Here is a 100111-nt window from a genome sequence, read left to right on the forward strand (position 1 = left end):
GGCAGAGCTCATGGCGTTCGCCGAATCGCCGCTGGGCCGCAGGTATCCGGCCGCGGTCCAGACCTGGCAGCACGCCTGGGAACGCTTCATCCCGTTCCTGGCCTTCCCACCCGAGGTCCGGAAGATCATCTACACCACCAACGCGATCGAGTCCCTCAACTACCAACTACGCAAGGTCACCAAGAACCGCGGACACTTCCCGAACGACGACGCCGCGATCAAGCTCCTCTGGCTCGCGATCCGCGACATCGAAGACAAACGCGCCCGCGCCCGCGCGAAAGAACGCGGCCTACCCGCCGCCCAGCGCCGCGCCGCCGGCCGCCTCGTCGAAGGCGCCACCGTCACCGGCTGGCGACAAGCCCTCGGCGCCCTCGCCCTGCACTACCCCGACCGACTCGGCCCCTACATCAACTAACAAACCCAAGATCAACATACACAAAAATCTTGACAAGCTCCCGCCAGCGCCACCGGCCCGCCACAACACGTCCGCGCCGGTATCGGTAGCCGCACACCAGTCGCGCCAGCCGTAGAAGTTACGATCGGCCAACAGCAGCATGCCCGGCTCCAGCAACGGATACAACCCACGGGCCAGGCTCTGCTCCCCCTGCCCTTTACCCACGACCGGCCCGATCACCGCACCGATCGGCGCCCGCGAACCGGTCTCGACCAACGTGACCAACCTGGCCTTGGGAAACGCCGAACGTCTCGTAGCCCCGCCGGCATAGCCGAAGAACTCCGCGTTGGCCGGACTATCCGGCACATCAAGCTCACTTCCATCGACCGACACCAACCGCCGCCCAGCCAGCCACGCACCCCGGGTCAACACCCCACACACCGGCCGAGCCACCCGCTCGAACACCTCCCGCACCGGCTCGGCCCCCAACCGCTGCCGGGCCTGCGTAATCCCCGCCGAACCCGGCATCGACCAACTCGCATCCCAACACCCCCACGCCATCAACGGCTCAGCCAGCCGCGCGAGCACCCCCTCATAGTCATCCTCAGCGAACAACGCCAACGCCATCGCGAAGTACACCATCACATGCGCCGGCAACTTCCCATCCGACCGCTTCGACTCCCGGCCATACACCGCCACCGCCGCATCGACCACATCCCGCGGCACCGACCCGGCCAACACCCCCACCGAGACCCAGTCCGTCAACCGCCCACCAGCCCCAAACACAACCAGCGATCATCACCCACACCAACACCACCAACCCACACCGACACACCCACCCACCAAGATCAAACTAAGGTGAGTGACATTGGGTCCGGACCGCTGCTCCCGCGGCCTCACCCTCCGCGGTTCACAACCCAACCCTGGCCGGCGCCGGGGCCGCCGGCCTCATGCGAGGCTCAGTGTCCAGCAGATCGTGGTACCTAGCTGCCCCCATTGGGGCAGTTGCGTACCACGATCTGCTGGCGTGCTCCGACCCCTCTGTGCCGCGTGCGGACGTCCGTGAGGGGTGGCCGCGACAAGCTCAACCCTGATGCGACAACATGAATGGAACAGGTGTGTGCGCGAGTAAGGGAGCATATGGGCGAGTTTGTACGCGGTACGCGCCTAGGAGTCGACGTCGGCCAGGTGCGTGTGGGTGTCGCGATGAGCGACCCCGACGGCATCCTCGCCACCCCTTTGGCCACTCTGCGTCGCGACCTGAATGCGGAAGTTGATGCGATTCCTTCCGATATCTTTGAACTTGCGCGACTCGTAGATGCGTATCAAACCGTAGAGGTCGTGGTCGGGTTGCCGGTGACACTCGCCGGGAAGGAAGGACCAGCGGCGGTGCAGGCCAGAGCGTATGCCGAGCGCCTGGGCAAGGCGATCGCACCGGTTCCGGTGCGGCTGTCCGACGAGAGGATGTCCACCGTCGCGGCAACCCGTAGGCTGGCCGAACGTGGCGTGCGGGGAAAGCGCCAACGTGCGGTTGTCGACCAGGCGGCCGCTGTGGAGATTCTGCAGGGCTGGCTAGACGGGCAGCGGAGGCGAGCGGAATGATCAACGAGTTGGAGCTGGCGTTCGACGACGAACCCGTCGAACGGTGGCGACATCGTCGGGGACGTAAGCGCGGCCAGAAAAAGCGCGGCGGCGCGGGCAAGAGCGTGATCGCGTTCCTCGTGGTCATCGTGCTGCTGGGTGGCCTGGGCGCCGGCGTTTGGTACGGCTATGACCGCGTGCAGGGCTTCTTCACCACCCCCGACTACCAGGGCGTGGGCCAGGGCGAGGTGACAATCCAGGTCAAGCAGGGCGACACCGCGACGGCTATCGCGAATGCACTGGTGACCGCCGATGTGGTGAAAAGCGCCAAGGCGTTCACCGAGGCCGCCCGGGACAACTCGCGCAGCCAGAACATCCAGCCCGGCACGTACAAGCTGCACCTCCAGATGAGCGGCGCCGAAGCGCTCAACATGCTGCTCGACCTGAAGAACAAGGTTGTCAACGGGGTTCTGATCCGCGAAGGGATTTCGGCGAAGGCGACCTTCAAGGAGCTTGAGAAGGCCACGAAGATCCCGGTGAAGGAGTTCGAGGCGGCCGCCAAGGACCCGATCGAGCTGGGCATCCCGGACTGGTGGTTCAAGCGGGCCGACGGCAAGAAGGTGACGCCGTCGATCGAGGGGTTCCTCTTCCCGGACACGTACGAGATCGATCCTAAGTGGACGGCCAAGGACATCGTGCGCACGATGGTCGACCGCTTCCTCACGGTGACCGGCGAGCTGAAGTTCGACGAGAAGGCGCAGGCGCTCAACCTCGCCCCGTACGACGTGCTCATCGTCGCCTCGCTCGCCCAGGCGGAGGCGGGCATCCAGGAGGATCTGGGCAAGGTGGCGCGAGTCGCGTACAACCGGCTCTACGGCGACTTCCCGTGTAACTGCCTCGAAATGGACGTCACCGTCAACTACTGGCGCGAGCTGCGCGGACTGCCCATCAAGGCGTCCAAGGACATGACGGTGTCGGAGCTCGACGATCCGAAGAACCCGTACAACCGCAAGCTCAGGGGCCTCCCCCGACGCCGATCAACAACCCGGGCAAGCACGCGCTCGAAGGTGCGATGGCGCCGCCGGAGGGCAACTGGCTTTTTTTCGTGGCGATCGACAAGTCGGGCCGGTCGGCGTTCACCAACGACAACGACCAGCACGAGCGCAACAAGGAGACCGCGCGGAAGAACGGCGTCCTTTGATCGACACGGTCCACCGGGCGGCCGTGCTGGGCAAGCCGGTCGCCCACTCGCTCTCCCCGGTCATCCACAACGCCGGCTACGCCGCCGCCGGCCTGGCCGGGTGGAGCTACACCGCCGTCGAATGCGCCGAGTCCGAACTGGCCGGCGTCGTCGCTGGCCTCGGTCCGGAATGGGCCGGCTTGTCGCTGACGATGCCGCTGAAAGAAGTGGCCTTGTCGGTGGCCACGCAGGTCACGCCGGTCGCGGCCGCGGTGGGTGCCGCCAACACTTTGGTACGTGTCACGGGTGGCTGGCGCGCGGACAATACCGACATCCCGGGCATGGTTGACGCGCTGGGCGACGTGCCCGGCGGTGCGTCGTTCACGGTGCTCGGGGCGGGTGGCACGGCCCGCGCCGCGATCGCGGCGGCCGCCCAGGCGGGCGCCGCGCGGGTCACCGTCGTGGCCCGGCGGCCGGAGGCGGTGGCCGAGCTGCGCCCGGTGGCCGAGGCGGTGGGCATCCCCTTCGCCGGCGCCGGCTGGGCCGACGCCGCGGCACACGCGGCCGCCGATGTGGTGATCTCCACGGTGCCGAAGGGCGTGGCCGACCCGCTCGCCGCCGAGGTGGCCTGGCGACCGTCCACTGTGCTCTTCGACGCGCTCTACGACCCCTGGCCCACCCCGCTAGCCGCCGCCGCGGCAGCCGCCGGCTGCCGAGTGGTCTCCGGCCTGGACCTGCTGCTAGCCCAAGCAATCAGCCAGTGGGAACAGTTCACCGGCGTAACGCCTGCCCCAAGGCCGGCAATGCAAGCCGCCCTGCTCGCCGCCCGCTCCTGACCCCCGCCCTCCCGTGGTTGATCAGGGAGTTGGTGGGGCGACACGCCGCGCGCCACGCCCACGAAGTCCCTGATCAACGGGGGAGAAGGGGCGCGTCGCAGCGAGGCAATAATCGCGTGACAGACTGTGCCGGTGTTGCGCTGGTTGACCGCGGGTGAGTCGCATGGGCCTGCGCTTGTTGCCGTCCTCGAAGGGGTTCCTGCCGGGGTTTCGGTGACTAGTGCTGAGATCGGGCGGGAGTTGGCGCGCCGGAGACTCGGGTATGGGCGGGGCGCCCGGATGTCGTTCGAGCAGGACGCCATCGAGATCATCGGTGGCATCCGCCACGGCGTCACGCTGGGCAGCCCGGTGGCCATCCGCGTGGGCAACTCTGAGTGGCCCAAGTGGGAGACGGTCATGGCCGCCGACCCGGTCGATCCGGAGGTGCTCGCCGGCCAGGCGCGCAACGCGCCGCTGACCCGGCCCCGCCCTGGGCACGCCGACCTCGCCGGCATGCAGAAGTACGGGCACACCGACGCCCGACCGATCCTGGAGCGGGCCAGCGCGCGGGAGACCGCCGCCCGGGTCGCCGTCGGCACGGTCGCCAAGGCGCTGGTGCGGCAGGCGCTCGGCATCGAGATCGTCTCGCACGTGGTGGAGCTCGGTTCGGTGGCGGCCAAGCCCGGTCTCGCCCCCCGCCCCGAGGACGCCGAGCGGGTCGACGCCGACCCGCTGCGCTGCCTCGACCCGGACGCGAGCGCGCGCATGGTGGCCGAGGTCGACGCCGCGAAGAAGGACGCCGACACGCTGGGCGGCATCGTCGAGGTGCTGGCGTACGGGGTGCCCCCGGGGCTGGGCAGCCACGTGCAGTGGGACCGCAAGCTCGACGCCCGCCTCGCCACCGCGCTCATGTCGATCCAGGCCATCAAGGGCGTGGAGATCGGCGACGCGTGGCTCCAGGCCCGTTCGCGGGGGTCGGTCGCGCACGACGAGATCATCCCTACGGCGAGCGGGGTCAAGCGCGTCACCGACCGGGCCGGCGGCCTCGAAGGCGGCATCAGCACCGGCGAGCCGCTGCGGGTCAAGGCCGCGATGAAGCCGATCTCCTCGCTCAACCGCGCACTGTCCACCGTGGACGTCGTGACCGGCGAGGCGACCACCGCCATCAACCAGCGTTCCGACGTGTGTGCCGTGCCGGCCGCCGCCGTCGTGGCCGAGGCGATGGTGGCGCTGGTGCTGGCCGAGGCGGCGACTGAGAAGTTCGGCGGCGACTCGGTCGCGGAGATCCGCCGCAACCTCGCCGGATACCTCGACCACCTGGTGATCAAGTGAGGCCGGTCTGCGTGCTCGTCGGCGTGATGGGCGCCGGCAAGACCACGGTGGGTGAGCTGCTCGCGGCCCGGCTGGACACCGCCTTCCGGGACACGGACGCCGACATCGAGGCGGCGGCGGGCAAGCCGATCTCCGAGATCTTCATCGACGAGGGCGAGGCTCACTTCCGTACCATCGAGGAAGCCGCCGTGAAGACGGCGCTGGGCTCCTTCGACGGCGTGCTCGCCCTCGGCGGCGGCGCGATCCTCTCCGACCGCACGCGGGCGGCGCTGGCCGGGCACGCGGTGGTCTTCCTCTCGGTCGGCCTCTCCGACGCGGTCAGCCGGGTCGGGCTGGGCGCCGGCCGGCCGCTGCTGGCCATCAACCCGCGGGCGACGCTGAAGCACCTGATGGACCAGCGCCGCCCGCTGTACGAGGAGGTGGCCGCGTTGACGGTGGCCACCGACGGCCGTGAGCCGGAAGAGATCGCCGACGAGATCGCCACCCGGCTCAAGCCCGCCTAGCTCAGCTCGTCGAGGATTTCGGCCAGGCGCTTCGGCTCGCTCAGCATCGGCCAGTGTCCGGTCGAGAGTCCGCGGATCTCGCCGCCCTGGAAGGCCGCGAAGAACGGGTGTCCCGCCGCCACCATCGCTTCTACCTGCTCGATCGGGAAGACGCACGCCACCAGCGCCACCGGCAGCGCGTCGGCGGCGCCCGTGCGGCGTACCGGCTGGGTGGCCGCGCCGAGCGGGTGGGGCGTGGACCGCTCGCGGAGCGTCGCCAGCGCGGCCTCGTCGAGCCCGGCCAGCAGCACCGGGTCGGCCGCCGGGTCCCAGTCGCGTACCGGCAGCAGGTGGCCGTCGCCGATCTCGGCGCGCAGCCGCTCCTGCTCCGCCGGCTCGTTGGTGTCGAACTGCGAGACGCCGTTGGGGAGCGGGCCGCTGTCCACGTACACGACCCGCTTGACGCGCTCGGGGATCCGATCGGCCACCTGGGTGACCGGCATGCCGCCGCCCGAGTGACCGACCAGCACCACGTCGTGCAGGTCCTGCTCCTCGATCAGCCGTAATACGTCAACTGTGTGGGTTTCGAGGTCCGTGTCGGGCGTGGCGAGATGCGCCTTCTCCGCGACACCGGTCAGAGTGACTTGGTGAACGCGGTGTCCCGCGGCGCGCAGCGAGGTGGCTACCTCGTCCCACGCCCAGGCACCGATCCAAAACCCGGGTATCAGCACAAATGTCGTCATGTGAGCGACGTTAAGATCGAATCCGGACGCATCCCGCCCGATTAAGGAGCGTGACCTGTGTCACATCCTGCTTCACGCGTACTGGGCATGCTCGAACTTCTCCAGACCCACCACCGCCTGACCGGTGCCGACCTCGGCGCGCGCCTGGGGGTGGACGAGCGGACCGTGCGGCGGTACGCGGGCACCCTCGCCGAACTGGGCATCCCGGTCACGGCCAACCGCGGGCGCTACGGCGGCTACCGGCTCAGCCCCGGTTACAAGCTGCCCCCGCTCATGCTGACCGACGACGAGGCCGCGGCCGTGGTGCTCGGCCTCCTGGCAGCCGAGCAGCTGGGCCTCGCGACCGAGGCACCAGCCACCGGGGTCGCGCTCGCGAAGATCGAGCGGGTACTGCCGCACGCGCTGGCCGAGCGGCTCGGCGGCGTACGTGAGTCGCTCGGCTTCACGCTCCGCCGTCGGCAGGAGGGCAGTGCCCGGCCCGCGACCGCCACGCTGCTCGCGCTCGGCGCCGCCACCCGCTCCCGCCACCGCGTCAGCCTGACGTATCGCTCGTGGCGGGGCGGAGTGTCACTGCGCCAGGTCGACCCGTACGGCCTTGTCTTCCACGCCGGCCGCTGGTACCTGACCGGGCACGACCACCGCCGCGACGAGATCCGTACGTTCCGGCTGGACCGCATCAGCGCGGTCGAGGCCGGCACGGAGACCTTCACGGTGCCCGAAGGCTTCGACCCGGTGGGGCACGTGACGAGGTCGCTGGCCGGCGTGCCGTACACCTGGGAGGTCGAGGTGCTCCTGGAGACCGACCTGGACCAGGCCCGCCGCCGCATTCCGCCCACGGTGGCCGAGCTGTCCGAGACCGAGGACGGCGTACTGCTCCGCTGCCGCGCCAACCGCCTGGACGGCATGGCACACATGCTCGCCGGGCTGGGCTGGCCGTTCACCGTCCTGCGCCCGGACGACCTGCGCGAGGCCGTGGGGGAGTACGCCAAGCACCTCGCCGAGATGGCCACCCGCCACCCGGCCCACGCCCTCGCCTGATCCCGCTGGCGGACCCCGTGTGGAGATCGGCGGCCGTAGAATCGAACGCATGAGTGTCACGCTTGATCTTCCCGACGACGCGGTCGAGCGGCTGGCCGCCGAGGCCGCGCGGCGCGGGACGGAGCTGGCTGACGTCATCGCAGCCCTCGCCGCCCAGCTGCCGCCGGCCGGACGGCCGGTTGGCCGCCGCCTGGCGTTCGTGGCCGCCGGAGCGTCCGCGTCTGGGATCACTCCAAAGATGGACGAGCTGCTGGCAGACGGCTTCGGCCGCGACTAGCCATGCTTCTCGTGCTCGACCGGCGGCACTTCGGCGTTGTTCGGCCACGCCACGTGCCCGCCTTGTCCCTCGTGCCGTAACCGCCGTGGGACGCGGCCCAGGAGTGCGACGCCGCGGCCGGGGGCCTGGGTGTGCGACGCCGGGGGCGGGTGTGCGACGGGCCCGGCGGGGGCGGGGCTAGGCTGCACGGCGATGGATGACGTGACCACAATTGCGGTCGGGGGTGAGCGTCCCTACGACGTGCTCGTGGGACGAGACCTCCTGGGCCACCTGCTACGCCTGCTCGACGGCGCCGCGCGTGCCGCGGTCCTCTACGCACCGCCACTCAAGCCACACGCCGACGCGATCGCCGCCACCCTCGCGGAGGCGGGGATCGTGCCACTCGCGATCGACGTGCCGGACGCGGAGGCGGGCAAGAACATCGACGTGGCCGCGCACTGCTGGGATCAGCTGGGCGCGGCGGGCTTCACCCGTACCGACGTGGTCGTCGGCGTCGGCGGTGGGGCGGTGACCGACCTGGCCGGCTTCGTCGCGGCCTGCTGGCTGCGCGGCGTGCGGTGGGTGCCGGTGGCGACAAGCCTGCTCGGCATGGTGGACGCGGCCGTCGGGGGCAAGACCGGCGTCAACACGGCCGCGGGTAAGAACCTCGTCGGCGCGTTCCACCCACCGGCCGGCGTGCTCTGCGACCTGGCGATGCTCGACACGCTGCCGCCGGTGGACCTGGTGGCCGGGCTGGCCGAGGTGGTGAAGTGCGGGTTCATCGCCGACCCGGCGATCCTCGACCTCATCGAGGCCAAGGGTGCGGACGAGGGCAGCCTCCGGGAGCTGGTCGAGCGGGCCATCCAGGTCAAGGCGGACGTCGTCGGCGCGGACCTGCGTGAGGGCGGCCTGCGCGAGGTGCTCAACTACGGGCACACGCTCGCCCACGCGATCGAGAAGGTCGAGGGGTACACCTGGCGGCACGGCCACGCGGTCTCGGTCGGCCTTGTGTACGCGGCGGCGCTCGGGCGCCTCGCCGGGCGACTGGACGAAGCGACGGCGAAGCGGCACCGCAGCGTGCTGGCCGCGCTGGGGTTGCCTACGGCCTACCCCGCGAGGGCCTGGCCGGACCTGCTCGCCACCATGCGGGTGGACAAGAAGGCGCGCGGTTCGCGGCTGCGCTTCGTGGTGCTGGACGGGCTCGCCAAGCCGTCCATCTTGGATGGTCCGAGCGACGAGCTGCTGCGGGCCGCGTACCGGGAGGTCGAGGCATGAAGGTGTACGTCCTCAACGGGCCCAACCTCGGGCGGCTCGGCACGCGCCAGGTCGACGTGTACGGGGTGACGACGTACGCCGGGCTGGTCGAGCTCTGCGTCGAGGCCGGCAAGGAGGTCGGCCTCGACGTCGAGGTGCGGCAGACCGACGCCGAGCACGAGATGCTGGGCTGGATCCACGCGGCCGCCGACGAGCAGGCGCCGGTGGTGCTCAACCCGGCGGGCTGGTCACATTACTCGTACGCGCTGCGCGATGCCTGTGCGCTCCTCCGCGCGCCGCTGGTCGAGGTCCACATCTCGAACATCCACGCGCGCGAGGAGTTTCGCCATCACTCGGTCGTGTCCGCTGTAGCGGTCGGGGTAATCTGCGGCCTCGGTGTCGATGGGTACCGCCTCGCCATTCACCATCTTGCGCGCCGGCAGGTAGATCAGTAGCGCGACGCAGATCCACACATACGCGTTCGCCCCGATGAACTCGCCCGGCGCCCGCCCGTCCCACCACAGCCACACGACGCTGCTGCACAGCACCACGTACGCCGCGGCCGCGTAGCCGCGCCGCTTCGAGTCGGCGAGCAGCACCAGCGCGGGCAGCACCCACACCAGGTGGTGCACCCAGGTGATCGGGCTGACCAGGCACTGCACCACGCCGGTGAGCGCGGCGCCGGTGTACGGGTCGACCCGGCGGACCCGGTACACCCACAGGGCTATCACGGCCGCGACGAGGATCAGCCAGCCCAGCTTGCTCGGCGTGCCGCTCGGGTCGAGGCGGGCCACGACGCCTTGTAGCGACTGGTTGGAGACATACGCCAGGTTGCCGATCCGGTTGGTGTCCCAGAGCGCCTCGGTCCAGAACGTGCGCGACGCGTCCGGGGCGATCGCGAACGCGATCAGCGTCGCCGCGCCCGCGGTACCACCGGCCACGGCGGCCGCCCGGCGCTGGCCGGTGACCAGCAGGTAGATGATGAAGATGCCGGGCGTCAGCTTGATCGCGCTGGCGATCCCGATGCCAACGCCGTGGAAGCGGGTCTGCCGCAGCAGGTGGGTGTCGGCCACGACGAGGATCAGCAGCACGAGGTTGACCTGGCCGAAGCTGAATGTGTCACGGACCGGCTCGAAGACCGCGACCGCGCACGCCGCCAGCCCGAACGTGAGCCCGCGGTGCCACCCCTGCCGCTTCGCGATCGGGTCGATGATCAGGCCGAGCAGCGCGGCGCCGGCGGCCGTGTTGATCACGAGGCTCAGCGCGATCGCCGGGTGCCACGGGAGCAGCGCGAGCGGGCTGAGCACCAGCGCGGCGAAGGGCGGGTAGGTGAAGCCGTAGTTCGTCGGGGGCGCAGGAAGTCGTAGATCTGGCCGCCGTCGCGCAGCCAGTAGTGCACCGCACCGTGGTAGACGCCGACGTCGAAGAAGCCGCGGTGGGCGGGCACGTACGCGAGGAAGATGGCCGTGGCGAGGGCCAGTCCGGCGATCGCGTACCACCGGCGGTCGAGGTCTTTCACTGGGCGACCACCGGGACCCGGCTCGGCGTGAGGAGCGCGGCGGCGAGGGCGGCGGCGAGCACGCACCCGAAGACCGCCTGCGCGACCTGCTCGGCGCCGAAGGCGAACCCGCTCGGCAGCACCACCATCGCGAGTGCCGCGCAGGCGACCGCCGCCACCTTGCGCACCCGGCCGTCAGGCGCCGCGGCGGCGAGGGGGACGAGGCCCCAGAGCAGGTACCACGGGCGCAGGGCCGGTCCGAAGAGGACGATCGCGCCGAGGCCGAGGCCCACCGCGTACACCGGGCCGAGGTGGGTGCGGCGCAGCCAGAGGATGGCGCCGGCCACCACGGCCGCGCCGAGTCCGATCCAGTGCCACATGGGTACCGCGTGGGCGGTGCCGAGGATCGCGCCTGTGGCCCGGCCGAGCAGGCTCGTCGGTGACCAGTTTCCCGTGGAGACCGGGGTGTTGAGGGCGCGGACCCACCCGTACCCCGTCCCGGCGACAGCGGTGATCACGACGGTGGTGGCCGCCGCGACGGCGGCCGCGTAGAGCATGGTGCGGACCCGGCGCCATCGCCCGGTGGCCTGCTCCGCCCAGATCGATGCCACGAAGAAGATCGCGACCACCGCTGGGGCCTTGACCAGCGCGGCGAGGGCGATGAGCGCGGCGCCGACGGCCGGGTGGCGGGCGACCGCCGCGGCGAGCCCGGCGACCAGCAGGCCGACCATGATCGCGTCGTTGTGCGCGCCGGCGACGAGGTGGGCGAGGACGAGCGGGTTGAGCGCGCCCAGCCAGAGCGCGGCCGCCGGGTCGACGCCGCACCTGCGGGCGAGACTGGGCAGCGCGGCGGTCAGCAACACCACGCCGAGCACCGCCACGAGCCGCATGCCGAGCACGCCGGCGGCGAGGTGCGCCCCCGCGGCCGCGGCCACGCCGGTCGCGACCAGCAGGAAGAACGGCCCATACGGGGTGGGGGTGTGCTGCCAGATCGCGGGAACCTCGGCGGCCACCGGGCCACCATAGTAGGCCGGGCCGTGCTCGTAGACATCGAGGCCCGCGCCGACCATCGCGCCCTGGGCGAGATAGCTGTAGACGTCGCGGCTGAAGAGCGGTGGAGCGAGGAGCAGCGGGGCCGACCAGATGGCCAGCGTGATCATCAGCTGCTTCGGCGTGGGCTTGGCACTCTTGCCGTCACCGCCGCCGTCGTCGCGGCCGTCGCCACGGACCAGGTGGCCGAGACGCCACCAAGCGGCGATCAGCAGGACGAGCCCCGCGTACGCGACGACGATGCCCCATCCAGGGTGGCGGCGCAGGATTGTGAGCCCGAAGGGCACCTGCGCTGGCAGCGCGCCGGCTGCCAGTCCTCCCGCCGCGAGGAGAACCGAGCCCCCCAAACCCAGCGCGCGGCAGTTGGTCAACACGGGTGCAGGGTGTCAGCGAATGGTGTCCTGGCGCAATACATCAGTTGACTTCTTCATAACACGATGGCGACTGCCACCGTGTGGACGTGGTCAGCCAGCCGTGCGGCGTACCAGTAGACTTGGTGGGTCAATCAGTCGAATGAAGATCAAGGCAGGACATGGCCACCACGAACGACCTGAAGAACGGACTGGTCCTCAACCTCGACGGCGAGCTGTGGGCCGTCGTGGAGTTCCAGCACGTCAAGCCCGGCAAGGGCGGCGCGTTCGTGCGCACCACGCTGAAGAACGTGCTCTCCGGCAAGGTGGTCGACAAGACGTTCAACGCGGGCACCAAGGTCGACACCGCGACCGTCGACAAGCGCACGATGCAGTACCTCTACGCGGATGGCGAAGACTTCGTCTTCATGGACCTGGACACCTACGACCAGATCACCGTGGTCGGCGGCACCGTCGGCGAGGCGGCAAACTACCTGCTGCCCGAGGCCGAGGCGACGGTGGCGACGCACGAGGGTGTCCCGCTGTACATCGAGCTCCCGACGAGCGTGGTGCTCGAGGTGACGTACACCGAGCCGGGTCTCCAGGGCGACCGCTCCACCGGCGGCAACAAGCCTGCGACGGTGGAGACCGGCGCGACCGTGCAGGTGCCGCTCTTCATCACCACCGGTGAGAAGATCAAGGTCGACACGCGCGACGGCCGCTACCTCGGCCGGGCGTGATGCTCCACTTCTCGCGGGACGGCCTCCGGAGGGCGCACTCGGATGGCTGAGGCCCCGAAGTCGCAGATGCCCGCGCGTCGCAAGGCGCGCAAGCGGGCGCTCGACGTGCTCTTCGAGGCCGACCTGCGCGACCTGCCGGTCGAGCAGGTGCTGCGGGCGTATGTGCAGCGGCTCGAGCAGCCCCGCCCCGAGCACCTCGGCTACGCGATCGGCCTGATCGAGGGGGTGGCCGCCCACCTCGACCGGATCGACGAGCTGATCGCCAGCTACGCCGAGGGGTGGACGCTCGACCGCATGCCGGTGGTCGACCGTAATCTGGCCCGTATCGCGGTGTACGAGCTGCTGTACGTCGACGAGATCGACGACGCGGTCGCCATCACCGAGGCGGTCGAGCTGGCCCGGCAGATGTCGACGGACGACTCGCCCCGCTTCCTCAACGGGATGCTGGCGCGGATCGCGGAGTTCACGACGCACTGAGGGCGGGCGTGCGGCCCGTTCCTTGATCGGCGTCGATGGGGTTGATGGGTTCGGGCTCGGTTTGTAGCGTCGGCGCGTGCCGCCCACTGATGAGGAGATCCGGGTCGCGATAGCGGCCCTCCGCTTCGACGCTTCCGAGTGGCGGGAGTGGGCCCGCACACTCGACCGCGCGTCCACTGTGGTCGACCAGCTCGGCCTGTCGCTCGACGACATGTGCGTGCTGAGCGGCATGGTCGGCCTCCCGGAGACGTATGCCGAGGTCCGCCTGCGCGCCCGGACCCTCGCTACGCAGGGCGCGCTCCGCTTCCGGGAGGTGGCCGGCGCGCTGACCGCCGCCGCGGACGGGTATGAGCGGGACGAGCGCAACGCGGTACACCGCCTGCGTGGGGTGTGGTAGCCGTGACCACACCGCTGCCCCTGCCGCCGCCGGTCCCGCTGCCGATCGACGCCGCCGGCTTCGACGACCTCATCGAGCGGGTGCGCCGCCTGCTCCAGCGCGTGAGCGACACCGCCGACCGCCTGGTCGACAATGCTCTGGGCGTGGCCCGCGGGCTGCCCGCGTTCCTGGCCCGGCGGGTGGTCCGCCTGATCGAAGAGTTCGTGGAGCTGGTGCGCCGCCTGCGGGCGCTGGTCCTGCGCATGGTCGCCCCGGCCGGCAACCCGGCCCGCGTGTGGGAGACCGGCCGCCGCTGGGTGGAGGACTTCGCCGGCCCGCTGAGCGACCAGGTCGGCAAGATCGACCCCGACCACCTGGCCGCGGGGTACGAGTGGGAGGGCCGCGCCGCCGACGCCTACCTGGACGCCGCCGCCCGCCAGCGCGCCGCGCTGACCGCCCTCCAGACCATCGGCGGCGACCTCGACACGGCATTGTCCCGGCTGGCGATCGGCATCTGCGGCTTCTGGCTCGCGATCGCCGCCGCCCTCTGCTCCGCCGTGCTCCAGATGATCGGCGCCGCGATCGCCGCCGCCAGCGGAGCCGGCGCCCCCGCCGCCCTGGTCCTGGCGACCACGACCGTGGCGACGGCCTGCGCCGCGATCGCGGGCGCGGCTGCCGCGCTGGCCGCCGTGGTGGAGTGGGTCAGCGACGCCATCACCACGATCCGCCACCGCCTCGCCGACCACGGGGCCTTCCCTGACGGCGCCTGGCCCGCACCCGCGTCGACCCGCTTCGCGGACGCCTCCATGACCGACGGCACCCCGTCCGACTGGACCTTGGACCGCTAGGAGATCGGTTTGGGCGCCTTCCACCACGACCTCGAAGGCCGCAGGCTAACCGGCGTGGCTGACCCCGTCGGTAAGCAGACCGTCTGCGAACTGTCGTATCCTCAGGAGGGAATCGGACATATGTACGAGACGCGCCGACCGGTCCTGACGAGGTCAGGTGCTGGACAATCGGCCTATCCTGTGCGAGTGACCGCCTCCGCGCACGACATCGCCGCAGTCCTGCGCCAACGGCTGCCCGGCCTCGATGTCCTCCGTCTCCACAAGCTGCTCTACTACTGCCAGGGCCACCACCTCGCCGCGTTCGGCGAGCCGCTCTTCACCGAAGAGGTCTTCGCCTGGGACAACGGCCCAGTGATCTCGAAGCTGTGGAAGGACGAGCGCGATGGCCTGACCGTCTCGCCCAGGCCAGAGATCGGCGAGGCCGAGTTGAACACGATCGGGTATGTGATCTCGCGCTACGGGAAGCTCACCCCCAACGACCTGATCAACATGACGCACCAGGAAGCGCCCTGGAGGCTCGCCAACGCCTCCCGCATGCCTGGCGGCACCAAGAAGATCGGGCGCGACTGGCTGAAGGGTTACTTCAGCACCGACGGCGCACCCAGCGACGGCATCGACGAGCCGTTCGACTCCGCCGAGGTCACGGCATGGCTGCGCGAGGCCGTCGAACACGACGATGGCTCGACCCCGCCTGACGACCTGGATCGGCTGCGGTCGCGAGTCACCGGTGGATTCTGACAGCCCCACGGCGTGGGTCTTCGCCCGCTTCGAGGATCTTTTCCTGTCCTGGGTCGACCGGGAGCTGCCCGACGAGGCGACCCAGACCAGGGTGATCGACTGGATGCGCGACCGCCGGGCCGACCCGTTCGCGGGGATGCTCCGTGACCTCAACCATCCAAACCTGTGGTTTGGTCGGGTGCCCCACACCCTCGATAAGGCGGGCACGCTCGTCACGGTCTCCTACCAGATCCTGATGCGGACCCGGATCGTCCGGTGCATGAGCATCGGCCGTGTCGGCCTGCCGATGTGACGCGACCGAAAGCGGGTCAGCCTGAGTCGGTGTCCGCGGCCTCGGGTGGGTTGACGGGCTGAGCCGCCACCCACCGTGACGCGCAACCAGCTAGCTGTCGGTGGCGCGGAAGCAGAAAGGCACGCGGTTCGAGGAACCACGTGCCTTTGACTCGTACTGCGGGCGTGCGCGGAGCGCCGGGGAGGAGGCGCCGCGCCGCCCGTCCGAGCGGCGGTGTCGACTAGGAGGCGAAGAACGCCCGCGGGTCGGCCACCAGCACCCCGGCCTCGGTCAGGCGCTCGATGAGGCCGGAGGGCGAGATGTCGTACACGATCGCCAGCGCGCGGAGGTCGTCCGCGCGGATGGAGAGGACGCGGCCGTTGTAGTCGCCGCGCTGCTGCTGGATCGCGCGCGCGTACCGGGCGACGTAGGCGAGCTCGTCGGACACCTCGTCGTACAGCCGCTCCAGGTCGAGCACGATCTTGTTGGTGGGCTCGTGCCGGACACCGCTGCCGTCGGGCAGCAGCTCCGAGACGGGCACGCGGTAGAAGTCCGCCAGCTCGGCGAGCCGTGACACGGTGACCGCGCGGTCGCCGCGCTCATACGAGCCGACGACGACGGCCTTCCAGCGCCCGTTCGACTTCTCCTCCACCCTTGCAGGGACAGTCCCTGCTGCTGGCGGATGGAGCGCAGGCGGGCGCCCAAGGACTTGGCGTACTCAGAGGGCATTCCGACACTCCCAGTGCTCTGCCCGGGGTTCTCCCCAGCGATTCGCTACGGAGCGTGACGGTACGGGGATTGAGACACAGCGTCAAGTGCCCATAAACGCATCAGCGCGAGATAAGGGACCGCTTGTCCGGTTTTGCATGGGTACAGATTCGTAGGTGAGGTGTCGCTTCGTGGGGTGCGCAAGGTCCACTGGTAACGTTGCGTGCGGCCACCGGCCGGCTCGTCGATCACGGGTCGCGCTGGACATCGACACCCTTTAAGGCCCGTCCAGTGAGGCGGGGAAGGAGTGACCGCCAGTGGCGTTACCGCAGGCTGCGCCCGCGAAGTCAATTCTCAGTGCCGACGACGTCAAACGGATCGTCGACCGCATCGCCCACCAGATCCTGGAAAAGACCCACGGGGCGGCGGATACCGTGCTTTTCGGCATCCCGACACGGGGCGTGCCGCTCGCCAGGCGCCTCGCCGACCGCATCCAGACCTTCGAGGGCATCGACGTACCTGTCGGTGTGTTGGACATCACGCTCTACCGCGACGACCTGAGACAGCACGCGACCCGCGCGATCGGACCGACCGAGGTCCCGCCGGCCGGTGTGGACGGCCGCCGCGTGGTCCTCGTCGATGACGTCCTCTTCTCCGGCCGTACCGTGCGGGCCGCGCTCGACGCGCTCAGCGACATCGGCCGCCCGCGTTCGGTACAGCTCGCCGTGCTTGTCGACCGCGGCCACCGCGAGCTGCCGATCCGCGCCGACTACGTCGGCAAGAACATCCCCACGGCGCTCAGCGAGAGCGTCAAGGTCGCGCTCGACGAGATCGACGGCGCTGACGAGGTCAAGCTCTACGGGGTACAACATAATGAAGCACCTGCTCTCCGCCGCGGACCTGGACGCGGCGACCGCCACGCTGGTCCTCGACACCGCGGCCGAGATGGCCACGCTCGCCGGCCGTGAGGTGAAGAAGCTGCCCACGCTGCGCGGCCGTACGGTGGTGAACCTCTTCTACGAGGACTCGACCCGCACGCGGATCTCATTCGAGGCGGCCGCCAAGCGCCTCTCCGCGGACGTCATCAACTTCTCGGCCAAGGGTTCGAGCGTGTCCAAAGGGGAGAGTCTCAAGGACACCGCGCTCACCCTCCAGGCGATGGGCGCCGACGCGGTGGTGATCCGCCACCCCGCCTCGGGCGCGCCGCACCGCCTCGCCACCTGGGTGGAGGGTTCGGTGCTGAACGCCGGCGACGGCACCCACGAGCACCCCACGCAGGCGCTGCTCGACGCGTACACGATGCGCTCCCGCCTCGGCCGCCTCGCCGGCCTGAGCGTGGCGATCGTCGGCGACGTGCTGCACAGCCGGGTGGCCCGCTCGAATGTGCACCTGCTCGCCACGCTGGGCGCGAAGGTGACGCTCGTCGGTCCGCCCACGCTCATCCCGCAGGACCTGCGCACCGGGGCGCCGCACGAGGGGTCCGCGGCCACGGCCCGAGGTGTCGTACGACCTCGACGCCGTCCTGCCCGACGCCGACGTCGTGATGATGCTGCGCGTACAGCGGGAGCGGATGGCGGCCTCCTACTTCCCGAGCGCCCGCGAGTACGCCCGCCGCTACGGGCTGGACGGCCCACGCATGCGCCGGCTGCCCGACCACGCGATCGTCATGCACCCCGGCCCGATGAACCGGGGCATGGAGATCGCCCCCGAAGTCGCCGACTCGGCCCGATCCACCATCGTCGAACAGGTCGCCAACGGAGTATCCGTGCGGATGGCCGTCCTCTACCTGCTGCTCGGAGGCAAGGCATGACGCAATACCTCATCAAGGGTGTTTCGGTCCTCGGCCGCAAGCCGACAGACCTGCTGATCCGAGACGGGGTGATCGCCGAAGGGACGCCGCCGAAGGCACCCAGGTCATCGACGCCGGCGGGCTCGTCGCGCTGCCCGGCCTCGTCGACCTGCACACCCACCTGCGCGAACCGGGCCGCGAGGACGCCGAGACGGTGGAGACCGGCTCGCGGGCGGCGGCGCGCGGCGGGTACACGGCGGTCTGTGCGATGGCCAACACCTCGCCGGTCGCCGACACCGCGGGCGTGGTCGAGCAGGTCTACAGGCTCGGCCGCGAGGCCGGGCTCGTGGACGTACAGCCGATCGGCGCGGTGACCGTGGGGCTGGCCGGCGAGCGGCTGGCGGAGCTCGGCGCGATGGCCACCTCCGCCGCGCAGGTACGGATCTTCTCCGACGACGGCCACTGCGTCGCCGACCCTGCGCTGATGCGGCGGGCGCTGGAGTACGTGAAGGCGTTCGACGGCGTGATCGCCCAGCACGCCGAGGAGCCCCGGCTGACCGAGGGCGCGCAGATGCACGAGGGCGAGGTCGCCACCCGCCTCGGGCTCACCGGCTGGCCGGCGGTCGCCGAGGAGGCGATCATCGCCCGGGACGTGCTGCTCGCCGAGCACGTGGGCAGCCGCCTGCACGTCTGCCACCTCTCCACGGCGGGCAGCGTCGACGTGCTGCGCAACGCGAAGGCAAGAGGTGTGAAGGTCACCGCCGAGGTCACCCCGCACCACCTGCTGCTCACGGACGAGCGGGCGACGAGCTACGACCCGGTCTTCAAGGTGAACCCGCCGCTGCGTACCCAGGCGGACGTCGAGGCGCTGAGGAGAGCACTCCGCGAGGGCGTCATCGACGTCGTCGCCACCGACCACGCGCCGCACGCCGTGGAGGACAAGGAGTGCGAGTGGGCGTACGCCCGGCCCGGCATGCTCGGCCTGGAGACCGCGATCTCGATCGTGCTCGACGTGCTGGGTGAGGACTGGGACCTGATCGCCGAGCGGATGTCCCGCACCCCGGCCCGGATCGCCGGCCTCACCGAGCACGGGCGCGACCCCAAGCGGGGCGCGCCGGCCACCCTCACGCTCGTCGACCCGGCCGCCCGCTGGGTCGTCGAGCCGGGCGAGTCGGCCAGCCGCAGCCGCAACACCCCGTACGCGGGGATGACGCTGCCCGGCCGGATCATGGCGACGTTCCTGCGCGGCGAGGCGACGGTGCTGGACGGGAAGGCTGTCAAATGAGGAAGCCCGCCATCCTGGTACTCGAGGACGGGCGCACGTTCCAGGGCGAGGCGTACGGGGCCGAGGGGAGACCTTCGGCGAGGCCGTCTTCACCACCGGCATGACCGGGTACCAGGAGACGCTGACCGACCCGTCGTACCACCGCCAGGTCGTCGTGCAAACAGCCCCGCACATCGGCAACACCGGCGTCAACGGCGAGGACGACGAGTCGGTGCGGATCTGGGTCGCCGGGTACGTGGTACGCGACCCGGCCCGGGTCGGCTCCAACTGGCGCGCCACCGGCGGGCTGGAGGAGCGGCTCGCCGCCGAGGGGATCGTCGGCATCAGCGGCGTGGACACCCGCGCGCTAACCCGGCACCTGCGCGAGCGGGGCGCGATGCGGGTCGGCGTGTCCAGTGTGGATACCGACCCGGCGGCGCTGCGCGAGCGGGTGCTCGCCTCGCCCGAGATGGTCGGCGCGGACCTCTCCGCCGAGGTGACCACGCCCGAGCCTTACACGGTGAAGGCCGACGGCGAGCACCGGTACACGGTGGCGGCTTTGGATTTGGGCATCAAGCGCAACGTGCCGCGGCGGCTGGCCGCCCGCGGCGTCACCACCCACGTGCTGCCGGCGACGTCCACGGTGGACGACCTGCTCGGGCTCGGCGCGGACGCGGTGTTCTTCTCACCCGGCCCTGGCGACCCGGCCACCGCCGACCATGCGGTCGGCCTGGCCCGCGAGGTGCTGCGGCGGCGGGTGCCGCTGTTCGGCATCTGCTTCGGCAGCCAGATCCTGGGGCGGGCGCTGGGCTTCGGCACCTACAAGCTGCGGTACGGGCACCGGGCATCAACCAGCCGGTGCTCGACCGCACCACCGGCAAGGTCGAGGTGACCTCGCACAACCACGGCTTCGCTGTCGAGGCGCAGCCGGAGGCCGCGGTCGACACCGAGTTCGGGCGGGTCGAGGTCTCGCACGTGTGCCTCAACGACAACGTGGTCGAAGGGCTGCGGGCGCTCGACGTGCCCGCGTTCACCGTCCAGTACCACCCGGAGGCCGCGGCGGGCACCCACGACGCCGACTACCTCTTCGACCGCTTTGTGGAGTTGGTGGACCGTGCCGAAGCGAAGTGACCTCAAGCACGTGCTCGTGATCGGCTCCGGGCCGATCGTCATCGGGCAGGCGTGCGAGTTCGACTACTCCGGTACCCAGGCGTGCCGGGTGCTGCGCGCCGAAGGGCTGCGGGTCAGCCTGGTCAACTCCAACCCGGCGACCATCATGACCGACCCGGAGTTCGCCGACGCCACGTACGTCGAGCCGATCACCCCGGAGTTCGTCGAGCTGGTCATCGCCCGGGAGAAGCCGGACGCGCTGCTGCCCACGCTCGGTGGCCAGACCGCGCTCAACACCGCGGTGGCGCTGCACGAGTCGGGCGTGCTCGACAAGTACGGCGTCGAGCTGATCGGCGCCCGCATCGACGCGATCCGGCGCGGCGAGGACCGCCAGCTCTTCAAGGAGATCGTGGCGCGGGCGGGCGGAGAGACCCCGCGCAGCCGCGTGTGCCGGTCGATGGACGAGGTACGCGAGACCGCCGCCGATCTCGGGCTGCCGGTGGTGATCCGGCCGTCGTTCACCATGGGCGGGCTCGGCTCCGGCATGGCGCACACCGGCGAGGACCTGGAGCGGATCGCCGGCGCCGGCCTGGCCGCCTCGCCGGTGCACGAGGTGCTCATCGAGGAGAGCGTGCTCGGCTGGAAGGAATTCGAGCTGGAGCTGATGCGCGACCGCAAGGACAACGTGGTCGTGGTCTGCTCGATCGAGAACATCGACCCGATGGGCGTGCACACCGGCGACAGCGTCACCGTCGCGCCGGCCATGACGCTCACCGACCGCGAGTACCAGAACATGCGCGACCTCGGCATCGCGGTGCTCCGCGAGGTCGGGGTGGACACGGGTGGCTGCAATATCCAGTTCGCCGTGCACCCGGAAAACGGGCGGCTCGTGGTGATCGAGATGAACCCGCGGGTCTCCCGCTCGTCCGCGCTCGCCTCCAAGGCCACCGGCTTCCCGATCGCGAAGATCGCCGCCAAGCTCGCCATCGGGTACACGCTGGACGAGATCCCCAACGACGTCACCCTCGAGACCCCGGCCGCCTTCGAGCCGGCGCTCGACTACGTGGTGGTGAAGATCCCGCGGTTCGCGTTCGAGAAGTTCCCCGGCGCCGACCCCGAGCTCACCACCACGATGAAGTCGGTGGGCGAGGCGATGTCGCTGGGGCGCAACTTCACCGAGGCGCTCAACAAGGCGATGCGCTCGATGGAGACCAAGGCGGGCGGCTTCTGGACCACGCCCGACCCTGACTCGGCGCTCGAGTCCACCTTGGAAGCATTGCGGACTCCGCACGACGGCCGCCTCTACACGGTGGAGCGGGCGCTGCGGCTAGGCGCCACGGTGGCACAGGTGGCCGAGGCGACCGGCGGGATGGATCCCTGGTTCCTCGACCAGATCGCCTCGCTGGTGGAGCTGCGCGCCGAGATCGTGGCCGCGCCGGTGCTCGACGAGCCCCTGCTACGGCGGGCGAAGCGGGCCGGCCTCTCCGACCGGCAGCTCGCCGCGCTGCGGCCGGAGTTCGCCGGCGAGGACGGCATCCGTACGCTCCGCCACCGGCTCGGGCTCCGCCCCGTATATAAGACGGTGGACACCTGCGCGGCCGAGTTCGCCGCGAAGACGCCGTACCACTATTCCTCTTACGACGAGGAGACCGAGGTCGTCGCCTCCGACCGGCCGAAGGTGCTGATCCTCGGCTCCGGGCCGAACCGGATCGGGCAGGGCATCGAGTTCGACTACTCGTGCGTGCACGCGGTGATGGCGCTGCGCGCGGCGGGCTACGAGACGGTCATGGTCAACTGCAACCCGGAGACCGTCTCCACCGACTACGACACCGCCGACCGGCTGTACTTCGAGCCGCTCACGTTCGAGGACGTGCTGGAGGTGTGGCACGCCGAGCACTCCTCGGGTACCGCCGAGGGCGGGCCCGGCGTGGTCGGCGTGGTGGTCCAGCTCGGGGGCCAGACCCCGCTCGGTCTCGCCCAGCGGCTCAAGGACGCCGGCGTTCCCATCGTCGGTACCACCCCGGAGTCCATCCACCTCGCCGAGCACCGCGGCGCGTTCGGCGCGGTGCTGGCCAAGGCCGGGTTGCGGGCGCCCGCGCACGGCACGGCCACGTCGTTCGAGGAGGCCCGCGGCATCGCCGACGAGATCGGGTACCCGGTGCTCGTCCGCCCCTCCTATGTACTTGGCGGGCGCGGCATGGAGATCGTTTACGACGAGGCGACGCTCCGCGGCTACATCGGCCGCGCCACGGAGATCTCGCCGGACCACCCGGTGCTTGTCGACCGCTTCCTCGACGACGCGATCGAGATCGACGTGGACGCCCTCTCCGACGCGACGGGTGCGGTGTACATCGGTGGCGTGATGGAGCACATCGAGGAGGCCGGCATCCACTCCGGCGACTCCTCGTGCGTGCTGCCGCCGATCACCCTCGCCGGCTCCCACCTGGCCCAGGTGCGCCGGTACACCGAGGAGATCGCCCGGGGCGTGGGCGTGCGCGGGCTGCTCAACGTGCAGTACGCGCTCAAGGACGACGTCCTCTATGTACTGGAGGCGAACCCGCGCGCCTCGCGGACCGTGCCGTTCGTCTCCAAGGCCACCGCGGTGCCGCTGGCCAAGGCGGCGAGCCGCATCATGCTCGGCGCGACCATCGCCGACCTGCGAGCCGAAGGGCTGCTGCCGGCGTCCGGCGACGGGGAGACCTGCCCGACGGCGCGCCGATCGCGGTCAAGGAGGCGGTGCTGCCGTTCAAACGGTTCCGCACGCCGGCCGGCGAGGGCGTGGACAACCTGCTCGGCCCGGAGATGAAGTCGACCGGCGAGGTGATGGGCATCGACGCCGGCTTCGGGCAGGCGTTCGCGAAGTCGCAGGCCGGGGCGTACGGTTCGCTGCCCACCGCCGGCCGCATCCTGGTCACCGTGGCCAACCGCGACAAGCGGGCGATGGTCTTCCCGGTCAAGCGCCTCGCCGACCTCGGCTTCGAGATCGTCGCGACCGCCGGTACCGGCGAGGTGCTGCGCCGGTACGGCATCGCGGTCACGACCGTGCCCAAGCACTTCGAGGTCTCCCTCGGCGACGCCGTCTCGCTCATCGCCGCGGGCGAGGTCGCGCTGGTCATCAACACACCGCAGGGTTCGGGGGCGAGTGCCCGTTCCGACGGGTACGAGATCCGCAGCGCCGCCGTGACCGCGGACATCCCGTGCATCACGACCGTGCCCGGGGTGACCGCCGCGGTGATGGGCATCGAGGCGCTGATCCGGGGCGACATGTCGGTACGCCCGCTCCAGGAGCTCCACCACGTGCTGCGGGCGGGTGCATGAGCTACGCGTACGCGCTGGCCCGGTCGGCCCTGTTCCGGATCGGCGGCGGTGACGCGGAGGCGGCGCACGAATGGACACTGCGCCGCCTGTCCCGCCTCTCGCCGCGGGTGCTGGGGATCCTGCGCCGCCGGTACGCCACCAGCGCGCCGGTGAGGGCCTTCGGCGTGGACTTCCCCAACCCCGTGGGGCTCGCCGCCGGCATGGACAAAAACGGACTCGCGCTGCCCGCGTGGCCCGCGCTCGGCTTCGGCTTCGTCGAGGTCGGGACGGTCACCGCGTACGCGCAGCCGGGCAACCCGCGCCCCCGCCTCTTCCGCCTGCGGGAGAGCGAGGCGGTGATCAACCGGATGGGCTTCAACAACCTCGGCGCGGCCGCGCTGGCGGCACGGCTGAAGGAGCTCGGGCCGCTGCCGGTACCGCTGGGCATCTCGCTGGGCAAGTCGAAGGCGACCCCGCTGGGCGAGGCGGTGGCCGACTACCACGCCTCGTACGACCTGCTGCGCGAGCACGCGTCCTATGTGGCGGTCAACGTCTCCTCGCCCAACACGCCCGGCCTGCGGTCGTTGCAGGACCGCGAACACCTTGACGCGCTGCTGGAGGTGCTGGTCGGCGGCCCGCCGGTGCTGGTGAAGATCGCTCCCGACCTGACCGAGCCGGCGATCGCCGAGCTGCTCCAGGTGTGCGTCGACCGAGGCGCGGCGGGCGTGATCGCCACGAACACCACGCTCTCCCGGGACGGCCTGGCGGCGGCCGACTCGGCCACCGCCGCGGAGGCAGGTGGCCTGTCCGGGCGCCCGCTGACCGGACGCGCCCGCGACGTCGTTGCTTTCGTATGCGGTGAGACCGGCGGCAGGCTGCCGGTGATCGGTGTCGGCGGCATCCTCGACCCGGACGACGCCGCCCGACTCTTCGACGCCGGCGCCAGCCTGGTCCAGCTCTACACCGGCTTCATCTACCGCGGCCCCGCCCTGGTCCGGTCCGTCGCCCGGACCGCCAGGTCGAGGTCAGCGCGGGCGGTTGGCGTGCGATAGGGCGGGTCATCGACAGGGGGAGGGCAGGGTGCGGCCAGACGATATCGTGGCGTTGGACCGGGCGCACGTGTGGCACCCGTACGGGCCGATGCCGGGCACCACCGACCCGTACGTCGTGGAGAGCGCGGACGGCGTGCTCCTGCGGCTCGCGGACGGGCGGGAGCTGGTCGACGGGATGTCGTCGTGGTGGGCGGCGATCCACGGGTACCGGCATCCGATCCTGGACGCGGCCGTGGTCGGGCAGCTCGGGCGGATGAGTCACGTGATGTTCGGCGGGCTCACCCACGAGCCGGCCGTGGCGCTGGCGCGCACCCTTGTGGACGTCACGCCGGACGGCTTGGAGCACGTCTTCCTCTGCGACTCGGGCTCGGTCAGCGTCGAGGTCGCCGTGAAGATGGCGTTGCAGTACCAGCGCTCGCGCGGGCGGCCCCAGAAGCACCGCCTCGCCACCTGGCGGGGCGGGTACCACGGTGACACGTTCCACCCCATGAGCGTCTGCGACCCGGAGGGTGGCATGCACCAGCTCTGGACGGACGTGCTGCCCCGCCAGGTGTTCGCGCCGGCGCCGCCGGACGGGTTCGACGCGCCACCGGACGAGAGCTACATCCAGGTGCTCAAGGCGGAGCTGGAGGCGCACGCCGACCAGCTCGCCGCGGTGATCGTGGAACCGGTCGTGCAGGGGCCGGCGGGATGCGCTTCCACAGCCCGGCCTACGTGCGGGCGCTGCGCGAGCTGACCCGGGAGTACGACGTCCTGCTGATCCTCGACGAGATCGCCACCGGCTTCGGCCGTACCGGCGCGTTCTTCGCCGCCGACCACGCCGGCGTGACCCCGGACATCATGTGCGTGGGCAAGGCCCTGACCGGCGGGTACCTGAGCCTGGCCGCGGCCCTGTGCACGGCGGAGGTCGCCGCCGGGATCTCCCGCGGCGCGGTGCCGGTGCTGGCGCACGGGCCGACGTTCATGGGCAACCCGCTCGCCTGCGCCGTGGCGAGCGCCTCCATCGGCCTCCTGCGCGACGGCGACTGGGCGGGGGAGGTCACCAGGATCCAGGCCGCGCTCCGGGCCGGCCTCGCGCCTCTGGAGGGTGCTCCGGGCGTGCTGGACGTCCGGGTCCTGGGTGCGATCGGCGTGGTCCAGCTGGACCGGCCGGTGGACATGGCGGCGGCGACCTCGGCGGCGGTGGGCGCGGGGTGTGGCTGCGGCCGTTCCGCGACTTGATCTACACGATGCCGCCGTACGTGGCGGACGACCGCGACGTGGCGCGGATCACGCGCGCGATCATCGCCGCCGCGCGGGCGGCTTAGCCGGGAGGGTGCTGGATGGAGAGCTTCGGGGCGCGGCTGCGCCGGGCGATGGACGAGCGGGGACCGCTCTGCGTGGGGTGGACCCGCACCCGTCGTTGCTCACGGCGTGGGGGCTGCGGGACGACCCGGAGGGCCTGGCCACCTTCTGCGCGAGGGTCGCGGAGGCGGTCGGCGACCAGGTGGCGATTGTGAAGCCACAGTCCGCATTCTTCGAGAGGCATGGATCGCGAGGAATCGCCACCCTTGAGTCGACTATCCGACAATTTAAAGATGCGGGCGTGCTCGTTCTGCTGGACGTCAAGCGCGGAGATATCGGTTCCACGGTCCGCGCGTACGCCGACGCGTACCTGGATCCATCCAGTCCTCTGTATGTCGATGCGGTCACCGCTAGCCCGTACCTCGGAGTTGGTTCGCTCGCCCCGATGTTCGATACGGCGGCCAAGCACGGCGGCGGCGTGTTCGTGCTCGCGCTGACGTCCAACCCGGAAGGACCGTACGTGCAACACGCGGTCGCCGCGGACGGCAGGACCGTCGCGCAGGCGGTCATCGACGAGATTTCGCAGCTCAACAGGGGTATGGAGCCGCTGGGCAGCTTCGGATTGGTGGTCGGGGCGACCGTAGGCGTGACAGGCCACGACCTGTCCGGTGTGGGCGGGCCCATGCTCGCGCCGGGCCTGGGTGCGCAGGGTGGGACGCCGGATGATCTTCGTCGGGTCTTTTCCGGGAACGTTTCGGCAGTGCTCCCGTCGTACTCCCGCGAGGTGCTCAAACACGGCCCGGACACCGCGGCCCTGCGTGCGGCCGTGGCGCGTGCGCAGGCCGACTGCCGGGTGGTGCTCGCTGGCGCCGCAGGGTGATGCCGCCGTCACGATTGCGTGATCATGGCGCGCCGACGTTGCCGAAAACGTCGCTGCCCGCTAGTTTTCCCGGCGCCGGGAATCACATGCCCCTTTGGTTCCGGGCCACACCATGTTTCACAGATGCGGCGGTGGTTGCGCCGCCGCGATAGGGACCTGAGGAGAACTGGTGCCGCTCCCGTCACTGAGCCCCGAACAGCGCGCAGCAGCGCTGGAGAAGGCTGCGGAGATCCGCAAGGCCCGCGCTGAGCTGAAGGAGCAGCTCAAGCAGGGCAAGACCACCCTCGCCGCCGTGCTCGAACGTGCCGAGTCCGACGACGTCGTAGGCAAACTCAAGGTCTCGGCCGTGCTTCAGGCGCTCCCGGGCATCGGCAAGATCCGAGCGACCCAGATCATGGAGAAGCTCAAGATTGCCGACAGTCGGCGCCTGCGTGGACTCGGCGAGCAGCAGCGTAAGGCGCTGCTTGGGGAGTTCGCTTCAAACTGATCCGCAGCACCGTGTAGAAACAAGCAGTGAGCATGGAAGACGACGCGCGCCCGGCGGCTCGCCTCACCGTCCTGTCCGGCCCCTCTGGCGTCGGGAAGGACAGCGTGATCGAGCTGATCCGGGCGCGCTCGCCGTGGGTGTGGCTGTCAGTGTCGGTCACCACTCGGAAGATGCGCGATTACGAAGTCGACGGCGTGCATTACTACTTCGTCGACCGGCCCGAGTTCGAGCGGATGATCGCTAGCGGTCAGCTGCTGGAGTGGGCCGAGTTCGCCGGAAACCTGTATGGCACGCCCCGCGGCCCGGTCCAAGCCCGACTCGACGACGGCGTTCCGGTCCTCCTGAAAATCGATCTGCAGGGCGCCCGCCAGGTGCGCGAGGCGATGCCCGAGGCGCAGCTGGTGTTCCTGGCCCCGCCCAGCGTCGAGGAGCTCAAGCGGCGCCTCATCGGTCGGGGTACGGACGACGAGGAGACCATCCGCCGCCGCCTGGCCCACGCCGACGAGGAGCTCGCCGCCGAGAGCGAGTTCGATGTGACGGTGGTCAACGACTATGTCGAGCGGGCCGCGGACGAGCTGGTAAGCTTGCTCGGTTCATCATTTCTCGCCCCGGCGCGACCGGGGTCGCAGAGCTGACTGATAGACCAATGCTGACCGATTAGTAAAGGATCCACGTGGGTTCCGTCGCCAATCCCGAAGGCATCACCAACCCCCGATCGACGAGCTGCTCGAGAAGACCACGTCGAAGTACGCGCTGGTCATCTTCGCCGCCAAGCGCGCCCGCCAGGTCAACGCCTACTACAGCCAGCTCGGCGAGGGCCTCCTGGAGTACGTTGGGCCGCTGGTCGAGACCACGCCCCAGGAAAAGCCGCTGTCCATCGCGATGCGCGAGATCAACGCCGGCCTGCTGACGGCCGAGCCCACCGACACTCCGTAGCTAGTGGCCGCGGTCGTCCTCGGCGTAGGCGGCGGTATCGCCGCCTACAAAGCCTGCGAGCTGCTACGGCTCTTCACCGAGTCCGGCCACACGGTCCGCGTCGTGCCGACCGCCTCCGCCTTGCGCTTCGTCGGCGCGCCGACCTGGGCTGCCCTCTCCGGGCAGCCCGTGGCGGACGACGTGTGGTCCCAGGTGCACGAGGTGCCACACGTGCGGATCGGCCAGAGCGCCGACCTGGTGATCGTCGCGCCGGCCACCGCCGACCTGCTCGCCAAGGCCGCCCACGGGCTCGCTGACGACCTGCTGACCAACACGCTCCTCACCGCGCGATGTCCGGTCGTGTTCGCGCCGGCCATGCACACCGAGATGTGGGAGCACGCCGCCACCACCGCCAATGTGGCCACGCTCCGCGCCCGCGGCGCGATCGTGGTCGAGCCGGCGGTGGGGCGGCTCACCGGCGCCGACTCCGGCAAGGGCCGGCTGCCCGACCCGGCCGAGATCTTCGCGGTCGCGCGCCGGGTGCTCGCCCGCGGCGGGCTACCCGCCGCCGACCTCACCGGCCGCCATGTCGTGGTCACCGCCGGTGGCACCCGCGAGCCGCTGGACCCGGTGCGCTTTCTGGGCAACCGCTCGTCCGGCAAGCAGGGGTACGCGTTCGCCCGCGCGGCCGTCGCCCGTGGCGCCCGGGTCACGCTCGTCAGCGCGAATGTCGCCCTGCCCGACCCGGCCGGCGTCGACATCGTGCGGGTCGGCTCCACCGAAGACCTGCGCAAGGCGACCGTCGAGGCGGCCGCGAGCGCCGATGTCGTGGTGATGGCCGCCGCTCCCGCCGACTTCCGGCCGGCGGCGTACTCGTCCTCGAAGATCAAGAAGGCCGACGACGGCGCGGCGCCGGTGATCGAGCTGGTCACCAACCCCGACATCGCCGCGGAGCTCGGCGAGCGCAAGCCTCCGGGGCAGGTGCTCGTCGCGTTCGCCGCGGAGACGGCCGACGGCGACGACGCGGTCGAGAACGCCCGCGCCAAGCTGGCTCGCAAGCGCGCCGACCTGATCGTGCTCAACCGGGTCGGTGTCGACCGGGTGTTCGGCGCGGACGCCAACACCGCTGTGGTGTTCGGTGCTGACGGATCGAGGACCGAGCTGGCCGAACGGCCGAAAGACGAGCTAGCCGACGCCGTCCTCGATCTGGTGGTACCCCACTTAACCACCATGTCATAGCGGACAGTCAGGCTGGTGGCCTGGCTTTAGCGCCACCTTATTTGAACTGCACGCGGCGATGGCTAAACTGCCGCGAAACATGAAGACACAAACGTGAGGAGCACCGTGGCACGCCGCCTGTTCACCTCCGAGTCGGTCACGGAAGGCCACCCGGACAAGATCGCTGACCAGATCAGTGACGGCATTCTCGACGCCCTGCTCGCCGAGGACCCGCGCAGCCGGGTCGCGGTCGAGACGTTGATCACGACCGGTCAGGTGCACGTGGCCGGCGAGGTCACCACCAAGGCCTACGCGGACATCCCGACGATCGTGCGCGAGACGATTCTCGGGATCGGGTACGACTCGTCGAAGAAGGGCTTCGACGGCGCTTCCTGCGGCGTGAGCATCAGCATCGGCTCGCAGTCGCCGGACATCGCGCAGGGCGTGGACAACGCGTTCGAGCTCCGCTCCGGTGGCTCCGAGTCCGCACTGGACGCCCAGGGTGCGGGTGACCAGGGCATGATGTTCGGCTTCGCCTGCTCGGAGACCCCCGAGCTGATGCCGCTGCCGATCGCGCTCGCCCACCGCCTGGCCCGTCGCCTCTCGGCGGCGCGCAAGGACGGCACGATCCCGTACCTGCGGCCGGACGGCAAGACCCAGGTAACGGTCGAGTACGACGGGCTGCGCCCGGTGCGCCTCGACACGGTCGTGGTGTCTTCGCAGCACGCCCCGGACATCTCGCTGGAGTCGCTGCTCACGCCGGACGTTCGTGAGCACGTGATCGCCCCCGAGCTGGAGGGCCTCGGCCTGGAGACCGACGGCTACCGGCTGCTGGTCAACCCGACCGGCCGCTTCGAGATCGGTGGCCCGATGGGCGACGCCGGTCTGACCGGCCGGAAGATCATCGTCGACACCTACGGCGGCTACGCCCGCCACGGCGGCGGTGCCTTCTCCGGTAAGGACCCGTCCAAGGTGGACCGCTCCGCGGCGTACGCGATGCGGTGGGTCGCCAAGAACGTGGTGGCCGCCGGCCTCGCCGAGCGCGTGGAGGCTCAGGTGGCGTACGCGATCGGCAAGGCCCAGCCGGTGAGCCTGTTCGTGGAGACCTTCGGCACCGAGTCGGTGCCGGTCGAGCGGATCGAGAAGGCCATCCACGAGGTCTTCGACCTGCGTCCGGCCGCGATCATCCGCGACCTGGACCTGCTCCGCCCGATCTACCGGCAGACCGCGGCTTACGGCCACTTCGGCCGTGAGCTGCCCGACCTGACCTGGGAGAACACGGACCGCGCCGCCGACCTCAAGTCCGCAGCGGGCGCGTAAAGACGGCAGAATGGCGCGGTGACTTCGCGCAGCACGAGCGACCGGCAGCCGGCTTCACGGTTGCCGGTCGCTCGCGTTTGCGTGGACGTACCGCTCGCGCACCTCGACCGGCCGTTCGACTACCTGGTGCCGGAGCAGCTCGACGAGGGGGCGCAGCCCGGTACGCGGGTGAAGGTGCGCTTCTCCGGCCAGCTCGTGGACGGGTGGCTGCTGGAGCGCGCCGACGAGTCGTCGCTGGGGAAGAAGCTTCTCTACGTGGAGAAGCTCGTCTCGCCCGAGATCGTGCTCACCGCCGAGGTGGCGCGGCTGGCCCGGGCGGTCGCCGACCGGTACGCGGGCAACCTGGCCGACGTCCTCCGCCTCGCCGTCCCGCCTCGCCACGCGCGGGTCGAGCAGGCGCCCGCGGCCTCCGATGATCCAGACATCTCGGACATCAAGCTTGATGACAGCGGGTGGGGTGCCTACGGCGCGACCGGCTTCCTCGCCGCGCTCGGCGAGGGGCGCCCGGTGCGCGCGGTCTGGTCGGCGCTGCCCGGCGAGGACTGGCCGGCCCGGTTCGCCGAGGCGGCCGCCGCCACCGTACGGGCCGGAAAGGGCGCGGTCGCCGTCGTCGCCGATGCCCGCGACCTCGACCGTGTCGACGCGGCGCTCACCGCCGTGCTCGGGACCGGCCGGCACGTCGCGTTGTCGGCGGCGCTCGGGCCGGCCAAGCGGTACCGCGCGTTCCTCGCCGCCAGCCGCGGGCAGGTGCCGGTCGTGGTGGGTACCCGGGCGGCGATGTTCGCGCCGGTCGCCGACCTGGGGCTGGTCGCGCTCTGGGACGACGGCGACGACCTGCACGCCGAGCCGCGCGCCCCGTACCCGCACACCCGCGAGGTGCTGCTCACCCGGGCTCAGCTCGCCGGCGCCGCCGCCCTGCTCGGCGGGTACGCCCGGACCAGCGAGGCCCAGCTCCTGCTGGAGACCGGCTGGGCGAAGGAGATCGTGGCGCCTCGGGAGACCGCGCGTGCCCGTACCCCCTCGGTCAGCCCCACCGGCGACGACCCGCACCTGGCCCGCGACGCGGCCGCCGCGACGGCGCGACTGCCCAGTGTGGCCTGGGAGGCCGCCCGCTCCGCGCTCCGGGCCGGCGCGCCGGTGCTCGTACAGGTGCCACGGCGCGGTTACCTGCCGTCGATGGCGTGCGCCGACTGCCGTACCCCGGCGCGCTGCCCGCACTGCTCCGGCCCGCTCACACTGCGCTCGTCCCACGCCGTGCCCGGCTGCCAGTGGTGCGGGCGGGTCGCGGCCGCGTACACCTGCCCCTCCTGCGGCAGCCGCCGCCTGCGCGCCGCGGTCGTCGGCGCCCGGCGCACGGCCGAGGAGCTGGGGCGGGCGTTCCCCGGCGTGCCGATCCGCACGTCGGGCCGGGACGAGGTGCTGGCGGTGGTGCCCGACGAGGCGGCCGTGGTGGTGGCCACGCCGGGCGCGGAGCCGGTCGCGACCGGCGGCTACGGCGCGGTGCTGCTGCTCGACACCTGGGCGCTGCTCACCCGGGCCGACCTGCGCGCGAGCGAGGAGACCCTGCGCCGCTGGATGAACGCCGCCGCGCTCTCCCGCCCCGCCGGCCGGGTGGTGGTCGCCGCCGACGGCTCGCTGCCCACGGTCCAGGCGCTGATCCGGTGGGACTCCTCCTGGTCCGCCGCGCGCGAGCTTGCCGAACGCCGCGAGCTGGGCTTTCCCCCCGCCGCCCGGATGGCCAGCCTCACCGGCACCCCAGACGCGGTGGCCGACCTGCTCGCCACGGCCCACCTGCCCGAGGGCGCCGAGCTGCTCGGCCCGGTACCCGCGCCGGAGGGGCAGGAACGGATGCTGGTCCGGGTCCGCCGCGCCCACCAGGCCGCACTCGCCAAGGCCATGCACGAGGCCGCCGGCGTCCGCACGGCCCGCAAAGCAGCCCAGCCGGTCCGCATCCAAATCGACCCGATGGACCTTCTCTAGATCCTTTTCAAATAGCGAGCTACCGCGATGTCCGCGGTGGTCCGGACCGCTGCTCCCGCGGCCTCACCCTCCGCGCCTGGTCGCGGTTACCCCTTCTTTGCCTCCGGCTTTCGCGGCGGCGAAAGCAGATCGTGGTACGGAACTGCCGTTATAGGGGCAGCTAAATACCACGATCTGTTGGACGGCTTGTCTGGATCTTGCGGTCAGCGGACAAATCGCTCAGAAGTGCCACCCTCTGGCGGAGGTTGACCCCGGGGTTGTGAAGCGCGGAGGGTGAGGCTGCGGGAGCGGCGGTCTGGACCACGGCGGACATCGCGGTAGCTCAATGTTGTGGGTGGCTTTTGGGTATTGAAATGGGGCGAATCCGTAGTTGCGGATTCGCCCCAGATCAGGGTGTTGCGTTTAGCGGAGGACGCGCCCGTCCGGGTTGAGGGACTTCGGCAGGCGGATGGTGATGAACTCGTTGTTGTCCGGCAGGCCCGGGGTGCGGCCCGACGAGGACGGGTAGTTGTTGTCGTTCAGGACGGCGATCGTCTTCTCGTCCACGATGAGGACGTCCTCGATCGTCGTGAACGGGAAGCGGAAGACCGGGCCGAAACCGCCGAGGCCCTTCGGGTTGGCGATGTTCAGCAGGTCGACGACGAGCGTCTTGTCGAGCTTGCCGTCGCGGTTCTTGTCCCGCTTGTCGGCCATGTAGATCTTCTTGACCAGCGCGGCGTCGCCCTGGCCGCCGTCCCGCTCGATCACCAGGAAGCGGTTGGCGTCCACCGAGATCGCGTCGCCGATCGCGTGGGCCGGCGAGTCGAGCTGGTAGATCCACTTCTTGCCCGTGTACGCACCCGTGCGGGTGTCGAACTCGGACATCCGCAGCGAGTCGGTCGGGTCACCGGCGACCGGGCCCTCCAGCAGCGGGTACAGGTAGCGGCCGTCGGGCGAGATGGCCATGCCCTCGAAGCCCTTGCTGCCGGCCAGGTTCGGCGTGCCGCCCGCGAGGAACGGGTTTTCCGGCGCGAAGACGCCGGGCAGCGACACCGGGGCGGACAGCAGCCGGCCGGTGCGGTCGAAGTGCAGCAGGAACGGGCCGAACTCGTCGCCGACCCAGTACGTGCCGTCGATCGCCCGCGTGATCGACTCCACATCGAAGTCGGAGCCGGTCAGCACCCGGTCGGGCCGGGTGAGCGGGAACGGCACCTTGCCGTTCGGGTCGGTGAAGTGGAAGCCGCCGAGCACGTCGATCGCGCCGGTCTGGAACACCGGAGCGAGCCGCTGCACCCGGAGCGCGTAGTCGGCGCTGTTGGCCTTGTTGCCGAAGCCGTTGTCCGAGAGCACCTCGTATGCGCCCCCGCCGCCCCGGACGATCCCGGAGAAGCCCTGGATCGGCTGGTCGGCGAAGGGCGGCACCACACCGTTGATCGGGGCGGTGCCGAGCGCGCTACCGGACGGGTCGCTGGCCGGCACGTAGGTCTGGGCCGGCAGCGACGCGAACCCGGTGAGCGTGGGAACGCGTACGTTGTCCTTGTCGTGAGCCGGGGTGGGGGAGGCAACGAGGCTGAGCGTGAGGGCGGTGGCCCCGGTCGCCGCCGCCACCCGAATGGCGAACTGTCGCATGATCGCGGACGCTAGGGGCGCCGAATGAACGCCCGGTTGCGGCTCGCCGCACAGTCGACTCCGTAGACTGGTACGCCTACCACTTTCTGCAAGGAGCCCCCTGTGACCGTCCAGCCCATCCGAGTGTTCGGCGACCCAGTGCTGAGGACACCCGCCGAGCCGGTCGTCGATTTCGACGCGGAGCTGCGGCGGCTCGTCGCCGACCTGACCGAGACGATGCGGGAGGCGAGCGGGGTGGGGCTGGCCGCGCCCCAGCTCGGCGTCGGGCTGCGGGTGTTCGCGTTCGACGTCGACGAGGTGGTGGGCCACCTGATCAACCCAGAGCTCAGCTTCCCCGACGAGGAGGAGCAGGACGGGCAGGAGGGGTGCCTGTCCATTCCCGGGCTCTACTTCGACACCAAGCGCCGGATGAATGTGGTGGCCAAGGGCTTCAACATGTACGGCGACCCGGTGCGGATCGTCGGCAGCGAGCTGATGGCGCGCTGCGTCCAGCACGAGACCGACCACCTCGACGGGGTGCTCTTCATCGACCGCCTCGACGCGGAGGCGCGCAAGGAGGCGATGAAGGCGATCCGGGCCGCCGAGTGGTACGACAAGGCGACCGCGCCCACCGTCAAGGTGAGCCCGCACGCCTCCAGCAGCCCGTTCGGTCTGGGTCGGTGACGGGTGCGCCTGGTCTTCGCCGGTACGCCGGCCGTCACGATCCCCGCGCTGGACGCGATCGCCGCCTCCGGCCATGACCTCGTCGCCGTGGTGACCCGGCCCGACGCGCCCGCCGGACGGGGCCGCCGCGTGGTGCGCTCCCCGGCCGGCGCCTGGGCCGACGAGCGGGGCATCGAGGTGCTCACGCCGGCCCGGCCGCGCGAGCCCGAGTTCCAGGCGCGGCTGCGCGAGCTGGAGCCCGACTGCGTTCCCGTCGTCGCCTATGGCGCGCTGGTGCCCAAGGACGCGCTGGGGATCCCCACGCACGGGTGGATCAACCTGCACTTCTCGCTGCTGCCCGCCTGGCGCGGCGCCGCCCCGGTACAGCACGCGGTGCTGCACGGCGACACGGTCACCGGGGCCAGCGTCTTCCAGCTGGAGGAGGGCATGGACACCGGGCCGGTGTACGGGACGCTGACCGAGGAGATCAAGCCCACCGACACCTCCGGCGACCTGCTGGAGCGGCTGGCCGTCTCGGGGGCCGGGCTGCTGGTGGCGGTGCTCGACGGGATCGAGTCGGGCGCGGCCCGGGCCGAGCCGCAGCCGGCCGACGGCGTCTCGCTCGCCCCGAAGATCACCGTGGAGGACGCCGAGGTGCGCTGGCACGAGCCGGCCTTCGCGGTCGACCGGCGGGTCCGCGCCTGCGCGCCGGCGCCGGGCGCGTGGACGACGTTCCGCGGCGAGCGGATGAAGCTCGGGCCGGTCCGGCCGGTGCGGTACGGGCCGGAGGTGCCCCCCGGCCAGCTGCTCGTGGAGAAGGAACGCGTGCTGGTGGGTTCGGCGACGGATCCGGTGGCGCTCGGCGAGGTGCGGCCGGCCGGCAAGAAGGCGATGTCCGCGCTCGACTGGGCGCGCGGCGCGCGGGTCTCGTCGGAGTCGTTCGCGTGAGGGCGACGATGCGCACCGACCTGCCCCGCCGCGCGGCGTACGAGGCGGTGGCGGCCGTGCACCGGGACGGCGCGTACGCCAACCTGGTGCTCCCGGCGATCCTGCGCGACATGCGGCTGTACGGGCGGGACGCGGCGTTCGCGACCGAGCTGACGTATGGCGCGCTCCGCCACGAGGGCACGCTCGACCTGATCGTCGGCGCGGCGGCCGGGCGCGAGGTGGCCCGGATCGACCCGCCGGCCCGCGACGCGCTGCGCCTCGGGGCGTACCAGCTGCTGCACACCCGCGTGCCGGCGCACGCCGCGGTCTCCGCCACGGTCGACCTGGTGCGGTCGGTCGCGCCGGGCGCCACGGGGTTCGCCAACGCGGTGCTCCGCGAGATCGGTACCCAGGACCTGGACGCGTGGATCGCCAAGGTCGCGCCACCGTACGACAAGGACCCGACCGCCTACCTCGCGGTCGCCGACAGCCATCCACAGTGGATCGTGCGGGCGTTCAACGAGGCGCTCGGCAGCGACCTGGACGAGACCACCCGCCTGCTGATCGAAGACAACCAGCGCCCGCCGGTACACCTGTGCGCCCGCCCGGGTCGGGTGGACGCGGTCGAGCTCGCCGACGAGGTGGGTGGCGCGCCGGGTGCCTTCTCGCCGTACGCGGTCTACCTGCCCGGCGGTGCGCCCGGCGACCTGGCGGCCGTGGTCGAGGGGCGCGCGCACGTCCAGGACGAGGGCTCCCAGCTCGTCGCCGCCGCGCTCGTCAACGCGTCGCTGGACGGCCCGGACGCCCGCTGGCTCGACCTGTGCGCCGGCCCCGGCGGCAAGGCGGGGCTGCTCGGCGCCCTGGCCGTGGAGCGCGGTGCCGAGGTGACCGCGGTCGAGGTCGCCGAGCACCGCGCGCGGCTCGTGTCGCAGGCCACCCGCGGGCTGCCGGTGACAGTGTTGCACCAGGACGGCCGGGAGGAGCTGCCCGAGCCGGCGTACGACCGGGTGCTCGTGGACGCGCCGTGCACCGGGCTCGGCTCGCTGCGCCGCCGCCCGGAGTCGCGGTGGCGCCGCCAGCCGTCCGACCTGCCGCCGCTGACCCGGCTCCAGCGCGAGCTGCTCGGCGCGGCGTTCCGGGCGGTACGGCCGGGCGGGCTCGTCGCGTACGTGACGTGCTCGCCGCACCTTGTCGAGACCCACGTGACGGTCACCGAGGCGGCCCGCCGCAGCGGCCTGCCGGTCGACCTCGTCGACGCCCGCCCGTTCCTGCCCGCCGGCATGCCCGGACTCGGGGCGGGCCCGACGGTCCAGCTGTGGCCCCACCGCCACGGCACGGACGCCATGTTCCTGGCGCTGCTTCGCCGCGGCTAGCCAGGCCAGCCCTGAGGCGCGCCGCTCGCGGAGCGCGCGCCTCAGGCAGCCACGGGGGTCAGCGGATGCGGAGCGCTCCCGGGCCGGCGCCCTTCATCGAGCGGCGCAGGTCCTGGTCGCTGATCCACATGAAGCACTGCACGCCCCGGTCGCCGTCCGCCCACTCTTCCTCGTCCGGGAAGTAGATGATCGTCCCGGTGCGGTACCTGAGGTTGCTGTCGCTCGGGACCTTCGCCCACTTCGCTACGATGCTGCGGCAGGCGTCGTGGGCACGCTGCGTGTTCTTCTCGAAGTCCGCGTAGGAGCTCTCCGGCGCGGTCCACACGCCCGCGAACTCGGCTCCGTGCGCGGTTTCGCAGGTGACCGGGTTCATCGCGGTGATGTCCTTCTTGTCGCTGCTCAGGATCGCTCTGAAGCACCCGTACGCCATCGGGAACGACGCCTTGAGGATGTCCTTGAGGTTTCCGGAGCGGCGCGAGATCTTGGCGTTGTCGTCGAGGGACTGGACCTCGGCGAGGTCGCACCGGAACCACCGGCTGCCGCCCTCCCACGCCTCCTTGGCGGGGTAGTAGATGAACAGGTCGAGGCGGCCGCCGCGCCAGTCTCCGCCCAGGTACTCGCTGACCTTGGTGTTGCACTCGTCGAACGCCTTGCGCGCGCCCGGCGAGCCCTTCTCCGGCGGCCCGGCGGCGTCCTTCTCCGAGCCGGTGAACTGGCCGATGTGCACCGTCTCGTAGTGGTGGTCGACCCCGCAGTCGAGCGGGTTGTACTGCGCGCGCGAGATGAGCTGCCCGTCCGGCAGCGACAGGTGGCACACGCCCGACTCGGGTACGAACGATGTCGCCTCGGGCTGCGCCTTCCAATCGTCTGTCAGGCTGCCATCGACACCGGCCGGATTCGCGCAGCCCGCGAGCACCGTCGCCAACAAACTACCGATAACCGCTAAGCCCACCACGCGTCGCATATCGCCCTCCCCAGGGTCCGCGTCCGGCCGCAGCATACGGCACCCGCGCCACAGCACCCGTCAATCGCTATACGACGGGCGGGCGACAATGGGTCTCGGCTCCGTACACTGTCGTGGGTGAGCGCACCATCGCCGGTCGTCGCGCCGAGCATCCTCGCCGCTGACTTCGCCCGCCTCGCCGACGAGGTCCGTGCCGTCGAGGGCGCCGCTGACTGGATTCACGTCGATGTGATGGACAACCATTTCGTGCCCAACCTGACCATCGGGCTGCCGGTGGTGCAGAGCCTGCGGGCGGCGACCACGATCCCGTTCGACGTGCACCTGATGATCGAGGAGCCCCGGCGGTGGGCACCGGGCTACGCCGACGCGGGGGCGTACAACGTGACGTTCCACGCGGAGGCGTCGGACAACCCGGTCTCGCTGGCCAAGGACCTGCGTGCCGCCGGTGCGAAGGCTGGGCTGGCGATCGACCGCGACACCCCCATCGAGCCGTACCTGGAGCTGCTGCCCAGCTTCGACACGCTGCTGATCATGACGATCAAGGCCGGGTTCGGCGGGCAGAAGTTCATCCCGGCCATGCTCGACAAGGTCGCCGCCGCCCGCCGGCACGCCAAGGCCGGCCACCTGGAGCTGCGCATCGAGGTCGACGGCGGGATCGCCGAGGACACGATCGCCGAGGCGGCCGCGGCGGGCGCGGACGCGTTCGTGGCCGGCACCGCCGTCTACAGCGCACAGGACCCGGCCGAGGCGGTGCGCAAGCTGCGCGGCCTAGCCGCCCGGGCGATGGCCGAGCCGTGACCGCCGAGCCGGCCGTCGAGCGGCCCGACCTGATCCTCGTCGTCGACGACGACCAGGACATCGCGCGCTTCGTGAGCGTCAACCTCAAGATCCACGGCTTCGAGGTGGTGCTGGCGGGCGACGGTCAGGAGGCGCTCGAGCTGGTCGAGCGGCGCCATCCCGACCTGGCGGTGGTCGACCTGATGATGCCCCGCATGGACGGGCTGGAGCTGACCCGCCGCCTCCGGGCCAACCCGATGACCTCCGCGCTCCCCGTGATCATGCTGACCGCCAAGGGCATGACCGTCGACAAGGTGGTCGGCCTCACCGCCGGCGCCGACGACTACCTGGTCAAGCCCTTCGACACGCTGGAGCTGATCGCCCGGGTCCGCTCCACGCTCCGGCGCAACCAGGAGTTCCGCGAGGTCTCGCCGCTCACTGGCCTGCCGGGTAACACCCGGGTGCGGCGCGAGATCCTCGACCGGATGCGCAGCGGCAGCGACTACGCGGTCGGGTATGTCGATGTCGACCGGTTCAAGAGCGTCAACGATGTGTACGGGTTCGAGCGCGGCGACGAGTTCATCACCGCCCTGGCCCGCAGCATGCACCGGGCGGTGGTCTCGGCGGGGCTGCCGCCGGCGTTCCTCGGCCACATCGGCGGCGACGACTTCGTGATCGTCTGCCACCCGGACCAGGTGCTGCCGCTCACCCAGCAGGCGGTGGTCGACTTCGAGCAGGCCGCCGACGAGCTGTACGACCCCGAGCACGCCAAGCGCGGCTACATCCTCGTGCCCGACCGCCGGGGCAACCTCCAGAAAGCCGCGTTGGTGACCCTCTCGGTGGGCGTGGCCCAGTCCACGGCGACCGGCCGCAAGTACACCGACCCGCGCGAGGTCATCGCGGTTGCCTCGGAGATGAAGAAGGTCGCGAAGAACCAGCCCGGCTCCTACATCGCGGTCGACCGCCGCAAAGCGGAGAGCGAGTAACGGCTGTGATGTTGGCCGCCTAGCGTGGTGCGGTGGCGTGACAAAGGTGTAAGACTCGATGGGTAACCCACCACGCGCTGGCGGGGCTCGGTGAAATTCCGAACCGGCGGTAATCCGGGGCGCATGCCCGGAAAGCCCGCGACCCGGTCGTAGCCAACGACCGGTTGACCTGGTGTGAGTCCAGGGCCGACGGTCATAGTCCGGATGGGAGTTAGCGCGCGGGACGGAGGCACCCCTCGACGGGGTCGGTTCACCGACGCCGTCGCAGCTGCCGCCCCAACGCCACCCTCATCTCCCTGCCCGCGCACCCCGCAGGCATTGGAGAGGGACGCCCATGGCGAGCGTTGACGAGGCGATGTGTCGCGCGATCGCGCTGGCCGCCCGCGGGCTCGGCACCACAAGTCCCAATCCGGTCGTGGGCTGCGTCATCCTCGACTCCGCCGGCGAGGCCGTGGGCGAGGGCTTCCACGCGTACGCGGGCGGCCCGCACGCCGAGATCGTCGCGCTGGCCCAGGCCGGGGATCGGGCCCGGGGCGGTACCGCCGTCGTCACGCTGGAGCCCTGCGACCACACCGGACGCACCGGCCCCTGCTCGGCCGCGCTCATCCGGGCCGGCGTGTCCAGGGTCGTGATCGCCGTCGCCGACCCCAACCCGCTCGCCCGCGGTGGCGTCAAGAGGCTCCGCCAAGGCGGCGTCGAGGTGGTCACCGGTGTGCGCGAGGCCGAAGCCGAGCAGGGCAACATCGCCTGGCTGACCGCCGTGCGCCGGGGCTGGCCGTACGTGATCTGGAAGTACGCCGCGACCCTCGACGGCCGTTCCGCCGCCATCGACGGCACGAGCATGTGGATCACGTCCGAGGCGGCCCGGATGGACGTGCACAAGCTGCGCAGCACCGTCGACGCGGTCGTCGTGGGGGTCGGCACCATCCTCGCCGACGACTCCCGGCTAACCGCGCGCAACCTGCGCGACGGCACGCTCAACATCCGGCAGCCGTTGCGCGTGGTCGTGGACTCCGCCGGCCGTACCCCCGAGAAAGCCCGCGTGCGCGACGGCGCCGCACCCACCTGGGTGGTCACCGCGGCGGACGTAGGGGCGGGTCCGGACGGCCGGGTCGACCTGGCCGCGCTGCTCGCCGGCCTCTACGACCGCGGCATCCGGGCCGTCCTGCTGGAAGGCGGGCCGACGCTCTCCGGCGGCTTTCTCGCCGCCGGACTCATCGACAAGATCATCGGGTACGTGGCGCCGAAGCTCCTCGGCGCCGGATCACCCGCGCTCGCCGACGCGGGCGTGCACACCATCGCCGAAGCCATCGACCTGGACTACACCGAGATCACCCAGGTCGGACCGGACCTGCGCTTCACCGCGGTGCCGCGCAAAAGGGAGGGCTAGTCAATGTTCACCGGGATTGTCGAGGAACTGGGCGAGCTTGTGCGCCTGGACTGGCACGGCGACGGCGGGGTCGCCGCGCTGCGCGGCCCGCTCGTCGCGTCCGACGCCGGTCCGGGCGACTCGATCGCGGTCAACGGCGTGTGTCTCACGGTCGTGGCGGCCGAGGGCGACGGGTTCACGGTCGACGTGATGAAGGAGACCTTCGACCGCACGGCGCTCGGCACGCTCACGCCCGGCGACCCGGTCAACCTCGAACGTGCTGCCACGCTCAGCACGCGCCTCGGCGGCCACCTGGTCCAGGGGCACGTCGACGGGGTCGGGCGGATCCTGTCCCGGACGCCCGGAGATCGGTGGGAAGACGTCCAGATCGAACTTCCGCCGGGTCTTACCCGTTACGTGGTGGAAAAGGGGTCGATCACCGTTGACGGGGTATCGCTGACCGTCGTGGCGGTGGACGACTCGAAGTTCGCGGTGAGCCTGATACCCACCACCCTCGCGCTCACCACTCTCGGGCGTAAGCACGCCGGAGACCTGGTCAACCTGGAGGTCGACGTGATCGGCAAGTACGTGGAGAAGCTCCTGGCACCGGCGCCCGCACAGGATCGGGCGGACGGAGTTTCGGCATGAACACCATCGAGGAGGCCATCGCCGACTTCGGCGCAGGTCGGGCAGTGATCGTCGTGGACGACGAGGACCGCGAGAACGAGGGTGACCTCATCTTCGCGGCCGAGCTCGCCACGCCGGAGCTGATGGCGTTCATGGTCCGCTACACCTCCGGGTACGTCTGCGCGCCGATCACCGAAGCGGAGGCCGACCGGCTCGAGCTGCCGCCGATGTACCACATCAATCAGGACAAAAGGGGCACGGCGTACACCGTGACCGTCGACGCGCGGGAGGGCGTGAGCACCGGCATCTCGGCGGCCGACCGGGCCCGTACCGTACGGCTGCTCGCCGACCCGGCCACCGACCCGACCGACCTCAGCCGCCCCGGCCACGTGGTTCCGCTGCGCGCCAAGCACGGCGGGGTGCTGCGCCGGCCCGGCCACACCGAGGCCACCGTCGACCTGGCCGTGCTGGCCGGGCTGCGGCCGGCCGGCGTGCTCTGCGAGCTGGTCAACGACGACGGCACGATGATGCGGCTGCCCGACCTGGAGAAGTTCGCGGTCGAGCACCGCATCACGATCATCACGATCGCCGACCTCGTCGCGTACCGCCGCCGGACCGAGAGCCAGGTCGAGCGGGTCGCCGAGGCCCGCCTCCCCACGCCGCACGGGCTCTTCCGCGCGGTCGGGTACCGGGCCGAGTTCGAGCCGGAGGCCGAGCACGTGGCGCTGGTGTACGGCGACCTCGGCGACGGCGAGGACGTGCTGGTGCGCGCCCACTCCGAGTGCCTCACCGGCGACGTCTTCGGCTCGCTGCGCTGCGACTGCGGTCCGCAGCTGGAGGCCGCCCTGGCGCGGGTGGCCGCCGAGGGGCGGGGCGTGGTGCTGTACATGCGCGGGCACGAGGGCCGGGGCATCGGGCTGCTGCACAAGCTCCAGGCGTACCAGCTTCAGGACCTCGGCCGGGACACCGTCGACGCCAACCTGGAGCTGGGCCTGCCGGCCGACGCGCGGGACTACGGCAGCGGCGCGCAGATCCTGTACGACCTGGGCGTGCGCTCGATGCGCCTGCTCACGAACAACCCGGCGAAGCGCGAGGGTCTGTCCGGGCACGGCCTGCGCATCGTCGGTCGCGAGTCACTGCCCATCCGGCCGCACCCGGAAAACGTGCGCTACCTGCGTACGAAGCGCGACCGCATGGGCCACATCCTGGACGGCCTGGGCGACATGGTGGAGGGATCGGCGTAGATGGCAGGCTTTGGCTGCACCGAGGGGCGCGTCTGATGGCAGGGTTCGGAGAGCCCGGTGTGTCCTTTGTGGACGCACAAGGGTTGACGGTCGGGATCGTGGCCGCGCGGTGGCACGGCGACCTGACCGACCACATGCTGGCCCGCGCGATCGAGGCCGCGAAGGCCTGCAACGCGGCGGACATCGTGGTGGCGAGGGTGGCCGGCTCGGTCGAGCTGCCGGTGGTGGCGCAGGCGCTGGCCCGCCGGTGCGACGTGGTGGTCGCGCTGGGCGTGGTCGTGCGCGGCGCCACAGCCCACTTCGACTACGTGTGCAAGTCGGTCACCGAGGGCCTGACGCGGGTAGCGCTGGACGAGGCGACCCCGGTCGCGCACGGCGTGCTGACGGTCAACACGATCGAACAGGCCCGCGACCGCGCCGGACTCGCGGGATCGGCCGAGGACAAGGGCTGGTCCGCCACGGTCGCCGCGCTCGACGCGGCGCTCGCGATCCGGGGCCTGGCCATCTGACACCGGTGCGTCCCCGCGCCACCCGGTCGCGGGGACGCACCCTGGCTGGAGAGCTTCCGGGGGCAGCAGTTCTTCTTGGGATGGGTATTTTCCCCGGTCCGCGTCAGCTGCGGACCGTATGCTCCCGCGGGCACCGCTGCGGTCGGCGGCTCGCTGGCGCTCGCCGAGATCCCCGACCTCCGCTGCCGGGTTCGCGGTCCAAGCCCAACGTTGGTTCCTCTTTCGACGAGCTCTCGAGCTGGGCGCATGGCCGCGCCCAGCCGCAGACCCACGATCCGGCCCTGGCGTTGGCCTTGGGACGCGGACCCCTGCGGCTAGGACCTGGGCGCGTCGATGCGCCCAGGTCGACAGGCACTCGGCCGCGACACCCCGGGCAACGACGCGGCTTGGAGCAGTCGGGCACGCCGTCGAAAGCGCCCGCCGCGGCGGGCGGGCAATAAGTCTTCCCAAAGCCCCACAGAGCGCCCGGCGCCGGCGATGCCGGCCGGGGTTTTGGTTGTGTGCCGCGAAGGGTGAGGCCGCGGGAGCAGCGGTCTGGACCACCGCGGACGTCGCGGTAGCTCAAGTCTCCATTGTGGAATGGCTTCCGCCGGCTCCAAAGGTCTAAAGCCGGCCCGCCTCGATGATCCGGCTCAGGAACTGGCGCGTGCGGGGCTCGGCCGGCTCCGCGAACACCGTCTCCGGCGGTCCCTGCTCCAGCACCCGCCCGCCGTCCAGGAAGCACACCCGGTCGGCCACCTGGCGCGCGAAGCCCATCTCGTGCGTGGCCAGCACCATCGTCACGCCCTCGGACTTCAGGTCGCGGATCATCGAGAGCACCTCGCCCACCAGCTCCGGGTCCAGCGCCGACGTCACCTCGTCCAGCAGGAGCAGCCGGGGTGAGTTGACCAGCGCGCGCACGATCGCGACCCGCTGCTGCTGGCCGCCGGAGAGCCGGTCCGGGTACTCGCCGGCCTTGTCGGCCAGCCCCACCCGGGCCAGCCACTCTCGCGCGGTGGCGACGGCGGTGGCGCGGGGAACCTTGTGCACCCGCGTCGGCGCCAGCACGATGTTCTCCAGCACGGTCATGTGCGGAAACAGGTTGTACGCCTGGAAGACGATGCCGATCCGCTGGCGTACCTTGTCCGGGTTTACCCGCGGGTCGGTGATGTGCTCGCCGTCCAGGTGGATGGTGCCGTCGTCGATCTCCTCCAGGAGGTTGACACAGCGCAGCAGCGTGGACTTGCCCGAGCCGGACGCCCCGATCAGCGCCACCACCTCGTGCTCGGCCACGTCGAAGTCCAGCCGGTCGAGGACCACGTGGCCGCCGAATTCCTTGCGCAGGCCGCGGCACGATAGGAGCGTCACGACTGCCTCCGCGCGGCGCGCAGCGTCACCCAGTCGGTGATCGCGATCAGTGGGATGGCCAGCAGCACGAAGAGCACGCCGGCCACGATGTACGGCGTGTAGTTGAACGTCTCCGCCGTGTGGATCTGCGCGGCCCGCACCGCGTCGATCGGGCCGGCCAGGGAGACGAGCCCCACGTCCTTCTGGAGGGCCACGGTGTCGTTGAGTAACGGCGGCGCCACCCGCCGTACGGCCTGGGGGAGCACCACGTGGCGCATCGTCTGCCGGTACGTCAGCCCCAGCGACCGCGCGGCCGCGAGCTGGCTCGGGTGCACCGACTCGATACCGGCGCGGAAGACCTCGGCCAGGTACCCCGAGTACGTGATGACCAGCGCGATCCCGCCCAGTACCAGCGTGCTCGGCATGCCCTGGAGCCGCAGTCCCGGTACGCCGAGGGTCATCACGTAGAGCACGATGATGAGCGGCAGCCCGCGGAACGTGTACGTGTACCCGGTCGCCAGCAGCCGTACCGGGAAGAAGACCGGCCCGCGGAGCGTACGCAGCAGCGCCACGACCAAGCCGAGCGCCAGCGCGCCGATCGCGCAGAAGAAGAGCAGCCGGATGTTGAGCCACAGCCCGCGCAACACGTCGGGCAGCGACTCGCGGGCCACGGACGCGTCCAGGAACGACTCCCGCACGCGCGCCCAGCCCGGCGCCCCGGTCACGGCCACGACCAGCAGGACGCCGAGCACCAAAGTGGACAGTGCGGCGACGAGTACGGATAGGAGCGTCTGCCGCCGCCGGTAGGCGAGACGGTCCTGTTGAGCGGGGCTGAGCGTCACGTGAGCTCGCGCGCCCCAGCCACCTGGGCGAGCCACTGCTTCTCCAGGGTCGCGAGCTGGCCGTTGGAGCGCAGCTGGTCGACCGCCTGGGTCACGCACCCGGTGAGCGGCGAGCCCTTGTCGAGCACCAGCCCGAACTGCTCCGGCACGCCCACCTGCGGCAGCTGCCCCACGATCACCGCGTCCTCGAGCTCGGCGGCGGTCATGAAGAAGGCGGTGGGCAGGTCCACGACGAGGCCGTCGATCTGGCCGTTCTGGAGGGCCTTCTTGGCGTCGTCGTTGGTGTTGAACACCTGCGGCTGCCCGCTGGGCTTCACCAGCTCGGTGATCGCCTGGTAGCTGGTGGTGCCCACCTGGGCGCCGAGCTTGGCGCTCTGGAGTGCCGACACCGAGGTGGCGTTGGCGATCTTGGAGGACTTGAGCGCGATCACGGTCTGCCGCACCAGGTAGTACGGCCCCGAGAAGTCCACCGCCTTCTTCCGCTCCTCGGTGATCGAGAACTGGTTGATGTCGAAGTCGAAGTCCTTCGGCCCCGGCGCGATCGCGTTGTTGAACGGCACCCGCACCCACGTCACGTCGGCCTGCGCGTACCCGAGCCGGTCGGCCACCGCGTAGGCCACCGCCGATTCGTACCCCTGGCCGTTTTCTGGCTTGTTGTCCGTGAACCACGGCCCGTACGCCGGGTCGTCCGTCCCGATCGTCAGCTTGCCGGGCGTCGTGGTCGTGAGCTGATCCTTGGTGCAGGAGGTGAGCCCGGTCGCGGCAGGCGCGGGCGGAGTGTCGTCGTCGGCGGGAGCACAGCCGAAAAGCGCCAGCATGATGGCGAGGGGCAGAACGCGGCGGACCATGCGCGCCAGCATATGCGCGACTTGTAAACCTGATAATGACGTGGCGCGTCGTAGCGCTGTGGCTGCAACCGGGAGCGTGGTCGCCGTGACCCCGACCGTGGAGGGATGGGCCGCCGACGAGGCGGTGACGCATCTCTTCGCGGCCCATTACCGACCGTTGGTACGCCTCGCCACGCTCCTGCTGCACGACAGCGGGCGGGCCGAGGAGATCGTCCAGGACGCGTACGTAGCGCTGCACGGCCACTGGCGCCGCCTGCGCGACGCGGACAAGGCCCTGGCCTACCTGCGGGCCAGCGTCGTCAACCGGTCCCGGTCGGCGCTGCGGCACCGGCAGGTGGTCGACCGGCACCTGGCGCTCGCCCGGCCCGTCCCGGACGCGCCCAGCGCGGAGGCCGGCGCGCTCGACGCGCTGCGGCACGACGCGGTGGTGGCCGCGCTGCGCGCACTGCCCACCCGGCAGCGCGAGGCGCTCGTCCTCCGCTACTACCTCGACCTGTCCGAAGCCGACATCGCCGCCACCATGGGGTGCAGCCGGGGCGCCGTGAAGAGCCACACGTCGCGGGGCATGGCCGCCCTGCGGGAGACCCTGGAGCGCAGCTCATGACACGCGACGAAGACGTACTCCGCCAGGTCCTGGAGGCCGAGGCGGCGAAGGTCGAGGTGCGCCCGGACGCCCTCGCCGCGATCCGCGCGCGGACCGCACGCCGCTGGCGGTGGCTGCCGTTCGGGGCGATCGCGTTCACCGCCGCCACCGCGACGGCCGCGACGCTCGTCGTGGTCGCCCTCGCCGCGCGCCCCGCGCCCGACCACACCGCGCCCGACCCGGGCGCGGTCACCGCACCCGCGACAACCCCAACCCCCGCACCGACTCCGCCGGCCACGTCCGCACCGCCGGCGGCGCCACCAGCGTCGAGGTCCAGCACATCATCTGGTACGGCGAGCGCGTCCCTGGCCGTCTACTACGTGGGCGAGGACCGGGGCGAGCCGCGGCTCTACCGGGAGTTCCACCGCCTGCCGGCGGGCTCGTCCCCAGCGGAGAAGGCACGGGCGGCCGTGACCGAGATGCTGGCCCAGGAAAGCGCCGACGACCCCGACTACACGAGCGCGTGGCCGTCCGGGACGCGGGTGCTGGACGTCTCGGTGGAGGGTGCTGGCGCGACCGTACTGCTCTCCGCCGCGCCGCCCGACGACCTCGCCGGCCAGCAGCTCGCCTGGACGGTGGCGGCGGCACTCGGCGGCGATCCAGAGGTGCGCGTGGTGGTCGGCGGCCGCGAGGTGGCGAAGCTGCGCAAGGCCGCCGCGCTCGACACGCTCGGTGCGCTGTGGCTGATCGAGCCGCAGCACGGCACGACGGTGGCCCGCACGTTCGAGGTGCACGCGGCGGGGACGGTCTTCGAGGCGACCGCGCGGCTGACCGTACGCAAGGGGCGCACCGTCGTGACCGAGAAGACCGTCACGCTCTCCGCGGGTCCGCCGGCCCGTGGTGAGGCGAGGATCACGCTCACCCTCGCGCCGGGCACATATGTCCTGGAGCTGTACGCCTTTTCCGCCGCCGACGGCAGCGTCCAGCATCTGGACGACCACACGGTCACGGTGCGCTGACCGGCGGGGATGACAGAATCACTGCTCGTGAAGACCTTCGAGGAGCTGTTCGCCGAGCTGTCGGCCAAGGCGGCCGCCCGTACCCCCGGGTCGGGCACCGTCGCGGCGCTGGAGCGCGGCGTCCATGCCATCGGCAAGAAGGTCGTCGAAGAGGCGGCCGAGGCCTGGATGGCGGCCGAGCACGAGGGGCGTGAGCGGGCGGCGGAGGAGATCTCCCAGCTGCTCTACCAGACCCAGGTGCTGATGCTCGCCACCGGACTGGAGCTCAAGGACGTTTACCGACATCTGTGACCGTGCTCTCCCTCGTCCCCCTACGTTTCGTTTCGAAGGAGCACGTCCAGATGCTGCGCATCGCCGTCCCCAACAAAGGCACCCTGTCCCGACCCGCTACCGAGATGCTGCGCGAGGCGGGCTACCGCCAGCGCGGTGACGACCGCGACCTCGTCTGCCGCGACGAGGGCAACGCGGTCGAGTTCTTCTACCTGCGCCCCCGCGACATCGCCACCTACGTCGGCTCGGGTGACCTCGACCTCGGCATCACCGGCCGCGACCTGCTCTTCGACGCGGGCAGCCCGGCCGAGGAGATCCTCGACCTCGACTTCGGCGGGGCCACCTTCCGGTACGCGGCCCGCCCGGACGCACTCTCCTCTGTGGACGAGATCGGCGGCCGGCGGGTCGCCACCGCGTACCCCGGCGTGGTCGAGCGCCACCTCGCCGAGCGGGGCCTCAAGGCCGACGTGATCCGCCTCGACGGCGCGGTGGAAAACGCGGTGCGGCTCGGCGTCGCCGACGTCATCGCCGACGTGGTCTCCACCGGCGCCACGCTGCGCCAAGCCGGCCTGGTGACGGTCGGCGACCCGATCCTCGTGTCGTCCGCGCTGCTCATCCGCCGGGTCGGCGCGCCGGCCAACGGGCAGGTCGGGCAGCTTGTCCGCCGCCTCCAGGGCGTGCTTGTCGCCCGCCGCTACGTCATGCTGGCGTACGACGTGCGCGCCGACCTCCTCGACCAGGCCACCGCGCTCACCCCCGGCATCGAGTCGCCGACCATCTCCCCGCTGCACCGCGAGGGGTGGGTGGCCGTACAGGCGATGGTGCTCCGCGGCGACGTGCACAACATCATGGACGAGCTCTACGACCTGGGCGCCCGCGCGATCCTGGTAACGGACATCCACGCCTGCCGCCTGTGAGGCGCCCCGCTCGCCGGCCGAGCGGTTGATCAGGGACTTCGTGGGCGAGTCGTCCGGCGCGTCCCCCCACCAACTCCCTGATCAACCACGCCTGGGGTTTAGGGGAGCAGGACTAGGCGGCCGCGGGTGCCGCCCTTGGCGAGCCGCTCGTGGGCCGCTGCTACGTCGGTCAGCGGGAGGGTTTGGGATACGCGCAGCGTGAGTTCGCCGCGCTCGGCTAGTGCTACCAGCTCGGCGAGTCTCGTGCTGTCGGGCTCGACTTCGACGCCGGTGGTGTGGATGTCGCGTTCGGGCGGGGGAGTTAGGGGTCCGGCGCCGGCGACGAACGTGCCGCCGTCCCGCACCGCGCCCAGCGCCGGCGCCCCGATGAACGCCGGGTCGTACAGGGCGTCGACCGGCCCGCCCGCCACCGCTCGCACCGCGGCCGCGACGTCGTCCGCCCGGGGTACGAACACCGCGCCGAGCCCGCGCAGGAACTCCTCGTCCTGCGGGCCCGCGATCGCGTACACAGTCAGTCCACGGTGGACGGCGAGCTGCGCCGCGTAGGCACCGACCGCGCCGGCCGCCCCGGTGATCGCGATGGTGCCCTCCGCCAGCCCGGCAAGGTCGAGCGCCTGGTCGGCGGTGAGCGCGTTGAGCGGCAGCGTGGCGGCGGCCGCCGGCTCCACACCGGCCGGCGCGGTGGCGGTGGCGGCGGCGTCCAGCAGGGCGTACTCCGCCTGGGTCCCGTCACCTCCACCGCGGAACCAGTGGCGCATCCCGACGACCTCGTCGCCCGGCCGGAACGCGGTGACCCCCTCGCCCACCGCGTCGACGGTGCCGGCGAGGTCCCACCCCGGCACGAACGGCGGCCGCACGGGCAGGTGTTCCGCGAAGGCACCCGCCCGGGTAGCGATGTCGATCGGCTGTACGGGGGCGGCCCGCACCTGTACGCGAAGCTGCCCCGGGCCCGGCTCGGGCAGGGGCTGGTCGGTGACCCGCAGGACCTCCGGGCCGCCGTACTCGCTGATGGTCACGGCACGCATGGCTTGTGTTCCTCTCGCTAGCTCTCCAGCTCTTGACTTGCTCCAGGAGCGTATGGAGCCCTACTCTCTGGCAGAAAGTAGGTACCTGGGAGTGCCTTAGTCACCAGAGGGGAGGCCAGCATGGCCACGGCGACCGCCGCGCAGCGCCGCAAGCAGGCCAAGGAGGCGTATGACGCGTTCCTGGCCGAGTGCCCGACCCGGCAGCTGCTGGAGACGCTGAGCGACAAGTGGATGGGGCTGGTGCTCGCCTCACTCGGCCACGGCCCGATGCGGCACAGCGAGCTGGCCCGCAAGATCGCCGGCGTGAGCCAGAAGATGCTCACCCAGACGCTGCGCACGCTGGAGCGCGACGGCCTTGTCGCCCGCACGGTCACCCCGACGGTGCCGGTCCGCGTCGACTACGAGCTCACCCCGCTCGGCCGCGACCTCGCGCCGGTGATGGTCGCCATCAAGACCTGGGCCGAGGCGCACATGGACGAGGTGCGGGCCGCCCGTACGGCGTACGACGAGGGCCAGCCCGCCTGACCCCGGACATGGCAAGGCCCGGCCCTCCCGAGTGGGGAGGGCCGGGCCTTTTCCTGGGGGTGTGAGTGTGGCTTGTTACGCCTGCTCGACGGCGGGCGCGTCACGCCCTACATAACTTGAGTCGGGTCGACTCAATTCCCGACCCCAGCCCCCGATGTGGATGTATGACGATGCATTACGGTACGAACGGGTTCGGGCCTTGGCCGGCCCGGAGCTGGACGAGTGGCGGAGGCGATTGGGATGAGCGGTCCGGACTTCGAGGGAATGGGCAAGGACGAGGTGCTCGCCTGGTTCGACCGCGCGGATGACCTCTCCCCGGTCATCGCGACGATGGACGCGACGTCGGAGCCGGTCCGGCGGGCGCCCGGCGACGGGCCGATGATGCTGGCCAGTCTCCGGCCAGGTCGGGCCGCAGGTCGAGGCCGCCTGACGGGGGTGTCGGGCGAGTGGCAGACTCGGGAGGCGTGAGCAGCACTGTCGTACGCCTGCGGCCGAGGCGGGCCCGGATCGTGGCCTGGATCCTGGCGGTCGCCATCCTGGTGGTCTTCACGCTGGTCGCCACCGGGCTCCGGGGCTCGACCGGCGACGGCTATGGCACGTTCCAGCGCGGCGACCAGTTCGCCATGGTCGGGCTTGGCGTGCTCTTCGCGCTTGGCATCCTGCTCTTCACCCGCCTCCAGGTGGAAGCGGACGAAAAGGGTATCCGGGTGCGCAACCTCGTGGGTGGGTACGACCTGCCGTGGGACATGGTGCGCTCGGTCCGGTTCAACCGGGGCACGCCCTGGGCCACCCTGGAGCTGCGCGACGAGGACCTGCTGCCGATGATGGCGCTTCAGGCCGCCGACAAGCAGCACGCGGTAGACGGCGTCCGCGCCCTCCGCGCGCTCCTGGAGGCCGCCCAGCGCGACAAGGCCCCGCAGCCCGACGCGGTCACCGACTGAGCCTGGCCCCGGGGTGCCGGTTGCCTCGCGGGACTAGCGTGACAGGCCATGCGGACCGAGCCTGCGCTCACGTACAGCGGGGCCCTTTCGATCCTCGGCCAGCATGACCACCGCACCTTCGAGGCGCTGAACCGCCTTACCGGCGGCCTGATGCTCGCCGGCGCGGCGGTCGGCGCCAACCTTCTCGGCTACTTCGATCCCAAGGGCGAGGCCTCCGGGCTGGTACGCCAGCTGTTGGACCGGGCGGCCGACCGGCTGCTCGGCACCGCCGGTTACGAGCGGATGGAGCTGATCTCCGCCGCGCACACCGTCGTGGTGATCTCGTCGTTCTTCGACGCGCTGCGGCACGGCGTCGGCCCCCAGGAGTACGGCCGGCTGCGGTTGACCCGCGCCGAGAAGGCTCTGCTGGTGTCGGTCGACGCACCACCGCCGCCGCTACGGCAGGCCGGGGAGAGCTTGCTGGACAAGCTGGTCATGACGGAGCTGCCAATGCCCTCGCCGCGCCGAGGGTGGCACGAGCACGTGTCCCAGCACATGGAGCCGTACCTGCGGCGAGTCGCCGACCAGTCGGTGCGGTTCCTGTCCGGGCTGGAGGCTTGGCGGTACACGCCGGGCAGCGACGCCACCAGCGCGCTCATGACGCAGGTCGTCGCCGAGTCGCTGCGCCGTTACACGGACGCGTACCAGAGACTGGCCGCCCAGGTGCCGGAGTTGCTGGTGTGGGCGTCCTGGGGAGAGCACGCCGCCACGCGGCACGAGCTGCGCGAGATGGAAGCACGGCTGAGCGTCCTGCTGGGCGACCGCTCACGCACCATGGACGGGCTCGCCCGGATCCTCGTCGCCGCGACGTCCCAGGCACGCGCGGCCGAGCAGCGGGACATGCTCGCGGCGATCAACAGCGCCGCGCTGGACCGTTCGGTCGTCGCCACGGACGCGCTGCGGTACGCCGGAGACGTCGCCTTCCCCAGCGTCCGCGACGGGTACGTGACACCCGCGTTCCGTTTCGCGGTGGCGTCGAGCAAGGCGATGCCGAGCCAGGAAGCGTGGTGGTCGAAGCAGCCCCTGCGCGAGGATCTCGACAGCTTCCTCGCCGCCCACCTCGCCTCCCCGGAGGGTTGCCGGCTGCCGCTGCTGGTGCTCGGCCACCCAGGCGCCGGAAAGTCGCTGCTGACCAAGGTGCTGGCCGCCCAGTTGCCGCCCACCGGGTTCGCGGCCGTCCGGGTGCCGCTGCGAGCCGTCGAGGCTGGGGCGGCCGTGCACCGCCAGATCGCCCAGGCACTGGAGCGCGAGACCCACGGCAGGGTGTCGTGGCCCAGCCTGGCCGCCGAGAGTAGGGACGTGACCCGGGTGGTGCTCCTGGACGGCCTCGACGAGCTGATCCAGGCCACCGGCATCGCCCAGTCGGAGTACCTCCAGCAGGTGGCGGAGTTTCAGGAGCGGGAGCGGGACCTGAAGTCGCCGATGGCCGTCGTGGTCACGTCTCGCACGGTGGTGGCGGACCGGGCGCGGATCCCGGACGGCAGCCTCATGATCAAGCTGGAGGACTTCGACCAACCTCGTATCGTGCGGTGGCTGGAAGTGTGGCGCCAGACCAACGAGGCCCAGGAGGCGGCCGGCACGTTCCGGGCGCTCGGGCTGGAGTCCGCACTGCGTCACGTCCAGCTCGCCGCCCAGCCACTGCTGCTGCTCATGCTCGCCCTGTACGCGGCTGACCCGCGGCTGCCCGACCCTGGCGACCAGGTGCTCTCCACGGCCGGTCTCTACCAGCGGCTGCTCGACAACTTCGCCCGGCGCGAGCTGCGCAAGAGCGCGCCGAGGCCACTTGCGGCGGGCCACGACACCGCCGTCGCCGGCGAGCTGTGGCATCTGGGCCTGGCCGCGTTCGGCATGTTCAACCGTGGCCGGCAGCAGATCGCGGAGAGCGAGCTGGAAACGGACATGAACGAGGTGATCGGCCCGGCAAAGCCCGTCGACGTGGGCCCGACGATGGAGGCGCCGGTCAGCCGCGCGCAGCGTACTGTCGGCAAGTTCTTCTTCGTGCACGCGGCCGAGGCGGACACGCATCGCACCGAGGAGACCCGCCGTACGTACGAGTTCCTGCACGCCACGTTCGGCGAATACCTCGTCGCCGCCACGACCATCGACCTGCTGCGCGAGGCGGCGCGGCGCCGGGAGAGCGCGCGGCGCTCGCCGTACGGGGAGACGCCGCGGGAGCGGCATCTGCCACTGCTGCTGTCGCACCAACCGTTCCTGAAGCGCCGGCCGATCATCACGTTCGCCCAGGAGCTGTTTCGCGAGCTGCCGCCCCAGGACGCGGAGGAGGTGCGGCAGGCGCTGGAGGAGTTGGCCGCCGAGGCGCGGCAGCTGGACCAGTCCGCGCTGTTCGCGCTGCACAACCCCTCCGGTGGCGACGCGGTCGCCCGGCTCGCCACCTATTCGGCCAACCTCGTCGCGCTCTGCACGCTGCTCACCGGGGGTGTGCCGCTCGCCCGGCTGGCACCGCCCGGATCCACACCGGACCTGTGGTGGTCCTCCACCGTGCGCCTCTGGCACGCCGGCCTGGACGACGACGGATGGGCGGCCACGCTCACCGCGTTCCGGGTGCGGCTCAGGCCGTACACCGTGGACGGCCGGTCGGAGCGGTGGCTCATGCCCAACCCGGATCAGCAGTCCAGCCTCGTCGACGACGTCGAGGCACACGCGATGGCCGTGCCCCACCGAGCCGACCGGCTGCGGCTGGGCACCGTCGTCTACCAGCGGCTCGCGCCGCACGGGCCGATGCCCGGGGGACTGGAGCGACTGCTGGAGATCTCGCTGCGTCCGCCGCACGCCGAGCTGCGTGAGCTGTACCGCGAAATGATCGCGACGACGCACGCCGTGCCTGAGCATGCCTGCCCGCTGCTGCTGACCTGCCTCGCCCGCGATGCCGAACACCTGCCGCTGCGGACCGTGGTGATCGCCCTCGACGTCCTGTTCCGCTCGTCCTGGGCGCAGCCGCCGCACCTGCCGGACATCGCCAAGGTCTTCGCCGCCCATCCGCAGCTGCTGACCCAGCAGCGGCTGGCGGTGTTGGCGGAGGCGTTCGGCCCGGTCAGCGCGGCCGAGTGGACCCGGCTCTTGACCGGGGCGCTGCTCAGCCGCCCAGGAGGCTGGCCCGCCGACCAGGAGGAGCTGGCCGGACAGGTGGGGGAGACGTTCTGCCAAGCGGTGGACCTGATGGCGCGGCTACCCACCCCGGTGGACGAGTAGGTGAGTATCGCACCCGCTTTCGCGTTCCTGAGTACATGCTGGTAACCTTGCTTAGTCGACCAGCTGTCACTGCATGTGCGGCGACAGCCACGAAGCGGAGCGCCTGCTCCCACCCGAGTCGTTCCCAGTGGACGTCCGGGTCCGGTCAGCCGGTTCCGGGGAATCCTCGGGTCCGGCGGCGCGTTGTGATCTGATGCGCCCGACCGGTCGAGCGGGCCCTGGCATCTTCGCCGGGGCCTTCTGCTTTTTGGCCGGCACACGCGCCGAGCGGCGTGTGCGCCAGCCGGCGGCCCAGCGACGACACACGTCAGCGGGCTACCGAGCCGGCACACGCGGCCATCAGCTCCCCGCCCGGCACGCGCGCCGACCGAGGTCGGCGCCCTGCGCGGGTGCGGTTCCAGCCAAGCCAGCGCAAACGCCTCAGCCGACCGGCGCCCGCCGTGAAGCGGAGGCAGGAGGCACACACGACCGGCCGCAAGCCCGCGACCGGACGAAGATCGCAATGAGGAGGCCCCATCAGCGCCGAACCACGCGTGAACGAGCAGATCCGGGCACGTGAGGTCCGACTGGTCGGCCCTGACGGTGAGCAGGTGGGCATTGTCCCACTGGAGCGCGCCCTTCAGCTGGCCACGGACGTCGACCTGGACCTGGTCGAGGTTGCACCGATGGCGCGCCCGCCGGTGTGCAGGCTCATGGACTTTGGAAAGTTCAAGTACGAGAGCGCACTGAAGGCGCGCGAAGCGCGGCGTAACCAGCAGCAGACCGTCATCAAGGAGATGAAGCTCCGGCCGAAGATCGACCCCCACGACTACGAGACCAAGAAGGGTCACGTAGTGCGGTTCCTCAAGGCGGGCGACAAGGTCAAGGTGACGATCATGTTCCGAGGTCGGGAGCAGAGCCGACCGGAGCTGGGCTACCGGCTCCTGCGGCGGCTCGAATCCGAGATCTCGGACCTGGGGTATGTGGAGGCCGCTCCCAAGCAGGACGGCCGCAACATGATTATGGTTTTGGCTCCGCACCGGGCCACCAAGGCCGCCGCAACGGCAGCCAAGGGCCGGGGCGTGAGCGGGAGCCCGGTGCCGACGAGGCACCGCCGGCCGAGGCCGGACCCGCCGGACAGTCCGGCGAGTAGCAGGGGAGAGACGTTCCAGATGCCGAAGATGAAGAGCCACACGGGTACGGGCAAGCGGGTCAAGGTGACCGGCAGCGGCAAGCTCGTCAAGCAGCAGGCCGGTCTGCGTCACAACTTCGAGGGCAAGCCCTCCACCCGCACCCGCCGGCTGTCCGGCACCGTCCTGGTGGCCAAGGCTGACGTCAAGCGAGTCAAGAAGCTGCTGGGCCGCTGACGCGTACCACTTGACAGAGAGAAGGAGTTGAGATGGCACGCGTCAAGCGGGCTGTGAACGCCCAGAAGAAGCGCCGTACCCTGCTGGAAGAGGCGAGCGGTTACCGGGGCCAGCGCTCCCGGCTGTACCGCAAGGCCAAGGAGCAGGTGCTGCACTCGATGCAGTACGCCTACCGGGACCGTCGCGACCGCAAGGGCGACTTCCGGCAGCTGTGGATCACCCGGATCAACGCTGGGGCCCGCGCCAACGGCCTCACCTACAACCGGCTGATCCAGGGCCTGCGCCTGGCGGGCGTCGAGGTCGACCGCAAGATTCTGGCCGACATGGCGGTCAACGACGCGCCGGCCTTCGCCGCGCTCGTCGAGGTCGCCCGCGCGGCGGTGGCTGCGGAGGGCACCGGCGGCGCTCAGGCCGCGTGACCCAGCAACATCCACGACCCGGGGAAGGTCCGTACACAGTGCGGACACCCCGGGTTGTCGCTGCCCGGCGCCTTCAGCGCCGTCGCGAGCGCGACGCCGCCGGGCTTTTCCTGGCCGAGGGGCCACAGGCGGTCCGCGAGGCACTGGCCGCCGCCGTGGTCCAGGAAATTTTTGGTACGGGCAACGGGCTGACCCGGTTCGCGGACCTGATCCAGAGCGCGCGCGAGGGCGGCGCCCGGATCTCCGAGGTCACCGACGAGGCGCTGGCCGTGCTCGCCGACACGGTCCAGCCCCAGGGGCTCGTGGCGGTGTGCGCGCAGCAACCCGTACCACTGGAAAAGGCCTTGGGGCGCGGGCCGAGGCTCGCCGCGGTGCTCGCGGAGATCCGGGATCCGGGCAATGCCGGCACGGTCCTGCGTACCGCGGACGCCGCCGGCGCGGGCGCGGTGATCTTCGCCGGTGACGCGGTCGACCCCTACAACGGCAAGTGCGTGCGCGCCTCCGCCGGCAGCCTCTTCCACGTCGACGTGGTGCGGGCGCCGGATCCGGCGGCGGCCGTCGAGGCGATCCGCGAGCGCGGCATGACCGTCTTCGCCGCCACGGGCTACGGCGACACCGACCTCGACGCGCTCGCCGACGCCGGCCGCCTCGCCACCCCCACCGCGTGGCTCTTCGGCTCCGAGGCACACGGCCTACCAGCCGATCTGCTCGCGCTCGCGGACGCCCGAGTCCGGGTCCCGATCTACGGCGGTGCCGAGTCGCTCAACCTCGCGGCTGCCGCGGCGGTCTGCCTGTACGCCTCCGCGAGAGCGTTGCGAAGGACCAGCGAGTGAGCATCGCAGGGAGCGCTAGCGACCGAGGAGCGGAGCGAGCGTAGGGCCGAGCCTGAGGCTCAGTGGAAACCCGTAGACTCTGTTACCTGTGACGTACCGCAACGATCCGTACGACCCGAAGCAGGTCGCGCTCCTCGACCCGGACGCGCTGGGCGAGGCCGTCGCGAAGGCCGAGGACGCGTTCGCCACGGCCGCCGACCCCGACGCGCTCGCCGGTCTCAAGCACCTGCACCTCGGTGACCGGTCGCCGGTCTCGCTGGCCCGCCGGGAGATCGGCGCGCTGCCCCCGGCCGCCAAGTCCGACGCCGGCAAGCGGGTCAACCAGGCCCGCGCGGCGATCCAGGCGGCGTTCGACGCGCGCGCGGAGGAGTTGGAGCGCCTGCGGGCGGAGCGGATCCTCGCCGAGGAGCGGGTCGACGTCACGCTGCCGTGGAATCGCCACCCGCGCGGCGCCCGCCACCCGCTGACCACGCTGATGGAGCGGATCGGCGACCTCTTCGTCGGTATGGGGTACGAGATCGCCGAGGGCCCCGAGCTCGAGCTCGAGTGGGCCAACTTCGACGCGCTGAACATCCCGCCGGACCACCCGGCCCGCGGCCTGATGGACACATTCCACGTCGAAAACCCCGGTCTCGTGCTGCGCACCCACACCTCGCCGGTGCAGGCGCGCACGATGCTCACCCGCCAGCCACCGATCTACGTGGTGGTGCCCGGCCGGGTGTACCGGACCGACGAGCTGGACGCCACGCACACGCCGGTCTTCCACCAGGTCGAGGGCCTCGTGGTCGACGAGGGCATCACGATGGGCCACCTGCGGGGGACGCTCGACCACTTCGCCCGCGCGATGTTCGGCGCCGAGGCGAAGACCCGGTGGCGGCCGCACTACTTCCCGTTCACCGAGCCGTCGGCGGAGTTCGACGTCTGGTTCCCGCAGCACCGCGACGGTCCACAGTGGGTGGAGTGGGGCGGCTGCGGCATGGTCAACCCGCGCGTGCTCCGGGCCTGCGGCATCGACCCGGACCGGTACTCCGGCTTCGCGTTCGGCATGGGCATCGAGCGGACGCTGATGTTCCGGCACGGGGTGAGCGACATGCGGGACATGGTCGAGGGCGACGTGCGGTTCACCCGCGCGTTCGGCATGGCGGTCTAGGGGGCCACGGTGCGGATTCCACTTTCCTGGCTGCGCGAGTACGTCGACCTGCCGGCCGGCGCCGACGTCGCGGACGCCCTCGTGCGTCTCGGTATCGAGGTCGACGCGGTCATCGACCAGCGGGCGACGGTGCAAGGTGACCTCGTCGTCGGGCGGGTCGCCGAGATCGAGGAGCTGACCGGCTTCAAGAAGCCGATCCGCTTCTGCAAGGTGGACATCGGGCGGGAGCAGCCGCAGGAGATCGTCTGTGGCGCGACGAACTTCGCCGCCGGCGACCTCGTCGCCGTGATCCTGCCCGGCGGTGTGCTGCCCGGCGGCTTCGAGATCGGCGCCCGCAAGACGTACGGGCGGATGTCGGCCGGCATGATCGTCTCCGCCCGCGAGCTGGGCGTCAGCGACGAGCACGCCGGCATCATCGTGCTCCCGCCGGAGACGGCGGCCAGCCCCGGCGAGGACGCCCGGCCGTACGTGGGTCTCGACGACGTCGTCTTCGAGCTGGAGATCACCCCCGACCGCGGGTACGCGATGTCGGTGCGGGGCATCGCCCGGGAGCTGTCGCACGCGTTCGACGCCCCGTTCCGCGACCCGGGGCTGGCAACGTCCGCGCCGAGGAGCGAAGCGACGAGGGCGGACGGCGCCGGCTCCGGGTCGTCAGCGAGCGGAGCGAGCGCGGCAAGCAGAGCCCCGGGGCTGGCAACATCCGCGCCGGGCGCGACCGCCGAGCCGGCGTACCCGGTGATCGTGGAGGACACGGTGGGCTGCGACCGCTTCGCGGCGCGGGCCGTGCGCGGCATCGACCCGGCCGCCCCCTCGCCGGAGTTCATGCGGCGGCGGCTGACCACCGCGGGCATCCGCACGCTGGGCCTCGCGATCGACATCACCAACTACCTGATGCTCGAGCTGGGCCAGCCGATGCACGCCTTCGACGTGACGCGCGTCCGCGGGCCGCTCGTCGTGCGCCGGGCCACCCAGGGCGAAAAGCTGACCACGCTGGACGGTGTCGCCCGCGTGCTCGACGCGGAAGACATGGTCATCTGCGACGAGACCGGCCCGATCTCGCTCGCCGCCGTCATGGGCGGGGAGACCAGCGAGGTCCAGCCGGACACCGTCGACGTGCTCTTCGAGGCGGCGCACTGGGATCCGGTGATGGTCGGCCGCACCGCGCGCCGCCACAAGCTCTTCAGCGAGGCAGCCAAGCGGTGGGAGCGGGGCGTCGACCCGGCCCTGCCGCTGGTCGCCCTCGACCGGGCGGTCGCGCTCCTGGTCGAGTACGGCGGCGGCGCCACCGACGGCAACGTGCTGGACATCGACAACGTGGTGCCGCACCGGTCCCTGACCATCGACCCGACGCTGCCGGGCCGGCGCGCCGGTGTGCCGTACAGCGAGGCCCGCGTTGTCGAGACGCTGACCGCGGTGGGATGTGACGTGGCCACGGTGGACGGCTCGCTCGTCGTCACGCCGCCCACCTGGCGCCCCGACCTCACCGAGCCGGCCGACCTGGTCGAGGAGGTGATCCGGCTCGACGGGTACGACAAGGTGCCGAGCGTCCTGCCGGTCGCCCCGCCCGGCAACGGCCTCACCCCGTCGCAGCGCCGCCGCCGTGCCGTGGCCCTCGCCCTGGCGGAGGGCGGCTACGTCGAGGTGCTCTCGTACCCGTTCGTCGGCCCCTCCGCGGTGGACGGTCCCGCCGTGCGCCTGGCGAACCCGCTTTCCGACGAGGAGCCGTTCCTGCGCACCTCGCTGCTTCCGCCGCTGCTCGCCACGCTCAAGCGCAACATCGGCCGAGGCCACCGCGACACCGCCCTGTACGAGCTGGGCAGCGTCTTCCTGCCCCGCCCCGGAGCGGGCAGCCCGCCGGAGATGGGCGTCGAGCGGCGCCCGACCGAGGAGGAGTTCGCCGCCGCCGACGCGACCGTCCCGCACCAGCCGTGGCACGCCGCCGTCGTGCTGGCCGGCGAGATGGAGCCGGCCGGCTGGTGGGGCAGCGGTCGCCCGGCCGGCTGGGCGGACGCGATCGAGGCGGCCCGGGTCGCCGTCGCCGCCGCCGGCATCGCCGACGAGCGGGTGACGGTCGAGGCCGCCGAGCAGCCCCCGTGGCACCCCGGCCGCTGCGCCGCGATCGCCGTCGACGGGGTCACCATCGGGCACGCGGGCGAGCTGCACCCGTCCGCGCTGGCCGCACTGGAGCTGCCCCGCCGTACCAGCGCGATGGAGCTGGACCTCGACGCGCTCCCGCGGCTGGTGTCGCGCCGGCGCCGCGGGTGTCCGGCTTCCCGCCCGCGCTGATCGACGTGGCGCTCGTCGTGGACGGCGCGGTGCCCGCCGCCGCCGTGCAGACCGCGCTGGTGGCCGGCGCCGGTGATTTGCTGGAGGCGGTACGCCTGTTCGACGTCTACACCAACGAGCAGCAGCTGGGGGAGGGGCGCAAGTCGCTGGCGTACAAGCTGACCTTCCGGGCCCCCGACCGGACACTGACCGTGGAGGAGGCGGTCGCGGCCCGCGACGCGGCGGTGGCCGAGGCGGCCACTCGCTTCGGGGCGGTCCTGCGCGGCGCATAGCACCTTTGGTCCGTGCTCGTCCCGAAACGGACCACCCGGGCTTCGTCGGGTACCCGCGAAGCCGTATCTTTCGTTGGTCTTCGCATACAGAATTTTCTCGGACGAGACGTCGAACGGGGTTGACATGACGGATGCGTTCACTTCGGACGTATGCATCGTCGGTGGCTGCGGGCGGGTGGGCCTGCCCTTGGGCATCGCGCTCGCGTCGCGGGGCCTGACAGTAACGCTGTACGACATCAACGCCGCGGCCGTCGAGACGGTCAACTCCGGCACCCTGCCCTTTGACGAGGAGGGCGCGGCCCCGGTGCTCGCCGAGGCCGTCGCGGCCGGCCGGCTGCGCGCGTCGACCGAGCCCGCCACGGTCGGCTTGGCGGAAAACCTCGTCGTCGTGGTCGGTACCCCGGTCGACGAGCACCTCAACCCTGACCTCGGCGCGGTGCCGAGGGCGCTGGAGCGGTGCGCCGAGCACCTGCACGACGGCCAGTTGGTGGTGCTGCGGTCGACTGTGTACCCAGGTGTGACGGCGCTGACCGAAAAGCTCCTCGCCGGCATGGGCATCGCGGTCGACGTGGCCTTCTGCCCGGAGCGGATCGCCGAGGGCAAGGCGATGACCGAGCTCTTCGCGCTCCCGCAGATCGTTTCGGCCCGCACCCCGCAGGCCCTGGCCCGAGCGGAAAAGCTCTTCCGCCACCTGACGGACCAGATCGTGCCGCTCGAGCCTGAGGAGGCTGAGCTGGCGAAGCTGTTTACGAATACGTGGCGGTACATCAAGTTCGCGACGGCGAATCAGTTTTGGATGATGGCGAACGATTTCGGGTTGGATTTTGCCCGGATTCGGCATGCGATCACGTTCGATTATCCGCGGGCGGCGGATTTGCCGATGCCGGGGTTTGCGGCGGGGCCGTGTCTGTTCAAGGACACGATGCAGTTGGCGGCGTTCAACCGAAACAACTTCGTGCTCGGTCATTCGGCGATGCTTATCAATGAGGGTTTGCCGTTGTACCTGGTGTCGCGGTTGGAGGACAGTTACGACCTGTCGTCGATGACGGTCGGGATCTTGGGTATGGCGTTCAAGGGTGGCAGCGACGACCCGCGTGAGTCCCTCGCCTACAAGTTGCGGAAGATCTTGTCGTTGAAGGCGCGGGAGACGTTGTGTACGGATCCGCACATCAAGGACGAGCGGTTCCTGCCGTTGGATGAGGTGTTGGCGAAGGCGGATCTGTTGGTGATCGCCTGCCCGCACACGGAGTACGCGGAGCTGGAGACGGCGACGCCGGTGGTGGACATGTGGGGGCTGACCGGGCAGGGAGTGCGGGTATGACGATCACTGCCCGCGTGTCGGTGATCATCCCCGTCTACAACGAGGGGGAGTCGATCGTCCGCTGCCTCGACCGGATCCTCCGCGAGGTGCTGCTCCCGGCCGAGGTGCTCCTCGTGCACGACATGCCCGAGGACACCACCGTGCCCTACGCGCAGGAGGTCGCCCGCACCGACCCGCGCGTCCGCACCGTCCTCAACACATACGGGCGGGGGCCGGCCAACGCGATCCGCTTCGGCATCGACTCCGCCGCCGCGCCGATCGCGGTGGTCACGATGGCCGACGGCTCTGACGACCCCCGCCAGATCGACGACCTCGCCCGGCTCGTCGACCGGGGCGTGGTCGTGGCGGCCGCGTCGCGGTACATGCCGGGTGGGCAGCAGGTCGGTGGGCCGCGGCTCAAGCGGATGATGTCCCGCTGGGCGGGGCGCACACTGCACTGGTTCGCCCGGGTCGGCACCTGCGACGCGACGAACAGTTTCAAGGCGTACGACACGGATTTCGTGCGCATGGTGGGTATCGAGTCGCGCACCGGCTTCGAGATCGGGCTGGAGCTGACCGCCAAGGCCAACCGCTTGCGGCTGCCCGTGGCCGAGATCCCCACGATCTGGCTGGACCGGCAGCTCGGCGAGTCCCGCTTCGACCTGGGCCGGTTCATGCCCTCGTACCTCAAGTGGTACTTCTTCGCGTTCGGCCGCAGGCTGACGGCCGAGCGGATCATGGCGCGCCGCCCGGCGGTACCGCCGGCACCGGCCGACCAAACCCTGGAAAAGGAGAGCAGCGCTAGTGGCTAAAGTCCTGGTTACCGGTTCGGCCGGGTTCATCGGTGGTTACGTGGTGGAGGAGTTGCTTCGCCGTGGCCATGAGGTGGTCGGGTTGGACAACTTTTCGAAGTACGGGCCGGTGACGCACAGCTACGACGACAATCCGGGGTACCGGTTCGTCGAGGGTGATGCCCGGGACACCGCGTTGGTGACCGAGTTGGCCGCGGACTGTGATCATTTCATCGCGGGTGCGGCGATGATCGGTGGCATCTCCTACTTCCACGCCTACGCCTACGACCTGCTGGCCACGAATGAGCGGATCATGGCCGCGTCGTGTGACGCCGCGATCGCCGCGCACCGGGACGGCCGGCTGTCGAAGGTGACGTACATGTCGTCGTCGATGGTGTTCGAGTCGACCACGCACTGGCCCTCCGCGGAGGGTGATGAGCGGTCGGTGCCGCCGCCGTTGTCGTCGTACGGGTTTCAGAAGTTGGCGGTGGAGTACTACGCGCGGGCGGCGTGGGAGCAGTACAAGTTGCCGTACACGATCGTGCGGCCGTTCAACTGTGTCGGCGTCGGTGAGGGCCGCGCGTTGGGTGAGGCCGAGGTGTTGTCGGGGAATGTGAAGCTGGCGATGTCGCACGTGGTCCCGGACCTGGTGCAGAAGATCGTCAAGGGGCAGGACCCGTTGCACATCCTGGGTGAGGGCAACCAGGTGCGGCACTACACCTACGGTGCTGACCTGGCGGCGGGGATCGTGGTCGCGATGGAGCACCCGGCGGCGGTGAACGACGACTTCAACCTCTCGACCGCGGAGTCGACCACGGTGCTGGAGTTGGCCGAGGTGATCTGGCGGAAGATCAAGGGCCCGGACGTGCCGTTCCGGTACGTGTCGGACGACCCGTTCGAGTACGACGTGCAAAAGCGGGTCCCGGACGTGACCAAAGCCAAGCAGGTGCTCGGCTTCGAGGCCACCACCAGCCTCGACACGATGCTCGACGAGGTCATCCCCTGGGTCACCCAGGCCGTACACGACGGACGGCTCTGACTCGGCTGTCCCGCTGAGCACGCACTGGCCGCCCGCTGTGAAAGGCGGGCGGCCTGACGCGTTCAGGCGTGCATGGACTTGCCGGTCTCCAGCAGGGTCTTGAGGTCGCTGAGCACCTCGGCCCAACCGCCACCCGCACCCTCGATAGACCCCGCCGTCTGCGCGGCGGTCTGCGGCGCCCCATCCAACGCGTGCGTCACGGTGAGTGACGACACTCCGCCCTGTCCCTCGCGGATCTCGTACGTCAGTCGGGTCGCCGGCTCGTCCAGCCAGGTCGCCCGCCACGTCTGCACAAGCTTGTGCGGCGGGTCGGCCTCGATCACCTCGCCGTCGACCACGATCTCCGGCATGCCGCCCGCCTGCATCTCCTCGTTGGCCCGGTTGCGGAACGCGCCGCCCGGCCGCAGGTCGAACTCGACGAAGCCCTGATACCCGTACTTGTTCGTCCACTCGGGCTGGGTGATCGCGTCCCAGATCGCCTGCGGGGTCGCCTTGATGTAGACCCGGTAGACCTGCGTGGTCGTGCTCGTCATGGTGCTCACGGTCCCTCTTCCAGCTCGCGTTTCAGGTCCAGTAGCGCCGCCGTGCGGTGCTCCGTGTACTTGTCGATCCACCGGTCGTGGATCTGGCGGATCGGCACCGGGTTGAGAAAGTGCAGCTTTTCCCGGCCCTGGCGGCGCGTGATCACGAGGCCCGCTTCCTCCAGCACGCGCAGGTGTTTCATCACGCCGAAGCGGGTCATCGCCAGCTCCGACTCGAGCCCCGTCAGAGTCCGCCCGTCCACCATGAAGAGCAGGTCGAGCAGGAAGCGCCGAGTCGGATCGGCGAGCGCCTTGAACACCAGGTCGTCGTCGATCACAACGCAAAGTTACGTGACCCATTGGTCACATGTCAAGGGTGCCGTACCTTGGCTACCGCTGGGAGCGCGACCGCGCGGCTAGGTGGCCGCCGGGTGAAGGGGACGTGATCACTATTCGGCGGACCGCATGACCTTGCAGGGACCGATGGCAATCTGATACCGTACTCTGCATAGACATGCGGAGGTGAACATGGGGATCCGGGTCGCCGTGGCGGGGGCGAGCGGCTACGCCGGTGGCGAGCTGCTGCGCCTGATCGCCGCACATCCGGAGCTGGACCTGGTCGCCGCGACCGCGCACAGCCAGGCGGGCGCGCCGCTCGCCGTGGTGCACCCGCACCTGACCGGCCTCGACATCACGCTCGGGGCGACCGGCCCGGAGTCGCTCGCGGACGCCGACCTGGTCTTCCTTGCGCTCCCGCATGGCGAGTCGGGTGCGCTCGCCGCTGCCCTCCCCGGTGGCGTGAAGGTGGTCGACCTCGGGGCCGACCACCGCCTACGCGACCCTGACGCCTGGGTCCGCTACTACGGCGGCGAGCACGCCGGCCCGTGGACGTATGGGCTGCCTGAGCTGCCTGGGCAGAAGGGCGAGATCTCGATCGCGACCCGGGTGGCCGCGCCCGGGTGCTACGCGACGGCCATCTCGCTGGCGCTGGCCCCGCTGATCACGGCCGGCGCGGTCTCGCCCGACGACGTCGTGGCGGTGGCCGCCTCGGGCACGTCCGGCGCGGGCCGGGGAGCCAAGGCGCACCTGCTCGGCAGCGAGGTGATGGGCGACCTCTCGCCGTACAAGGTGGGCCGGCACCAGCACGTCCCGGAGATCAAGCAGGCGAGCGGCGCGCGGAGCCTGTCGCTTACGCCGGTGCTCGCGCCCATGCCGCGGGGCATCCTGGCCACCGTGACCGCCCTGCCGCAGGGCCCCGCCGACGCCCGCCAGGTGCTCGCGGAGGCGTATGCGGATGCCCCCTTCGTGCACGTGCTCCCCGAGGGGGCCTGGCCGCACACGGCCGCGACGCTCGGGTCCAACGCATGCCACCTCCAGGCGACCACCGACATCGACTCCGGACGGGTGATCGTGATCAGCGCGATCGACAACCTCGGCAAGGGCGCCGCCGCCCAGGGCGTGCAGTGCGCCAACCTGATGCTCGGCCTCCCCGAGACGATGGGTCTCCCGATGCACGGGGTGGCCCCGTGAGCGCCGCGGTGGGGGCCGGCGCCGACAAGCAGAGCGCGGACGAGCAGGGCGTCACCGGCCCGAAGGGCTTTCGGGCCGCGGGCGTCGCCGCCGGGCTCAAGACGAGCGGGCTCGACGTGGCCCTCGTCGTCAACGACGGGCCACGGGCGGCCGCCGCCGGCGTCTTCACCGCCAACCGGGTCAAGGCCGCGCCCGTGCTCTGGAGCCAGCAGGTGCTCCGCGCCGGCCAGGTCCGCGCCGTCGTGCTCAACTCCGGCGGGGCGAATGCGTGCACCGGCCCGAAGGGCTTCCAGGACACCCACGCCACGGCCGAGCACGTCGCCGCGGCCCTCGGCGGGATCGGCGCGGGCGACGTCGCGGTCTGCTCGACCGGCCTGATCGGCGAGCTGCTGCCGATGCAAAAGCTGCTCCTCGGGGTCGACGCCGCCGCGAGCGCGCTGGTCGCCGACGGCGGCCCGGCCGCGGCCGAGGCGATCATGACCACCGACACCCGGCCGAAGACCGTGGTGGTGGGCAAGGACGGCTGGAGCGTCGGCGGCATGGCCAAGGGCGCCGGCATGCTCGCCCCGGGCATGGCCACGATGCTCAGCGTGCTCACCACCGACGCGGTCGCCGAGCCGGCGGTGCTCGACGCGGCGCTGCGCGCGGCTACCCGGGTCTCGTTCGACCGGATCGACTCCGACGGTTGCATGTCCACCAACGACACCGTGCTGCTGCTGGCCAGCGGCGCCTCGGGTGTCGAGCCGACCGCCGAGGAGCTGGCCGCCGCGATCACCGCCGCCTGCCACGACCTGGCCCAGCAGCTGCTCGCCGACGCCGAGGGCGCCACCAAGGAGGCCGCCATCGAGGTCGTCGGCGCGGCCAGCGAGGACGACGCGGTCGAGGTGGGCCGCGCGGTCGCCCGCAACAACCTGGTCAAGACCGCGCTCTTCGGCAACGACCCCAACTGGGGCCGCATCCTCGCCGCGGTCGGCACCACCGCCGCCGCCTTCGAGCCGGACGCGCTCGACGTCTCGGTCAACGGTGTGTGGGTGTGCAAGGGCGGCGCGGCCGCCGAGGACCGCTCCTCGGTGGACCTGTCCGGCCGGGCCGTGACGATCCGGATCGACCTGCACGCCGGCACCGACGAGGCCACCATCTGGACCAACGACCTCTCCCATGGGTACGTGCACGAGAACTCGGCCTACTCCACATGACAGACACGCTGCTCAGCGCCCAGGAGAAAGCGGCCACCCTCATCGAGGCGCTGCCGTGGCTGGCCCGTTTCCACGGTGCCACGGTCGTGGTGAAGTACGGCGGCAACGCGATGATCGAACCCGAGCTGAAGAAGGCGTTCGCGGCCGACATGGTCTTCCTGCGGTACGCCGGGCTCAAGCCGGTCGTCGTGCACGGCGGCGGCCCGCAGATCTCGTCGATGCTCAACAGGCTCGGGATCGAGAGCGAGTTTCGCGGCGGCCTGCGGGTCACCACGCCCGAGGCGATGGACGTCGTGCGGATGGTGCTCGTCGGCCAGGTGGGTCGCGAGCTTGTCGGGCTCATCAACGAGTACGGCCCGTTCGCCGTCGGGCTGTCCGGTGAGGACGCCCGCCTCTTCACCGCCGTGCGGCGTCCGGCCTATGTGGACGGGCTGCCGGTCGACGTGGGGCAGGTGGGCGACGTCGAGCACGTCAACCTCCCCGCGGTGACCGACCTCATCGCCGCTGGCCGGATACCGGTCATCTCCTCGGTCGCGCCGGACGCCGAGGGTGTCCTGCACAACCTCAACGCCGACACCGCCGCGTCCGCTCTCGCGGTGGCCCTCGGCGCCCGCAAGCTCGTCGTGCTCACCGACGTCGCCGGCCTCTACACCGACTGGCCGGACACGACGAGCCTCGTCCGGCAGATCACCACGCTCGACCTCGCGGCGCTGCTGCCGCGGCTGGAGTCCGGCATGGTGCCCAAGATGGAAGCGTGCCTGCGGGCGGTCGAGGGCGGCGTGCCGGCCGCGCACGTCGTCGACGGGCGGATGGCGCACTCCATCCTGCTTGAGGTCTTCACCTCGGAAGGGTTCGGGACGATGGTCATTCCTGGGAGGGGTCGTGACAAGTCTCGTCGACCGGTGGTCGCAGTCCATGATGGACAACTACGGCACCCCGCCGCTGGGTCTCGTGCGGGGCGAGGGCGCGGTGGTGTACGACGAAGCCGGCCGATCCTATGTGGACCTCCTCGCCGGCATCGCGGTCAACGTGCTCGGCCACGCCCACCCGGCCATCGTCGCCGCGGTGTCCAAGCAGGTCGGCACGCTCGGCCACGTCTCCAACCTCTTCGTCGCCGAGCCGCCGGTGGCCCTCGCCGAGCTGCTGCTCGCGCTGGCCGGCCGGCAGGGGCGGGTGTTCTTCGGCAACTCCGGCGCGGAGGCGGTCGAGGCGGCGTTCAAGCTCTCCCGGCTGACCGGTCGCCTCGGCGTGGTCGCCACCCAGGGCGGCTTCCACGGCCGCACGATGGGCAGCCTCGCGCTGACCGGGCAGCCGACCAAGGCCGACCCGTTCCGCCCGCTGCCCGGCGACGTCACCCATGTGCCGTACGGCGATGTGGCCGCCCTCGACGCCGCCGTCACCACGGACACCGCGATGGTCATCCTGGAGCCGATCCAGGGCGAGGCCGGCGTGGTCGTGCCCCCGGCCGGCTACCTCGCCGCCGCCCGCGAGATCACCGCGGCCCGGGGCGCGCTGCTGGCGCTCGACGAGGTGCAGACGGGTGTGGGGCGCACCGGTCACTGGTTCGCCCACCAGGCCGACGGCATCGAGCCCGACCTCGTCACGCTCGCCAAAGGGCTCGGCGGCGGGCTGCCGATCGGCGCCTGCGTCGCGTTCGGCGGCGCGGCCGACCTCTTGGGCCGGGTAGCCACGCCAGCACGTTCGGCGGCAACCCGATCAGCTGCGCCGCGGCGCTCGCGGTCATCTCGACGATCGCCAACGAGGGCCTGCTCGACCACGTCAAGCGCACCGGCGAGCGGCTCAAGACCGGCATCGAGGCGCTCGGCCACCCGCTCGTCCGCGAGGTGCGCGGCGCCGGCCTGCTCCTCGGCGTCGTGCTGGGTGCGCCCGCCTCCGCCGCGGTCACCGGCGTGCTGCGCGACAAGGGCTTCCTGACCAACCCGGTGCAGCCCGACGTCATCCGGCTCGCGCCGCCGCTGATCCTCACCGCCGACCAGGTCGACGCCTTCCTCGCGACCCTGCCGACAGCACTGGACGCGGCGTCATGAGCGTGCGGCACCTTCTGCGCGACGACGACCTGACGCCGGCCGAGCAGGGCGCGGTGCTCGACCTGGCCGCCGCGATGAAGGCCGACAGGTTCGCGTTCACGCCGCTCGCCGGCCCCCGGGCGGTCGCGGTGCTCTTCGACAAGCAGAGCCTGCGCACCCGGGTCTCGTTCGACGTGGGCATCGCCGAGCTCGGCGGCCACCCGGTCATCGTGGACGGTCAGGGCACCCACTTCGGCCGGGGCGAGACGCTCGGCGACGCCGCCCGCGTGCTCTCCCGGTACGTGAGCGCGATCGTCATGCGCACGTTCGGCGACGACCGGCTCGCCGAGGTCGCGACCGGCGCCACGGTCCCCGTGGTCAACGCGCTTACCGACGGCTTCCACCCCTGCCAGCTCCTCGCCGACCTGCTCACGGTCCGGGAGCGGTGCGGCGGTACGGCCGGGCGCACCCTGGCGTACGTGGGGGACGCCGCCAACAACATGTCCCACTCGTACCTGCTCGCCGGTGTCACCGCCGGCATGCACGTCCGGGTCGCCGGGCCGCCCGGGCACGACCCACAGCCCGCGGTCGTCTCACGCGCCAACGAGATCGCCGCGTGGACCGGCGGCTCGGCCCAGGTGCTGCGCGACCCGCACGAGGCGGTCGACCGGGCGGACGTGGTGGCCACCGACACGTGGACCTCGATGGGTCAGGAGCAGGACGGCCGCGACCGGCGTACCCCCTTCTGGCCGTACCAGATCAACAAGGACCTTCTCGCGGTGGCCGCGCCCGACGCGGTCGTGCTGCACTGCCTGCCCGCGCACCGCGGCGAGGAGATCACCGACGACGTGCTGGACGGCCCGCAGAGCGCCGTCTTCGACCAGGCCGAAAACCGCCTCCACGCCCAGAAAGCGCTGCTGACCTGGCTGCTGTCCACTGTGGAGCAGCGATGACCGGGCCGGGCACGCGCACCGCGCGCCACGCGCGGATCGTCGACCTCATCCGCGAGCGGGGGTACGGTCGCAGACCGAGCTCGCCGAGCTCCTCGGCGCGGACGGCGTGCAGGTCACCCAGGCCACGCTCTCCCGCGACCTGGAGGAGCTGGGCGCCTACAAGGTGCGCGGCGCGGACGGCGGCCCAGCGGTGTACGTGATCCCGGAGGACGGGCTGCCCCGCCCCGCCCCGCCGAGCAGGCCCCGGCCCGCCTCGTGCGGCTGCTGCGCGAGCTGCTCACCGGCGCCGACGCGAGCGGCAACCTCGCTGTACTGCGCACCCCACCCGGCGCCGCGCAGTTCCTGGCCAGCGCCCTCGACCGGGCCGGCCTTCCGGAGATCGTCGGCACGATCGCCGGCGACGACACCATCTTCGTGGTGGCCCGCGAGCCACTCACCGGTGCTGGTCTCGCCGACAAGCTGAGCGCCTGGGCAGGCCGCGAAGAACAAATGCGCGTCGACTCGAACCACGCAGAAGTGAAATAAGGAGATCTCATGACTGAGCGCGTCGTCCTGGCGTACTCCGGCGGCCTGGACACGTCGGTCGCCATCCCGTACCTGGCGGACAAGATGGGTGCCGAGGTGATCGCGGTGGCGGTCGACCTCGGCCAGGGCGGCGAGGACATGACCGCCATCCGCCAGCGCGCGCTCGACTGCGGCGCCGTGGAGTCCGAGGTGATCGACGCCAAGGACGAGTTCGCCGCGGACTACTGCCTGCCGGCCGTCAAGGCGAACGCGCTCTACATGGACCGCTACCCGCTGCTCTCCTCGCTCAGCCGCCCGCTGATCGTGAAGCACCTCGTCGAGGCCGCCAAGCGCCACGGCGGCACGGTCGTCTCGCACGGCTGTACCGGCAAGGGCAACGACCAGGTGCGCTTCGAGGTCGGCATCGGCGCGCTCGCGCCCGACCTGAAGATCGTGGCGCCGGCCCGGGACTTCGCGTGGACCCGGGACAAGGCGATCGCCCTCGCCGAGGAAAAGGGCCTGCCGATCGACGTCAGCCACAAGTCGCCGTACTCGATCGACCAGAACCTGTGGGGCCGCGCGGTCGAGACCGGCTTCCTCGAGGACATCTGGAACGCGCCGATCGAGGAGCTGTACAGCTACACCGCCAACCCGGCCGAGCCCCGCGACGCCGACGAGGTCGTGATCACGTTCGAGGCCGGTGTGCCGGTCGCGATCGACGGCGAGACCGTCACCCCGTTCCAGGCCGTCGCCGAGATGAACCGGCGGGCCGGGGCCCAGGGAGTCGGCCGGCTGGACATGGTCGAGGACCGGCTGGTGGGCATCAAGAGCCGCGAGGTGTACGAGGCACCGGGCGCGATCGCGCTGATCACCGCCCACCAGGAGCTGGAGAACGTGACGGTCGAGCGCGACCTGGCCCGCTTCAAGAAGGGCGTGGACCAGCGCTGGGCCGAGCTCGTCTACGACGGCCTGTGGTTCTCGCCGCTCAAGTACTCGCTCGACGCGTTCGTCGCGGACACCCAGAAGTACGTCTCCGGCGACATCCGGCTCACCCTGCACGGCGGCCGCGCGGTGGTCACCGGCCGGCGCTCCGAGGCCAGCCTGTACGACTTCAACCTCGCCACCTACGACACCGGCGACACCTTCGACCAGTCCCTCGCCAAGGGCTTCGTACAGCTGTGGGGCCTGCCCAGCCGGATCGCCGCGGCCCGCGACGCCCGGCTCGGCTAGGGCGCTTCGCGCACCCTCGGGTAGAAATGACACTCGTGTCCCCTGACCTGCCACCCACCCAAGCCCACCCGAGCCGTACCTCTCTTTGGGGCGGCCGGTTCGCCGGCGGCCCCGCCGAGGCCCTGGCCCGGCTCTCCGTCAGCGTGCAGTTCGACTGGCGCCTCGCGCCGTACGACTTGGCCGCCTCCCGCGCGCACGCCCGCGTGCTCGCCGGGGCCGGACTGCTCGACCCCGACGAGCTGGGCCGGATGCTCGCCGCGCTGGACGACCTGGAGGCCGCCTGCGCCTCCGGGGCGTTCCGGCCCACGGTCGACGACGAGGACGTGCACACCGCGCTCGAACGTGGCCTGCTGGAGCGGCTCGGCACGCTGGGCGGCAAGCTCCGCGCCGGCCGCTCCCGCAACGACCAGGTCGCCACCGACCTGCGCCTCTACCTGCGCGACCACGCGCGGGTGTGGCCACCGACCTGGTACAGCTCGCCGACGCGCTGGTCGAGCAGGCCGAGCGGCACGTGGACACGCCCGCGCCGGGCATGACCCACCTGCAGCACGCGCAGCCGGTGACGTTCGGGCACTGGCTGCTCGCGCACGTACAGCCGCTGCTGCGGGACCTTTCGCGGCTGCGCGACTGGGACGCCCGCGCGGCGATCAGCCCGCTCGGCGCGGGTGCGCTGGCCGGTTCGTCGCTGCCGCTCGACCCGGCCGGGGTGGCCAAGGAGCTGGGCTTCACCGCCCCGCCGCCAACTCGATGGACGCGGTCGCCGACCGCGACTTCGTGGCCGAGTTCCTCTTCATCACCTCGCTGGTCGGCGTGCACCTGTCCCGGCTGGGGAGGAGGTGGTGCTGTGGACGTCGCAGGAGTTCGGCTGGGTCGAGCTCGACGACGGCTTCGCCACCGGTTCGTCGATCATGCCGCAGAAGAAGAACGCGGACATCGCCGAGCTGGCCCGCGGCAAGGCCGGCCGCCTGATCGGCGGGCTGGTCACCGTGCTGACAATGCTCAAGGGCCTTCCGCTGACGTACGACCGGGACATGCAGGAGGACAAGGAGCCGGCCTTCGACGCGGTCGACACGCTGGAGCTGGTGCTCCCGGCGCTGGCCGGCATGATCTCCACGATGACGGTACGGGTGGACCGCCTCGTCGCCGCCGCCCCGGTCGGGTACACGCTGGCCACCGAGGTCGCCGACTGGCTGGTCCGCAAGGGCGTGCCGTTCCGCGAGGCGCACGAGGTGACCGGCCGCCTGGTGGCGCTCTGCGTGGCCCGCGAGTGCGCGCTCGACGAGGTCAGCGACGACGAGCTGGCGCTGGTCAGCCCGCACCTGGACCCCGCCGTGCGGAACGTGCTCTCGGTGCGGTCCGCGCTCGCCGCCCGTACCACGCCCGGCTCCACCGGCCCCGGCCCGGTCGCCGACCAGCTCGCCTCGGCCGTGGACAAGCTGGACGGATGGCGGGAATGGGCGACGGAGCGCGTGGTACCCCGCTGAGGTTCTTGAAAGATCTGCTCGCCGGCCCGGTGCTGCCGGCGGCGCGCGGCCTGCTGGGGTGCGAGATCTCCGCGGGCGGCGTCACCGTCCGCATCACCGAGGTCGAGGCCTACGCGGGTACCGCCGGTGACCCCGCCTCGCACGCCCACCGCGGCCGGACTCCGCGCAACGCCATCATGTTCGGCCCGGCGGGCTTCCTCTACGTGTACTTCACGTACGGCATGCACTGGTGCGCCAACGTGGTGACCGGCGTCGAGGGCGAGGCGTCCGCGGTGCTGTTGCGGGCCGGCCAGGTGGTCTCGGGTCTGGACCTGGCGATCGCGCGCCGCCGTTCCACAGTGGAGCGCGACCTGGCCCGCGGCCCGGCCCGGCTCTGCCAGGCGCTCGGCATCGACGGCACGGCGTACGGCGCCGACCTGCTCGCCCCGGACGCCCCGGTGCGCCTGCGCCTGCCGTCGACCCCGGTGCTGGAGTCACGGATCGCGGCGGGCCCGAGGGTCGGCGTGACCGGCGCGCACGACCTCGAGTGGCGCTTCTGGATCGCCGACGACCCGACGGTCAGCGTGTACCGCCGGCACGTGCCCCGCAAGCGTGCTCAGTAGAACCGCTCGATCGTCACGGGAATCAGCCCGCTGCGCCGCATGGCCGAGCGCACCGCGCGCAGCTCGGGCCCTATCTTGCTGTCGTCGGGCGCCGCGATGTCGACGCACCAGGCCATCCCGTTGCCGATCCGCCGCAGCTGGGGGTGCGCGCCGGCGTCGGTCGGCTCGCCGGCGAAGAGGATGCGGTAGTACGGCGTGTCGGTCAGCCCGAGCCGCAGCGGCGGCGCCGTGTTCAGCTGCTGGTAGTCCCTTAGCTGCCGCCGTAGCTCACCCTCGCCCGGCAGTTCGCCCCCGCCGAGCACCCGGAAGGCCTCCGCGGCTCCGAACCGCGTCGCGTACGCCACCCGCGCCCGCAGGTCCGCGTCCGAGCGCATCCGCAGGCTGAGCGACGGCCCCCAACCGTCGGCGGTCCAGGTGGCGCTGGCCAGCCCCACCGCAGTGTGGTCGCCGGCCAGGACGAACTCCTCGACCACGACGGCCGCCGCCCGGCCGCCGCCCTCCATGACGACGTAGTAGTCGAGGTCGGCCACGGTCACGATCTCGCCCATCGCTTCAGTCTGCGGCCATACCCGCCCGGGGGACGGCACCGCCACGCGGGGTACGGTTGACCTTCCAAAGATCGGCCGCGACCTCGGCGGAGGCGACGATGAGCAGCAGCGTGACGGTCGCCCTGATCACGGCGGTGGCGATCCTGAGCGCCGTTGTCTGGTTCGACCGGCGCCTGCTGGCCGACCTCGCCCAGACCAGCGACCGCAACCTACGCCACTTCAACCGCGGCACGTGGGCCCTGATCATCGTCGTCTCGTTCCCGATCGGCCCGATGCTGTACCTGCTGTACGCGAAGGGCGGCCCAGGCCGCTACAGCTAGGCCAGCTTCGAGTGCCGCACCCGGACGCTATCCGGCAGATCGTGGTATTTAGCTGTGGTTATAGCGACAGCTAAATACCACGATCGCTGGTGTGCTCCGAATGGCATGCGGACAAACCAGCTAAAGCGCCCAACCCGACGTGCCGCTGTGGCCAAGCACGAGAGATCTAGTCGACTTCCTGTCGTCCTGACGGCAGAAAGTCGACTAGATCCAGATCTCTCGGGCTTGGTGCTCCTTGATCGGTGCGTGCTCCGATCCCGTCGCACTGATCAGAGCGATGGTCGTGGATGGTCGCCCTGTCGGACGGGGCGTGGCCTTGATCGGTGGGTGCTCTGGCCGTCCGTGGCGATTCATTGCCCTGGGCGGGCAATTTTTCGCCACGGACGTGGCGCGAAACGGCGCTGCTCGCCTCGATCAAGGAAATCCGTCCATCGGCAATGAATCGGCGTCCTGGCGTGAAGGTCGATCCCGTCAACGCGGGGGTCTGGGGCCGGAGGCCCCAGACCCAGACCCCGAAAGGCCGTCGAGGTCTGGTCAACCGCGAGTCCGCCGTGGTCTGGCCCCCACCCTCCTGGATGGCGTCCGGCAACGGACGGTGAGCGTTCAAGATCCAGTCGGGGCTCCGCGCGTCCGCAGGGCCAAGCTGCCTGTCGGCCAGGTCGGCCAGGTCGGGTTGTGGGACGCGGAGGGTGAGGCCGCGGGAGCAGCGGTCCGGACCACCGCGGACGTCGCGGTAGCTCAAATCTTTCACCAGGCAATGAGCGCGTACCCTCCCGGATCGTATGGGGTGGGCTAGCATCCTAGGATGCGCTAGCGGGTGTGACTGTGCGTGCGTCGAACGCCCGGTCCTTGCCGGAATCGGCGTCCGATCTAGCGGGGCAGGAGCCCGGCGGCCTGGATCGACGACGCCCTGACGCCGGAGGCCCGCGCATGGGCCGGGGGCCGCGACGCCCCGACCCTCCTGGCCGACGTCGACCCGGCGTTCGGCCTCACCCGTCCGGCGGGTCGACCACTCGCTGGCCTGGGCCGGGCGTTGGCCGGCGTAGTCGGCGACCGCCGGCACCTTCTCGCGTGGGTCGAAGGTGCCGGCGGAAGCCGGTGCGATCAGCCGGGTGGCCTCGTCGCCCCAGTCGGTGGCCCGAGCGGGGGTGGCATGGGTTAGAGCCAGTAGTTGTCGTGTTCGAGGTAGAAGGCGGCCCGTTCCTCGTCGGACTTGCTGGCGAGGTCGAGCAGGCCCTCGAAGTACCGCTCGCGTGGCGCGCCCGGCGCGAAGTGCAGCAGCATCGATGCCGGCTGGCCGGACTCGTTGCGGAATCCGTGTACGCCCCCGCAGGCACGTGCACGAAGTCGCCCGGGGTGCAGTCGATCCACTTGGTGCCGTCGTAGATGCGGATCGTGCCGGTGAGGATGTAGAACGACTCGGAGATGGTCCGGTGGAAGTGGGGGTCCGGGCCGCTCGGCGCAGGGCCCATCTCCCAGCGGTACATGCCGTACTGCCCGCCGGTCGAGGCGTGCGTCGCCAGGTAGTGGACGGTGTTGCCGGTCTTCGGGTAGGTCAGCTCGGGCTCGTGGCCGTTCGGACGGTAGCTGGCGGTGATTTCTCCGTCCTCGCCCGTGTACAACGTGGGTGGATAGCTCATGTGTCCCGTTTTACCACTTCCACGTACATGCTCTCGTCGTTGCGCAGCACCCGGTCCAGGTCGGCGACGTCAGGTCGCGCGCCCTCGCGGAAGGAACACCGCCGCACATCCTCCGAGGAGAAACCCGCCGCGTCGAGCGCGTAGCACATCTCCTCGAAGTCGTACAGCCAGCGGTGGCCGTACAGGTAGAAGATCTGGTTGAACATGAACGCCCGCCGTGCCGGCATCGGTGGTCCCAGTCCGGCGGCGCGCATCCGCTTGCGGTGGCGGGAGAAGAAGGTGTTGCCGGCGAGGTAACCATCCACATAGGTCGCCAGGTCGGGTGTGGTGAGCCGGAGCACCCCGCCGGGCGCGAGGATCCGCCGCACCTCGGTGAGCCAGTCGATGCCGGCGCCCAGCGAGACGTGCTCGACGAGGTGCTCGGCGTACACCCAGTCGACCGAGCCGTCGGCGAAGGGGAGCGGCTCGCAGATGTCCAGCGCCGCGAAGAGCGCTTCGCCGTCCACGCGGTAGACGCGGCCGGGCGCCGCCTCCGCGTCCGGCGCGCGCAGGGGCACGACGTCAGAGGCCAGCGCCGCCGGGTGCCGGCTCTTCCACGCCGCGAACTCCACGCCGGTGACACCCAGATCGCCCAGAACAGCCCGATCGAACGGTGGCCGGGCGACCTCCTCCAGCTTGTCGCAGGTCGCGCCGTCCACGAGGAACGTGTCCATGCGCTCGGACAGCTCCTCAGGCCGCTCCCAGTCCCACGCGGACACCCGCGCCACCCCGTCCGGTTCGAGTCCAACAAAGTCCACAGTGGAGGAACATGTGTACCCGAGCACCGGGTCGCGATCGGCGACCACCACCCGCCGCGGCGTCGGGTCGGCGAGCTCGCCGGCCAGCGCCCACCACGCACCCGTGTACGGCTGACCCGGCGGCTTGTCCACCGAGGACGCCACCGGGTCGTCCCGACCGATGACGACCGAGGAGATCCGCGCCACGCCTGAGTCGCCGCACAGCAGCGCGACACCCGCGTGGCGGGCCGGCAGGGGAGCGGGTGCCGGCAGTTCGTAGTGGAGCGTGGCCTGCTCGACCACGATGACGAGCGAGCGCCGGCAGTCCGGATACGACTGCGCGATCCGCAGTGCGGTAAATCCGGCGGCCACGCCCTGGTCGCAGACGGCGAAGGCGAGCGGCGCTCCGGGGCATACGTGGCTCAGGTAGGTCGCCGTGGCTCGGCCGGGCCGTACGTCCGGCACCGCGAACGCGAGCACCAGCAGGTCGACCGGCTCGTCGGGGCGGACCACGTCAGCGATCAGCGCCGCGCCCATCTCGCCGTACGACTGGCCACCGTCGGGCGGGTGCGGGGCCAGCCCGTACGGCTTCAGGAGGTCGGTCAGGTAGCCGGCGAAGTGCGGTCCGTGCTCGGGGTGCGCGGTGCGTGCGGCGGGCTCGTCGAACACCCGGCGGGCGGCCCGCGCCAACCACAGCATCGCTCACTCCTCCGGTATGAGGTGCCGTACGACGAAGTCGGCGAGCGTACCCACCGTCGCGAAGTCGTCCCGGTCGATGTCCTCGACGTCGATCTGGAGCGCGAGGTCCTCCTCCAGCTCCAGCATCAGCTCGAGGGTGCTGGACGAGCTCATGCCCAGGTCCTCCATCAGCCGGCTCTGCTCGGTCGGCTCGGGCATCTCCTTGCGCAGCACGCGTGGCAGCAGCGTGCGGATGCTGTCGACGACCCGCGGTCGCAGGTCGGTGTCGAGCTGCTCCATTGTGGTATCACCCCATCAGTGCTCGAAGACCATCGCCGAGAACGTCGCGCCCCGTCCCGCCCCGGCGGCGGCGACAAGGTACCGGTCGCCGGGCCGCAGCAGCCCTCGCGTGCGGGCGGTCTGGTAGTTGACGAACGCGTCGGCGCAGAAGACATGTGCGGTGAGCGGTACGTTGTCCAGCAGCACCCGGTCGACCGGATAGCCGATCCGCCGGCAGAGCCGCTGCCAGGCCACGATGTTCACGTTGTGCGGCAGCACCAGGTCGATGTCGTCGAGCGCCAGCTCGGCCCGCTCGACGGCGGTGTGGATCGCGGCCATGAGCGACGCCTGGTACTCCTCCTGGAACCGGCCGATGTCCGTGGTGACCTCGTCGTCGAAGTCGCCGCGCTGGTTGGCCGCGTACGCGAGCAGCCGGTCGCGCGGGCCGTCGCGCCCCACCAGGCAGGCCGACGCGCCCTCGCCGAAGACGGAGGTCTCCGGGACCACCCGTGCGTCGTAGGTGAACGCCTTCTCGCCGGCCACCACGAGGGCCAGCGAGTCCGGTGGTGACTCCGCGAGCAGCCGGCCGGCCAGGTCGATAGCGAGCAGCCCGGTTGCGCAGGCGTGGTGGGTGACGGTGAACGCGACCGCGCGGTCCAGCCCGAGCAGCCGGCACATCGTGTCCAGGGGGTTGAGCGGGTACGGCACGACGACCGGGAACGTGCGCGCCCACAGCACGTACCGCACGCGGTGCCGCACGGCGGGCAGGCGGTCCAGCTTGGACACCGCGGCGAGGAGCAGGTCCAGCGGGGTCGTCCCGGGTGCCCGGCAGACGTCGGAGAGCTTGTGGAAGCGGCGGAAGAGGCGGACCTGCATCGGGGTCAGGTCGAGCTCGCCGGCCAGCTCCTCCAGCGGCACCCGGTGCTCCGGCAGGTACGTCGCCACCGCTTCCAGCGACGTCACGACGGTATCCCGGTCGTGGCCGCCGGGTCGAGTGCCGCCTCGACCGCGACCGCCTCCATCCCGCGGACGCAGGCCTCCAGGTCGTTCGGCGACATGTAGTGGGTGTCGCCGGCGATGGTGATGGCCATCATGTCGGGCACGTCCTCGATGTGGGTGAACATCCGCTCGAACGACGTGTCCAGCCGCCGCCCCCACTCGAATGTCGAACGACCCAAGGCATCCCGTACTTGGGAAGGCGAGGGTGGCGGCCCGGCCGCCTGGTCGCGCACCTCGATGCGGCGGTCGTTGAAGAAACAGGCGATATCGAGCTCCTCGCCGCGCTCGTCGGCCAGCCGGGCCACGATGTCGTCCACATCGGACGGGTTGTAGTACGCGTGCTTGTACGCGGCGATCGCCTGCCGCGCGGTCAGCCGTACCGCGTCGTCGACGGTGAGTCCGGCGAGGTCGATCGCGCAGATGCCGGTCTGGCTGAGCGGGCTCATCGAGCGGGCGAGGCCGGGCCGGAAGCGGTTGTTGACGACCACCTGGATGACGACCGGGTTGATGCCGGTGTGCCGGGCCATCGCGATCGCGAACGTGGCGAGCAGTAGCGGCGAGGCGTCCACTTTGGTGCGTGCGGCGAGCACCCGCAGCGCGAGGTGCGCGGCGGGGGAGCGGAACCGGCCCTCCCAGTGCCGCGGCGACCTCGGCTCGTGGCGGTGCGGGAAGCGCCGGTGCGGTACCGCCCGGAGCACCTTCTCCCAGTAGCGCAGCGCCGCCGCGTTCTGCCGCTGGCCGGCCGGAGAGGACTGCCAGCGCACCTGCTCCAGCGGCGGCATCGCGGTCGGCCCGGCCGGACGGGAGACGAGCTCCTCCAGCATGACGATGCCGCCGAACGCGTCGAGTACCAGGTGGGTCATCACGGTGACCAGGTGGGTTGGCGTGCCCTTGTGGCAGATGATGGCGATCCAGATCGGCCAGCCGTGCACGAGGTCGTACTCGCCGTCCCAGTACCACTGGCGCACCCGGTCGGCGACAAGCTCCGGGTCCTCGTCGTCGGCCGCGTCCACGACCTCGACGTCGATCTCGCCGGCGCCGGCGACGACCTGGCGGGCGCCGCCGTCCGGGTCGTGCCGCAGGGTGGTGCGGAGCGTGGGGTAGCGGCTCATCATGAACCGCACCTCCTCCACCAGATCCTCCACTGTGGTCCCCGGCGGTACGGCGCGGGCGTAGCCGATCGGCAGCCACCACTCCTGCCGCGTCATCGCGGTCCAGATCTCGCGCTGCCCCAGGCGAGCTCGTCGACGAGGTCGCCGTCCGGGGGATCGGCCTTGAACGGCACCGTGATCCGCTTCATGCCGCCGCCTCCTGAAGGACCGCCGCGAGGGCGCCGCCGCGCTGAAACATCATCGACTGGAGTCTAAGTAGACGGAGCTTGACTCCCGGTCGAAGCGCGAGCGGAGGTGGGCTCGACGTCCGGTCAAGGTGCTTGTTGCCGGTTCGGGAAAGGCCATACCGTCCCACCCGTGAAACTCGCCCATGACACGTGGCTGGTCTTCCACCAGCAGATGACCCTGATGTTGCGCAGCCGGACCTGGCTCTTCTTCGGTCTCGCCCAGCCGGTCACGTACCTCGTGCTCTTCGCGCCGATGCTCAAGCCAGCGCTGGCCTCGATGGGCGCGGACAGCTACGGCGACGCCTACCGGGTCTACGTCCCCGGCCTGCTCGTCGTGATGTGCCTGTACGGCGGCCTCTTCACCGGCTTCGGCCTCCTCGCCGAGCTGCGCGCCGGCATCATCGAGCGGGCCCGCGTCACGCCGGTGAGCCGGTCCGCGCTGCTGCTGGGCCGGGCGCTGCGCGATGTCGCCTCGCTGCTCGTGCAGGCGCTCATCATCACCGTCATCGCGGTGCCGTTCGGGCTCGCCGTCGCCGTGCACAACCTGCTGCTGGCGTACCTGCTGCTGTGCGTCATCGCGCTGATGACCACATCGCTCTCGTACGCGGTGACGCTGCTCGTGCGCAAGGAGGGCGCGCTCGGTCCGGTGATGAACACCGTGGCGCAGCCTGTCGCGCTCCTCGCCGGCGTGCTGTTGCCGGTCGCGCTGGCGCCCGCGTGGATCCAGGCGGTCGCCGACTGGAACCCGTTCTACTGGGTCACCAACGGTATGCGCTCGCTCTTCGAGGGAAACACCGGCGACACCGCGATCTGGCAGGGACTGGCCGGCGTCACCGTGCTTGCCACCGTCGCCATCGCCTGGTCCACGAGGCTGTTCGCCCGCACGATCCGCTGATCCCGCGCGGGCCGTGGGCCCGCTCGATCCGGTAAGGGGACCGCAACATGAGCGAGCTTGCGAGCGAATCATCAAACTCAGCGTCCTTGCGGCCTACGGGCCGCAAGCAACGGGCGGATCGTTCAGCGAAGATCCGAGCCCATCTCGTCGCCGACCCGGAGCTGGGCGCCGGCAACGTGCTGCCCAAGCTGCGGGAGCACGGCGCCGACCCGGACGGGCCGGGCATCACGTTCGACACTCCGGTCGACGGGCGTCCCGCGTACGAGCCGTTGACCCTCGGCGCCCTGGAGGAGCGGGCCGCCGCGCGGGCCGCCTGGCTGTACGCGCACGGCATCCGCCCCCGCGACCCGGTCGCCGTGTACGTCACGTCCGCCGCCGACGTGTTCCTGAACTTCTTCGCCCTGACCCGCATCGGCGCGATCCCGGCCCTCATGAACGGCAACATGCCGCACGAGATCGCGGCCGGCTTCGTCCAGCGGCTGCGCGCGGAGCACGCGATCGTCGACGAGGCGCACCGGCCGGCGCTGGAAGGCGAAGCCGGGCTGACCCTGATAGACCCCGCCGACACCGGCACCGGCGATCCCGCGGCCGCGCCGCGCTACTACCGGCACCACGCCGACGACCCGGTCGCGATCACGCACTCGTCCGGCACCACGCGCGTGCCGGCCGCGGTCGTACACTCGCACGCCAGCCTGTTCGCCGCGATCCGCCGGGTACGGCTCGTCGAGCCGCGGCCCAGCCACCAGGTCCGCGAGATGTCTGTGCTGCCGGCCGCGCACGCCGCCGGCATCATCACCGTCAACCAGGCGCTCTGCAACCGGTACGAGCTGCTGTACATGTCCGCGCAGGGCGGCGAGTTCGCGTCCAGCGGTGGCGCGGTGCTGGACGCGATCGAGCGGTGGCGCCCGACCGGCGTGTTCGGGTTCGCGGTCACCTGGGCCGAGCTGGCCCGCCACGACCTCGCCGCGCGCGACCTCGACTCGGTCAAGGTGTGGTTCAACACCGGCGACTCGGCACACGAGGCGCACATTCGCCGGCTTGTCGCGGTCGGCAGCCACCAGCGGTACACACCGGACGGTCCGCTCACCGTGCCCGGCTCCCGCTTCATCGACGGGATCGGCTCGACCGAGATGGGGCACTCGGCGTTTCACATCACGCACACCTCGGAGAGCGACCGCTACGGCCGGTGTGTCGGCCGGCCGTACCCGTTCGCCGAGGTCGCCCTCCTGGACCTTTCGACGGGCACGGAGGTGCCGGTCGGCGCCGTCGGCCACGTGGGTCTCAAGTCGCCGACGCTCGCGCCCGGCTACTGGAACGACTCGCTCACCACCTACCGCACCCGGTTCGGCGGCTACTACCTGACCGGCGACCTCATGTACCGGGACGCGGAGGGCTACTACTACCACGTGGACCGGGCCGTGGACGCGGTCGACCTCGGCGGCGGCGACTGGCTCTACACCGCCCAGTCGGAGGAGCGGATCCTTGTGCGGTGCCCGGAGGTGCGGGACTGTACGGTCGTCGCCGGTCGCGAGGACGGCGGGGTCGTCACCGACGTACTGCTGATGCTCGATGCCGGCGCGGACCCGGACGCCGACCGGACCGATGCGGTGCGCGCGGCGCTCGGCCCGGCCGCCGGTGCGACGCTGCGCCGCGTCGTGGCCGTGCCGGACGACGAGATCGTGGTCGGCCCGACCGGTAAGGTGCGCAAATTCCTCATGCGCCAGCGTCACCTGGCGAGCGCGGCCACCGCGTAGGGCCGTGTGGACGACGCGACCATCACCCGGCCGGGTACTCTTTTGGAGACTTTCCATGATGCATGTTGCACGAGTGCCTGGCCATAGACCTTCATCACTGGTGATCGAAGCCTAAATCCGGATATCTACGGCGCGCGGGGCAATAGTGATCGATGCCCGCCACTGCCGGGTTAGGTAGAAATCCCTCGATCAGCCAAACAAATGTGGCCCACTCTCCGGGATGGAGGCGGCATCGCTCTGGCAGAAACCTGCCCGCGCTCGGGTACATTGCTGATCACCCCAAGCGTGCGCATGTTTCCACCGGAGGTCCATGTCAATGTCTTATGTGTTAAGGGGCCTTGAAATACGGGTCCTAGGACCATTGATGCTCAACTGTGCCGATTCCTCGGCCACGCCTACCGCTCCCAAGCCGCGCTCAGTACTCGCGCTGCTGCTCCTGCAAGCCAACCAGACCGTGCCGGTGACCGCCCTGATCCAGGAGCTGTGGGGCCACGAGCCCCCGGCCAGCGCCCTGACCACTCTCCAGACGTACGTGCTGCACCTGCGCAAGCTGTTCAGCGCCGCACTGGCGATGCCCGCGCCCGAGGTCGCCAAGAGCATCCTCGTGACCACCCCCGGCGGATACCTGTTCCGCAGCATCTCCGACGACTTCGACCTGGCGCACTACGAGCGGCTCTCCGGTGAGGGCCGCCAAGCGCTCGCCGCCGGCCAGAACGCACTCGCGGCCGAGCGGCTGACCCAGGCACAGGCGCTCTGGCGTGGCCCCGCGCTGACCGACGTGCGCGCCGGCCCGCTGCTACAACCGCAGGTCAAACGACTGGAAGAGTCCCGGCTCACGACCGTCGAGCAGGGGATCGAGGCCCGGCTGCGGCTGGGCCGGCATCAGGAAGTGCTCTCCGACCTGGCCGGCATGATGGTCGAGCACCGGCTGCACGAAAACCTGCACGCCCAGTTCATGGTGGCCCTGCACCGCAGCGGCCGCCGGCAGGAGGCGTTGCGGGTCTTCCAGCAGTTGCGCGCGACCATGACCGAGGAGTTGGGGCTGGAGCCGTCCAAGCGGCTGCATTTGTTGCAGCAGGCCATCCTTAGCGACGACCCCGCGCTCGAGGTCGCCCCGCGCACCGACGGGCTCGCGCAGCTGCTCGACCAGATCACCGTTAGGTGAGTGGTCGCGCTCCCGCCAAAACGCCGTCTCGCGGCCACATAGACAATCGCTAGAACCTGGGAAGATCCCCTCTCGCGCTTGCGTAGTGGTCGCCTCGGGAATGGATCACAAATACGAACAGTAAGCAGGCCGCCGACGATGTCGGCCACGTTTTCGCTGCTTGGGAGATCGTTCCGGAAGGCCGCTTGGCGAGCGACCGCGAAGAGTCGCCGCCGGGCGGCCTTTCCGCATGTTTGACCGCGCAGAAATGCGCTGTTAGCGTTCGGGCCCATCGCCGCCAATCAATCTAGAAAAACCGCGGCGTGAAATCCTTTCTTTGGGGGGCCATTGTGTTTCCTGGCGCGCCGGCCGGCATCGCGGTCGACCCATTCGACGGAGAATGGGTGGGCGCCTATCTGCTCGCCGGCCGCGACGACCAGGAGTGCCTCCGGTTCGGCGCGCCGCTCACCCGCCGCGAGCTGCGCCGCGCCGTCGCGGCAAGGGCCACCGACCTCCGCGCCGCGGGCCTGCGCGCGGGCGGCACTGTCGCGCTGAGGATGCCACCCGGCATTTGGTACGCACAGAGCCTGCTCGCCGCCTGGACCGTGGGCGCCCAGGTGGCCCTGCTCGACCACCGGCTCACCCAGCACGAGGTGGACCGGGCGCTGGAGCGGGTGGCACCGCAGCTTGTCGTGTCCATGTCGGACGGCGCACCGGTCGTCGCGCCCTACCCGGGCCGGCCCGCGCGGACCTCGCACGCGCTGCTCCAGCTCAGCTCCGGCTCGACCGGACCGTCCAAGGTGATCGGCCGTACCGCCGCCAGCCTCGTGTCCGAAGTGGAGCGCTACCGGCTGATCGACGGCGTACCGGAGCCGGGCGAGCGGATCGTGCTGCTCGCCTCCACAGTGCACGTACTCGGCCTGGTCGGCGGGCTCCTCTACGCCCTGCACACCGGCGTCACGCTCGTCGTGCCGAGCTTCCTGTCCACCGACGCGGTCCTCGACGCCGTCGCGTCCGGACCCGAGCCGGCCACTGTGCTCGGCGTGCCGTTCCACATCGAGTTCCTCGCCGCCGCCGACCGCGACCGGCACCTGCCGCAGCTCAAGCGGATGACGGTCGGCGGCGAGCTGGTCCGCCCCACCGTCCGCGAGGCGTTCGCCGCCCGCTGGCCGATCCCGCTCGGGAACATGTACGGGATGACCGAGGCCGGCGTCATCGCGACCGACCTCTTCGGACAGCACCGGCCGGCGCTCACGCCCGCACCCGGCATGACCCTGCGCGCCGAGGGCGGCGAGCTCCTGCTCGCCACGGACGCCAGCCCGTACGTGGGACTGAGCGACCCGACGCGCTGGGTGGACGGCTGGCTGTACACCCGGGACGCCGGCGACGCCGACCCGGAGACCGGGCTCGTCACCATCCGCGGCCGGCTCGACTCCCAGGTGTCGGTCGGCGGGCTCAAGGTCGACCTCACCGAGGTCGAGCAGGCGCTCGCCACCCTGCCCGGCGTGGTCGAGGTCGTGGTCGCCTGGGACGGCGCGGTCGAGGCGTTCGTGGTGCACGAGGCGGGCCCGGACGGGCTGCCCGCGCTGAAGGAGGCGCTCGCCGGGCGGCTGGCCGGCTACAAGCGGCCGCGCCGGCTCACCCTCGTACCCCGGCTGCCCCGCACCGCCACCGGCAAGCTCGTGCGCAGCGTACCGGCGCTGCGTGCGGCGACGGCCCCAGCTGGCCAGGACAAACCGACCGCTTGAGATCCGACTTCTTGAAGAGAGAGGAGGCGCTGCCGATGTCCGCCGACGTGGTCGCGTTCACCATCGAGTCACTGCGCCAGATGAACTTCGACGTCGACGGCGCCGACGGCGGCACGGTCTTCGGACCGGCCGGCGTCGACCTCGACTCGCTCGCCGTCGCCGAGCTGGCCCTGCGCGTCGAGGACGCGTACGGCGTGAAGTTCGGCGAGGAGGACATGGAGCGGCTGGCCATCATGACGCTCGGCGAGTTCGCCGCCGACGTCGCGTCGCGCTCGACCTCTTTGGACGGTGCTGTCAAGTGACCGAGAGAGCCCGGCAGCGCGCGGTCATCACCGGGATCGGGCTGCTCACCCCGCTCGGTGCCGACGCCGCCGGGTTCTTCGACGCCGTGTGCGCCGGCAGGTCCGGGCTGCGCCGGCCGGCGGACAGTCACCCGGTCGCCGGGATCCTCGACGCGGCCGGCTTCGCGCCGGACGTCGACCCGGCCACGGTGCTCCCGCCGGCCGAGGCACGGCGGGTCGACAGGTTCGTGGTGCTCGCCATGGCGGCCGCCGACGCCGCCCTCGCCGACGCGGGCGTCACGGTCGGGCAGGACGCCGACCCGGCCCGTACCGCGGTCGTGCTGGCCAACGCGTTCGGCGGGCTCGGCATGTTCGAGGCCGAGGCGCTGGCTCGCGAGTCGTCCGGGCACACCGCGGTCAGCCCGTACTTGCTCGCCGGGATGCTGCCCAACATGGCCACCGCCCGGATCGCTATCAAGCACGGGGTGCGCGGCTACAGCTCGACCATCTCCACGGCCTGCGCCTCCGGCGCGTACGCGGTCGCCGAGGCGCTCCGGCTCGTCCGGGACGGGCTCGCCGACGTGGTGGTCTGCGGCGGCGCCGAGGCACCGCTGTTGCCGACCGCCGCCACGACGTTCCGCAACTCGCGGGCGCTTGCCGGCGGCTGGGCGGATCCGGCCGAGGCGAGCCGCCCGTTCGACCGGCGGCGCAACGGCTTCGTGCTCGGCGAGGGGGCGGGCGCGCTGGTGGTGGAGCGCGCCGAGCACGCCGCCGCCCGTGGCCGCCCGGCGTACGCGCAGGTCGCCGGCTGGGGTGTGGCCACCGACGCGTACCACCCGACCGCACCGCGGGCCGACGGCAGCGGCGCCGCGACCGCGATGCGGCTGGCCCTCGCCGACGCGGGCCTGGCACCGGCGGACGTCGGCTACGTCAACGCGCACGGCACCGGCACCAAGCGCGGCGACGCCGCCGAGGCCCTCGCCATCCGGTCCGTCTTCGGTGCGCACACGCCGGCGGTGAGCTCGGTCAAGGGCGTCACCGGGCACCTGCTCGCCGCCGCCGGCGCGGTGGAGGCGGCCGCGACCGCGCTCGCGCTGCGCCACGGTGTGCTGCCGCCGACCCACAACCTCGACGACCCCGATCCCGACTGCGACCTGGACCACGTCCGCAAGGCACCCCGTGAGGCGGCCGCCGGAGTCGCGCTCTCCAACTCGTTCGCGTTCGGCGGGCACAACGTCAGCCTCGCGCTCGCCCACCCCGGAGGTCCACTGTGGACGTGATGACCCTCGACCACGTCGAGTTCTACGCCGGAGACGCGCAGGAGACGGCCCGGCTGCTCGTCGAGGCGTACGGCTTCCGCCGGCTCGGCACCGGCGGGCCGGCGCTGCCCGGCCAGCGCACGATCCTGCTCGGGCAGGGCGGCATCCGGATCCTCGTCACCGCCGCGACCGACCCGGCGCACCCGGTGGCGGCCCACGTGGCGCGGCACGGCGACGGGGTGGCCCGGGTCGCGTTGCGCGTGGCGGACGCCGCCGAGGCGTACACCGAGGCGCTGAGCCGGGGCGCGACCTCGGTCGCCGAGCCGCGTGCCTGGGGAGCCGACGTGGTGACCGCCGAGGTCTCCGGTCCCGGCGCGCTCGCCCACCGGCTCGTCGAGCGGCGCGGCTCCGCCGGACCGTTCCTGCCTGGTGCGGTCGAGCCGCTCCCGGCCGCGCCGGTGGCCGGGCCTGACCTGCTGGAGATCATCGACCACGTCGCGCTCTGCGTACCGGGCGGCGGGCTCGACGAGACGGTCCGGTTCTACACCGAGGTCTTCGGGTTCAAGGAGATCTTCGAGGAGCGGGTCGAGGTCGGCGACCAGGCGATGGACTCCAAGGTGGTACAGAGCGGCTCGGGCGAGGTCACGTTCACGATCGTGGCGCCCGACCCGGCGCTGCGCCCCGGCCAGCTCGACGACTTCCTGCGCGGCAACGGCGGCGCCGGGGTGCAGCACCTGGCGCTCAGCACCCGGGACATCGCCGGTGTGGTCGCCACGCTGGGCGGGCGCGGGGTGCGCTTCCTGAAGACGCCGGACAGCTACTACGACGCGATCGAGCGGCGGCTCGGCGAGGTCAGCCTTTCCGTCGCCGCGCTGCGGGCCGGCAACATCCTGGTCGACCGCGACCACTGGGGCGAGATGTTCCAGATCTTCACAGAGTCCACTGTGGAGCGCCGCACGTTCTTCCTCGAGCTCATCGAGCGGCACGGGGCGCTCACGTTCGGCAGCAACAACATCAAGGCCCTGTACGAGGCCAAGGAGCGGGCGCGGGCCGCCGCGCAAGTGCGAGCCTGACCCATCCGGAAGGGACCGAAATGACGACCACGATCCCCGTGGCGGAGGACCTGCTGCCCTCCGAGGCCGACGTGCGGTCGTACGAGGAGCACGGCTGGTACCTGTCCAAGAAGCTGTTCACCGACGACGAGGTCGACACGCTCGTGGCCGCGAGCGAGGCGTACTACGCCGGTGCCCGCAGCCGGCGGCTCGGCAAGCGGCCGTCCACGTTGGCCTACTGGGAGCCGTCGAAAGGCGCGGTACAGCGGCATAACGACTACATCCACTACGAGAGCGACGAGATCGCGGCGATCCTCCGCAAGCCGGTGGTCGGTGCGGTGGCCGCGCGGCTGGCCCGGGCCGGCGAGATCCGCCTCTTCCAGGCCACGCTCATCTACAAGCCGCCCCGCCCGGACGAGCCGAGCAACCTGGTGCCGTGGCACTTCGACCGGCACTACTGGCAGACCTGTACGTCCGACCGGATGCTGACGGCGTTCATCCCGTTCCACGACTGTGGCGAGGAGATGGGCACCATCACGATGGTGGACGGCAGTCACCTGTGGACGGAGGTCGGTGGCGGCGACGGCACCGCCCGGCACTTCGCGCACCGCGACCCGGCCGAGCTGGACGAGCTGGTCCGGGAGAACGCCCGGCACAACGGCACCGAGATGAGCCCGGTGCCGATGGTGATTCCCAAGGGGCACATGAGCTTCCACCACTGCCGCACGTACCACGGCAGCGGCGCGAACCGCTCCGGCCACCCGCGCCGCGCGATCTCACTGCACCTCCAGGACGGCGACAACCGCTACCGCGGCCATGCCCTCTCGGACGGCACGCCGGTGGCGTACAACCACGACCACTTCGTCCGCCGCACGCCGGAGGGCACGCCCGACTACAGCGATCCCGAGTTCTGCCCGGTGCTCTGGAAGTCACACGGTTAGGGAGGTTCCGCATGTCCCGCTACGACTGGGGTCAGACGCACCCCGGTATCACCCGGCTGGAGAGCGCCGTCGACGACGCCCGTACCCGCGTCGTCACCCACCCGCTCTACGCCAACCTCGACAGCCAGGCGGCGATCGTCACGTTCATGGAGCACCACGTCTTCGCGGTGTGGGACTTCATGTCGCTGCTCAAGTCGTTGCAGCGCAACCTCACGTGCGTACGAGTGCCGTGGGTGCCGACCGGCCCGCCCGGCAGCCGCCGGCTCATCAACGACATCGTGCTCGTCGAGGAGAGCGACGAGCTGCGCGGCGGGTTCATCAGCCACTTCGAGCTATACGTCGAGGGCATGGCCGAGTCGGGCGCGGACACCTCGGTGGTGGGGGCTTTCATCGACCTGGTTCGGTCCGGCGTACACCCGAAGGCGGCCCTGGACACCGCGGGCGTCCCGGCCCCGGCGGCCGAGTTCGTGCGGGCGACCTGGGGCTTCATCGACGGTGCGCCGGTGCACTGCCAGGCGGCGGCGTTTGCGTTCGGCCGCGAGGACCTGATCCCGGACATGTTCACGCAGGTGGTCGCGGTCAAGGAGCGCGGCGCGAAGCTGGACACGTTCGTGGACTACCTGGAGCGGCACATCGAGGTGGACGGCGAGGAGCACACCCCGATGGCCATGCAGATGGTCACCGACCTGTGCGGCGACGACGAGGCGAAGTGGCGGGAGGCCGCCGACACGGTCAACCGCGCGCTCGCCGCCCGGTACGCGTTCTGGGACGGCATCCTCGCCGCCATCAAGGCTGGGTAAGGGGGTTTAAGGCATGCGCCCGGCCGCGGAGGCTTTCTACGGGACGATCCGGCTGATCCGCCGGTTCGAGGAGCGGTGTATCGACCTGGTCCGCTCCGGCGACATCGGCAGCGGCATCCACCCCTGCATTGGCCAGGAGGCGGTCGCGGCCGGGATGTGCGCGGCGCTGCGCCCCGACGACGCCCTGCTGAGCAACCACCGCGGCCACGGCCACTTCCTGGCCCGGGGCAGCGACCCGGGCCGGTTTCTCGCCGAGCTCACCGGCCGGGTCGGCGGCGTCGACAAGGGGCGGGCGGGCTCGTTCCACCCGTCCGACCTGTCCGCCGGCATCTGGGGCGCCAGCGGTACCGTCGGCCACGGCGCGGCGATCGCCACCGGGCTCGGCTGGGCGCTGGCCCGGGACGGTGACCGGATCGCGGTGAGCGTCTTCGGCGACGGGGCGGTGACGCAGGGCGCGCTGCTGGAGTCGTTCAACCTGGCGTCGCTGTGGCGGGTGCCGGTGGTGTTCGTCTGCGAGAACAACGGGTATGCCACCACGCTACCCGCGCCGACCGCCATCGCCGGCTCGGTCGTGGGACGGGCGGCCGCCTTCGGCATCCCGGCGTCCACGGTGGACGGGCAGGACCCGGAGGTCGTGTACGACGCGATGGCCGCCGCGGTGGACCGGGCCCGTAGCGGAGGCGGACCGTCGCTCGTGGAGTTCACCACGTACCGGTACGAGGGGCACCACACGTTCGAGCGGCGGATGCGGCTGGCGTACCGCGACGAGGCGGAGGTGGCCCGGTGGCGGGAGCGCGACCCCCTCGCGATCCAGGCCGCCCGGGTGCCGCCGGACGTGCGGGAGGCCGTCGACGCCGAGGTCGAGGAGGTGCTCGACGCGGCCGTGCGATTCGCGCTGGAAAGCCCGCACCCCGACCCGGCCGACGCGTTCGACCACCTCTACGCCACACCGGTACGCCTGCGCGCGGGAGTCTCGCATGCCTAAGCTGTCGTACGCCAAGGCGCTCAACCGGGCGCTCACCGACGAGATGGAGCGCGACCCGGACGTCTTCGTGCTCGGCGAGGACCTCAAGTTCGCGCTCAACAACGTCACCACCGGCCTGCTCGACCGATTTCCCGACCGGGTGCTCGAGACGCCCCTGTCCGAGCAGGGCTTCACCAACTTCGCCACCGGCGCGGCGATGGGTGGCAAGCGGCCCGTGGTGGAGTACCAGATCCCGTTCCTGCTGCTGCTCGTGCTGGAGCAGATCGCCAACCAGGCCAACAAGTTTCGGCTGATGAGCGGCGGCCAGGTGAAGGTGCCGGTGACGTACCTGCTGCCCGGCACCGGCTGGCGCCCGGGGTGGGGCGCCCAGCACTCCGACCAGCCGTACGGGGTCTTCGCCCACCTCGGCGTCAAGACGGTGATCCCGGCGACCCCCACGGACGCGTACGGCCTCTTCCTGTCCGCGATCCGCGACGACGACCCGGTCGTCGTCTTCTGCCCGATGCCCGCGCTCGCCATGCGCGAGGATGTGTCCTATGTGGACCTCGCGCCGATCCCGCTGGGCGTGGGGCGGGTCCGCCGTACCGGCACCGACGTGACCGTGCTCGCGGTCGGCCACCTGGTGCACGAGGCCCTCGCGGTCGCCGACGAGCTCGCCGGTGAGGTGTCGGTGGAGGTGTTCGACCCGCGCTCGCTGCATCCGTTCGACTGGGCCGGACTGGCCGCGTCGGTGGAGCGCACCGGCCGGCTCGTCGTGTTCGACGACGGCAACAGGTTCTGCGGCGTCGGCGCGGAGGTGCTCGCCACCGCGGCCGAGGAGATGCGTCTGGCGGCCCCGCCCAAGCGGGTGACCCGGCCGGACGCGGCGGTCGTGGTGGGATGTGCGCCCGAGCTGGACCTCGCGGTGCAGCCCAGCCGGGCGCAGCTGGTCGCGGCGATTCAGGCGGTCGTCAAGAGCTGACCTCCTGGCCTGCCGAGACCCTTGGGCCGCCCGCCAGCGTCCTCGTGGCGGGCGGTTCGTCCTGGGCTGCCGGCGTGCGCGCGGGCGGTCTGTCAGGAGCGAGCGACCAAAAGTCGCAGTGCGCTTGGGGAGCCCATGGCCGCCCGCAGCGAGGCGAGGACGGTCATGGGCGAGGCGCCAGCAGTTCCAGGTGTGACGCCGCGGCCGGGGCACCCCCGGCCGCGGCGAACGAATCCCGCACCCGCCCGGCCGCCGCCGCGTAGCCGGGCTCGTCCAGCACCGCGGCGAGCGCCGCCGCGAGCTCCCCGGCGCCCGAGCGGCCGAACCGCACCCGTACCCCCGCGCCGGCCGCGACCACCTGCGCGGCGGTGACCGGCTGGTCGTGCTTGATGGGCGCGACCACGAGGGGTACGCCGTGGGCCAGCGCCTCGCACACCGTGTTGAGCCCAGCGTGGCAGACCACGGCGGACAGCCGGGGCATCAGCTCCAGCACCGGCACCTGCGGCAGCACGACAGTGCCCGGCGGCGGATCCGGCACCGCGGTGGGCGGCGCGGCCACGACCGCCTGCACGCGACCCTCCAGCATCCGCAGCGCGCCGACCATCCGGGGGAAGAAGTCGCGGGCCACGTCCTCGGCGAGCGTGCCCATCGTGACGAGCACCGACCGGCGGGCCGGATCGAGCGCGTCCCACGGAAAGTCCGGGGCGGTCGCGCGGTCACCGAGCGCGGGCCCGACGAGCGCGTAGTGTGCCGGGAAGTCGTACGGACCGGTCAGCGCCGGGCTTGTGAAGGCGAGCACCAGGTGCGGCGAGAAGCGCGGGTCGGCACCATCCCCAATGGAGAGTCCCGCGTTGGCGATGCGGCGCTCGATCCAGCGCTCCACCTCGGGCAGTGACCGGAACGGGCGGGTCAGCTCCATCGACTGCGGCGCGAGGCTGGCCCAGCGCACGCCGTGCCGGTGCGCGGCCACGGCGCCGGCGAGCGCGTGCTGGTCGACCGCCACCACGTCCGGGGCGAACTCGGCGATCGCCTTCTCCACCGCCGGCAGCGTGAACCGCGCGTACGGCAGCACGAAGCCCTCCCACAGCGACCGTGCGGCCCGCAGGCCGCGGTCGCGCTGCCCGCGGTAGGGCCGCATACCGGTCGAGAAGACGGTCACGCCGTCGCCGAGCATCCGGCGCAGCGCGCTCTCCGGGCCGGCCCAGGCCACCTCGTGCCCCCGCCGCGCGAGGACGCCGGCGACTGCGCCGGCCGCGTACACGTGCCCGGCCAGCGGCGGAGCGACGAACAGGAAGCGGCTCACGGGGTCACCAGCCGGGCGAGGTCGCCGACGGTCAGGTCGATCAGCTCGTCGAGGTCGAGGCCGGCCAGGTACGCGGGCAGGTCCACGCCGTACCGCGCGCGCAGCGCCTCGCCCAGCGCGGCCAGCTCCACGCTCTCCAGCCGCAGGTCGTCTTCGAGCCGGCTCTGCGGTGTGACCGCCTCGGCCCACCGCTCGTCCTCGCCGGTCGCGTCGCGCAGCAGACCGGTCAGCTCCCGCAAGATGTCCATAGTGGTCTCACGTTATCCCCTTGCGGGGCAAGGCGGGAGCGCCCTTTAGCCCGCCTCCACGGGTCTTCGAGAGCCGGCTCCTACAGTGAGGTCCATGATTGTGACCAGGGGTCTGCGCAAGTCCTACCGGTCCGGCCGCGGCCGCAAGGCGACGGTCGTCGAAGCGGTGCGCGGCGTCGACCTCGACGTGCGAGAGGGCGAAATCTTCGGCTTCCTCGGGCCGAACGGCGCCGGCAAGACCACCACCCTCCAGATGCTCACCACCCTCATCGAGCCGGATGGCGGCGAGGCCACCATCGCCGGCGTCGACCTGCTGAAGGACCCGGCGCAGGTGCGGGTGCGGGTGGGTACGTGGCGCAGGGCGGGAGCACCTGGGACGACTCCACCGCCCGCGAGGAGCTTGTGCTGCACGCGCGGATGTACGGGCTCAGCAAGGGCGAGGCGCGCCGCCGGGCCGCCGAAGCGCTGGAGGCGTTCCAGCTGGCCGAGTACGCCGACCGGCCCTGCCGCACGTACTCCGGCGGGCAGCGGCGCCGGGTCGACATCGCGCTCGGCATCATCCACCGCCCCCGGCTGGTGTTCCTGGACGAGCCGACGACCGGCCTGGACCCGCAGAGCCGCGCCCACATGTGGGACGAGATCCGGCGGCTGCGGGACGGCGGGATGACCATCTTCCTCACCACGCACTACCTGGACGAGGCCGACGCGCTCTGCGACCGGATCGCCATCATCGACAATGGTGAGATCGTCACCGAGGGGTCGCCGGAGCAGCTCAAGCGGGAGATCACCGGCGACGTGCTCGTGGTCGGGCTCAACGGGGCCACCCCGAAGGCGGCGGCGCTGCTCGACGGCGCGGCGTACGTGCGGAAGCTGGAGACCGACGCGGCCGGCCTGCGCCTCTACGTGGACGACGGGGCCACGGCGATCCCGCAGGTGATGCGGGCGCTCGACGGGGCCCGGCTCGACCTCGACTCGATCCAGCTGCACCGGCCCAGCCTCGATGACGTCTTCCTGGCCAAGACCGGCCGCTCACTCCGTGACTGACCACCACGCGGTGGTGACCCGGATCGGCTCCGGCCCGCGCAGCGCCACCGCGCCCGCGAAGCCGTCCGGCACCGGCACATCCACCACGTGGTACATGCCACGCACCACCGGGCCGGCGGACACCGGCAGCGCCAGCCCCTGGGTGAGCCGCCCACCGGTCGCCTTCACGCACGCCTCCTTGCGCGCCCACAGGGTGGCGAAGGCGGCGGCCCGCTGCTCGCTCCCGGCGACGTGGCGGGCCTCGTCCGCCGGAAAGTACCGCGCGGACATGGCGAGCGTGTCGAGGCCGGGGGTGTGCCGCTGGACGTCGACGCCGACCGCCCGCGCCGGGGTGAGCGCCACGGCGGCCAGGTCACCGGAGTGGGACAGGCTCACCCGCACCCCGTCGACCTCGGGCTTGCCGTGCGGCCCGAACGTCCAGCGCACCAGCTGCGGCGCGACGCCGACCCGCGCGCCGACGAGCAGCCGGGCGGCGCCGTGCGCGGCCACGAACCGGCGGCGCCGCACCGGGTCAAGCGCACCGGCGCGGGCCCGCTCGCGCTCGTCGAGCAGCCCGGCCAGGCGGGCGAGGACCAGAGCCGGCAGCGGCGACCGGACCAGCCACACGTGCACCTCGTCCACGCCCACATCCTTTCCGCCCGCCCTCGAGACCGGCTAGGAGACCAATGTGGACGTCCCGCTGACCGTGGCGGACTACGAGCTGGCCGCCGCGGAACGACTGCCGCCCGGCGTGTGGGACTACATCCGCGGCGGGAGCGGCGAGGAGCAGACGCTCAGCGCCAACCGGGACGCCTTCGCCCGCCACGTGCTGCGGCCGAGGTTCCTCGTCGACGTGTCGGAGCCGGACCTGTCCACCGTGCTGCTCGGCGCCCCGCTCCGCGCGCCGATCGGGGTGGCCCCGGTCGCGTACCACCAACTGGCCCACCCGGAGGGCGAGGTGGCGACGGCCCGGGCCGCGGGGGAGGCCGGCCAACTCCTGGTCGTGAGCGTCTTCGCCAGCCGTACCCTCGAAGAGATCGCCGCCGCCGCGCCGGGTCCACTGTGGCTTCAGCTGTACTGGTTCCGCCGCCGCGAGGTCGTCATCGGGCTCGTGCGCCGGGCCGAGGCGGCCGGCTACCGGGCGTTGGTGCTGACCGTCGACACACCCCGGGTCGGCCGGCGGCTGCGAGACGTGCGGCGCGGCTTCGCGGTACCCCCGGGCATCGTCGCGGCGAACCTGGACGCGGCCGTGATGGCGCGGGCACACGAGGCGGTGGACGGCGAGTCCGCGCTCGTACGCCACTCCCGCGAGCAGTTCGACCCCTCGCTCGGCCCGGCCGACCTGGCCTGGCTGTGCGCCCAGACAGACCTGCCGGTACTGGTGAAGGGCGTGCTGACCGGCGCGGACGCGGAGCTGGCGATGGCGCACGGCGCGGCCGGGGTGGTGGTCTCCAACCACGGCGGTCGCCAGCTCGACGGGGCGGTCGCGAGCGTCGACGCGCTCGCCGAGGTGGCCGCCGCGGTGGGCGGGCGCGGCCCGGTGCTCGTGGACGGCGGCATCCGCACCGGCACCGACGTGCTCCGCGCGGTGGCGCTGGGTGCGAGCGCGGTGCTGGTCGGCCGGCCCGCGCTGTGGGGCCTCGCGGTCGACGGCGAGCCGGGCGCGCGGGCGGTGCTCGACATCCTCGCCGCGGAGCTGGAGGACGCGATGGTGCTTTCCGGCCGACCCCGACTATCCGATGTGGACTCGTCGTTGCTCGCTACGCGTCCCGGGTGAACCCCCGCAGCCGGCGCACCCCTTCGTCGATCTCGTCCACCTCAAGGTAGCTACAGGAGAGGCGGATCTGCCGGTCGCCACCGGCGCCGGCGTAGAAATAGCTCATCGGCGTCCAGAGCACCCCGTGGTCGCGCGCCGAGCGGGTCAGCGCCGCCTCGTCCGCGACGAACGGCACGGTGAGCACCAGGAAGAACCCGCCGCCTGGCACGTTCCACACGTAGCCGGGGTCGCCGCCGAAGCAGCGGCCGAGCGCGGCGAGCAGCGCGTCGAGCCGTTCGCGGTACCGCCGGATCCGCTCCTCGTTGAGCACCCGCAGCCGGCACCCGTACGTGACGAGCATCCCACCGACGACCGCCTGAGCGAGCGGAGAGGTGTTCACCGTGGTCATGCTCTTGATCTTCGAGAGCTGGTCGGCGAGCAGCGTGACGCTCCCGTCCGGCGCCACCACCGGCTGGTCCGCGATCGCGTATCCCACCCGCGCCCCGGGAAAGCAGGTCTTCGCGAACGAGCCGAGGTAGACCACCCGCCGGTGCTCGTCGAGGCGCTTGAGTGTGGGCACGCGCTGGGCGGTGCGGGCGAAGAGCCCGTACGGGTTGTCCTCCAGCACGTACAGGTCCTGCTCGACCGCCGCGGCGAGCAGCTCGTGCCGCGCGCTCAACGGCATGCTCGTGCCCGACGGGTTGGCGAAGTCGGGCACCACGTACAGCGCGCGGGGGCGCCGCCCGCTCGCCCGCACCCGGTCCGCCGCCGCGCGTACCGCTCCGGCGTCCACACCGGACGGACCCTCCGGTACCGGCTCGACCGCGATGTCGAGCAGCCGCGCGGCACCGGTGATGCCGACGTAGCAGGGGAGGCGACCAGCAGCACGTCGGCGAAGTCGCGGAACAGCACCCGGAGCGCGAGCAGCATGCCCTCCTGCGCGCCGACGGTGACCACGATGGACTCCGGCGGCACCTCGATGCCCTCGTCGTTGGCGATCGTGGCGGCGACAAGGTCGTGGATCTGGCCCTTCGTCCGTCCATATTGGAACAGCAGCCCGCCGACCTGCCGCTGCGACAGGCCGCGGTCCCGCTCCAGGTACTTCGCGTACGCGTCCAAGTACCCGGCCACCACGCTCGGCTCGAACGCCTCGTCGTACGGCCGGCCGGGCGCGAAGGAGACCGCGTCGGGGAAGCGGGCGGTCACCTCGTTCAGGAAGTTCATCGTGTCGAGCAGCGGGTCACTCAACGAGCCATGCAGGTCGGTGAGTTGCACGTCGGTAGACCTCGATGCGAATATGTGTTGCGGGGATTGGGTTTTCGGTTGTCTCACCGTATCGACGGCGCCTTCAGGAGCCGTCGAGAGTCGCTAGGAGGACGGCCGAATGCCCCTGCACCCTCAGCTCGCGTTGATGCGCGCCCACCGCTCCGCGTCCGGCGCCCGCCCGCTGTACGAGATGTCGCTCGCCGAGGCCCGCGCCGCCGACCTCGCGTCCATCAAAGCCGACCGGGGCACCGCTCATCCCGTCGGCGAGGTGGTGTCACTGCGCATCCCCGGGCCCGACGGCGACCTCGACGCCCGCCTCTACCGCCCGGCCGGCACCACCGGGGAGCCCCTGCCCCTGCTCGCGTACTTCTTCGGCGGCGGCTGGGTGCTCGGCAACCTCGAGACCAGCGACGGCATCTGCCGGCGGCTCTGCGCCGGCGCCGGTTGCCTCGTCGTGTCGGTGGCGTACCGCCTCGCCCCGAGCACCCATTCCCGGCCGCGCCCCGCGACTGCCACGCCGCGGTGTCGTGGCTGGCGGCGCACGCGGCCGAGCTCGGCGGTGACCCGGCCCGCGTGGCGGTGGCCGGGGACAGCGCGGGCGGCAACCTCGCCGCGGCGGTCACCCTCCAGGCCCGCGAGTCCGGCCCGCCGCTCGCCGCCCAGGTGCTCGTCTACCCCAACGTGGCGTACGGCGCCGACACCCCCTCGTTCCGCGACAACACCGACCCGCACTTCTTCAACCGCACCTCCGTCAGCTGGTACTGGGGCCACTACCTCGCCGACCCGGCCGACGGCACCGACCCGCTCGCCTCGCCGCTGCGCGCCACCGACCTGAGCGGCCTCCCACCGGCCCTCGTGATCACCGCCGAGTACGACCCGCTCCGCGACGAGGCCGAGCAGTACGCCGAGCGCCTGCGCGCCGCGGGCGTACCCGTCGAGCTGGCCCGCTACGACGGCATGACCCACGGGTTCTTCACGATGACCGGCACACTGGCGGCGGCCCGGGAGGCGACCGCGCGGACGGCGGAGTACCTGCGGAAGGTCCTGCTGCCGACCCGGTGAAACCGGGTGGCAGATCTCCTCCGGCGATGGGGACAATACCGACCGTGACGGATCTGATCGACGACCTGCAGTGGCGGGGCCTCCTCCAAGACTCCACCGACCTCGACGAGCTGCGCACCCGGGTGGCGGCCGGACCGATGACGTACTACGTCGGCTTCGACCCCACCGCGCCCAGCCTGCACGTGGGTCACCTGATGCAGGTGTTGACCGCGCGGCGGTGGCAGCTGGCCGGACACCGCCCGTTGCTGCTGGTCGGCGGCGCGACCGGCCAGA

84 protein-coding genes, 23 pseudogenes and 1 riboswitch (2 of these 108 cut by a window edge) are annotated in these 100111 nt (G+C 71.5%); of the genes and pseudogenes, 82 read left to right on the forward strand and 25 right to left on the reverse strand.

The genetic code is table 11. From position 1 onward, the window contains the following. Positions 1-415: the 3' portion of an IS256 family transposase gene (locus tag Pflav_RS03060; RefSeq protein ID WP_232070955.1), read on the forward strand. Its footprint begins 878 nt before the window's first position; only the last 415 of its 1293 coding nucleotides appear in the window; the start codon falls outside the window, past its left edge; the stop codon is at positions 413-415. 447 nt (positions 416-862) lie between these two features. Here Pflav_RS03060 and Pflav_RS47095 read toward each other — a convergent pair. Then, a pseudogene (locus Pflav_RS47095) lies at positions 863-1180 on the reverse strand (transposase domain-containing protein); the annotation flags it as partial. A 354-nt stretch (positions 1181-1534) separates the two neighbouring features. Here Pflav_RS47095 and ruvX point away from each other — a divergent pair. The 5 genes and pseudogenes from ruvX (at position 1535) to Pflav_RS03085 (ending at position 5805) form a co-directional block, all read left to right on the forward strand. After that, positions 1535-1996 carry a Holliday junction resolvase RuvX gene (gene ruvX / locus Pflav_RS03065; RefSeq protein ID WP_173033591.1) on the forward strand — a complete coding sequence of 154 codons (462 nt, stop codon included), beginning with the start codon at positions 1535-1537 and terminating at the stop codon, positions 1994-1996. After that, positions 1993-3176 (forward strand): annotated as a pseudogene (mltG, locus tag Pflav_RS03070) (endolytic transglycosylase MltG). Before ruvX ends, mltG begins: the two are co-directional and overlap by 4 nt. Positions 3177-3199: 23 nt before the next feature. Next, positions 3200-3991, forward strand: a complete 792-nt coding sequence (locus Pflav_RS03075) for a shikimate dehydrogenase (protein WP_232072610.1) — start codon at positions 3200-3202, stop codon at positions 3989-3991. Between the two features lie 132 nt (positions 3992-4123). After that, the gene (gene aroC / locus Pflav_RS03080; RefSeq protein ID WP_173033595.1) at positions 4124-5302 is read left to right on the forward strand and encodes a chorismate synthase; all 1179 of its coding nucleotides are present in this window, start codon (positions 4124-4126) and stop codon (positions 5300-5302) included. Continuing rightward, positions 5299-5805 (forward strand): shikimate kinase, encoded by a 507-nt coding sequence (locus Pflav_RS03085; RefSeq protein WP_173033597.1) that lies wholly within the window; start codon positions 5299-5301, stop codon positions 5803-5805. The genes aroC and Pflav_RS03085 overlap by 4 nt, the downstream gene beginning before the upstream one ends. On the opposite strand, the gene Pflav_RS03090 is transcribed toward Pflav_RS03085, so the two are convergent. Next, positions 5802-6527, reverse strand: a complete 726-nt coding sequence (locus tag Pflav_RS03090) for an alpha/beta fold hydrolase (RefSeq protein WP_173033599.1) — start codon at positions 6525-6527, stop codon at positions 5802-5804. The genes Pflav_RS03085 and Pflav_RS03090 overlap by 4 nt on opposite strands. A 57-nt stretch (positions 6528-6584) precedes the next feature. Between Pflav_RS03090 and Pflav_RS03095 the strand changes: the two genes are divergently transcribed. From Pflav_RS03095 to aroQ, 4 genes are all read left to right on the forward strand, one after another. Next, a complete protein-coding gene (locus Pflav_RS03095; protein WP_173033600.1) occupies positions 6585-7565 on the forward strand; it encodes a helix-turn-helix transcriptional regulator in 981 nt (326 codons plus the stop codon). A gap of 49 nt (positions 7566-7614) precedes the next feature. Further along, entirely contained in the window at positions 7615-7842 is a 228-nt protein-coding gene (locus tag Pflav_RS03100) for a hypothetical protein (RefSeq protein WP_173033601.1), read from the forward strand. Positions 7843-8034: 192 nt separating this feature from the next. Continuing rightward, positions 8035-9096, forward strand: coding sequence for a 3-dehydroquinate synthase (gene aroB / locus Pflav_RS03105; RefSeq protein ID WP_173033602.1), 1062 nt, complete (start codon positions 8035-8037; stop codon positions 9094-9096). After that, complete coding sequence (gene aroQ / locus Pflav_RS03110) at positions 9093-9530, forward strand: type II 3-dehydroquinate dehydratase (RefSeq protein ID WP_173033603.1); 438 nt, start codon at positions 9093-9095, stop codon at positions 9528-9530. Before aroB ends, aroQ begins: the two co-directional genes overlap by 4 nt. A gap of 246 nt (positions 9531-9776) precedes the next feature. Here the strand turns inward: aroQ and Pflav_RS44695 are convergent. From Pflav_RS44695 to mptB, 3 genes and pseudogenes are all read right to left on the reverse strand, one after another. Then, a pseudogene (locus Pflav_RS44695) lies at positions 9777-10382 on the reverse strand (glycosyltransferase family 87 protein); the annotation flags it as partial. Next, positions 10334-10594 (reverse strand): hypothetical protein, encoded by a 261-nt coding sequence (locus Pflav_RS43095; protein ID WP_197937854.1) that lies wholly within the window; start codon positions 10592-10594, stop codon positions 10334-10336. The pseudogene Pflav_RS44695 and the gene Pflav_RS43095, both read right to left, overlap by 49 nt. Beyond that, entirely contained in the window at positions 10591-11997 is a 1407-nt protein-coding gene (mptB, locus tag Pflav_RS03120; protein WP_173033604.1) for a polyprenol phosphomannose-dependent alpha 1,6 mannosyltransferase MptB, read from the reverse strand. Before mptB ends, Pflav_RS43095 begins: the two co-directional genes overlap by 4 nt. A gap of 158 nt (positions 11998-12155) precedes the next feature. Here mptB and efp point away from each other — a divergent pair, with 158 nt between their 5' ends. The 6 genes from efp to Pflav_RS03150 all read left to right on the forward strand — a co-directional run bounded on the left by efp (position 12156) and on the right by Pflav_RS03150 (position 15444). Beyond that, positions 12156-12713, forward strand: coding sequence for an elongation factor P (gene efp / locus Pflav_RS03125; RefSeq protein ID WP_173033605.1), 558 nt, complete (start codon positions 12156-12158; stop codon positions 12711-12713). 66 nt (positions 12714-12779) lie between these two features. Next, complete coding sequence (gene nusB / locus Pflav_RS03130) at positions 12780-13190, forward strand: transcription antitermination factor NusB (RefSeq protein WP_173042203.1); 411 nt, start codon at positions 12780-12782, stop codon at positions 13188-13190. A 76-nt stretch (positions 13191-13266) separates the two neighbouring features. Beyond that, positions 13267-13587 carry a hypothetical protein gene (locus tag Pflav_RS03135; RefSeq protein WP_173033607.1) on the forward strand — a complete coding sequence of 107 codons (321 nt, stop codon included), beginning with the start codon at positions 13267-13269 and terminating at the stop codon, positions 13585-13587. Positions 13588-13589: 2 nt separating this feature from the next. Continuing rightward, positions 13590-14414: a hypothetical protein gene (locus Pflav_RS03140; protein ID WP_173033609.1), complete on the forward strand. Its 825-nt coding sequence runs from the start codon at positions 13590-13592 to the stop codon at positions 14412-14414. A 186-nt stretch (positions 14415-14600) separates the two neighbouring features. After that, complete coding sequence (locus tag Pflav_RS03145) at positions 14601-15152, forward strand: Panacea domain-containing protein (RefSeq protein ID WP_173033611.1); 552 nt, start codon at positions 14601-14603, stop codon at positions 15150-15152. Continuing rightward, a complete protein-coding gene (locus Pflav_RS03150; RefSeq protein ID WP_173033612.1) occupies positions 15142-15444 on the forward strand; it encodes a hypothetical protein in 303 nt (100 codons plus the stop codon). Before Pflav_RS03145 ends, Pflav_RS03150 begins: the two co-directional genes overlap by 11 nt. 220 nt (positions 15445-15664) lie before the next feature. Here the strand turns inward: Pflav_RS03150 and bldD are convergent. Beyond that, positions 15665-16152: pseudogene (gene bldD, locus Pflav_RS03155) on the reverse strand (transcriptional regulator BldD). A gap of 296 nt (positions 16153-16448) precedes the next feature. Here bldD and pyrR point away from each other — a divergent pair. The 14 genes and pseudogenes from pyrR to Pflav_RS03225 all read left to right on the forward strand — a co-directional run. Next, positions 16449-16994: pseudogene (gene pyrR / locus Pflav_RS03160) on the forward strand (bifunctional pyr operon transcriptional regulator/uracil phosphoribosyltransferase PyrR); the annotation flags it as partial. Positions 16995-17001: 7 nt separating this feature from the next. Next, a pseudogene (locus Pflav_RS03165) lies at positions 17002-17941 on the forward strand (aspartate carbamoyltransferase catalytic subunit). Further along, positions 17938-19205 (forward strand): annotated as a pseudogene (locus Pflav_RS03170) (dihydroorotase). Before Pflav_RS03165 ends, Pflav_RS03170 begins: the two co-directional pseudogenes overlap by 4 nt. After that, positions 19202-20315 (forward strand): annotated as a pseudogene (carA, locus tag Pflav_RS03175) (glutamine-hydrolyzing carbamoyl-phosphate synthase small subunit). Before Pflav_RS03170 ends, carA begins: the two co-directional pseudogenes overlap by 4 nt. Beyond that, a pseudogene (gene carB, locus Pflav_RS03180) lies at positions 20299-23612 on the forward strand (carbamoyl-phosphate synthase large subunit). The pseudogenes carA and carB overlap by 17 nt, the downstream one beginning before the upstream one ends. Next, the gene (locus Pflav_RS03185) at positions 23609-24643 is read left to right on the forward strand and encodes a quinone-dependent dihydroorotate dehydrogenase (protein ID WP_173033614.1); all 1035 of its coding nucleotides are present in this window, start codon (positions 23609-23611) and stop codon (positions 24641-24643) included. The pseudogene carB and the gene Pflav_RS03185 overlap by 4 nt, the downstream one beginning before the upstream one ends. An 88-nt stretch (positions 24644-24731) precedes the next feature. Next, positions 24732-25950 (forward strand): annotated as a pseudogene (locus Pflav_RS03190) (adenosylmethionine--8-amino-7-oxononanoate transaminase). Positions 25951-25965: 15 nt separating this feature from the next. Then, a pseudogene (pyrF, locus tag Pflav_RS03195) lies at positions 25966-26807 on the forward strand (orotidine-5'-phosphate decarboxylase). Between the two features lie 169 nt (positions 26808-26976). Then, complete coding sequence (gene mihF / locus Pflav_RS03200) at positions 26977-27294, forward strand: integration host factor, actinobacterial type (RefSeq protein ID WP_173033615.1); 318 nt, start codon at positions 26977-26979, stop codon at positions 27292-27294. 26 nt (positions 27295-27320) lie between these two features. Next, the gene (gmk, locus tag Pflav_RS03205; RefSeq protein WP_425568220.1) at positions 27321-27929 is read left to right on the forward strand and encodes a guanylate kinase; all 609 of its coding nucleotides are present in this window, start codon (positions 27321-27323) and stop codon (positions 27927-27929) included. A gap of 38 nt (positions 27930-27967) precedes the next feature. Next, positions 27968-28230, forward strand: a pseudogene (gene rpoZ / locus Pflav_RS03210) (DNA-directed RNA polymerase subunit omega). A 3-nt stretch (positions 28231-28233) separates the two neighbouring features. Then, the gene (gene coaBC, locus Pflav_RS03215) at positions 28234-29448 is read left to right on the forward strand and encodes a bifunctional phosphopantothenoylcysteine decarboxylase/phosphopantothenate--cysteine ligase CoaBC (RefSeq protein ID WP_173033617.1); all 1215 of its coding nucleotides are present in this window, start codon (positions 28234-28236) and stop codon (positions 29446-29448) included. Between the two features lie 105 nt (positions 29449-29553). Then, the gene (gene metK / locus Pflav_RS03220) at positions 29554-30747 is read left to right on the forward strand and encodes a methionine adenosyltransferase (protein WP_173033619.1); all 1194 of its coding nucleotides are present in this window, start codon (positions 29554-29556) and stop codon (positions 30745-30747) included. 81 nt (positions 30748-30828) lie between these two features. Then, the gene (locus tag Pflav_RS03225) at positions 30829-32727 is read left to right on the forward strand and encodes a primosomal protein N' (RefSeq protein ID WP_173033621.1); all 1899 of its coding nucleotides are present in this window, start codon (positions 30829-30831) and stop codon (positions 32725-32727) included. 402 nt (positions 32728-33129) lie between these two features. On the opposite strand, the gene Pflav_RS03230 is transcribed toward Pflav_RS03225, so the two are convergent. Further along, positions 33130-34335 (reverse strand): esterase-like activity of phytase family protein, encoded by a 1206-nt coding sequence (locus Pflav_RS03230; protein WP_173033623.1) that lies wholly within the window; start codon positions 34333-34335, stop codon positions 33130-33132. A 102-nt stretch (positions 34336-34437) separates the two neighbouring features. Between Pflav_RS03230 and def the strand changes: the two genes are divergently transcribed. The 3 genes from def to Pflav_RS03245 are packed head-to-tail and all read left to right on the forward strand — an operon-like array spanning position 34438 to position 37277. Then, on the forward strand, positions 34438-34998 hold the full coding sequence (gene def, locus Pflav_RS03235) for a peptide deformylase (RefSeq protein ID WP_173033625.1): 561 nt from the start codon (positions 34438-34440) through the stop codon (positions 34996-34998). Between the two features lie 3 nt (positions 34999-35001). After that, positions 35002-35925 (forward strand): methionyl-tRNA formyltransferase, encoded by a 924-nt coding sequence (fmt, locus tag Pflav_RS03240; RefSeq protein ID WP_173033627.1) that lies wholly within the window; start codon positions 35002-35004, stop codon positions 35923-35925. Positions 35926-35933: 8 nt separating this feature from the next. Beyond that, entirely contained in the window at positions 35934-37277 is a 1344-nt protein-coding gene (locus Pflav_RS03245; protein ID WP_173042205.1) for an RsmB/NOP family class I SAM-dependent RNA methyltransferase, read from the forward strand. A gap of 58 nt (positions 37278-37335) precedes the next feature. On the opposite strand, the gene Pflav_RS03250 is transcribed toward Pflav_RS03245, so the two are convergent. Next, positions 37336-38241: a septum formation family protein gene (locus Pflav_RS03250; RefSeq protein ID WP_173033629.1), complete on the reverse strand. Its 906-nt coding sequence runs from the start codon at positions 38239-38241 to the stop codon at positions 37336-37338. A 117-nt stretch (positions 38242-38358) separates the two neighbouring features. Between Pflav_RS03250 and rpe the strand changes: the two genes are divergently transcribed. From rpe to ribH, 6 genes are all read left to right on the forward strand, one after another. Beyond that, positions 38359-39039: a ribulose-phosphate 3-epimerase gene (rpe, locus tag Pflav_RS03255; RefSeq protein ID WP_173033631.1), complete on the forward strand. Its 681-nt coding sequence runs from the start codon at positions 38359-38361 to the stop codon at positions 39037-39039. Continuing rightward, positions 39036-40004 carry a GGDEF domain-containing response regulator gene (locus Pflav_RS03260; protein WP_173033633.1) on the forward strand — a complete coding sequence of 323 codons (969 nt, stop codon included), beginning with the start codon at positions 39036-39038 and terminating at the stop codon, positions 40002-40004. The genes rpe and Pflav_RS03260 overlap by 4 nt, the downstream gene beginning before the upstream one ends. Before the next feature lie 72 nt (positions 40005-40076). Then, positions 40077-40224: riboswitch (FMN riboswitch) on the forward strand. 114 nt (positions 40225-40338) lie between these two features. Further along, positions 40339-41394: a bifunctional diaminohydroxyphosphoribosylaminopyrimidine deaminase/5-amino-6-(5-phosphoribosylamino)uracil reductase RibD gene (gene ribD / locus Pflav_RS03265; protein WP_173033635.1), complete on the forward strand. Its 1056-nt coding sequence runs from the start codon at positions 40339-40341 to the stop codon at positions 41392-41394. 3 nt (positions 41395-41397) lie between these two features. Then, positions 41398-42021: a riboflavin synthase gene (locus Pflav_RS03270; protein WP_173033637.1), complete on the forward strand. Its 624-nt coding sequence runs from the start codon at positions 41398-41400 to the stop codon at positions 42019-42021. Beyond that, positions 42018-43244, forward strand: a complete 1227-nt coding sequence (locus Pflav_RS03275) for a bifunctional 3,4-dihydroxy-2-butanone-4-phosphate synthase/GTP cyclohydrolase II (protein WP_173033639.1) — start codon at positions 42018-42020, stop codon at positions 43242-43244. The genes Pflav_RS03270 and Pflav_RS03275 overlap by 4 nt, the downstream gene beginning before the upstream one ends. A gap of 35 nt (positions 43245-43279) precedes the next feature. Then, positions 43280-43753 carry a 6,7-dimethyl-8-ribityllumazine synthase gene (ribH, locus tag Pflav_RS03280; RefSeq protein WP_173033641.1) on the forward strand — a complete coding sequence of 158 codons (474 nt, stop codon included), beginning with the start codon at positions 43280-43282 and terminating at the stop codon, positions 43751-43753. A 603-nt stretch (positions 43754-44356) separates the two neighbouring features. Here ribH and Pflav_RS03285 read toward each other — a convergent pair. From Pflav_RS03285 to Pflav_RS03295, 3 genes are read right to left on the reverse strand one after another with little or no spacing between them, the layout of a single operon-like run. Continuing rightward, positions 44357-45100, reverse strand: a complete 744-nt coding sequence (locus Pflav_RS03285) for an amino acid ABC transporter ATP-binding protein (RefSeq protein WP_173033643.1) — start codon at positions 45098-45100, stop codon at positions 44357-44359. Beyond that, on the reverse strand, positions 45097-45921 hold the full coding sequence (locus Pflav_RS03290; protein ID WP_173033645.1) for an amino acid ABC transporter permease: 825 nt from the start codon (positions 45919-45921) through the stop codon (positions 45097-45099). The genes Pflav_RS03285 and Pflav_RS03290 overlap by 4 nt, the downstream gene beginning before the upstream one ends. Continuing rightward, positions 45918-46769, reverse strand: a complete 852-nt coding sequence (locus Pflav_RS03295) for an ABC transporter substrate-binding protein (protein WP_232070956.1) — start codon at positions 46767-46769, stop codon at positions 45918-45920. The genes Pflav_RS03290 and Pflav_RS03295 overlap by 4 nt, the downstream gene beginning before the upstream one ends. An 85-nt stretch (positions 46770-46854) precedes the next feature. Between Pflav_RS03295 and Pflav_RS03300 the strand changes: the two genes are divergently transcribed. The 4 genes from Pflav_RS03300 to hisG are packed head-to-tail and all read left to right on the forward strand — an operon-like array spanning position 46855 to position 49558. Next, positions 46855-47373 carry a SigE family RNA polymerase sigma factor gene (locus Pflav_RS03300; RefSeq protein ID WP_197937855.1) on the forward strand — a complete coding sequence of 173 codons (519 nt, stop codon included), beginning with the start codon at positions 46855-46857 and terminating at the stop codon, positions 47371-47373. Beyond that, the gene (locus Pflav_RS03305; protein WP_173033651.1) at positions 47370-48371 is read left to right on the forward strand and encodes a Gmad2 immunoglobulin-like domain-containing protein; all 1002 of its coding nucleotides are present in this window, start codon (positions 47370-47372) and stop codon (positions 48369-48371) included. The genes Pflav_RS03300 and Pflav_RS03305 overlap by 4 nt, the downstream gene beginning before the upstream one ends. A 27-nt stretch (positions 48372-48398) precedes the next feature. Then, a complete protein-coding gene (locus Pflav_RS03310) occupies positions 48399-48662 on the forward strand; it encodes a phosphoribosyl-ATP diphosphatase (protein ID WP_173033653.1) in 264 nt (87 codons plus the stop codon). Between the two features lie 50 nt (positions 48663-48712). After that, positions 48713-49558, forward strand: coding sequence for an ATP phosphoribosyltransferase (hisG, locus tag Pflav_RS03315; protein ID WP_173033655.1), 846 nt, complete (start codon positions 48713-48715; stop codon positions 49556-49558). 98 nt (positions 49559-49656) lie between these two features. On the opposite strand, the gene Pflav_RS03320 is transcribed toward hisG, so the two are convergent. Then, the gene (locus Pflav_RS03320) at positions 49657-50583 is read right to left on the reverse strand and encodes an NADP-dependent oxidoreductase (RefSeq protein ID WP_173033658.1); all 927 of its coding nucleotides are present in this window, start codon (positions 50581-50583) and stop codon (positions 49657-49659) included. 120 nt (positions 50584-50703) lie between these two features. On the opposite strand from Pflav_RS03320, the gene Pflav_RS03325 reads away from it, so the two are divergent. The 14 genes and pseudogenes from Pflav_RS03325 (at position 50704) to Pflav_RS03385 (ending at position 64734) form a co-directional block, all read left to right on the forward strand. After that, positions 50704-51108 (forward strand): winged helix-turn-helix transcriptional regulator, encoded by a 405-nt coding sequence (locus Pflav_RS03325; RefSeq protein WP_173033660.1) that lies wholly within the window; start codon positions 50704-50706, stop codon positions 51106-51108. Between the two features lie 240 nt (positions 51109-51348). Continuing rightward, on the forward strand, positions 51349-51576 hold the full coding sequence (locus tag Pflav_RS03330; protein ID WP_173033662.1) for a hypothetical protein: 228 nt from the start codon (positions 51349-51351) through the stop codon (positions 51574-51576). After that, the gene (locus Pflav_RS03335) at positions 51573-52049 is read left to right on the forward strand and encodes a PH domain-containing protein (RefSeq protein WP_173033664.1); all 477 of its coding nucleotides are present in this window, start codon (positions 51573-51575) and stop codon (positions 52047-52049) included. Before Pflav_RS03330 ends, Pflav_RS03335 begins: the two co-directional genes overlap by 4 nt. Positions 52050-52097: 48 nt before the next feature. Beyond that, positions 52098-55298, forward strand: coding sequence for an NACHT domain-containing protein (locus Pflav_RS03340; RefSeq protein WP_173033666.1), 3201 nt, complete (start codon positions 52098-52100; stop codon positions 55296-55298). Between the two features lie 533 nt (positions 55299-55831). After that, positions 55832-56430 (forward strand): annotated as a pseudogene (infC, locus tag Pflav_RS03345) (translation initiation factor IF-3). A 19-nt stretch (positions 56431-56449) separates the two neighbouring features. Next, positions 56450-56644, forward strand: coding sequence for a 50S ribosomal protein L35 (gene rpmI / locus Pflav_RS03350; protein WP_173033668.1), 195 nt, complete (start codon positions 56450-56452; stop codon positions 56642-56644). A 32-nt stretch (positions 56645-56676) separates the two neighbouring features. Next, entirely contained in the window at positions 56677-57063 is a 387-nt protein-coding gene (gene rplT / locus Pflav_RS03355; RefSeq protein WP_173033670.1) for a 50S ribosomal protein L20, read from the forward strand. Continuing rightward, complete coding sequence (locus tag Pflav_RS03360) at positions 57060-57896, forward strand: TrmH family RNA methyltransferase (RefSeq protein ID WP_173033672.1); 837 nt, start codon at positions 57060-57062, stop codon at positions 57894-57896. Before rplT ends, Pflav_RS03360 begins: the two co-directional genes overlap by 4 nt. 88 nt (positions 57897-57984) lie before the next feature. Next, positions 57985-59046, forward strand: a complete 1062-nt coding sequence (gene pheS / locus Pflav_RS03365) for a phenylalanine--tRNA ligase subunit alpha (protein WP_173033674.1) — start codon at positions 57985-57987, stop codon at positions 59044-59046. Positions 59047-59055: 9 nt separating this feature from the next. Then, positions 59056-61209, forward strand: a pseudogene (locus tag Pflav_RS03370) (phenylalanine--tRNA ligase subunit beta); the annotation flags it as partial. A 98-nt stretch (positions 61210-61307) separates the two neighbouring features. After that, positions 61308-61604 (forward strand): phenylalanine--tRNA ligase subunit beta-related protein, encoded by a 297-nt coding sequence (locus tag Pflav_RS48350; RefSeq protein ID WP_415624304.1) that lies wholly within the window; start codon positions 61308-61310, stop codon positions 61602-61604. Between the two features lie 124 nt (positions 61605-61728). Next, positions 61729-62925, forward strand: a complete 1197-nt coding sequence (locus Pflav_RS03375; protein ID WP_173033677.1) for a nucleotide sugar dehydrogenase — start codon at positions 61729-61731, stop codon at positions 62923-62925. Beyond that, positions 62922-63716: a glycosyltransferase family 2 protein gene (locus Pflav_RS03380; protein ID WP_173033679.1), complete on the forward strand. Its 795-nt coding sequence runs from the start codon at positions 62922-62924 to the stop codon at positions 63714-63716. Before Pflav_RS03375 ends, Pflav_RS03380 begins: the two co-directional genes overlap by 4 nt. Beyond that, on the forward strand, positions 63709-64734 hold the full coding sequence (locus Pflav_RS03385) for an NAD-dependent epimerase/dehydratase family protein (protein WP_173033681.1): 1026 nt from the start codon (positions 63709-63711) through the stop codon (positions 64732-64734). Before Pflav_RS03380 ends, Pflav_RS03385 begins: the two co-directional genes overlap by 8 nt. 62 nt (positions 64735-64796) lie before the next feature. Here the strand turns inward: Pflav_RS03385 and Pflav_RS03390 are convergent, their stop codons facing one another. Both Pflav_RS03390 and Pflav_RS03395 read right to left on the reverse strand, forming a co-directional pair. Beyond that, a complete protein-coding gene (locus Pflav_RS03390; protein ID WP_173033683.1) occupies positions 64797-65267 on the reverse strand; it encodes an SRPBCC family protein in 471 nt (156 codons plus the stop codon). A 5-nt stretch (positions 65268-65272) separates the two neighbouring features. Further along, positions 65273-65593, reverse strand: a complete 321-nt coding sequence (locus Pflav_RS03395) for an ArsR/SmtB family transcription factor (RefSeq protein WP_173033685.1) — start codon at positions 65591-65593, stop codon at positions 65273-65275. A 190-nt stretch (positions 65594-65783) separates the two neighbouring features. Here Pflav_RS03395 and argC point away from each other — a divergent pair, with 190 nt between their 5' ends. The 9 genes and pseudogenes from argC (at position 65784) to Pflav_RS03440 (ending at position 74781) form a co-directional block, all read left to right on the forward strand. Next, a complete protein-coding gene (gene argC / locus Pflav_RS03400) occupies positions 65784-66785 on the forward strand; it encodes an N-acetyl-gamma-glutamyl-phosphate reductase (RefSeq protein WP_173033687.1) in 1002 nt (333 codons plus the stop codon). Continuing rightward, positions 66782-67981 (forward strand): bifunctional glutamate N-acetyltransferase/amino-acid acetyltransferase ArgJ, encoded by a 1200-nt coding sequence (gene argJ / locus Pflav_RS03405; RefSeq protein WP_232070957.1) that lies wholly within the window; start codon positions 66782-66784, stop codon positions 67979-67981. The genes argC and argJ overlap by 4 nt, the downstream gene beginning before the upstream one ends. Beyond that, positions 67978-68856 (forward strand): annotated as a pseudogene (argB, locus tag Pflav_RS03410) (acetylglutamate kinase); the annotation flags it as partial. The gene argJ and the pseudogene argB, both read left to right, overlap by 4 nt. A 7-nt stretch (positions 68857-68863) precedes the next feature. Further along, positions 68864-70029 (forward strand): annotated as a pseudogene (locus Pflav_RS03415) (acetylornithine transaminase). Continuing rightward, positions 70026-70961, forward strand: a complete 936-nt coding sequence (gene argF, locus Pflav_RS03420) for an ornithine carbamoyltransferase (RefSeq protein WP_173033689.1) — start codon at positions 70026-70028, stop codon at positions 70959-70961. Before Pflav_RS03415 ends, argF begins: the two are co-directional and overlap by 4 nt. Further along, positions 70958-71486 (forward strand): annotated as a pseudogene (locus tag Pflav_RS03425) (arginine repressor). The gene argF and the pseudogene Pflav_RS03425 overlap by 4 nt, the downstream one beginning before the upstream one ends. Positions 71487-71495: 9 nt before the next feature. Beyond that, positions 71496-72695, forward strand: coding sequence for an argininosuccinate synthase (locus Pflav_RS03430; RefSeq protein ID WP_173033692.1), 1200 nt, complete (start codon positions 71496-71498; stop codon positions 72693-72695). A gap of 26 nt (positions 72696-72721) precedes the next feature. Beyond that, positions 72722-74179 (forward strand): annotated as a pseudogene (gene argH / locus Pflav_RS03435) (argininosuccinate lyase). Between the two features lie 5 nt (positions 74180-74184). After that, positions 74185-74781, forward strand: a complete 597-nt coding sequence (locus Pflav_RS03440; RefSeq protein WP_232070958.1) for a DNA-3-methyladenine glycosylase — start codon at positions 74185-74187, stop codon at positions 74779-74781. Here the strand turns inward: Pflav_RS03440 and Pflav_RS03445 are convergent. Next, positions 74775-75329 (reverse strand): hypothetical protein, encoded by a 555-nt coding sequence (locus tag Pflav_RS03445; protein ID WP_173033696.1) that lies wholly within the window; start codon positions 75327-75329, stop codon positions 74775-74777. The two genes, Pflav_RS03440 and Pflav_RS03445, sit on opposite strands and share 7 nt — an antisense overlap. A 98-nt stretch (positions 75330-75427) precedes the next feature. Here Pflav_RS03445 and Pflav_RS03450 point away from each other — a divergent pair, with 98 nt between their 5' ends. Further along, on the forward strand, positions 75428-75649 hold the full coding sequence (locus tag Pflav_RS03450; protein WP_173033697.1) for a hypothetical protein: 222 nt from the start codon (positions 75428-75430) through the stop codon (positions 75647-75649). Positions 75650-76807: 1158 nt separating this feature from the next. Here the strand turns inward: Pflav_RS03450 and Pflav_RS44700 are convergent. From Pflav_RS44700 to Pflav_RS03475, 6 genes and pseudogenes are all read right to left on the reverse strand, one after another. After that, entirely contained in the window at positions 76808-77020 is a 213-nt protein-coding gene (locus tag Pflav_RS44700) for a hypothetical protein (RefSeq protein WP_232072822.1), read from the reverse strand. An 11-nt stretch (positions 77021-77031) separates the two neighbouring features. Beyond that, positions 77032-77289 (reverse strand): annotated as a pseudogene (locus tag Pflav_RS47805) (cupin domain-containing protein); the annotation flags it as partial. Then, a complete protein-coding gene (locus Pflav_RS44710; RefSeq protein WP_232070959.1) occupies positions 77286-78764 on the reverse strand; it encodes a methyltransferase domain-containing protein in 1479 nt (492 codons plus the stop codon). The gene Pflav_RS44710 and the pseudogene Pflav_RS47805, both read right to left, overlap by 4 nt. Positions 78765-78767: 3 nt before the next feature. Then, positions 78768-79043 (reverse strand): phosphopantetheine-binding protein, encoded by a 276-nt coding sequence (locus Pflav_RS03465; RefSeq protein ID WP_173033699.1) that lies wholly within the window; start codon positions 79041-79043, stop codon positions 78768-78770. A gap of 15 nt (positions 79044-79058) precedes the next feature. Continuing rightward, the gene (locus tag Pflav_RS03470; RefSeq protein ID WP_173033701.1) at positions 79059-79985 is read right to left on the reverse strand and encodes a 3-oxoacyl-[acyl-carrier-protein] synthase III C-terminal domain-containing protein; all 927 of its coding nucleotides are present in this window, start codon (positions 79983-79985) and stop codon (positions 79059-79061) included. Beyond that, complete coding sequence (locus Pflav_RS03475; RefSeq protein WP_173033703.1) at positions 79982-81229, reverse strand: condensation domain-containing protein; 1248 nt, start codon at positions 81227-81229, stop codon at positions 79982-79984. Before Pflav_RS03475 ends, Pflav_RS03470 begins: the two co-directional genes overlap by 4 nt. Positions 81230-81490: 261 nt before the next feature. On the opposite strand from Pflav_RS03475, the gene Pflav_RS03480 reads away from it, so the two are divergent. The 11 genes from Pflav_RS03480 (at position 81491) to Pflav_RS03530 (ending at position 93180) form a co-directional block, all read left to right on the forward strand. Further along, complete coding sequence (locus tag Pflav_RS03480) at positions 81491-82255, forward strand: ABC transporter permease (RefSeq protein WP_173033705.1); 765 nt, start codon at positions 81491-81493, stop codon at positions 82253-82255. A 47-nt stretch (positions 82256-82302) separates the two neighbouring features. Continuing rightward, entirely contained in the window at positions 82303-84009 is a 1707-nt protein-coding gene (locus tag Pflav_RS03485) for a class I adenylate-forming enzyme family protein (RefSeq protein ID WP_173033707.1), read from the forward strand. Positions 84010-84373: 364 nt separating this feature from the next. Further along, positions 84374-85174 carry an AfsR/SARP family transcriptional regulator gene (locus Pflav_RS03490; protein ID WP_197937857.1) on the forward strand — a complete coding sequence of 267 codons (801 nt, stop codon included), beginning with the start codon at positions 84374-84376 and terminating at the stop codon, positions 85172-85174. A 383-nt stretch (positions 85175-85557) separates the two neighbouring features. Continuing rightward, on the forward strand, positions 85558-86901 hold the full coding sequence (locus Pflav_RS03495; protein ID WP_197937859.1) for a class I adenylate-forming enzyme family protein: 1344 nt from the start codon (positions 85558-85560) through the stop codon (positions 86899-86901). A 35-nt stretch (positions 86902-86936) separates the two neighbouring features. Then, entirely contained in the window at positions 86937-87203 is a 267-nt protein-coding gene (locus tag Pflav_RS03500; protein WP_173033711.1) for a phosphopantetheine-binding protein, read from the forward strand. Then, positions 87200-88462 (forward strand): beta-ketoacyl-[acyl-carrier-protein] synthase family protein, encoded by a 1263-nt coding sequence (locus Pflav_RS03505; RefSeq protein WP_173033713.1) that lies wholly within the window; start codon positions 87200-87202, stop codon positions 88460-88462. The genes Pflav_RS03500 and Pflav_RS03505 overlap by 4 nt, the downstream gene beginning before the upstream one ends. After that, positions 88453-89514 (forward strand): 4-hydroxyphenylpyruvate dioxygenase, encoded by a 1062-nt coding sequence (gene hppD, locus Pflav_RS03510; RefSeq protein WP_173033715.1) that lies wholly within the window; start codon positions 88453-88455, stop codon positions 89512-89514. The genes Pflav_RS03505 and hppD overlap by 10 nt, the downstream gene beginning before the upstream one ends. Positions 89515-89534: 20 nt before the next feature. After that, positions 89535-90434, forward strand: a complete 900-nt coding sequence (locus Pflav_RS03515) for a phytanoyl-CoA dioxygenase family protein (RefSeq protein WP_173033717.1) — start codon at positions 89535-89537, stop codon at positions 90432-90434. Between the two features lie 11 nt (positions 90435-90445). Next, positions 90446-91234 (forward strand): DUF3050 domain-containing protein, encoded by a 789-nt coding sequence (locus tag Pflav_RS03520; RefSeq protein ID WP_173033719.1) that lies wholly within the window; start codon positions 90446-90448, stop codon positions 91232-91234. A 13-nt stretch (positions 91235-91247) separates the two neighbouring features. Then, the gene (locus Pflav_RS03525; protein WP_173033721.1) at positions 91248-92219 is read left to right on the forward strand and encodes a thiamine pyrophosphate-dependent dehydrogenase E1 component subunit alpha; all 972 of its coding nucleotides are present in this window, start codon (positions 91248-91250) and stop codon (positions 92217-92219) included. Beyond that, positions 92212-93180, forward strand: coding sequence for an alpha-ketoacid dehydrogenase subunit beta (locus Pflav_RS03530; RefSeq protein ID WP_173033723.1), 969 nt, complete (start codon positions 92212-92214; stop codon positions 93178-93180). The genes Pflav_RS03525 and Pflav_RS03530 overlap by 8 nt, the downstream gene beginning before the upstream one ends. A 163-nt stretch (positions 93181-93343) precedes the next feature. Here the strand turns inward: Pflav_RS03530 and Pflav_RS03535 are convergent, their stop codons facing one another. Together Pflav_RS03535 and Pflav_RS03540 are read right to left on the reverse strand one after the other, a co-directional pair. Further along, positions 93344-94483, reverse strand: a complete 1140-nt coding sequence (locus Pflav_RS03535) for a nucleotide disphospho-sugar-binding domain-containing protein (RefSeq protein WP_173033725.1) — start codon at positions 94481-94483, stop codon at positions 93344-93346. Next, on the reverse strand, positions 94480-94731 hold the full coding sequence (locus Pflav_RS03540; protein WP_173033728.1) for an acyl carrier protein: 252 nt from the start codon (positions 94729-94731) through the stop codon (positions 94480-94482). Before Pflav_RS03540 ends, Pflav_RS03535 begins: the two co-directional genes overlap by 4 nt. A 94-nt stretch (positions 94732-94825) precedes the next feature. Between Pflav_RS03540 and Pflav_RS03545 the strand changes: the two are divergent. Beyond that, positions 94826-95775, forward strand: a pseudogene (locus tag Pflav_RS03545) (ATP-binding cassette domain-containing protein). Here Pflav_RS03545 and Pflav_RS03550 read toward each other — a convergent pair. Then, positions 95761-96396: a 4'-phosphopantetheinyl transferase family protein gene (locus Pflav_RS03550; protein ID WP_173033730.1), complete on the reverse strand. Its 636-nt coding sequence runs from the start codon at positions 96394-96396 to the stop codon at positions 95761-95763. The pseudogene Pflav_RS03545 and the gene Pflav_RS03550 sit on opposite strands and share 15 nt — an antisense overlap. 46 nt (positions 96397-96442) lie before the next feature. Between Pflav_RS03550 and Pflav_RS03555 the strand changes: the two genes are divergently transcribed. Further along, positions 96443-97531 (forward strand): alpha-hydroxy acid oxidase, encoded by a 1089-nt coding sequence (locus Pflav_RS03555; protein ID WP_173033732.1) that lies wholly within the window; start codon positions 96443-96445, stop codon positions 97529-97531. Here the strand turns inward: Pflav_RS03555 and Pflav_RS03560 are convergent. Beyond that, positions 97515-98734 (reverse strand): annotated as a pseudogene (locus tag Pflav_RS03560) (aminotransferase-like domain-containing protein). The gene Pflav_RS03555 and the pseudogene Pflav_RS03560 overlap by 17 nt on opposite strands. A gap of 232 nt (positions 98735-98966) precedes the next feature. Between Pflav_RS03560 and Pflav_RS03565 the strand changes: the two are divergent. Further along, a pseudogene (locus tag Pflav_RS03565) lies at positions 98967-99838 on the forward strand (alpha/beta hydrolase). A 26-nt stretch (positions 99839-99864) separates the two neighbouring features. Then, positions 99865-100111, forward strand: a pseudogene (tyrS, locus tag Pflav_RS03570) (tyrosine--tRNA ligase); it runs 1027 nt beyond the window's last position.

Source organism: Phytohabitans flavus, from assembly GCF_011764545.1.
Lineage (GTDB): Bacteria > Actinomycetota > Actinomycetes > Mycobacteriales > Micromonosporaceae > Phytohabitans > Phytohabitans flavus.

What these genes read in the sequence shown, in the direction of transcription:
- efp (WP_173033605.1), top strand. Translation starts at nt 12,156, where the DNA reads ATGGCCACCACGAACGACCTGAAGAACGGACTGGTCCTCAACCTCGAC.
- ruvX (WP_173033591.1), top strand. Translation starts at nt 1,535, where the DNA reads ATGGGCGAGTTTGTACGCGGTACGCGCCTAGGAGTCGACGTCGGCCAG.
- Pflav_RS03445 (WP_173033696.1), bottom strand. Translation starts at nt 75,329, where the DNA reads ATGGGCGAGATCGTGACCGTGGCCGACCTCGACTACTACGTCGTCATG.
- Pflav_RS03275 (WP_173033639.1), top strand. Translation starts at nt 42,018, where the DNA reads ATGAACACCATCGAGGAGGCCATCGCCGACTTCGGCGCAGGTCGGGCA.
- Pflav_RS03295 (WP_232070956.1), bottom strand. Translation starts at nt 46,769, where the DNA reads ATGGTCCGCCGCGTTCTGCCCCTCGCCATCATGCTGGCGCTTTTCGGC.
- Pflav_RS03245 (WP_173042205.1), top strand. Translation starts at nt 35,934, where the DNA reads ATGCGCACCGACCTGCCCCGCCGCGCGGCGTACGAGGCGGTGGCGGCC.
- Pflav_RS03525 (WP_173033721.1), top strand. Translation starts at nt 91,248, where the DNA reads ATGCGCCCGGCCGCGGAGGCTTTCTACGGGACGATCCGGCTGATCCGC.
- Pflav_RS03185 (WP_173033614.1), top strand. Translation starts at nt 23,609, where the DNA reads ATGAGCTACGCGTACGCGCTGGCCCGGTCGGCCCTGTTCCGGATCGGC.
- Pflav_RS03305 (WP_173033651.1), top strand. Translation starts at nt 47,370, where the DNA reads ATGACACGCGACGAAGACGTACTCCGCCAGGTCCTGGAGGCCGAGGCG.
- Pflav_RS03540 (WP_173033728.1), bottom strand. Translation starts at nt 94,731, where the DNA reads ATGGACATCTTGCGGGAGCTGACCGGTCTGCTGCGCGACGCGACCGGC.
- Pflav_RS03270 (WP_173033637.1), top strand. Translation starts at nt 41,398, where the DNA reads ATGTTCACCGGGATTGTCGAGGAACTGGGCGAGCTTGTGCGCCTGGAC.
- argC (WP_173033687.1), top strand. Translation starts at nt 65,784, where the DNA reads ATGGGGATCCGGGTCGCCGTGGCGGGGGCGAGCGGCTACGCCGGTGGC.
- aroB (WP_173033602.1), top strand. Translation starts at nt 8,035, where the DNA reads ATGGATGACGTGACCACAATTGCGGTCGGGGGTGAGCGTCCCTACGAC.
- Pflav_RS03230 (WP_173033623.1), bottom strand. Translation starts at nt 34,335, where the DNA reads ATGCGACAGTTCGCCATTCGGGTGGCGGCGGCGACCGGGGCCACCGCC.
- Pflav_RS03430 (WP_173033692.1), top strand. Translation starts at nt 71,496, where the DNA reads ATGACTGAGCGCGTCGTCCTGGCGTACTCCGGCGGCCTGGACACGTCG.
- Pflav_RS03485 (WP_173033707.1), top strand. Translation starts at nt 82,303, where the DNA reads ATGAGCGAGCTTGCGAGCGAATCATCAAACTCAGCGTCCTTGCGGCCT.
- argF (WP_173033689.1), top strand. Translation starts at nt 70,026, where the DNA reads ATGAGCGTGCGGCACCTTCTGCGCGACGACGACCTGACGCCGGCCGAG.
- Pflav_RS03320 (WP_173033658.1), bottom strand. Translation starts at nt 50,583, where the DNA reads ATGCGTGCCGTGACCATCAGCGAGTACGGCGGCCCGGAGGTCCTGCGG.
- Pflav_RS03380 (WP_173033679.1), top strand. Translation starts at nt 62,922, where the DNA reads ATGACGATCACTGCCCGCGTGTCGGTGATCATCCCCGTCTACAACGAG.
- Pflav_RS03375 (WP_173033677.1), top strand. Translation starts at nt 61,729, where the DNA reads ATGACGGATGCGTTCACTTCGGACGTATGCATCGTCGGTGGCTGCGGG.
- Pflav_RS03450 (WP_173033697.1), top strand. Translation starts at nt 75,428, where the DNA reads ATGAGCAGCAGCGTGACGGTCGCCCTGATCACGGCGGTGGCGATCCTG.
- hisG (WP_173033655.1), top strand. Translation starts at nt 48,713, where the DNA reads ATGCTGCGCATCGCCGTCCCCAACAAAGGCACCCTGTCCCGACCCGCT.
- Pflav_RS03390 (WP_173033683.1), bottom strand. Translation starts at nt 65,267, where the DNA reads ATGACGAGCACGACCACGCAGGTCTACCGGGTCTACATCAAGGCGACC.
- Pflav_RS03465 (WP_173033699.1), bottom strand. Translation starts at nt 79,043, where the DNA reads ATGGAGCAGCTCGACACCGACCTGCGACCGCGGGTCGTCGACAGCATC.
- Pflav_RS44710 (WP_232070959.1), bottom strand. Translation starts at nt 78,764, where the DNA reads ATGCTGTGGTTGGCGCGGGCCGCCCGCCGGGTGTTCGACGAGCCCGCC.
- Pflav_RS03325 (WP_173033660.1), top strand. Translation starts at nt 50,704, where the DNA reads ATGGCCACGGCGACCGCCGCGCAGCGCCGCAAGCAGGCCAAGGAGGCG.
- aroQ (WP_173033603.1), top strand. Translation starts at nt 9,093, where the DNA reads ATGAAGGTGTACGTCCTCAACGGGCCCAACCTCGGGCGGCTCGGCACG.
- rpmI (WP_173033668.1), top strand. Translation starts at nt 56,450, where the DNA reads ATGCCGAAGATGAAGAGCCACACGGGTACGGGCAAGCGGGTCAAGGTG.
- Pflav_RS03250 (WP_173033629.1), bottom strand. Translation starts at nt 38,241, where the DNA reads ATGCGACGCGTGGTGGGCTTAGCGGTTATCGGTAGTTTGTTGGCGACG.
- ribH (WP_173033641.1), top strand. Translation starts at nt 43,280, where the DNA reads ATGGCAGGGTTCGGAGAGCCCGGTGTGTCCTTTGTGGACGCACAAGGG.
- Pflav_RS03500 (WP_173033711.1), top strand. Translation starts at nt 86,937, where the DNA reads ATGTCCGCCGACGTGGTCGCGTTCACCATCGAGTCACTGCGCCAGATG.
- Pflav_RS03475 (WP_173033703.1), bottom strand. Translation starts at nt 81,229, where the DNA reads ATGACGCGGCAGGAGTGGTGGCTGCCGATCGGCTACGCCCGCGCCGTA.
- Pflav_RS03515 (WP_173033717.1), top strand. Translation starts at nt 89,535, where the DNA reads ATGACGACCACGATCCCCGTGGCGGAGGACCTGCTGCCCTCCGAGGCC.
- Pflav_RS03490 (WP_197937857.1), top strand. Translation starts at nt 84,374, where the DNA reads ATGCTCAACTGTGCCGATTCCTCGGCCACGCCTACCGCTCCCAAGCCG.
- Pflav_RS03100 (WP_173033601.1), top strand. Translation starts at nt 7,615, where the DNA reads ATGAGTGTCACGCTTGATCTTCCCGACGACGCGGTCGAGCGGCTGGCC.
- nusB (WP_173042203.1), top strand. Translation starts at nt 12,780, where the DNA reads ATGCCCGCGCGTCGCAAGGCGCGCAAGCGGGCGCTCGACGTGCTCTTC.
- Pflav_RS03520 (WP_173033719.1), top strand. Translation starts at nt 90,446, where the DNA reads ATGTCCCGCTACGACTGGGGTCAGACGCACCCCGGTATCACCCGGCTG.
- Pflav_RS03530 (WP_173033723.1), top strand. Translation starts at nt 92,212, where the DNA reads ATGCCTAAGCTGTCGTACGCCAAGGCGCTCAACCGGGCGCTCACCGAC.
- Pflav_RS03330 (WP_173033662.1), top strand. Translation starts at nt 51,349, where the DNA reads ATGAGCGGTCCGGACTTCGAGGGAATGGGCAAGGACGAGGTGCTCGCC.
- rplT (WP_173033670.1), top strand. Translation starts at nt 56,677, where the DNA reads ATGGCACGCGTCAAGCGGGCTGTGAACGCCCAGAAGAAGCGCCGTACC.
- Pflav_RS03340 (WP_173033666.1), top strand. Translation starts at nt 52,098, where the DNA reads ATGCGGACCGAGCCTGCGCTCACGTACAGCGGGGCCCTTTCGATCCTC.
- ribD (WP_173033635.1), top strand. Translation starts at nt 40,339, where the DNA reads ATGGCGAGCGTTGACGAGGCGATGTGTCGCGCGATCGCGCTGGCCGCC.
- Pflav_RS03090 (WP_173033599.1), bottom strand. Translation starts at nt 6,527, where the DNA reads ATGACGACATTTGTGCTGATACCCGGGTTTTGGATCGGTGCCTGGGCG.